The organism is Nonomuraea sp. NPDC001636, assembly GCF_040298265.1.
In the GTDB taxonomy this organism is placed as follows: Bacteria; Actinomycetota; Actinomycetes; order Streptosporangiales; family Streptosporangiaceae; genus Nonomuraea.
The window spans coordinates 168,974-280,807 of sequence record NZ_JBEOZT010000002.1; the positions used below are offsets into that span (position 1 = coordinate 168,974).

General features: G+C 73.4%; 110 protein-coding genes and 1 riboswitch (2 of these 111 only partly in view). Of the genes, 61 read left to right on the forward strand and 49 right to left on the reverse strand.

Going from position 1 to position 111,834, the window contains the following annotated elements:
• Nucleotides 1–368, forward strand: the 3' end of a protein-coding gene (locus ABT158_RS04520; protein WP_352350827.1) for an RNA polymerase sigma factor. The gene continues 958 nt to the left of window position 1, outside the view; the window shows 368 of its 1,326 coding nt (coding positions 959–1,326); the start codon falls outside the window, past its left edge; its stop codon occupies nt 366–368.
• A 172-nt stretch (nt 369–540) separates the two neighbouring features.
• On the opposite strand, the gene ABT158_RS04525 is transcribed toward ABT158_RS04520, so the two are convergent.
• Complete coding sequence (locus ABT158_RS04525) at nt 541–939, reverse strand: hypothetical protein (protein ID WP_352331214.1); 399 nt, start codon at nt 937–939, stop codon at nt 541–543.
• 130 nt (nt 940–1,069) lie between these two features.
• Between ABT158_RS04525 and ABT158_RS04530 the strand changes: the two genes are divergently transcribed.
• Nucleotides 1,070–1,609 carry a TetR/AcrR family transcriptional regulator C-terminal domain-containing protein gene (locus tag ABT158_RS04530; protein WP_352350829.1) on the forward strand — a complete coding sequence of 180 codons (540 nt, stop codon included), beginning with the start codon at nt 1,070–1,072 and terminating at the stop codon, nt 1,607–1,609.
• Nucleotides 1,610–1,807: 198 nt separating this feature from the next.
• A complete protein-coding gene (locus ABT158_RS04535) occupies nt 1,808–2,005 on the forward strand; it encodes a DUF5999 family protein (RefSeq protein WP_125637444.1) in 198 nt (65 codons plus the stop codon).
• Here ABT158_RS04535 and ABT158_RS04540 read toward each other — a convergent pair.
• On the reverse strand, nt 1,962–2,597 hold the full coding sequence (locus ABT158_RS04540; protein WP_352350831.1) for an alpha/beta hydrolase family protein: 636 nt from the start codon (nt 2,595–2,597) through the stop codon (nt 1,962–1,964). The genes ABT158_RS04535 and ABT158_RS04540 overlap by 44 nt on opposite strands.
• Before the next feature lie 82 nt (nt 2,598–2,679).
• Here ABT158_RS04540 and ABT158_RS04545 point away from each other — a divergent pair, with 82 nt between their 5' ends.
• On the forward strand, nt 2,680–3,036 hold the full coding sequence (locus ABT158_RS04545) for a hypothetical protein (RefSeq protein ID WP_352350833.1): 357 nt from the start codon (nt 2,680–2,682) through the stop codon (nt 3,034–3,036).
• Between the two features lie 18 nt (nt 3,037–3,054).
• Here ABT158_RS04545 and ABT158_RS04550 read toward each other — a convergent pair whose 3' ends face one another.
• The 8 genes from ABT158_RS04550 to clsA all read right to left on the reverse strand — a co-directional run bounded on the left by ABT158_RS04550 (nt 3,055) and on the right by clsA (nt 13,005).
• Nucleotides 3,055–3,855 carry a tetratricopeptide repeat protein gene (locus ABT158_RS04550; protein ID WP_352350835.1) on the reverse strand — a complete coding sequence of 267 codons (801 nt, stop codon included), beginning with the start codon at nt 3,853–3,855 and terminating at the stop codon, nt 3,055–3,057.
• Between the two features lie 127 nt (nt 3,856–3,982).
• Nucleotides 3,983–6,808: an aminomethyl-transferring glycine dehydrogenase gene (gcvP, locus tag ABT158_RS04555; RefSeq protein WP_352350837.1), complete on the reverse strand. Its 2,826-nt coding sequence runs from the start codon at nt 6,806–6,808 to the stop codon at nt 3,983–3,985.
• Nucleotides 6,809–6,974: 166 nt separating this feature from the next.
• Nucleotides 6,975–7,071: riboswitch (glycine riboswitch) on the reverse strand.
• Nucleotides 7,072–7,119: 48 nt separating this feature from the next.
• Nucleotides 7,120–7,740, reverse strand: coding sequence for a MerR family transcriptional regulator (locus ABT158_RS04560; protein WP_352325612.1), 621 nt, complete (start codon nt 7,738–7,740; stop codon nt 7,120–7,122).
• A 147-nt stretch (nt 7,741–7,887) separates the two neighbouring features.
• On the reverse strand, nt 7,888–8,358 hold the full coding sequence (locus ABT158_RS04565; protein ID WP_090771501.1) for a bifunctional nuclease family protein: 471 nt from the start codon (nt 8,356–8,358) through the stop codon (nt 7,888–7,890).
• Between the two features lie 132 nt (nt 8,359–8,490).
• Nucleotides 8,491–9,117: a transcriptional regulator FtsR gene (gene ftsR, locus ABT158_RS04570; RefSeq protein WP_352350839.1), complete on the reverse strand. Its 627-nt coding sequence runs from the start codon at nt 9,115–9,117 to the stop codon at nt 8,491–8,493.
• 23 nt (nt 9,118–9,140) lie between these two features.
• Nucleotides 9,141–9,653, reverse strand: a complete 513-nt coding sequence (locus ABT158_RS04575; protein ID WP_352325615.1) for a double zinc ribbon and FHA domain-containing protein — start codon at nt 9,651–9,653, stop codon at nt 9,141–9,143.
• 261 nt (nt 9,654–9,914) lie between these two features.
• Nucleotides 9,915–12,419 (reverse strand): sugar phosphate nucleotidyltransferase, encoded by a 2,505-nt coding sequence (locus ABT158_RS04580; protein ID WP_352350841.1) that lies wholly within the window; start codon nt 12,417–12,419, stop codon nt 9,915–9,917.
• Nucleotides 12,420–12,423: 4 nt separating this feature from the next.
• A complete protein-coding gene (gene clsA / locus ABT158_RS04585; protein WP_352350843.1) occupies nt 12,424–13,005 on the reverse strand; it encodes a cardiolipin synthase ClsA in 582 nt (193 codons plus the stop codon).
• 180 nt (nt 13,006–13,185) lie between these two features.
• On the opposite strand from clsA, the gene ABT158_RS04590 reads away from it, so the two are divergent.
• The gene (locus tag ABT158_RS04590) at nt 13,186–14,820 is read left to right on the forward strand and encodes an aspartate-alanine antiporter-like transporter (RefSeq protein WP_352350845.1); all 1,635 of its coding nucleotides are present in this window, start codon (nt 13,186–13,188) and stop codon (nt 14,818–14,820) included.
• Between the two features lie 51 nt (nt 14,821–14,871).
• On the opposite strand, the gene ABT158_RS04595 is transcribed toward ABT158_RS04590, so the two are convergent.
• The 5 genes from ABT158_RS04595 to ABT158_RS04615 all read right to left on the reverse strand — a co-directional run bounded on the left by ABT158_RS04595 (nt 14,872) and on the right by ABT158_RS04615 (nt 18,981).
• Nucleotides 14,872–15,618, reverse strand: coding sequence for a GNAT family N-acetyltransferase (locus ABT158_RS04595; protein ID WP_352350847.1), 747 nt, complete (start codon nt 15,616–15,618; stop codon nt 14,872–14,874).
• Nucleotides 15,611–16,201 carry a phosphoribosylanthranilate isomerase gene (locus ABT158_RS04600; protein ID WP_352350849.1) on the reverse strand — a complete coding sequence of 197 codons (591 nt, stop codon included), beginning with the start codon at nt 16,199–16,201 and terminating at the stop codon, nt 15,611–15,613. The genes ABT158_RS04595 and ABT158_RS04600 overlap by 8 nt, the downstream gene beginning before the upstream one ends.
• A gap of 10 nt (nt 16,202–16,211) precedes the next feature.
• Nucleotides 16,212–16,631 (reverse strand): hypothetical protein, encoded by a 420-nt coding sequence (locus tag ABT158_RS04605; RefSeq protein ID WP_352350851.1) that lies wholly within the window; start codon nt 16,629–16,631, stop codon nt 16,212–16,214.
• A gap of 62 nt (nt 16,632–16,693) precedes the next feature.
• Nucleotides 16,694–17,392, reverse strand: a complete 699-nt coding sequence (locus ABT158_RS04610; protein WP_352350853.1) for a response regulator — start codon at nt 17,390–17,392, stop codon at nt 16,694–16,696.
• Nucleotides 17,389–18,981: a sensor histidine kinase gene (locus ABT158_RS04615; RefSeq protein ID WP_352350855.1), complete on the reverse strand. Its 1,593-nt coding sequence runs from the start codon at nt 18,979–18,981 to the stop codon at nt 17,389–17,391. Before ABT158_RS04615 ends, ABT158_RS04610 begins: the two co-directional genes overlap by 4 nt.
• 128 nt (nt 18,982–19,109) lie before the next feature.
• Between ABT158_RS04615 and ABT158_RS04620 the strand changes: the two genes are divergently transcribed.
• Together ABT158_RS04620 and ABT158_RS04625 are read left to right on the forward strand one after the other, a co-directional pair.
• A complete protein-coding gene (locus tag ABT158_RS04620) occupies nt 19,110–19,700 on the forward strand; it encodes a class I SAM-dependent methyltransferase (RefSeq protein ID WP_352350857.1) in 591 nt (196 codons plus the stop codon).
• Nucleotides 19,701–19,726: 26 nt separating this feature from the next.
• Entirely contained in the window at nt 19,727–20,908 is a 1,182-nt protein-coding gene (locus ABT158_RS04625; protein ID WP_352350859.1) for an acyl-CoA dehydrogenase family protein, read from the forward strand.
• A gap of 6 nt (nt 20,909–20,914) precedes the next feature.
• Here ABT158_RS04625 and ABT158_RS04630 read toward each other — a convergent pair whose 3' ends face one another.
• Genes ABT158_RS04630 through ABT158_RS04645 form a run of 4 tightly spaced genes read right to left on the reverse strand, consistent with a single transcriptional unit; the run spans nt 20,915 to nt 23,910 of the window.
• Complete coding sequence (locus ABT158_RS04630; RefSeq protein WP_352350861.1) at nt 20,915–21,466, reverse strand: hemerythrin domain-containing protein; 552 nt, start codon at nt 21,464–21,466, stop codon at nt 20,915–20,917.
• Between the two features lie 57 nt (nt 21,467–21,523).
• Nucleotides 21,524–22,303: an enoyl-CoA hydratase/isomerase family protein gene (locus ABT158_RS04635; RefSeq protein WP_352350863.1), complete on the reverse strand. Its 780-nt coding sequence runs from the start codon at nt 22,301–22,303 to the stop codon at nt 21,524–21,526.
• Nucleotides 22,300–23,214 carry an alpha/beta hydrolase gene (locus ABT158_RS04640; protein ID WP_352350865.1) on the reverse strand — a complete coding sequence of 305 codons (915 nt, stop codon included), beginning with the start codon at nt 23,212–23,214 and terminating at the stop codon, nt 22,300–22,302. The genes ABT158_RS04635 and ABT158_RS04640 overlap by 4 nt, the downstream gene beginning before the upstream one ends.
• A 9-nt stretch (nt 23,215–23,223) precedes the next feature.
• On the reverse strand, nt 23,224–23,910 hold the full coding sequence (locus tag ABT158_RS04645; RefSeq protein ID WP_352350867.1) for a gamma-glutamyl-gamma-aminobutyrate hydrolase family protein: 687 nt from the start codon (nt 23,908–23,910) through the stop codon (nt 23,224–23,226).
• A gap of 324 nt (nt 23,911–24,234) precedes the next feature.
• Between ABT158_RS04645 and ABT158_RS04650 the strand changes: the two genes are divergently transcribed.
• Complete coding sequence (locus tag ABT158_RS04650) at nt 24,235–25,353, forward strand: globin domain-containing protein (protein WP_352350869.1); 1,119 nt, start codon at nt 24,235–24,237, stop codon at nt 25,351–25,353.
• 22 nt (nt 25,354–25,375) lie between these two features.
• On the opposite strand, the gene ABT158_RS04655 is transcribed toward ABT158_RS04650, so the two are convergent.
• Nucleotides 25,376–26,185 (reverse strand): helix-turn-helix domain-containing protein, encoded by an 810-nt coding sequence (locus ABT158_RS04655; RefSeq protein WP_352350871.1) that lies wholly within the window; start codon nt 26,183–26,185, stop codon nt 25,376–25,378.
• Nucleotides 26,186–26,358: 173 nt separating this feature from the next.
• Here ABT158_RS04655 and ABT158_RS04660 point away from each other — a divergent pair, with 173 nt between their 5' ends.
• Both ABT158_RS04660 and ABT158_RS04665 read left to right on the forward strand, forming a co-directional pair.
• Nucleotides 26,359–27,438, forward strand: a complete 1,080-nt coding sequence (locus tag ABT158_RS04660; RefSeq protein ID WP_352350873.1) for a WD40/YVTN/BNR-like repeat-containing protein — start codon at nt 26,359–26,361, stop codon at nt 27,436–27,438.
• A 3-nt stretch (nt 27,439–27,441) separates the two neighbouring features.
• Complete coding sequence (locus ABT158_RS04665; protein WP_352330107.1) at nt 27,442–27,762, forward strand: ubiquitin family protein; 321 nt, start codon at nt 27,442–27,444, stop codon at nt 27,760–27,762.
• A gap of 4 nt (nt 27,763–27,766) precedes the next feature.
• Here ABT158_RS04665 and thyX read toward each other — a convergent pair whose 3' ends face one another.
• From thyX to ABT158_RS04685, 4 genes are all read right to left on the reverse strand, one after another.
• Nucleotides 27,767–28,549: an FAD-dependent thymidylate synthase gene (thyX, locus tag ABT158_RS04670; protein ID WP_352350875.1), complete on the reverse strand. Its 783-nt coding sequence runs from the start codon at nt 28,547–28,549 to the stop codon at nt 27,767–27,769.
• Nucleotides 28,550–28,682: 133 nt separating this feature from the next.
• Nucleotides 28,683–31,322 (reverse strand): M4 family metallopeptidase, encoded by a 2,640-nt coding sequence (locus tag ABT158_RS04675; RefSeq protein ID WP_352350877.1) that lies wholly within the window; start codon nt 31,320–31,322, stop codon nt 28,683–28,685.
• Between the two features lie 330 nt (nt 31,323–31,652).
• A complete protein-coding gene (locus tag ABT158_RS04680; RefSeq protein ID WP_352350879.1) occupies nt 31,653–32,798 on the reverse strand; it encodes an amidohydrolase family protein in 1,146 nt (381 codons plus the stop codon).
• A 91-nt stretch (nt 32,799–32,889) separates the two neighbouring features.
• On the reverse strand, nt 32,890–35,016 hold the full coding sequence (locus ABT158_RS04685) for an anthranilate synthase component I (RefSeq protein WP_352350881.1): 2,127 nt from the start codon (nt 35,014–35,016) through the stop codon (nt 32,890–32,892).
• 239 nt (nt 35,017–35,255) lie between these two features.
• On the opposite strand from ABT158_RS04685, the gene ABT158_RS04690 reads away from it, so the two are divergent.
• Entirely contained in the window at nt 35,256–36,695 is a 1,440-nt protein-coding gene (locus tag ABT158_RS04690; RefSeq protein ID WP_352350883.1) for a glycosyltransferase family 39 protein, read from the forward strand.
• A gap of 138 nt (nt 36,696–36,833) precedes the next feature.
• Entirely contained in the window at nt 36,834–40,331 is a 3,498-nt protein-coding gene (locus tag ABT158_RS04695; protein WP_352350885.1) for a S8 family serine peptidase, read from the forward strand.
• Nucleotides 40,332–40,458: 127 nt separating this feature from the next.
• On the opposite strand, the gene ABT158_RS04700 is transcribed toward ABT158_RS04695, so the two are convergent.
• Nucleotides 40,459–41,244 (reverse strand): SGNH/GDSL hydrolase family protein, encoded by a 786-nt coding sequence (locus ABT158_RS04700; RefSeq protein ID WP_352350887.1) that lies wholly within the window; start codon nt 41,242–41,244, stop codon nt 40,459–40,461.
• A gap of 89 nt (nt 41,245–41,333) precedes the next feature.
• Here ABT158_RS04700 and ABT158_RS04705 point away from each other — a divergent pair, with 89 nt between their 5' ends.
• On the forward strand, nt 41,334–42,947 hold the full coding sequence (locus tag ABT158_RS04705) for a CocE/NonD family hydrolase (protein ID WP_352350889.1): 1,614 nt from the start codon (nt 41,334–41,336) through the stop codon (nt 42,945–42,947).
• Nucleotides 42,929–43,873, forward strand: a complete 945-nt coding sequence (locus tag ABT158_RS04710; RefSeq protein ID WP_352350891.1) for a helix-turn-helix transcriptional regulator — start codon at nt 42,929–42,931, stop codon at nt 43,871–43,873. Before ABT158_RS04705 ends, ABT158_RS04710 begins: the two co-directional genes overlap by 19 nt.
• Nucleotides 43,874–43,966: 93 nt before the next feature.
• Here ABT158_RS04710 and ABT158_RS04715 read toward each other — a convergent pair whose 3' ends face one another.
• Complete coding sequence (locus ABT158_RS04715) at nt 43,967–44,857, reverse strand: SDR family oxidoreductase (protein ID WP_352350893.1); 891 nt, start codon at nt 44,855–44,857, stop codon at nt 43,967–43,969.
• Nucleotides 44,858–44,935: 78 nt separating this feature from the next.
• Here ABT158_RS04715 and ABT158_RS04720 point away from each other — a divergent pair, with 78 nt between their 5' ends.
• The 4 genes from ABT158_RS04720 (at nt 44,936) to mctP (ending at nt 48,147) form a co-directional block, all read left to right on the forward strand.
• A complete protein-coding gene (locus ABT158_RS04720; protein ID WP_352350895.1) occupies nt 44,936–45,484 on the forward strand; it encodes a VOC family protein in 549 nt (182 codons plus the stop codon).
• Entirely contained in the window at nt 45,484–46,113 is a 630-nt protein-coding gene (locus ABT158_RS04725; protein ID WP_352350897.1) for a carboxymuconolactone decarboxylase family protein, read from the forward strand. The genes ABT158_RS04720 and ABT158_RS04725 overlap by 1 nt, the downstream gene beginning before the upstream one ends.
• Before the next feature lie 229 nt (nt 46,114–46,342).
• Nucleotides 46,343–46,555 (forward strand): DUF3311 domain-containing protein, encoded by a 213-nt coding sequence (locus ABT158_RS04730; protein ID WP_352329975.1) that lies wholly within the window; start codon nt 46,343–46,345, stop codon nt 46,553–46,555.
• Nucleotides 46,552–48,147 carry a monocarboxylate uptake permease MctP gene (mctP, locus tag ABT158_RS04735; RefSeq protein WP_352350899.1) on the forward strand — a complete coding sequence of 532 codons (1,596 nt, stop codon included), beginning with the start codon at nt 46,552–46,554 and terminating at the stop codon, nt 48,145–48,147. Before ABT158_RS04730 ends, mctP begins: the two co-directional genes overlap by 4 nt.
• Nucleotides 48,148–48,150: 3 nt before the next feature.
• Here mctP and ABT158_RS04740 read toward each other — a convergent pair whose 3' ends face one another.
• Complete coding sequence (locus tag ABT158_RS04740; protein WP_352350901.1) at nt 48,151–48,495, reverse strand: DUF6285 domain-containing protein; 345 nt, start codon at nt 48,493–48,495, stop codon at nt 48,151–48,153.
• A 341-nt stretch (nt 48,496–48,836) separates the two neighbouring features.
• Here ABT158_RS04740 and ABT158_RS04745 point away from each other — a divergent pair, with 341 nt between their 5' ends.
• The 5 genes from ABT158_RS04745 (at nt 48,837) to ABT158_RS04765 (ending at nt 53,093) form a co-directional block, all read left to right on the forward strand.
• Complete coding sequence (locus tag ABT158_RS04745; RefSeq protein ID WP_352350903.1) at nt 48,837–49,022, forward strand: hypothetical protein; 186 nt, start codon at nt 48,837–48,839, stop codon at nt 49,020–49,022.
• A 143-nt stretch (nt 49,023–49,165) separates the two neighbouring features.
• Entirely contained in the window at nt 49,166–50,059 is an 894-nt protein-coding gene (locus ABT158_RS04750) for a hypothetical protein (protein ID WP_352350904.1), read from the forward strand.
• A gap of 2 nt (nt 50,060–50,061) precedes the next feature.
• Entirely contained in the window at nt 50,062–50,853 is a 792-nt protein-coding gene (locus ABT158_RS04755; RefSeq protein ID WP_352350906.1) for a hypothetical protein, read from the forward strand.
• Nucleotides 50,854–50,862: 9 nt separating this feature from the next.
• Entirely contained in the window at nt 50,863–52,053 is a 1,191-nt protein-coding gene (locus ABT158_RS04760; RefSeq protein WP_352350908.1) for an acyl-CoA dehydrogenase family protein, read from the forward strand.
• Nucleotides 52,050–53,093: a phosphotransferase family protein gene (locus tag ABT158_RS04765; RefSeq protein WP_352350910.1), complete on the forward strand. Its 1,044-nt coding sequence runs from the start codon at nt 52,050–52,052 to the stop codon at nt 53,091–53,093. Before ABT158_RS04760 ends, ABT158_RS04765 begins: the two co-directional genes overlap by 4 nt.
• Nucleotides 53,094–53,125: 32 nt before the next feature.
• On the opposite strand, the gene ABT158_RS04770 is transcribed toward ABT158_RS04765, so the two are convergent.
• Together ABT158_RS04770 and ABT158_RS04775 are read right to left on the reverse strand one after the other, a co-directional pair.
• Nucleotides 53,126–53,701, reverse strand: a complete 576-nt coding sequence (locus ABT158_RS04770; protein WP_352350912.1) for a TetR/AcrR family transcriptional regulator — start codon at nt 53,699–53,701, stop codon at nt 53,126–53,128.
• Nucleotides 53,698–54,117, reverse strand: a complete 420-nt coding sequence (locus ABT158_RS04775; RefSeq protein ID WP_352350914.1) for a hypothetical protein — start codon at nt 54,115–54,117, stop codon at nt 53,698–53,700. The genes ABT158_RS04770 and ABT158_RS04775 overlap by 4 nt, the downstream gene beginning before the upstream one ends.
• A 55-nt stretch (nt 54,118–54,172) precedes the next feature.
• Between ABT158_RS04775 and ABT158_RS04780 the strand changes: the two genes are divergently transcribed.
• Genes ABT158_RS04780 through ABT158_RS04800 form a run of 5 tightly spaced genes read left to right on the forward strand, consistent with a single transcriptional unit; the run spans nt 54,173 to nt 59,499 of the window.
• Nucleotides 54,173–54,853 (forward strand): class I SAM-dependent methyltransferase, encoded by a 681-nt coding sequence (locus ABT158_RS04780; RefSeq protein WP_352350916.1) that lies wholly within the window; start codon nt 54,173–54,175, stop codon nt 54,851–54,853.
• A gap of 50 nt (nt 54,854–54,903) precedes the next feature.
• Nucleotides 54,904–55,674 carry a hypothetical protein gene (locus ABT158_RS04785; RefSeq protein WP_352350917.1) on the forward strand — a complete coding sequence of 257 codons (771 nt, stop codon included), beginning with the start codon at nt 54,904–54,906 and terminating at the stop codon, nt 55,672–55,674.
• Entirely contained in the window at nt 55,671–56,801 is a 1,131-nt protein-coding gene (locus ABT158_RS04790; RefSeq protein ID WP_352350919.1) for a hypothetical protein, read from the forward strand. The genes ABT158_RS04785 and ABT158_RS04790 overlap by 4 nt, the downstream gene beginning before the upstream one ends.
• On the forward strand, nt 56,789–58,225 hold the full coding sequence (locus tag ABT158_RS04795; protein WP_352350921.1) for a hypothetical protein: 1,437 nt from the start codon (nt 56,789–56,791) through the stop codon (nt 58,223–58,225). Before ABT158_RS04790 ends, ABT158_RS04795 begins: the two co-directional genes overlap by 13 nt.
• Nucleotides 58,216–59,499: an AAA family ATPase gene (locus ABT158_RS04800; RefSeq protein ID WP_352350923.1), complete on the forward strand. Its 1,284-nt coding sequence runs from the start codon at nt 58,216–58,218 to the stop codon at nt 59,497–59,499. The genes ABT158_RS04795 and ABT158_RS04800 overlap by 10 nt, the downstream gene beginning before the upstream one ends.
• Before the next feature lie 23 nt (nt 59,500–59,522).
• Here the strand turns inward: ABT158_RS04800 and ABT158_RS04805 are convergent, their stop codons facing one another.
• Complete coding sequence (locus ABT158_RS04805; RefSeq protein ID WP_352350925.1) at nt 59,523–60,461, reverse strand: GNAT family N-acetyltransferase; 939 nt, start codon at nt 60,459–60,461, stop codon at nt 59,523–59,525.
• 69 nt (nt 60,462–60,530) lie between these two features.
• Between ABT158_RS04805 and ABT158_RS04810 the strand changes: the two genes are divergently transcribed.
• Complete coding sequence (locus ABT158_RS04810; RefSeq protein ID WP_352350926.1) at nt 60,531–60,851, forward strand: STAS domain-containing protein; 321 nt, start codon at nt 60,531–60,533, stop codon at nt 60,849–60,851.
• Here ABT158_RS04810 and ABT158_RS04815 read toward each other — a convergent pair.
• Nucleotides 60,832–62,406 carry an MDR family MFS transporter gene (locus ABT158_RS04815; protein ID WP_352350928.1) on the reverse strand — a complete coding sequence of 525 codons (1,575 nt, stop codon included), beginning with the start codon at nt 62,404–62,406 and terminating at the stop codon, nt 60,832–60,834. The two genes, ABT158_RS04810 and ABT158_RS04815, sit on opposite strands and share 20 nt — an antisense overlap.
• A 100-nt stretch (nt 62,407–62,506) precedes the next feature.
• Here ABT158_RS04815 and ABT158_RS04820 point away from each other — a divergent pair, with 100 nt between their 5' ends.
• Nucleotides 62,507–63,055, forward strand: coding sequence for a TetR/AcrR family transcriptional regulator (locus ABT158_RS04820; RefSeq protein ID WP_352330794.1), 549 nt, complete (start codon nt 62,507–62,509; stop codon nt 63,053–63,055).
• Nucleotides 63,056–63,147: 92 nt separating this feature from the next.
• On the forward strand, nt 63,148–63,579 hold the full coding sequence (locus ABT158_RS04825) for an ATP-binding protein (RefSeq protein ID WP_352350930.1): 432 nt from the start codon (nt 63,148–63,150) through the stop codon (nt 63,577–63,579).
• A 63-nt stretch (nt 63,580–63,642) separates the two neighbouring features.
• Here the strand turns inward: ABT158_RS04825 and ABT158_RS04830 are convergent, their stop codons facing one another.
• Both ABT158_RS04830 and ABT158_RS04835 read right to left on the reverse strand, forming a co-directional pair.
• Nucleotides 63,643–64,020: a hypothetical protein gene (locus ABT158_RS04830; protein WP_352350932.1), complete on the reverse strand. Its 378-nt coding sequence runs from the start codon at nt 64,018–64,020 to the stop codon at nt 63,643–63,645.
• 58 nt (nt 64,021–64,078) lie between these two features.
• Nucleotides 64,079–65,038 carry a Ppx/GppA family phosphatase gene (locus ABT158_RS04835; RefSeq protein WP_352350934.1) on the reverse strand — a complete coding sequence of 320 codons (960 nt, stop codon included), beginning with the start codon at nt 65,036–65,038 and terminating at the stop codon, nt 64,079–64,081.
• A gap of 176 nt (nt 65,039–65,214) precedes the next feature.
• On the opposite strand from ABT158_RS04835, the gene ABT158_RS04840 reads away from it, so the two are divergent.
• Complete coding sequence (locus tag ABT158_RS04840) at nt 65,215–66,432, forward strand: UDP-N-acetylglucosamine--N-acetylmuramyl-(pentapeptide) pyrophosphoryl-undecaprenol N-acetylglucosamine transferase (protein ID WP_352350936.1); 1,218 nt, start codon at nt 65,215–65,217, stop codon at nt 66,430–66,432.
• Here ABT158_RS04840 and ABT158_RS04845 read toward each other — a convergent pair.
• From ABT158_RS04845 to ABT158_RS04855, 3 genes are all read right to left on the reverse strand, one after another.
• On the reverse strand, nt 66,402–67,301 hold the full coding sequence (locus ABT158_RS04845; protein ID WP_352350938.1) for an HPF/RaiA family ribosome-associated protein: 900 nt from the start codon (nt 67,299–67,301) through the stop codon (nt 66,402–66,404). The genes ABT158_RS04840 and ABT158_RS04845 overlap by 31 nt on opposite strands.
• A 61-nt stretch (nt 67,302–67,362) precedes the next feature.
• Nucleotides 67,363–68,250, reverse strand: a complete 888-nt coding sequence (locus tag ABT158_RS04850; RefSeq protein ID WP_352350940.1) for a hypothetical protein — start codon at nt 68,248–68,250, stop codon at nt 67,363–67,365.
• Between the two features lie 49 nt (nt 68,251–68,299).
• Complete coding sequence (locus ABT158_RS04855) at nt 68,300–69,790, reverse strand: hypothetical protein (protein WP_352350942.1); 1,491 nt, start codon at nt 69,788–69,790, stop codon at nt 68,300–68,302.
• Nucleotides 69,791–69,945: 155 nt separating this feature from the next.
• Here ABT158_RS04855 and ABT158_RS04860 point away from each other — a divergent pair, with 155 nt between their 5' ends.
• A complete protein-coding gene (locus tag ABT158_RS04860; RefSeq protein ID WP_352325242.1) occupies nt 69,946–70,602 on the forward strand; it encodes a response regulator transcription factor in 657 nt (218 codons plus the stop codon).
• Complete coding sequence (locus ABT158_RS04865; protein WP_352350944.1) at nt 70,599–71,738, forward strand: sensor histidine kinase; 1,140 nt, start codon at nt 70,599–70,601, stop codon at nt 71,736–71,738. The genes ABT158_RS04860 and ABT158_RS04865 overlap by 4 nt, the downstream gene beginning before the upstream one ends.
• Before the next feature lie 66 nt (nt 71,739–71,804).
• Here ABT158_RS04865 and ABT158_RS04870 read toward each other — a convergent pair whose 3' ends face one another.
• Nucleotides 71,805–74,621 (reverse strand): NACHT domain-containing protein, encoded by a 2,817-nt coding sequence (locus ABT158_RS04870; protein ID WP_352350946.1) that lies wholly within the window; start codon nt 74,619–74,621, stop codon nt 71,805–71,807.
• Between the two features lie 76 nt (nt 74,622–74,697).
• Entirely contained in the window at nt 74,698–76,563 is a 1,866-nt protein-coding gene (locus ABT158_RS04875; RefSeq protein ID WP_352350948.1) for a propionyl-CoA synthetase, read from the reverse strand.
• Nucleotides 76,564–76,620: 57 nt separating this feature from the next.
• Between ABT158_RS04875 and ABT158_RS04880 the strand changes: the two genes are divergently transcribed.
• Both ABT158_RS04880 and ABT158_RS04885 read left to right on the forward strand, forming a co-directional pair.
• On the forward strand, nt 76,621–77,259 hold the full coding sequence (locus ABT158_RS04880) for a nucleotidyltransferase domain-containing protein (protein WP_352350950.1): 639 nt from the start codon (nt 76,621–76,623) through the stop codon (nt 77,257–77,259).
• On the forward strand, nt 77,256–78,023 hold the full coding sequence (locus tag ABT158_RS04885; RefSeq protein ID WP_352350952.1) for a nucleotidyltransferase domain-containing protein: 768 nt from the start codon (nt 77,256–77,258) through the stop codon (nt 78,021–78,023). The genes ABT158_RS04880 and ABT158_RS04885 overlap by 4 nt, the downstream gene beginning before the upstream one ends.
• Before the next feature lie 32 nt (nt 78,024–78,055).
• Here the strand turns inward: ABT158_RS04885 and ABT158_RS04890 are convergent, their stop codons facing one another.
• Nucleotides 78,056–78,991 (reverse strand): GNAT family N-acetyltransferase, encoded by a 936-nt coding sequence (locus ABT158_RS04890; RefSeq protein WP_352350954.1) that lies wholly within the window; start codon nt 78,989–78,991, stop codon nt 78,056–78,058.
• A 254-nt stretch (nt 78,992–79,245) separates the two neighbouring features.
• Here ABT158_RS04890 and ABT158_RS04895 point away from each other — a divergent pair, with 254 nt between their 5' ends.
• The gene (locus tag ABT158_RS04895) at nt 79,246–80,295 is read left to right on the forward strand and encodes a hypothetical protein (protein WP_352350956.1); all 1,050 of its coding nucleotides are present in this window, start codon (nt 79,246–79,248) and stop codon (nt 80,293–80,295) included.
• 122 nt (nt 80,296–80,417) lie between these two features.
• Nucleotides 80,418–80,933 carry a hypothetical protein gene (locus ABT158_RS04900; RefSeq protein WP_352350958.1) on the forward strand — a complete coding sequence of 172 codons (516 nt, stop codon included), beginning with the start codon at nt 80,418–80,420 and terminating at the stop codon, nt 80,931–80,933.
• Nucleotides 80,934–81,045: 112 nt separating this feature from the next.
• On the opposite strand, the gene ABT158_RS04905 is transcribed toward ABT158_RS04900, so the two are convergent.
• Nucleotides 81,046–81,840: a class I SAM-dependent methyltransferase gene (locus tag ABT158_RS04905; RefSeq protein ID WP_352350961.1), complete on the reverse strand. Its 795-nt coding sequence runs from the start codon at nt 81,838–81,840 to the stop codon at nt 81,046–81,048.
• 124 nt (nt 81,841–81,964) lie between these two features.
• Here ABT158_RS04905 and def point away from each other — a divergent pair, with 124 nt between their 5' ends.
• From def to ABT158_RS04930, 5 genes are all read left to right on the forward strand, one after another.
• Complete coding sequence (def, locus tag ABT158_RS04910) at nt 81,965–82,531, forward strand: peptide deformylase (protein WP_352350963.1); 567 nt, start codon at nt 81,965–81,967, stop codon at nt 82,529–82,531.
• Nucleotides 82,532–82,538: 7 nt separating this feature from the next.
• Nucleotides 82,539–83,159 (forward strand): helix-turn-helix domain-containing protein, encoded by a 621-nt coding sequence (locus ABT158_RS04915; RefSeq protein WP_352350965.1) that lies wholly within the window; start codon nt 82,539–82,541, stop codon nt 83,157–83,159.
• The gene (locus ABT158_RS04920; RefSeq protein ID WP_352350967.1) at nt 83,152–84,573 is read left to right on the forward strand and encodes a pyridoxal phosphate-dependent decarboxylase family protein; all 1,422 of its coding nucleotides are present in this window, start codon (nt 83,152–83,154) and stop codon (nt 84,571–84,573) included. The genes ABT158_RS04915 and ABT158_RS04920 overlap by 8 nt, the downstream gene beginning before the upstream one ends.
• Before the next feature lie 131 nt (nt 84,574–84,704).
• On the forward strand, nt 84,705–85,121 hold the full coding sequence (locus ABT158_RS04925; protein ID WP_352350969.1) for a CBS domain-containing protein: 417 nt from the start codon (nt 84,705–84,707) through the stop codon (nt 85,119–85,121).
• Nucleotides 85,122–85,130: 9 nt separating this feature from the next.
• Nucleotides 85,131–85,481, forward strand: a complete 351-nt coding sequence (locus ABT158_RS04930) for an MmcQ/YjbR family DNA-binding protein (RefSeq protein ID WP_352350971.1) — start codon at nt 85,131–85,133, stop codon at nt 85,479–85,481.
• 15 nt (nt 85,482–85,496) lie between these two features.
• Here the strand turns inward: ABT158_RS04930 and ABT158_RS04935 are convergent, their stop codons facing one another.
• On the reverse strand, nt 85,497–86,357 hold the full coding sequence (locus ABT158_RS04935; protein ID WP_352350973.1) for a D-alanyl-D-alanine carboxypeptidase family protein: 861 nt from the start codon (nt 86,355–86,357) through the stop codon (nt 85,497–85,499).
• 102 nt (nt 86,358–86,459) lie between these two features.
• On the opposite strand from ABT158_RS04935, the gene ABT158_RS04940 reads away from it, so the two are divergent.
• Genes ABT158_RS04940 through ptsP form a run of 8 tightly spaced genes read left to right on the forward strand, consistent with a single transcriptional unit; the run spans nt 86,460 to nt 93,079 of the window.
• Nucleotides 86,460–87,221, forward strand: a complete 762-nt coding sequence (locus ABT158_RS04940; protein ID WP_352350975.1) for a DeoR/GlpR family DNA-binding transcription regulator — start codon at nt 86,460–86,462, stop codon at nt 87,219–87,221.
• On the forward strand, nt 87,218–88,201 hold the full coding sequence (gene pfkB, locus ABT158_RS04945; RefSeq protein ID WP_352350977.1) for a 1-phosphofructokinase: 984 nt from the start codon (nt 87,218–87,220) through the stop codon (nt 88,199–88,201). Before ABT158_RS04940 ends, pfkB begins: the two co-directional genes overlap by 4 nt.
• Nucleotides 88,202–88,233: 32 nt before the next feature.
• Nucleotides 88,234–89,439 carry a mannitol-specific PTS transporter subunit IIC gene (gene mtlA / locus ABT158_RS04950; protein ID WP_352350979.1) on the forward strand — a complete coding sequence of 402 codons (1,206 nt, stop codon included), beginning with the start codon at nt 88,234–88,236 and terminating at the stop codon, nt 89,437–89,439.
• A 3-nt stretch (nt 89,440–89,442) separates the two neighbouring features.
• Complete coding sequence (locus ABT158_RS04955; RefSeq protein ID WP_352350981.1) at nt 89,443–89,751, forward strand: PTS sugar transporter subunit IIBC family protein; 309 nt, start codon at nt 89,443–89,445, stop codon at nt 89,749–89,751.
• Nucleotides 89,744–90,169, forward strand: a complete 426-nt coding sequence (locus ABT158_RS04960; protein WP_352350983.1) for a PTS mannitol transporter subunit IIA — start codon at nt 89,744–89,746, stop codon at nt 90,167–90,169. The genes ABT158_RS04955 and ABT158_RS04960 overlap by 8 nt, the downstream gene beginning before the upstream one ends.
• A complete protein-coding gene (locus ABT158_RS04965; protein ID WP_352350985.1) occupies nt 90,166–91,170 on the forward strand; it encodes a zinc-dependent dehydrogenase in 1,005 nt (334 codons plus the stop codon). The genes ABT158_RS04960 and ABT158_RS04965 overlap by 4 nt, the downstream gene beginning before the upstream one ends.
• A gap of 12 nt (nt 91,171–91,182) precedes the next feature.
• Complete coding sequence (locus ABT158_RS04970; protein ID WP_352350987.1) at nt 91,183–91,497, forward strand: HPr family phosphocarrier protein; 315 nt, start codon at nt 91,183–91,185, stop codon at nt 91,495–91,497.
• Nucleotides 91,490–93,079: a phosphoenolpyruvate--protein phosphotransferase gene (gene ptsP / locus ABT158_RS04975; protein ID WP_352350989.1), complete on the forward strand. Its 1,590-nt coding sequence runs from the start codon at nt 91,490–91,492 to the stop codon at nt 93,077–93,079. The genes ABT158_RS04970 and ptsP overlap by 8 nt, the downstream gene beginning before the upstream one ends.
• 4 nt (nt 93,080–93,083) lie before the next feature.
• Here ptsP and ABT158_RS04980 read toward each other — a convergent pair whose 3' ends face one another.
• Nucleotides 93,084–95,588, reverse strand: coding sequence for an ATP-dependent Clp protease ATP-binding subunit (locus ABT158_RS04980; RefSeq protein ID WP_352350991.1), 2,505 nt, complete (start codon nt 95,586–95,588; stop codon nt 93,084–93,086).
• An 81-nt stretch (nt 95,589–95,669) separates the two neighbouring features.
• A complete protein-coding gene (locus tag ABT158_RS04985) occupies nt 95,670–96,314 on the reverse strand; it encodes an SDR family oxidoreductase (RefSeq protein ID WP_352350993.1) in 645 nt (214 codons plus the stop codon).
• 24 nt (nt 96,315–96,338) lie between these two features.
• Between ABT158_RS04985 and ABT158_RS04990 the strand changes: the two genes are divergently transcribed.
• Together ABT158_RS04990 and gnd are read left to right on the forward strand one after the other, a co-directional pair.
• A complete protein-coding gene (locus tag ABT158_RS04990; RefSeq protein WP_352351780.1) occupies nt 96,339–97,031 on the forward strand; it encodes an HAD family hydrolase in 693 nt (230 codons plus the stop codon).
• A gap of 68 nt (nt 97,032–97,099) precedes the next feature.
• Entirely contained in the window at nt 97,100–98,524 is a 1,425-nt protein-coding gene (gnd, locus tag ABT158_RS04995) for an NADP-dependent phosphogluconate dehydrogenase (protein ID WP_352350995.1), read from the forward strand.
• A gap of 25 nt (nt 98,525–98,549) precedes the next feature.
• On the opposite strand, the gene ABT158_RS05000 is transcribed toward gnd, so the two are convergent.
• Entirely contained in the window at nt 98,550–99,323 is a 774-nt protein-coding gene (locus tag ABT158_RS05000) for a thioesterase family protein (RefSeq protein ID WP_352350997.1), read from the reverse strand.
• A 7-nt stretch (nt 99,324–99,330) separates the two neighbouring features.
• Entirely contained in the window at nt 99,331–100,275 is a 945-nt protein-coding gene (locus ABT158_RS05005) for a helix-turn-helix transcriptional regulator (RefSeq protein WP_352350999.1), read from the reverse strand.
• Between the two features lie 50 nt (nt 100,276–100,325).
• Here ABT158_RS05005 and ABT158_RS05010 point away from each other — a divergent pair, with 50 nt between their 5' ends.
• Nucleotides 100,326–101,402 (forward strand): epoxide hydrolase family protein, encoded by a 1,077-nt coding sequence (locus tag ABT158_RS05010; protein ID WP_352351001.1) that lies wholly within the window; start codon nt 100,326–100,328, stop codon nt 101,400–101,402.
• A 58-nt stretch (nt 101,403–101,460) separates the two neighbouring features.
• Here ABT158_RS05010 and ABT158_RS05015 read toward each other — a convergent pair whose 3' ends face one another.
• Nucleotides 101,461–101,811, reverse strand: a complete 351-nt coding sequence (locus ABT158_RS05015) for a VOC family protein (RefSeq protein WP_352351003.1) — start codon at nt 101,809–101,811, stop codon at nt 101,461–101,463.
• 318 nt (nt 101,812–102,129) lie between these two features.
• On the opposite strand from ABT158_RS05015, the gene ABT158_RS05020 reads away from it, so the two are divergent.
• The 4 genes from ABT158_RS05020 to ABT158_RS05035 all read left to right on the forward strand — a co-directional run bounded on the left by ABT158_RS05020 (nt 102,130) and on the right by ABT158_RS05035 (nt 106,169).
• A complete protein-coding gene (locus tag ABT158_RS05020; protein WP_352351005.1) occupies nt 102,130–103,041 on the forward strand; it encodes a helix-turn-helix transcriptional regulator in 912 nt (303 codons plus the stop codon).
• Complete coding sequence (locus ABT158_RS05025) at nt 103,034–103,462, forward strand: type II toxin-antitoxin system PemK/MazF family toxin (protein WP_352351007.1); 429 nt, start codon at nt 103,034–103,036, stop codon at nt 103,460–103,462. Before ABT158_RS05020 ends, ABT158_RS05025 begins: the two co-directional genes overlap by 8 nt.
• A 141-nt stretch (nt 103,463–103,603) precedes the next feature.
• Entirely contained in the window at nt 103,604–105,019 is a 1,416-nt protein-coding gene (locus ABT158_RS05030; protein ID WP_352351009.1) for an NAD(P)/FAD-dependent oxidoreductase, read from the forward strand.
• Between the two features lie 421 nt (nt 105,020–105,440).
• Entirely contained in the window at nt 105,441–106,169 is a 729-nt protein-coding gene (locus tag ABT158_RS05035; RefSeq protein ID WP_352351011.1) for a DUF3152 domain-containing protein, read from the forward strand.
• A gap of 31 nt (nt 106,170–106,200) precedes the next feature.
• Here ABT158_RS05035 and ABT158_RS05040 read toward each other — a convergent pair whose 3' ends face one another.
• A complete protein-coding gene (locus tag ABT158_RS05040) occupies nt 106,201–106,839 on the reverse strand; it encodes a TetR/AcrR family transcriptional regulator (protein ID WP_352351013.1) in 639 nt (212 codons plus the stop codon).
• Nucleotides 106,840–106,944: 105 nt separating this feature from the next.
• On the opposite strand from ABT158_RS05040, the gene ABT158_RS05045 reads away from it, so the two are divergent.
• From ABT158_RS05045 to ABT158_RS05055, 3 genes are all read left to right on the forward strand, one after another.
• Nucleotides 106,945–107,733 (forward strand): SDR family NAD(P)-dependent oxidoreductase, encoded by a 789-nt coding sequence (locus tag ABT158_RS05045; RefSeq protein ID WP_352351015.1) that lies wholly within the window; start codon nt 106,945–106,947, stop codon nt 107,731–107,733.
• Nucleotides 107,734–107,820: 87 nt separating this feature from the next.
• Nucleotides 107,821–108,942, forward strand: a complete 1,122-nt coding sequence (locus ABT158_RS05050; RefSeq protein ID WP_352351017.1) for an MBL fold metallo-hydrolase — start codon at nt 107,821–107,823, stop codon at nt 108,940–108,942.
• A gap of 223 nt (nt 108,943–109,165) precedes the next feature.
• Entirely contained in the window at nt 109,166–110,092 is a 927-nt protein-coding gene (locus ABT158_RS05055; RefSeq protein WP_502911477.1) for a pirin family protein, read from the forward strand.
• Here the strand turns inward: ABT158_RS05055 and ABT158_RS05060 are convergent.
• Nucleotides 110,089–111,084 (reverse strand): coiled-coil domain-containing protein, encoded by a 996-nt coding sequence (locus ABT158_RS05060; RefSeq protein ID WP_352351021.1) that lies wholly within the window; start codon nt 111,082–111,084, stop codon nt 110,089–110,091. The two genes, ABT158_RS05055 and ABT158_RS05060, sit on opposite strands and share 4 nt — an antisense overlap.
• A 111-nt stretch (nt 111,085–111,195) precedes the next feature.
• Nucleotides 111,196–111,834, reverse strand: partial view of a serine/threonine-protein kinase gene (locus tag ABT158_RS05065; protein WP_352351022.1) — the 3' portion only. 909 nt of this gene lie beyond the right edge of the window; 639 of the gene's 1,548 nt are visible here — the last part of the coding sequence; its start codon lies off the right edge, out of view; the stop codon is at nt 111,196–111,198.

A 111,834-nucleotide genomic window follows, 5' to 3' on the forward strand; every position in this document is an offset into this window, starting at 1 on the left:
CGGACCAGATCGAGGAGCTGCTGCGCACCAGCCGCCAGCCGATCTCGCTCAACGCGACCATCGGCGAGGACGGCGAGACCACGATCGGCGACCTCATCGAGGACGTCGACTCGCCGGAGGCGTCGGAGATCGTCGACCGCCAGCTGCTGGGCGACCAGCTGCGCGGCGTGCTCGACAACCTCTCGCCGCGCGAGGCGAAGATCATGGCCCTGCGGTTCGGCCTGGTGGACGGCAAGCCGCACACGCTGGACGAGATCGGCAAGCACCTCGGCCTGACCCGCGAGCGCATCCGCCAGCTGGAGAAGGAGTCGCTGTCGAAGCTGCGGCACCCGAGCAACACCCGCCCGCTGCTCGACTGGGCCAGCTGACCCGCACCGCCCCGTCCGTCGCCGTCAGGACCTGACGGCGACGGCCCAGGAACGCGAGTCCCCGCCATCAGGACCTGACGGCGACGGGCCTGGAACGCACGAAGATCCCCGGCGCGCATGGCGCCGGGGCTTTCGTGTGCCTTCGGTCAGACCGGGGCTTTCGTGCCTTCGGTCAGACGGTGGCGGGCACCGGCCGGGGCACGCGCGGGATGCCCCACATGCGGTTCTCCTCGCGCAGCGTGCGCAGCCGGTCGACCTCGGCCGTCCACATGGCCCCGCGGGGGGTGGCCCTGGCCTTGCGGCGCGCGATGCGGTCGTCGTACGAGCGCACGCCGAACGTGGCCCGCTGCCCGGCCTCGGCGGCCCGCAGCGCCTCGGTCAGCGCGACGTCGAACGCCCGGCCCGCCGCCAGCAGCTCGATCTCGTCGGCCGCGGCCGCACGCAGGTCGCGCACGATCTGCTCGGCCTGCCTGGCCTTGTCAAGCAGCTGCGGGAAGCCCTTGGAGATCTCCTGGTCCGCGTGGTAGCGAACCTCGGCCTCCCGGCTCACCCGCGGACGGAAAAACGCCATCGACCCTGCCCTTCACGCAGTCTTTGCTGTTCAACCCACAAGGGTACGCCGTCCGACACCGCCCCCGAACACCGGGCGACGGACGGGGCCGCCCAGTAAGATGATCACCATGCCCGCAAAGAGACCTCCCGTGCCACTCTCCCGCGAGCGCATCATCGAGGCCGCACTCCACATCGCCGACAGCCAGGGGCTGCGCCGGCTCACCATGCGCCGGCTGGGCGACGCCCTGGAGGTGGAGGCCATGGCCATCTACCACCACCTGCCCCGCGGCAAGGAGGCGCTGATGGACGCGCTGGCCGAGCACGTCACGTCCGTGCACGTGGAGCAGGCGGCCACCTGGCAGGAGACGGCCAGAGCGTGGTGCCGGGCGGGCCGGGAGCTGCTGCGCGAGCATCCGGGCGTGCTGGCCCTGGCCCTGACCAAGCCACCCAAGGGCGCCACCGCCGTCGCCATCAGGGAGCAGACCGAGCAGCTCGCCGACGGCGGCCTGAACGACGCCCCCGAGGCCGTGCGCGCGCTGCGGGCGTTCGTGTTCGGCAGCGTGGCGGTCGAAGTCCAGCAATCCGGATGGGCTGACCCGGAAGTCGATGAATGGGTCAGGCGGGACGAAAGGGCGGATGTGGACTTCGAAAGAGGACTCGACGCTTTGCTCAAGGGGTTGCAAACGTAGTGCGCGTGTCGTGCTTGGCCCGTTATCCTGCATAAGGCACGCTGTGTCGAAGGTCACACGACCGGGGGATCCTCCTGTAACAGTCCGAACGGGCTATGTCGGACCGTGTGACCCACGTCGCACACTTGCCAGAACAACAAACCCGAGCGGCTCCCGTCCCTCTCCCGGGAGCACCCACGAGATATCGGAGGCACGCCGATGTGCCCGCACGACCCGGCCTGTCCGTCTGCCGAGGCGCCGGACCGCGAGGCAGCACGCACCCTCGCATGCCACCCCGAGCAGGGGTGGAGCCTTCTCTGCAACGGCGTCGTCCTGTTCGAGGACACCGGGGAGCTGCTGCCCAGCGGCACCGTCATCGCGCCGCACCGGCCCGACCCCCTGGTGGGCGCCGCCTGACGGCGGCGTAGCCGCCGATCCACCGGGCCACGACCTCGCCCACCCGGGCGGGGTCCCGCTTCAGGTCGTGGCCCTCGCCCGGCAGCACCACCAGCCGGGCGCAGTCCGCGGGATCCGGCACTCCGAACGGATCCCGGTCCCCGTTGACCACCAGCACGTCGACCCCGGCCCCGCGCAGTTCCTCGGCCCTGGACCGCTCCGGCTTGCCGGGCGGGTGCAGCGGGAAGGCCAGCGCCACCACCGCCGCCGCGCCCACCGCCGCGGCCGTACGGCAGGCCACCCGGGCGCCGTTGCTCCGGCCGCCCTGCACCAGCGGCAGCCCCGGCCACCCGGCGCGCACCTCGCCCAGCACCGCTTCCCATGCCTCGTCCTGCCGGGCGGCCGAGCCCGGCGCCCGCGCCCCCGCGACCCGGAACGCCTGCGACACCCTGGCCACGGTCGCCCCCACCCCGAGCGCGGCGTCGCGGACGGCCAACAGGTCGGGCGCGTCCACTCCCCCGGCCGAGCCGTGGGTCAGCACCAGCAGCAGCCGGGGCTCGGCCGCCTCGTCGACCTGCACCAGCGCCGGCCCCCGCGGAGTCATGATCTCCATGGCAGCACCGTACCTGGGGAGGATCCGCCATTGGCCCCCAGGTCTGATGACGGCGCGCCGGACAACCGGGATGATGGCTTCCATGCCAGAGATGCGCCCCATCCGGGATGACCTGCAGGCCACCCTCGACGCCCGCCGCGACCTCGGCCCCGACTACGAGGCCGCGCTCGTCGAGTCCTTCGTCGAACGGCTCGACGCCACCATCGCCGCCCGCGTCCAGGCCGAGCTGAGCGGCCACGGCCTTCCCCCGGCCAAGCCCAAGCAGCGGCAGAACAACGGCGCGGCCATGATCCCCGTCGCGCTGGGCTCGATGGGCCTCGGCATCCCGCTGACCGCCATCGCGTCCGGCAACTCGGGGCTGGTCGGCCTGACGATCACGTGGCTGGCGATCGTCGCCATCAACGTGGCCGCCGCCGTGGCCATCATGCGCCGCGGCTGAGCCTTCCCCGCACGGCGCTCAGGTGTCGCGGTGGAAGCGCAGCCGGACCTCGGCGGCCATGGTCCGGTCCTCGTGTTCGAGGCCGTAGGTCCACACCTGGCCGGCGTCCTCGGTGCGCCCGCGCAGCGGCAGCGTGCGGGCCAGCAGCTCGATGGCCAGCGCGCCCGTCTGGGGGTCGGCGCCGCTCTCGACGGCCTCGGCGAACTCGGCGCAGGCCAGTTCCAGGTGCGCGATGCCGAGCAGCACCCGCAGCCCCGGCAGCTCCCGCGCCGGGGCGAACTCCAGCGCGTCCAGCAGCAGCCCGGCGGCCTCCCCCGGGTCGCCGTACTCCAGCAGCGTCTCGGCCAGCTGGCGGGCCGCGTGCGCGGCGGCCTCGGCGTCGCCGGAGTCGAGGCTCGCGTCGAGGGCGGAGCGCAGCTCCTTGCCGGCCTCCTGCGGGCTGCCGGCCAGCCGGGCCAGCGCGAGGTGCGCAATCGGGACGTAGGCCGGCGTGCCGACGCCGAGCACCGCCTGCCAGGCGGCCCTGGCCTGGTCGTCGCGGCCCTCGCGCTCGAACCCCTGGGCCAGGTGGCAGGCGGCCTGGGCGGCGTACTCGGGATGGCCGGTGGCCAGCGCGGTGCGGGCCGCGGCGCGGGCGGCCTCGGTGTCGCCGCGCTCGTCGAGCACCACGGCCAGCCCCACGGCCGCCTGCGCCCGGTCGGGGCTGTCGGGGTCGGCGACCAGCTCGGTCAGGATCGCCGCCGCACCCTCCAGGTCGCCGCCCTCGGCCAGGCGGCGGGCGGTGTCGAGAGGCGGGGTCTCCAGCTCTGAGAACGTCAAGAGAGCTCCTTCAGGCGACGGATCGCACCGAGCCTAACGGCTCGTCGCGATCATGTCTGCTCACTTGACGGTGTAGGACTGGGCCGGGTCCGGCGCGGGCCCCCGGGCGGGGACCCGCGCGGGCGGCTCAGTCCTCGTACGCCTCCAGCGGCGGGCAGGAGCACACCAGGTTGCGGTCGCCGTACGCCTGGTCGATGCGGCGCACCGGCACCCAGTACTTGCCCTCGCGCAGCGAGGCCACCGGGTAGGCCGCCTCGGTCCGCGAGTACGGGTGGGCCCACTCGTCGGCGGTGACCGACTCGGCCGTGTGCGGCGCGTTGCGCAGCGGGTTGTCGGTCTTGTCGTAGTCGCCGGAGGCCACCTTGGCGATCTCGCCGCGGATGGCGATCATGGCGTCCACGAACCGGTCGAGCTCGTCCAGGTCCTCGCTCTCGGTCGGCTCGATCATCAGCGTGCCGGCCACCGGGAACGACATGGTCGGCGCGTGGAAGCCGTAGTCGATCAGGCGTTTGGCCACGTCGTCGACGGTGACGCCGGTCTCCTTGGTGATCTGGCGCAGGTCCACGATGCACTCGTGGGCCACCAGGCCGCCGCGCCCGGTGTAGAGCACCGGGTAGTGCGGGGCCAGCCGCCGGGCCAGGTAGTTGGCCGACAGGATGGCCTGCTCGGTGGCCGCCGTGAGGCCCTCGGAGCCCATCATCCGCACGTACGCCCACGAGATCGGCAGGATGCCCGCCGAGCCGTACGGGGCGGCCGAGACCGGGCCGACCGGGCCGCCGTCGCGCAGCGGGTGGCCGGGCAGGTAGGCCGACAGGTGGCCGCGGACCGCGACCGGGCCGACGCCGGGGCCGCCGCCGCCGTGCGGGATGCAGAACGTCTTGTGCAGGTTGAGGTGGGACACGTCGGCGCCGAACTCGCCCGGCTTGGCCAGGCCCACCAGGGCGTTGAGGTTGGCGCCGTCGACGTAGACCTGGCCGCCGGCCTCGTGCACCTTGGCGCAGACCTCGGTGATCGACTCCTCGTACACGCCGTGCGTGGACGGGTACGTCACCATGATCGCGGCGAGCCTGTCACGGTGCTTGGCGATCTTGGCGTCGAGGTCGGCCAGGTCGATGTTCCCGTCGCTGTCGCAGGCCACGACCACGACCCGCATGCCCGCCATGACGGCGCTGGCCGCGTTCGTGCCGTGGGCCGAGGACGGGATCAGGCACACGTCCCGCTCGGTGTCGCCGTTGGCCTGGTGGTAGGCGCGGATGGCCAGCAGGCCGGCGAACTCGCCCTGGGAGCCGGCGTTCGGCTGGATGGAGACCGCGTCGTAGCCGGTCACCTCGGCCAGCCAGCCCTCCAGGGTGCCGATGAGCTCCCGGTAGCCCTCGGTCTGGGCCTCCGGCGCGTACGGGTGCACGCCGGCGAACTCCGGCCAGGTGATCGGCTCCATCTCGGTGGTCGCGTTCAGCTTCATCGTGCACGAGCCGAGCGGGATCATCGAACGGTCGAGCGCGATGTCCTTGTCCTGGAGCCTGCGCAGGTAGCGCAGCATCGCGGTCTCGGAGCGGTGGCTGTGGAAGACCGGGTGGGTCAGGTAGTCCGACTCGCGCAGCAGTTCGGCCGGCAGCGCGTCGGCCTCCAGCGCCACCTCCTCGCGCTCGACGCCGAAGGCGGCCCACACCTTGACCAGCTCGGCCGCGCCGGTCTTCTCGTCGCAGGCGATCGAGACGTGGTCGTCGCCGGCCTGCCACAGGTTGACGCCCCGCTCGGCGGCGGCGGCCACCACCTCGGCGGCCCTGCCGGGCACCCGGACGAGCACGGTGTCGAAGAACTCGCCGTGCACGACCTCCAGGCCGGCCTCGCGCAGCCCGCCGGCCAGCGCGACGGCGTGCCGGTGCACGCGGTGCGCGATCCGGCGCAGGCCCTCGGGGCCGTGGTAGACGGCGTACATGCCGGCGATCACGGCCAGCAGGACCTGGGCGGTGCAGATGTTGCTGGTGGCCTTCTCGCGGCGGATGTGCTGCTCGCGGGTCTGCAGGGCCAGCCGGTAGGCGGGGTCGCCGTCGACGTCGACCGACACGCCGACCAGGCGGCCGGGCATCTGCCGCTGCAGGCCCTCGCGTACGGACATGTAGGCCGCGTGCGGCCCGCCGAACCCGAAGGAGACGCCGAAGCGCTGGGAGGAGCCGACGGCGATGTCGGCGCCCAGCTCGCCGGGGGCGGCCACGAGCGTGAGGGCCAGCAGGTCGGCGGCGGCCACGACGAGCGCGCCGGCCTCGTGCGCCCTGGCGGCCACGTCGCGGAAGTCGCGCAGGCGGCCGGAGGCGCCCGGGTACTGGACGAGCACGCCGAAGCACTCGGGCAGCTCGCCGTCGAGGTCGTGCTCGACCAGCGTGATGCCGAGCGGCTCGGCGCGGGTGGCCAGCACGGCCTTGGTCTGGGGCAGCGTGTCGGCGTCGACCACGAACACGTCGCTCTTGGACTTGCCGGCCCGGCGGGCCAGCGTCATGGCCTCGGCCGCGGCGGTGGCCTCGTCCAGCAGGGAGGCGCCGGCGACGTCGAGGCCGGTCAGGTCGGAGACGACCGTCTGGAAGTTCAGCAGCGCCTCCAGGCGGCCCTGCGAGATCTCCGGCTGGTACGGCGTGTAGGCGGTGTACCAGCCCGGGTTCTCCAGCAGGTTGCGCCGGATGACGGCGGGTGTGACGGTGTCGTAGTAGCCCAGGCCGATCATGGAGGTCAGCACCCGGTTGCGGGAGGCCAGCTCGCGCAGCTCGGCGATGGCCTCGGTCTCGCTCGCGGCGGCCGGCAGCTTGAGCCGGTCCTTGACCCTGATGGCCTCGGGCACGGCCACGGCCACCAGATCGCCGACGGACTCGAAGCCCACGGCCTCGAGCATGCGCTGCTGCTCGGACTCGGATGGGCCGATGTGCCTGGACGAGAACGGCGGAGCGGACAGGTCGGTCATGGAGGTTGCCTCCCGAGGCTTGGAGACCGGCGCCAGGGCGCGGGCGAGTGCCGGATCTCCCCCTCTGTCATCGCGACGTCATCGCGACCTGAGAGCTTCACCCCGCCGTGGGGCTTGCACCGTCGGTGAGGTGCGCCTGGCGGGCGCACCTGCTTTCCAGAGTTGCCTCACCCGAGCGGTACGGGATGCCTGAGAGATTCCGGGGAGGGTTGCTCCTTCGGCGCCCCAGGACCGCAGCCCAGGGACTCTCCCGCACGGGGTCATCAGCCTTACTCTGTCCTAGATTACTACGGTGTGTTCAGCGGTTCAGCTCACCCCGTGCGGCGTGCGCGACGCCGCTTGGCGAGCTCGTCAGCGGGATGGTCGGCCGGGACGGTGTCCTCGACCGCCGCCCGTTCCCCCGGCAGCTCCGCGAGGGAGCCCTCGACCTCTCGCCAGACCCGGCCGAGCGCGATGCCGAACACGCCCTGGCCGCCCTGGAGGAGATCGATCACCTCGTCGGCCGAGGTGCACTCGTAGACGCTGACACCGTCGCTCATGAGCGTGATCTGCGCGAGGTCGGCGACCCCGCGGTCACGCAGATGCTGCACCGCGGTGCGGATCTGCTGCAACGACACCCCGGTGTCGAGCAGCCGCTTGACGACCTTGAGCACCAGGATGTCGCGGAAGCTGTAGAGCCGCTGCGAGCCCGAGCCGTGCGCGGCTCTTATCGTGGGCTCGACCAGGCCCGTGCGCGCCCAGTAGTCGAGCTGCCTGTAGGTGATGCCGGCTGCCGAACAGGCTGTGGGCCCGCGGTATCCGATGTCGTCGGGCACCGTCGCGGGCTGCTCGTCGAAGAGCAGTCCCTGCTCTCCGGCACGCTGCCGCGCGCTCTCGCGCCGCACCGGATCTTCCTGGCCGGCCGTCTTTCCCTCGCCGCTGCTGACCGCCACGCGGACCTCCGGCTTTCTCTCATCCCATGGCCTGATCTGGGGGTTCGTAAAGGGCGACCACGGGTTTCACTTGCACCGTAGGACCGTGACCATGCCCAGTCAACGATCCGGCTCGGCGCGTCGTGAAGCGTAAATGCACTGAAATACCTACCCCGCCCTGCCGAAGTCCTCGGGAGTGATCGTGTCAAGGAACTCCCTGAACTTCTCCACCTCGTCCTCCTGGTCGTCCGGGATGATCACACCGGCCTCCTGGACCACCTCTTCGCTGGCGAAGATGCGCGCGCCGGTGCGCAGCGCCAGGGCGATCGAGTCGGAGGGGCGGGCGCTGACCTCCACACCGTTGGAGAACACCAGGTCGGCGAAGAAGATGCCGTCACGCAGGGCCACGATGTTGACCGCGCGCAGCCCGACGCCGAGCGCGCTCAGCACGTCCCTGAACAGGTCGTGGGTGAGCGGCCGGGGCGGCGGCTCCTCGGCCTGCGCCAGGGCGATCGCGGTCGCCTCGGTCATGCCGATCCAGATCGGAAGGAACCGTTCCCCGTGTGCCTCCTTGAGCAAGACGATCGGCTGATTTGTGGGCATCTCAACTCGAACGCCCACGACCTCCATCTGCAACACGGGCTGCTCCGTATTCGGCCGGCCGGTCGCCCGGCACAGCTGTTGACTGGGTCGTTTCTGCTACACGCTTATGCATTTCAACGTAACACCCGGCAGGCCTGGAATGTGCCCCGGCCTTCCAGCTCTGTGCCCTCAGCGGCCCAGGACAGACCTGACGCCGAGGCGCACCAGGGAGGCGTGCAGGTCGAGCAGGAGCGTGGACAACTCCCTGGCGGCCTCGTCGGCCTCGCCGATGGCGCCGGGCGCGCGCCGCTTGAGTATGGGCGCGACGGTCTGCTCGACCAGCCCGCACTCCCGCTCGGCGGCGGCCTTGACCGCGCGCAGGTGGCGGGCGTGCAGGCCGAAGCGGGCCAGGGCGCCGACGCTGCGCGCGATCTTCAGCGCCTCCTCGTCGTAGCGCCTGGCCACGGGGGCGAGCAGGCCGTAGTCCTCCAGCTCGGCGAGGGTCTCCTCGTCGATGCCGGCCGCCTCCAGCAGCTGGGCCCGGTCGTAGCGGACCTCCTGGGTCTGCTGCACCGCGCGCGGACGGCCGAAGCTCTCGGCCATCCTGTCCTTGATCACCCGCAGCGGCAGGTAGTGGTCGCGCTGCTCGGTCAGGATGAAACGCAACTGCTCGACGTGGAGATGGGTGAACTTGCGGTAGCCCGAGGGGCTGCGCTCGGGCTCGATCAGCCCCTCACCCTCCAAGAAGCGGATCTTGGACACGGTGACGTCGGGGAACTCGCCCTGCAGCAGGGCGAGCACCTCCCCGATGCTCATGTGCGAGCGTGCCGCCTGTGAGCTCATGCGCCGGCGTTGACCCTCATCAGGAAGACGAGGCGGAACTTGCCGATCTGCACCTCGTCTCCGGAGTGCAGGGGGACCTCCTCGATGCGCTCGCGGTTGACGTAGGTGCCGTTGAGGCTGCCCACGTCGCGTACGGAGAACTGGCCGCCGCGGTGGCGGTAGAACTCGACGTGGCGCCGGGAGACGGTGATGTCGTCGAGGAAGATGTCGCTCTCCGGGTGGCGCCCGGTCGTGGTGAGGTCTTTGTCCAGCCGGAACCGGCTGCCCTGGTTGGGCCCCCTGGTGACCGTGAGCAACGCCGTGCCGGGCGGGAGCTGTTCGACCAGCGCCCGTTCGGCCAGGAGCATGTCGCCTGTCTCAGCCTCGTACGCCTCGATTCCCGCGACCGAGATCGTCGACGTGGTGTCCCCGGAGACCTCGGGTCTGGTCAGCGGTGACCCACAGCGGGAACAGAAACGGGCATCCTCGGGGTTGGCGTGCCCGCACTGCGTGCAGTAGACGCTCGGCATCGATCGGCTCGGCCTCCTACCGCGAAGACGCGGCGACGGTGCTGGGGACGCGCCTGCCTTCGCTCTTCAAGTTTGCGAATGCCGCAACTTACGCTGATCAGCGGCAAAGGTCAAGGCGGGGCGCTGGACTGCGGTTCGGACGCTGACAAAGTTACCGCCGCCCCCACCCCGTGGTCCATGCCGCCGCGCGTTTCTACATTACGATCTTGCGGCACTCCGCGCGCACATCTCGGGCGAAGGCTTTTCCGCTACTCTACGTGATCAGACGGCCGCCTGCTCGACCACGCGGGCCCACCGTTCGAGCAGTGCCTGCGCGCCGTCCATGTCGGGGGCCTCGGCCCACAGGTCGGTCACCGGCTCGGCGGCGGCGGGCAGGATCAGCACCCACGAGCCGTCGTCGCGGGCGACCCGCACGCCGTCGGTGGTGTCCACGCGCCAGTCGTCGGGCTCGGCCTCGGCGGCCTCGATGACCGAGCGCATCACCGCGCCCTTGGCCGCCCACTGGGTCGGGACGCTCCGCCGCAGCAGCTTGACCTCGGGGATCCTGGCGTCGATCTGGCTGAGCGACAGCCGGGTGCGGGCCACCAGCCCCAGCAGGCGCATGAACGCGGCCAGGCCGTCGATGGCCGGGCTGAACTCCGGCACGACGAACCCGCCGCGCCCGTCGGCCGCGAAGATCATGTCGGCGCCCTGGGCGGCGGAGGTCAGGGCGTCGAGCGCGGTCGAGGTCCACTGCACCTGCACGCCGTGGAAGCGGCAGACCTGCTCGGCGACCCGCGTGGTGGTGACCGGCAGGGCCACCCGGCCGCCCCGGCGCTCGGCCGCCACCAGGTCCAGCACGACCAGCAGGGCGCGTTCCTCGCTGATGAGCTGGCCGGTCTCGTCCACCAGGGCGATGCGTTCGCCGACCGGGTCGAAGCGCACGCCGAAGGCCGCCCGCGAGGAGCTGACCAGCTCCGACAGGCGTTGCAGGTCACGGCGGCGCTCGGCCAGCGTCTCGGTGGGCGAGACGTCGTCGAGCCGGGCGTTGACGGTGAGCACCTCGACGCCGGCGCGGCTGAGCAGCGTGGGCATCACCAGGGAGGAGGTGCCGCCGGCGCAGTCGACCACGACCTTCATGTCCTTGACGCCGGTGACGCCGATGGCCCGCATCAGCTCGTGCGTGTAACCCTCGACGGCCCTGGCCGGGTAGTGCAGCTCGGCGATCTCGCCGGGGAAGGCCCGCCGGTACTCCTGGCGGGAGAAGACCCGCTCCAGCTTGCGCTGGGCGGCCGGGGGCAGGTCGGCGCCGCGGTCGTCCATGATGACGATGTCGACGCTCTGCGGGTCGCCGGGCGTGGTGCGCAGGGCGATGCCGCCGGCGGCCGACTCGCGGGCGGTGTGGAAGCGGGCCACGGGCAGCGGCGCGGCCTCCAGGTCCAGGACGTTGATCGCGGCGGCGGTCAGGGCGCCGATGACGGCCCGCTTGAGCGCCCTGGCGGCCAGCGAGCAGTCGCGGGAGGTGACGACGTAGGCGCCCTTGCGCAGGGTGGTGGCGTACGCGCCGGCCAGCCGGACGCACAGCTCGGCGGTGATCTCGACGTTGACCAGGCCGCTGACCCCGCGCGGGCCGAACAGGTTGCGCTGGCCGCGCGACTCCCAGATGACGCTGGTGTTGACGACCGCGCCGGCCTCGATGGTCTTGAACGGGTAGACCTTGACGCCGCTGGAGACGTACGCCTCGGCCTCGATGACGCACTCGTCGCCGATGACGGCGTTCTCCTCGACGCGGGCGCCGCCCATGACGTCGGTGCTCTTGCCGATGACGCAGCCGCGCAGGTGGGCGCCGGGGCCGACGTAGACGTTGTCGTGGACGACCGCGCGGTGCAGGAAGGCGCCCTCGCGCACGACCGCGTTGTTGCCGAGCACGGTGTACTCGCGCAGTTCGGCGCCCGCCTCCACCTTGGCGTAGTCGCCGATCAGCAGCGGGCCCTTCAGGACGGCGTCGGGGTCGACCGTGGCCGAGTCGGCCACCCAGACGCCCGGGGAGAGCTCGAAGCCGCCGATGTCGAGGCGGACCCGGCCGGACAGCGCGTCGGCCTGGGCCTTGAGGTAGCTGGCGTGGGTGCCGACGTCCTCCCAGTAGCCGCCCGCGACGTAGCCGTAGATGGGGGCGCCGCGTTCCAGGAGGGCGGGGAAGACGTCCGAGGACCAGTCGACCGGTTCGCCGTCGGCCACGGCGTCGAGGATCTCGGGCTCCATGACGTAGATGCCGGTGTTGACGGTGTCGGAGAAGACCTGGCCCCAGGTGGGCTTCTCCAGGAAGCGCTGCACGCGTCCGTTCTCGTCGAGGATGATGATCCCGAATTCGAGCGGGTTGGGCACGCGTTTCAGGCCGATGGTGACAAGAGCCGAATTTTCGCGATGAAACCGGATCATGTCGGATAAGTCGATATCTGTGAGGGCGTCGCCGGAGATGACCAGGAAGCGGTCGTCGCGCAGGCGGGCGGCGGCGTTCTTGACGCTTCCCGCGGTGCCGAGCGGCAGGTCCTCGGTGGCGTACTGGAGGTTCATGCCCAGCTCGTCGCCGTCGCCGAAGTAGTTGCGCACGAGGGCGGCCAGGAACTGCAGGGTGACGACCGTCTCGGTGATCCCGTGCCGTTTGAGCAGGCGCAGGACGTGTTCCATGATCGGGCGGTTGACCACCGGAAGCAGAGGTTTGGGCTGGTTGGCGGTCATCGGACGCAGCCGAGTCCCCTCCCCGCCCGCCATGACGACCGCCTTCACCCGATCACTCCTTCGTGGTCGCGGTTACGAGTTGGCGCACCTGCACCACATACAGGATCCCTGCCCACCAATACAGGCCGGTGCCCCAGATCGCGAAGGCCCACCCGGCAATTCGCGCTATATCGGCATACCACCCGGTGTGGGAGGCGAGGAAGAGCAGCGGGAAGGCGTACATGAGGTTGAACATGGCGGCCTTGCCCAGGAAATGCACCTGAAGTGCCTTATATCCGTGTTTGCGAAGTACGGGGAACGAACAGGCGACGAAGAGCTCCCGCGCCACGATGACGGCCACCAGCCACCACGGGATGACCTCGCGCAGCAGCAGCGCCAGGATCGTGGCGAAGACGTACAGCTTGTCGGCGGCCGGGTCGATCACCCGGCCGAGCTTGCTGGTCTGGTTGAACGCGCGAGCGATCTTGCCGTCGAGCCAGTCGGTGAACCCGGCCACGATGAGGATGGCGATGGCCCACCCGTCCGCCCTGGGCCCCAGAACCAACCAGAGGAACACGGGCACGCCGAGCAGACGCAGGAAGCTCAGCAGGTTGGGAACCGTCCAGATCCGGTCCTCGGCGGAAGTTTCGCTCACGCAGAGACCCTACTGCGTGGAACTCCGGCACAGACGCCCCACCAGCGACCATTCCCCGCTCGCCCTCTCCCGCACGGGCGCGGGGCCGGTGGGGGTTGATGGCGTTTCGCGGCATGTGGGGGCGGGAAAAGGCTGGATGATCGATCCCCCCGCGCTGCCGGCCTGCCTTGGGGGGATCGGATGTGGCCCTGGGAGTCCGGCGTGCTGCGCGACGCGCCGGAGATCGCCTTGTTCCTCTGCCTGGCCCTCGGGTTCGCCCTGGGCAGGCTCAGGTTCCGCGGGGTGGCCCTCGGCGGCGCGGCCGGGACGCTGGCCGCCGCCCTCGCCGTCGGGCTGCTGACCGGCGGCGTCGCGGTCCACCAGCAGGTGCGGGTGATCGCCTTCTCGATCTTCGCCTTCACTCTCGGCTACACCCTCGGGCCCGCCTTCTTCGCCGCGTTCTCCGGGCGCAACCTGCGGTACCTGTGGTTCACGGTCGTCGAGGTCGTCGGGGCGCTGGCGGTCGCGGCGCTGGTCGCGGACGCGCTCGGGCTCGACCCGGGCACCACGGCCGGGCTGGTCGCGGGGGCGGCGGCCGGGCCGGTGGCCTTGGGCACGGCGGCCGACGCGCTGCAGGCCGCCGGGCTCGCGCAGCAGGCGCTCGGGCCCGCGTACGTCCTGTCCTACCTCCTGGCCCTGGTCACCGTCGCGCTGCTGACCCTCAGGGCCGCGCCCGCGGCGCTCCGGTTCGACCCCCGGGAGGAGGCCGCGGCGCTGTGGCGGCGGCTGGACGGCGCGGAGGAGACGCCGCCGCCGGCGGTGCTGGGCCGGGCCCACCAGGTCACCACCGGCGAGGGCAGGACGGTCGGGCAGGCGGAGATCGCCATGGGCACCCGGGTCTCGGTGGAGCGGCTGCGCAGGAACGGCCGGCCGATCCCGTTCGGCCCCGACACGCTGCTGCAGCGGGACGACGAGGTCGTGGTGGTCGGCGTGCGGCAGGACGTCGTCAACGCCGGGGCGGTGGTCGGGCCCGAGGTTCCGGGCGGGCGGGAGCTCGACCTGGACCTGGAGGTGGCCGACGTCATGCTCGGGGGCCGGCCGCCGGCGACCGTGCGCGACCTGCGCGCCGGGCTGTCCGGCCAGGGGGTGCAGGACCTGCACGTGTGCGAGGTGCGGCGGGCGGGGTGCCGGTTGCCGGTCCGGCCCGGCACGCAGTTGTGCGCCGGTGACGTGGTGCGGGTGACCGGGCTGAAGCGGGACGTGGACCGGGCGGCGTCCTGGCTGGGGGCGCGGGCGGACGCCGGACGGCGGGCCGACGTCGTCTACCTGGCCGCCGGGCTCGTGGCGGGGCTGGTGGCGGGCCTGGCGGGCGGGCTGACGGCGTCGATCGGCTGCCTTGCGGCCGGGCTGGTGTTCGGCCGGGCACGGGCGGGACGGGCCGGCTTCGGGCAGTACGACGCCGGCGCCGCCCGGGTGGTGGGCGAGGTGGCGCTCGGCGTCTTCGTGGCGGCGCTCGGGCTGTCGGCCGGGCCGGCGGCGGTGGAACTGGTGGCGCGGCACGCCTGGCAGGTGGCCCTGGGCGCGGTCGCCACGGCCGCCGTGCCGGTGGTGATCTCGCTGGCCATGGGGGCCAAGCTGATGATGTCGCCGCCGCCGCTGGTGCTGGGCGCGGTGAGCGGGCAGCACGGCCTGACGACCGTCCTGGGCGGGGTGCGCGCGATGTCGGGGAACGGGACGCCGCTGCTGGCGTACACGGTGGTGCACGCGTTGTCGGGAGCCGTGCTGGCCCTGCTGGGCCCCGCCGCGGTGGCCCTGGCCCGCTGGGTGGGCGCCTGAGCGCGCCACCGGCCCGTCGGGGCGGCCGGGCCGGGCAACCAGGCCGGATGGTCAGGTGCGCAGGAAGGCGTGGGTGTGGCCCACCGGCTCGAAGCCGAGGCGGGCGTAGAACTGGCGCGGCCAGTCGGCGGCGTCGGCGACCAGGAACGTCAGCTCGGCGCCGGCCGTGGCGGCCAGCAGCGCGGTCAGCAGGGCGTGGGCGTGGCCCCGGCCGCGGTGGGGCCCCAGGGTGTAGACGTTCTCGATCTGGGCGACGCCTTCGTGCACGTAGAGGTCGGCGTGGGCGGCGATCTGCCCGTCGGCGGCGCGTACGGCGTGGAACTCGACCCGGTCCGCGCCGGACGCGCGGGCCGCGGCGCGGGCGGCGAGCCCGTCGACCACGGCCTGCGGCGCCTGCGGCAGCGACTCGCGCCACTCCTCGCGCAGCACGGGCAGCAGCTCCTCCAGCGCGAGCCGCTCGGCGGCGGTGGCGGCGGCGGGGCGGGCACCGCGGAAGGCCATGACGACGTTCGTCTCGTGGCCGTAGCCGGCGGCGGCGAAGGCGGGCCGGAACTCCTGGCCCAGCCGGTCGTCGTCGACGCACACCAGCCGGTGGCCGAGCCCGGCGAGCCGCTCCTCGGCGGCCGCGAGCACCGGCTCCGGGCGGCCGGTCCAGACGACGAGCTTGTTGTCGTCGTGCGACATCGGGTAGCGCTCGTCGAGCACCGCGAACCCGCCGGGGACCGGCGCGACGACGGGCGCCTTGCGCCGGGCGAAGCCGTGCACGAAGGACAGGGCCCGCGCCAGCTCGTCAGCCACCGCGCGCGGCCCGCAGGAAGGCCCTGATCAGGGCGGAGTCCTTGACGCCCGGCGCGGTCTCGACGCCGCTGGACACGTCGACCCCCCACGCGCCGGCGGCCTCGGCGGCCTCGGCCACGTTGGCCGGGTCGAGCCCGCCGGCCAGCATCCACCGGCCGGACGGGCGGCCGCGCACCGCCGCCCAGTCCCAGGGCTCCCCCGAGCCGGGACGCGGGGCGTCGACGATGAGCAGGTCTTCGTCGAAGGCGCCGCACCGCAGGTCGGCGGCGGCGTCGACGGCCCGCACGAGCGGCCGGCCGAGGTCTTTCAGCGCGGTGAAGTCGGCGTGGGGGTGGTGGCCGTGCAGCTGCACGGCGCGCACGCCCGAGGCCAGCGCGGCGGCCCTGACCTCCTCGGGGGTCTCGCCCCGGAAGACGCCCACGGTGAGCACGTGGGCCGGGATCGGCGCGGCCAGCTCGGCCGCCCGCTCGGGCGTGACCCTGCGCGGGCTCCGGGTGAGCACGAACCCGATGGCGTCGGCGCCCGCCTCGACGGCGGCCTCGACGTGCTCGGGCTCGCTCAACCCGCAGATCTTCACATACACACCTCAGACCTTAGCGGCGCCGCGCCGCCGACGGCGACCACGACCAGATCAGCAGCGCGCCGATGAGGCCGAACAGCAGCACCCCGTTGGGCACGTGCGCGCCCAGCCAGGACCAGGTGAAGTGCTGGAGGAGGCCGACGACGAGCAGCGCGACGCTGGCCCACACCGGCCAGCCGGCGCCGCGGCCCGGCCGCCAGACCAGGACGGCCAGCACGATCTGCACGAGCGCCACCAGGTGCACGACCATGCCCGCCATGACGTGCGTCTCGGCCAGCGCGCCGCCGCCCGCCGCCACGGCCTGTCCGGCGAACGAGGCGGCCACCAGCAGCGCGGCGGCCTGGGCGATGACGACGACGCGCAGGCTGTAGAGCAGCCCGGCCGACACCTGCCGGGTCGTGCCGGGACGCGGCATGACCTGTGTCTCCCCCATGATGTGGATCCTTTCTGCGAACGAAGGACCCACATCGTGTCGAGGACGGCCACATGCGGTCGTCAGCCTGCGGGATGACCCCCTGATCCCCCGCGTGGCGGACGGACCGGGCGGAAGGCGGCGTCCACGAGACCGGAGCGGTGGGCGACCACGGCGGCCTGGATGCGGTTGCGCAGGCCGAGCTTGTCCATGGCGGCGGCGATGTGCGTCTTGACGGTGGTGACGCCGACGTGCAGCTCCTCGGCGATCTCGGCGTTGGACAGGCCGGTGCCGACCAGGGCGAGCACCTCCAGCTCCCGCTCGGTCAGCCCGGACGGCGGCGGCACGGCGGCCTGCTCCTCGGCGGCCAGGAAGCGTTCCACGACCCGGCGCAGCACCGAGGGGGCCAGCAGCTGCTCCCCTGCGGCGGCCCTGCGCACGGCGTCGACCATGCGTTCCGGCTCGTCGTCCTTGACCAGGAAGCCGACGGCGCCGGCGCGCAGGGCGGCGTGCACGTCGGCGTCCTCGGCGAAGGTGGTGAGCACGACCACGCGGGCCCCCGGGCGGGCCGCCAGCACCCGTCTGGTCGCCTCCAGGCCGTCGACGCGGGGCATGCGCAGGTCCATGAGGATGACGTCGGGCACGTGGCGTTCGGCCAGGCGGACGGCCTCGGCGCCGTCCTCGGCCTCGCCCACGACCTCCATGTCCCCCGCGGCCTGCAGCAGCATGCGCACGCCCGCGCGGACCAGCGCCTGGTCGTCGGCCACCAGGACGCGGATCACGCGGCGCTCCTGGCGGGCAGGCTGGCCAGCAGCAGCCAGCCGCCGTCGCCGTCGGGGCCGGCGCTGAGGGTGCCCCCGAGGGCGCGCACCCGCTCGCGCATGCCGGCCAGGCCGCGGCCGGAGGAGGGCAGCCGCTCGATGACGGTGGGCGGGCGGCCGTTGCGGATCTCGATGGACAACCCTTCCTGCGCGGGGGCCACGGTGACGCGGACCCGGGTGCCGGGGCCGGCGTGTTTGAGCACGTTGGTGAGACCTTCCTGGACGATGCGCGCGGCGGAGGCGCGGGCGATGAGCGGGGCGCGGTCGCTGGCCGGGTCGAGGTCGAGGTCGACGACGAGGCCGGCGGCGGCCATGCGTTCGGCGGACTCGCGGACCACGTCGGCCGGGTTGGCCAGCAGGTCGGGGCCGCGGTCGGGGTCGCGCAGCAGGTCGAGCAGGTCACGCAGGTCCTGCAGCACCTGATGGCCGGTCTCGCGGATGTCGGACAGCGCGTCGGCGACCGGCCCGTCGGGCGCGGTGTAGCGGGCGGCGCTGGCGCGCAGCACCATGGCGCCGACGTGGTGGGCCACGATGTCGTGCACGTCGCGGGCGATGCGCTCGCGCTCGGCGAGCTGGTCGGCGCGCACCTGGGCGACCGCGAGCCGGGCCGACTCCTCGGCGCGCAGGCGTTCGGCGGCGGCGGCGGACTGCCGCATGCCGAGGTAGCGGCCGATCGCGATGGGCGTGGCCACCAGCGTCATCAGCACGCCGACGCGCAGCGGGGTGATCTCGGTGCCGTCGCCGACGACGGCGATGGCGGCCAGCAGGCAGCCGGTGAGGTACGCGGCCCCCGTCCAGGCCCAGGAGGCGACGCGCATGGAGAACACGCCGATCGCGATGAGCGTGAGGATCAGGCAGGTGTTGACGGCGTCGTTGAGATAGGTGTCGGCGGCGATCAGCAGCACGCCCTGCAGCAGCAGGACCAGGCCGGGCAGGCGCCGGGCGACGCCGAGCGACAGCCCGCCGACCACGGCCAGCAGGCCGATCACCCACACCGGCAGGGCGCCGCTGTGCCAGGAGGTCCAGGTGCTGAGCACGGTGATGGCCACGCCGCCGGCGGCCAGCAGCGCGTCGGGCGTGACGTCGCGCTCCTCCAGCCGCTCGGCCGAGCTGCGCAGGTAGGCCCCGAGCACGGTGGGGAAGACGGGCAGCAGCACCGAGTACATCCAGGTGTTGCCGGTCATCGCGATGCCGGGGTCGGCGATGTTGACCGCCGTGGCCAGGACGGTGGCGCCCACGCCGGCCATGGCGGGCCGCCACGGGACGCGGAAGCCGACCACGCCGAGCGCGACGCAGATGAGGATCTGCGCGGTGTTGGAGGTGTAGGAGCCGAGCTGGTCGCTGAGCACGAGGAAGACGGCCAGGTAGAGGGTGACGGCCAGCGGCCACCGCCGTACGAGCCCCATGGGCAGGCCCACCAGGAGGGCCATGGGGATGTTCATCGCCGCCGGCAGGTACGCGGTGTCGCCCGCGTGGGCCGTCGTCAACAGATCCAGCCCCACGCCTGATGCCGCGAGCAGGACATCGAGCGGCACACCACGCCAACGCATGGCCTCACGCTATCCACCCTCGGCCGATACCTGATCCTCCGCGCGGAGGACCCCGTCTCCTCCTAGTGGCCGCAGGTTCGTCCAGAGGAGGGAGCGCACAGGGTGATCTTCCCGATACGTTCGGGGCCATGTCCAACGACACCGCAATGTTCCTCGGCCAGTTCCTGCGCGCCCCCGCCGTGATCGGCGCCGTCGCCCCGAGTTCGCGCCGGCTGGCCGCGGCCGTCTGCGCGCCGGTCCCGGAGCGCGGCGAGCCGACCGTGGTGGAGCTCGGGCCGGGCACGGGCCCGTTCACGGCGGAGATCCAGCAGCGGCTGGCCGGGCGCGGCCACCACCTGGCCGTCGAGGTGAACGAGCGGCTCGCGATGCTGCTCGCGGCGCGCTTCCCCGCCGTGGACGTGGCCCACGCCGACGCGGCGCGCCTGGGCGAGCTGCTGGCCGGGCGCGGGCTGAGCCACGCCGACGTCGTGGTGAGCGGCCTGCCGTGGGCGGCCTTCCCCACGGGGCTGCAGCACGAGCTGCTGGACGCGGTGACGTCGGTGATGAGCCCCGGCGCGGCCTTCACCACCTTCTCCTACATCCACGCCATCCCGCTCAGCTCGGCCCGGCGGTTCCGGGCGCTGCTGGCCGAGCGGTTCGAGGAGGTCGTGCCCGGACGCACGGTGTGGCGCAACACGCCGCCGGCCTTCGTCTTCCACGCCCGCAGACCTCGACCCTGAACAGAACGAACTTCTACGATGGCGTGATGGATTTCACCCTTCCCGAGAGCGCCCAGGCCGTCCAGCGCGGCGTCGCCGAGATCTGCGCCCGCTACGACCTCGACTACTGGCAGCGGTGCGAGAGCGACAAGCGCTGGCCGGAGGAGGTCTGGGCCGACCTGGCCAAAGGCGGCTGGCTGGGCCTGGCCGTGCCGGAGGAGTACGGCGGGGGCGGGCAGGGGCTGCTGGAGCTGGCGGTGGCCACCGAGACGCTGGCGAGCTCGGGCGCGGCGGGCGGCTCGGCCTTCACGTACGTGCTCACCCCCGGCTTCGGCGCGCTCACCCTGGCCCGGCACGGCACCGCCGAGCAGCGGGCCGAGCTGCTGCCCCGGCTGGCCACGGGCGAGGTCGAGACGTGCTTCGCCCTGACCGAGCCGGACGCCGGCTCCAACTCGCTGGCGATCACCACCTCGGCCCGCCGCGACGGCGGCGACTACGTGCTCAACGGCCAGAAGATCTGGATCACCGGCGTGCAGCGGGCCACCTGGATGCTGCTGGTGACCAGGACGGTCCCGGCGGCCGAGGCCAGGCCGCGCACCCACGGGCTGACCGTGTTCCTGGTGAACGTGCCCGAGGCGGCCGCCGCCGGGCAGCTGTCCTTCCGGCCGATCCCCAAGATGGGCGCGAACACCACGCCGTCCAACATGGTGTTCGTCGACGACCTGCGGGTGCCCGCCACGAGCGTGGTCGGCGAGGTGGACGGCGGCGCGGCCGTGCTGTGGGACATCCTCAACCCCGAGCGGGTGCTGCTGGCCGCCTCCGCGCTGGGCGGCGCCGAGGTGGCGCTGCGGGTGGCGGTCGGCTACGCCAAGGAGCGCGAGGTGTTCGGCCGTCCGATCGGCGCCAACCAGGCCATCGCGTTCCCGCTGGCACAGGTCAAGGCCAAGATCGAGCTGGCGCGGCTGATGCTCTACAAGGCGGCCTGGTCCTTCGACCGGCGGCTGCCGTGCGGCACCGAGGCCAACGTCGCCAAGCTGACCGCCTCCCAGGCCGCGTGGGAGGCGGCCGACGCCGCGTTCCAGACGCACGGCGGCATGGCGTACTCGCTGGAGTACCCGGTGGCCAGGCTGCTGGCCGACGCCCGTATCGGAAGGGTGGCACCCGTGACCGAGGAGCTTCTGCTCAACTACCTCGCGACACAGGTGCTCGGGTTGCCCCGGAGTTTCTGACGGCCCTCAGGCCCTGCCCGTCGCCTTGCGGATCACGTCACGGGCCCTGTCCATGATCGCGGCGGGCGGGCCCGCCAGCAGGTTCTTCGGCGCGGTCTCGACGCCGGCGTGCGGATGCGTGGGCGCGATCGCCTCGGCGGCCTTGACCCCGATCGCCATCGCGTGCAGCTCCTTCTCGCCTGCGGCCTGCCTCAGCCTGGGGAACTCCTCGCGCTCCTCGGCCTCGGCGTGCTCGACGACGGCCTTGCGCAGCGTGGCCAGGTTGGCCGCGAACTGCGGGTCGTCGACGCCCGCCCGCTCCATCTGGGTGAGCATGTCCTTGGCCGCGTTCTCCTCGGCCAGGCGCTCGTCCACCAGGTCGTCGCCGTCGTCGACGTGGCGGCGCGCGTACGGGTGGACGATCTCCTCCTCTGCTGTCTCGTGGACGGCCAGCAGGCGCACCAGCCTCTGGAAAGCCGCTGCTTTGTCCTCGGGGGCAGCGTTCTCGACCTCCGTGAACTGGCTCTTGATCTGCTCGTGCTGGCGCACCAGCAGGTCGACCACATCGTTGTCCGTCATGAGGGTGCGCCTACCCCGGGCCCGGACAAGCACACGCGACAGGCACACGCGTCCGGCTCAGCCGAAGGCAGGCGGCCGCTTCTCGCGCACCGCGCGCACGCCCTCGACCACGTCGGGGCCGGTGAAGCCGAGGAACTCCATCGCCAGCGAGGCGTCGAAGGTCGGGCCGGCCAGGCGCAGCCAGTTGTTGAGGGAGTACTTGGTCAGCCGGATCGCCTCCTGGGAGCCCTGGGCGAGCCGGACCGCGATCTCCATCGCCTTGTCGTGCACCTGGTCGTCGTCGACGCACAGGCTGACCAGGCCCATGCGCTCGGCCTGCTCGCCGGTGACGGGCTCGCACAGCAGCAGGTGGTACTTGGCCTTGGCCATGCCGCACAGCAGCGGCCAGATGATCGCGGCGTGGTCGCCGGCGGCGACGCCGAGCCGGGTGTGGCCGTCGATGATGCGCGCGGTGCGGCCGGCGACCGAGATGTCGGCCAGCAGCGCCACCGCGAGCCCGGCGCCCACGGCCGGGCCCTGGACGGCCGAGACGATGGGCTTGGAGCAGTTGAGCACGTTGTAGACGATGTCGCGGGCCTCGGCGAACACGCGCATCCGGGTGGCGTGGTCGCGGGTCATCTCCTCGATCATCGACAGGTCGCCGCCGGCCGAGAACGCCGTGCCCTCGCCCCTGACCACGATCGCCCGGACGGAGTCGTCGCGGTCGGCCTCGCGCCAGATCTCGCTCAGCTCGCGGTGGCCGGTCATGTCGACGGCGTTGAGCCTGCCGGGCTCGCTGATCGTGACGCGCAGCACGCCCTCGGCCGGGGTGTCGAGCTTGAGCTTGGTGTAGGTCACAGGTGCTCCCGCAGGCGGTCGGCGATGTACTGCCTGGCCTCGGCCGCCTGGTCGAACAGGCCGGGCAGGCCGAAGAAGCCGTGGATCGCGCCGTCGAACCTGCGCGCCTCCACCGGCACGCCGGCGTCGGCCAGGCGGCGGGCGTAGTGTTCGCCCTCGTCCCTGAGCACGTCGCACTCGGCGGTGAGGACGGTGGCCGGCGGCAGGCCGGTCAGGTCGTCGATGCGCAGCGGGCTCAGCAGCGGGTCGGCGGGGTCGGCGCCGGGCGCGTAGCGCTCGGCGAACCAGGCCATCTCGGCGGCGTCGAGCCCGAAGCCCTTGGCGTAGGCGCGGTAGCTCGGGGTGTCCATGGCCGTGTCGAGCACCGGGTAGACCAGCGCCTGGTGGGCCAGCCGGATGCCGGACCCGGCGGCCCGCCAGGCGGCGACGGCGGCCAGGTTGCCGCCGGCGCTGTCGCCGACGACGGCCACGCTGCCGTTGCTCTGGTAGAAGGCGGGCCTGGCGAAGACGTCGCGCACGACGGTCCAGGCGTCGTCGGCGGCGGCCGGGAAGGGGTGTTCGGGGGCCAGCCGGTAGTCGGCCGAGACGACCACGGCGCCGGTGCGCAGGGCCAGGTCGCGGCCGAGCGCGTCGTTGCGCCTGACGCTGCCGAAGACCCAGCCGCCGCCGTGGAAGTAGACCACGACGGGCAGCAGGCCGTCGCCGGGGTCGGCGCGGTAGATGCGGATCGGGACGTCGCCGGCGAGCTCGTCGCGGACGAACGGGAGTGTGGTCAGCGGCCCCCGCTGGGCCGCGAAGCCGTCGTGCGCGCGCATCTCCTGGATCGTGGCCAGGTCGAGCGTGGCCAGGTCGGTGTTGAGGTCCGACGGGTAGAGGGCGACGTAGTCCCGCGCCTGGGGGTGCAGCGGCATGAGCGCAGCCTAGCGGGCCGCCTCGACGAACGCATCGAAGAGCCGATTGTCCCCGCCGCGTTCGGGATGCCACTGGACGCCGACGCAGAACCGGTGGCCCTGGAGCTCGACGCCCTCGACGATCTGGTCGTCGGCCCAGGCCACCGCGAGCAGGCCGCTGCCCAGCCGGCGCACGGACTGGTGGTGCGGCGCGACCGCCTCGACGTGGTCGCCGACGGCCTTGCCGAGCCTGCTCGACACGCTCACCTGGATGTCGTGCACCGCGCCCGGCTCGCCGTGCCGCTCGTGGCCGAGCACCTCGGGCAGCCACGGGATCAGCGTGCCGCCCTGGGCGACGTTGAGGACGTGCAGGCCGCGGGCGATGGCCAGGATCGGCAGGCCGGCCCGGACGGCGGCCGTGGCCAGGGCCAGCTCGTACCGGTCGCGGTGGGGCTGCGGCTCGGGCGCGCGCTCGTCGTGCTCGCCGCCATAGGCCGCGGCGGCGAGGCCGGCGCCGCCGGCCAGCAGGACGCCGGACAGGCCGCCGACGTGGTCGGCGGCGACATGGGGGTCGAGCGGCGGCAGCAGCACCGGCGCGCCGCCGGCCCGCTCGACCGCCTTGGCGTAGGACGGCGGTGACAGCACGGCCTCGCGCACCCAGTCGCCCCAGCGGGCGGCCTCCAGGTAGGCGGTGATGCCGATGAGCGGTCGGGACATGCGGATCTCCAGCGGCGGGTCAGGGCTTCCCGGGCCACCCGCCCGGGGTGGAGGACCGCCATGGCGGGATGCTACGCCTCCGCCGTCCGGCGGGAAACACCGGAAACCGAAAGACGAAAATTACTTTTATTCGTTTTCTCCGCCGGAAATGCCCATATCGCAATTGGGGTGAATCGGTTGTGACGCATCAGAGGTGGTGTAAGACTCATTTCCGAGCGCGCCGGATGTGCCGGGGCACGCAGCGCGTTCACGACCCGGAGCCGTCAGGAGGTGGCCGACGCGGCCGGAATCGATTTTCCGGTCCAATGGGGTGGGGTTGAGTGCATGTCGTTGAATCCGCGACTGGTGAAGGAGAGCTTCTCACTCGTCGAGCCCGTGGCCGACAAGGCGACCGCGTACTTCTACGGGCGGCTGTTCGCCGCGAGCCCGCAGCTGCGGGGGATGTTCCCGCCCGCGATGGACGTCCAGCGCGACCGGCTGTTCGGCGCGCTGACCCGGATCGTGTGGAGCCTGGACAGCCCGGACGGCCTGGCCGCCTACCTCGGCCAGCTGGGCAGGGACCATCGCAAGTACGGGGTGCTGGCCGAGCACTACACGGCCGTCGGCACCGCCCTGCTGGCCACGATCCGGCGCTTCGCCGCCGAGGTGTGGAACGACGAGATCGAGGCGGCGTGGGTGTCGGCGTACACGGCGGCGGCGAACCTGATGATCGAGTCGGCCGAGTCGCAGGCGGGCGTCTCGCCGGCCTGGTGGCCGGCCGAGGTGGTGGACCACGAGCTGCGCCGTCCCGACATCGCGGTGATCACGCTGCGGCCCGCACAGCCGCTGCCGTACACGGCGGGCCAGTACGTCACCGTCCAGACCGCGCGCTGGCCGCGGGTGTGGCGCACGTTCTCCATCGCCAACGCGCCGCGCCCGGACGACACGGTCACGCTGCACGTGCGCTCGGTGCCGGGCGGCTGGGTGTCCACGGCGCTGACCAGGCACACCAGGATCGGCGACACGGTCATGCTGGGGCCGCCGATGGGCACGATGACGCCGCGCGAGCACAGCGCCCGCGACCTGCTGTGCGTGGCCGGCGGCACGGGGCTGGCCCCGCTGAAGGCGATCGTCGAGCACGTCATCGCCTCGGGCCGCCGGCCGCGGATCCACCTGCTGCACGGCGTGCGCACCGCCGACGAGCTCTACGACCTGCCCGACCTGCTGGCGATGCAGGCGTCCTTCCCGTGGCTGCAGGTGCTGCCGGTGGTCTCCGGCGACCCGTCCTACGCCGGGATGCGCGGCCACCTGCCCGAGGTGACCGGGCGCTTCCACTCCTGGCGCGAGCACGACGTGTACGTCTGCGGACCGGGCGGCATGGTGGACGGCACCGTGCGCCGCCTGCAGGCCGACGGCGTGCCGCCGGCGCACATATACCGCGACGTCGTCCCGGGGGAAGGCTAGGACGCCCTCCCCCGGGGGGCCGTCAGGAGGCCGCCGGGTCGCGGCGGAAGGCGGCGGCGGTCTCCTCGTCGGCCGGCCAGAACGTCTCGATGGCCAGCTCCGAGACGGTCACGTCCATCGGCGTGCCGAAGGTGGCGATGGTGGTGAACATCGACAACACGCGGTCGCCGTCGGCGATGCGCAGCGGCAGCAGGATGTCGCCCGGTCCCGGCACGTGGGCCACGTTGAGGTTGACGCCGGGGTAGGTGTAGGCGGCCAGCTCGTCGTGCAGCTCGGCCAGGCGGCCGTCGGCCGACGCCTCGGCCTGCCTGCGGAGCTGGTGCAGCAGGTACGCGCGGACCTCGGCCAGGTTCAGCAGCCTGCCGCCCATCGCGTCGGGGTGCAGCGACAGCCGCATCACGTTGACCGGCTCGGCCAGCAGCTCGGCGGGCACGCCGGCCATGAACATGGCGGCCGCCGAGTTGGCCGCCACCAGGTTCCACGCCGCGTCCACGACCAGCGCCGGGTACGGCTCGTGCCCGGCCAGGATCTTGTCCAGCGCCTGGCGGACGACGGCCATCTCCGGGGCGCGCACCTCGCGCTCGGGGAAGACCGGCGCGAACCCGGCGGCGACCAGCAGCCGGTTGCGGTGGCGCAGCGGCACGTCGAGCTCCTCGGCCAGCCGCATCACCATCTCGCGGCTGGGCCGGGCGCGGCCGGTCTCCAGGAAGCTGACGTGCCGGGAGGAGACGTCGGCCTCGATGGCCAGGTCGAGCTGGCTCACCCGGCGCCGCTGCCGCCACGACCGCAACAAATCACCAAAAGTCTCTTCTTGTATCGCTAGTGCTCCCATGTCATGAAATTTAGCGGGGAGAGGGAAGTATCACGATTACCTGTCGGGTAATGCCCGCGCCGCCCGGCCGTCCGGGGACGGCCGGGCGGCAGGCGTGCGGCAAATCTCCCAGTCCTCGGCACCGCCGCCGCGCGCGTGGCACGATGGCGGCAAGCGAACATGGGAGCGATGCTATGAGTGACGCAGTCCTCGCGATCGGCACCCGCAAGGGCCTGTTCCTCGCCCGTTCGGCGGGCGGCGGCCCGTTCGAGATCGAGCCGATCCGGTTCTCCACGGTCGCGGTGCCCTCGTTGGCCATCGACACCCGGGCAGGCGCCCCCCGGTTGCTGGCCGGCATCGAGTACGGCCATTTCGGTCCGTCCGTGATGTACTCCGATGATCTCGGCGAGTCCTGGGGCGAGGCGCCCCAGCCGCCCATCGCCTTCCCCGACAAGACCGACGCGACGCTGGCCCGGGTGTGGCAGCTCACGCCCTCGCCGTCGGAGCCGGGCGTGGTGTGGGCCGGCGTGGAGCCGGCCGCGCTGTTCCGCTCGGAGGACAACGGCGTGACCTACCGAATGGTCGAGGGCCTGTGGGACCATCCCCACCGGCCGCGGTGGCAGCCGGGCGGCGGCGGGCTGTGCCTGCACACGATCGTCCCCCACCCCACCGACCCCGAGGTCATGGGCATCGCGGTCTCGGCGGCCGGCTTCTACCGCACCCGCGACGGCGGCATGTCGTGGGAGGCCGCCAACCAGGGCATCCGGGCGCCGTTCCTGCCCGAAGGGCAGCAGTATCCCGAGTTCGGGCAGTGCGTGCACAAGGTCTGCCGCGACCCCGCCCGGCCCGACCGGCTCTACCTGCAGCACCACTTCGGCGTCTACCGCAGCGACGACTTCGGCGGCAGCTGGCACGACATCGGCTCCGCGCTGCCCTCCGACTTCGGCTTCCCCATCGTGGTCCACCCCACCCGCCCCGACACGATCTTCGTGCTGCCGCTGACGGCCGACGTCGACCGCACCCCGGTCGGCCACCGCTACCGGGTCTGCCGCAGCCAGGACGCCGGCGCCACCTGGCAGGAGCTGGGCGAGGGCCTGCCCGAGGGGCCCGTGCACGCCACCGTGCTGCGCGACGCGATGACCGCCTCCCCCGCCGGGCTGTTCTTCGGCACCCGCGACGGCGAGGTCTACTGCTCGCGCGACGACGGCGAGAGCTGGTCGCAGGTCGCCCGCCACCTGCCCGACGTGCTGAGCGTGCGCGCGGCGGTGCTCTGACCGATGGCCAGGTCATTCACCAAGCCCGTGACGATGGTCGTGTTCGTGCTGCCCAGCTCGCTGCGGCGGTGGGTGAGCGGGCGCACCGAGGTGAAGGTGTTCGCGGTCGGCGCCGACCGCGACTCCCCGCCCACGCTCGGCTCGGCGCTCGACATGCTGCGGCGCACCCATCCGCTGCTGGAGGAGCGGCTGCGCGACGACTACGGCCGCATCCGCCGGCACATCAGCATGATCGTGTGCGGGGAGAACGCCCGCGGGCTCGGCGGCCTGGACTGCGCCCTGCCGCCGGGCGCCGAGGTCTACGTGCTGCCCGCGCTGGCCTGACGCCTCAGACCTTGCGCCAGCCCGGCACCCAGGCCCCGTCCTCGACGACGTAGTCGCCGAACAGGGCGGGCGCCTCCTTGCGCATGAGCTCGCCGATGCGCTGGAAGAGCAGGCGGATCTCCTCCTCCGCGCCGACGGCGGTGCGGGCCTCGATCGTGTGCCGCAGCGTGCGCACGTTGGCCGTCCAGACCAGGCCGGTGGCCAGGCCCTCGGGGGCGAAGCGGCGCATGAACGACGTGCGGTGCTTCTTCTCCGAGAACGGCACGCCCTCCTCGTCGAGCCCGAAGTGGCCGGCCATCCAGAGCTGGAACTGCTCCAGCTGCTCCAGCACGGCCGTGGCCCGCTTCATCAGCTCGGGGTCCTGCTGGGCCCACTCGGGGAACCAGAAGGGCAGCTCGTCGAGCCGGACGAAGCGCAGCGACTCCTGGGAGATGGCCACGCCGGGCCGGTGGCGCACCAGCTCGTGCGTCAGGACGCGGCTGACGTTGTGCAGCACGAAGCTGAAGCTGACGTGTTCGAGGACCGAGCCGTGCGCGCTGGCCAGGATGTTGCGCAGGTAGTCGTCCTGGTTCTCCCTGATGCGCACCACGTTGGGGTTGAGGCCCGGCTCGAAGGAGCGGTAGCAGAGGCGGCCGGCGAACTCGGCGAGGTTCTGGGCGTCGAGGTCGCCGCGGTCGAGCCGCTCCAGCCAGCTCTCGCCGCCGACCTCGCCCAGATAACGGGCGAGCTCGTCGTAGTCAAGCTCAGGACGGGCGACGATGAAGACCTCGGGTTCGACACTGCGCATAAGGGAGCCCCCCGCTCGGGTTCTGTGGTTTGTGACGGGCTCAAGCAAACCAGCTCGCGGGGCTGCGCGCGACTCGGCGCCCGCCGTCCCCCTCCGGAGGCACGGCGGGCGCCGGGCGGACACCCTTGGCAGGTCAGCAGCGGTGCGCGGGCCTGTCGCGGGTCACCAGGTCGGTGTCGCCGGCGGTCCCGTCCTGCCACAGGACACGGCCCGCCGCGCCGGCGGCGAACAGCGCCTGCTCCCCGCGGTTGCAGGAGTAGCGCTCAAGGGCCCCGCCGGTGACCGGAACCTGGTAGATCTTGGTCAGGTTCGCGTTCTCCAGCGTGGTCCCGTCCGGCTGCACGCCGACGGTCACCCGCGACTCGCTCGCGTCGAGCCAGGTGGCGTACGGCGCCTGCGGCCCGTCCGGCACGACCGGCGTCTGGCCGGTGCCGTCCAGGGCGGCCCGCATGACGCCCATCCGGCCGTCGCGGTCGGCGTCGTAGAGCCAGACGACGTGCCCGGCGGTCAGCGCCGGGCGGATCGACAGCGACGGGATCGCGCCGGCCGGCGGTACCTCGGGCACCACGACCTCCTTGCCGGTCGCCAGGTCGTGCACGACGGGCGTGCTGTGGCCGCCCCCGGAGCCGAAGCTCACCCGCACGTAGACCAGCCGGCCGCCGGTGACCGAGGGCATGTACCCGGCCACGCCCTTGTCGGCGGTGAGGTTGACCGGGGCGGCGTTCCCGCGCTTGAGCCACAGCTCGACCTCGCCGGTCGCGGGGTCCTCGCCGGACCAGGCCACGGCGTCGCCCGAGACCGCGGCGGCGTAGACGTAGCCGGTGGTCTCGTGCAGGACGGTGGACGGCGCCGAGGCGTCGAGCGGCCGGGAGCGGACCTGGAAGCGGCCCGACTCGGCGTCGAGGGCGACCCACACCGCGCGCCTGCCGTCGGTGGCCGGCGTCCAGTCCCAGCGGCCGTCGTCGGACACGGTGGTCGCGGGGCCGCCGCTCACGCGTCCGGTCCGGATGACGGTGGGGCCGTTCGCGTCGGGGGTGCTGTCGGTGACGGCGTACCGGTCACCGGCCAGGGCGGGCGGGTCGAGGGAGTCGGTGAGGCCGTCCAGGACGACGCGGCTGTCGGTGCGGATCAGCCGCTCCCAGCCGGGCCTGATGCCGTGCCGCTCGAAGGCCAGCGCGATCGCCAGCCGGTCGCGCGCCGGCAGCCGGGCGGCGCGGGCGGCCGACTCGACGGCGCGGCGGCCGTCGGCGAAGTCGTCCAGCGGGGTCATGTACTCGGTCAGCGCCTTGTAGACGACCTTGTCGAAGCCGGCGCCGAGCTGTTCCCTGACGTCCCACAGGGCGCCGGAGAAGATCGTGGAGTTGAGGTGCACGCCGCCGGCGTCGATCGCGGTGGTGACGCCGAGGTAGTCCTTGACGGCGTTGCGGTCGTCGTCGAGGTCGCGGGTGGCGCACTGGGCGGGCGGCAGGCTCTTGCACAGGTCCTCGCCGAGCAGGCTGGCGTCGGGGTCGCTCATCGGGATGCCGAGCGCGCCGGTCTGGATGGCGTTGCCGAAGTAGTCGGCCAGGCCCTCGTTCATCGCGCCCGACTGGCCCTGGTAGACCAGGTCGGCGCTGTGGGTGATGACGCCGTGGGTCATCTCGTGGCCGACGACGTCGAGACTGGCGGCGAAGGAGTGCAGGTCGGCGCCGCCGCCGCCGTAGACCATCTTGGTGCCGTCCCAGAAGGCGTTCTCGAACGGGCTGCCGTAGTAGGTGACGTTGACGACCGAGTACATCGTGCCGCCCTTGCCGTCGAGCCCGTCGCGGCCGAGCCCCTTGTAGTACTCGTAGACCTTGCCCGCGCCCCACTGGGCGTCCACGGCGCCGCTCTCGGTGTGCTCGGGGCCGAAGGCGGGGGCAGCCGACTTGGCGAGCTCGGTGCCCGCCGGCACGCCGGGTTCGAGGAACTGCTGCACGTCGGCGCCGGCGGCGTCGTAGGTGAGGATCTCGCCGGTGGTGCCGTTCCACATCGGGCGGGCGCGGTCGCGCAGCTCGTACGCGCCGTCGGCCCGCTGGTAGACGTTGAGCGGGACGGTCCTGCCGTGCGCGGTCTGCCCGCTGCCGGTCGCCGGGCCCTCCATGCGCAGCCGGTCCAGGGCGAACAGCGGCCGGCCGGAGTGGGCGTCCACGTAGGCGTCCAGCAGGACGGGCCGCTTCCTGGCCGCGTCGGCGCCGGTCAGGGTGACGTGCCAGGCCAGCACGCCCTTGCCGCGCGGCAGCACGACGAGCTCGCCGGGCGTGGCCTTGACCGTGGCGCGGACCTGGTCGTCGCGGACGAGCCGGGCGCGGGCCAGCCGGGCCGCCAGCGCGGGGGTGACCGTGGGCGTGGTGTTCACGTCGAGCTCGGTGAGGAAGCGGCCGCCGGCGCCGGTGACCTCGCGCTGCGCGCCGTCCTTGCGGAAGCGGACCAGGTACTGGGCGCCGAAGACGGGCAGGTTCCGGTACCGCTGGGCGAACCTGACGGTCTCGTCCTGGCCGTTCACGACCGTGCGCAGCGGCACCAGGTCGGCGGGGTCGAGGTGGTAGCGCGGGTCGGCCAGGTGGGCCTTGGCCGCGGCGACGGGGTCGGCTGCGGCGGCGGGCTCGGCCAGCCCGCTCACCTCGGCGGGGGCCCGGGTGCCGGCCCGGGACTCCACCTGCGGCTGCGGCGGGTCGTCGGCCGCCGCGACACCGGGGACGGCCAGCGCGAGCGACAGGGCTGCGGCCGTGAGGACGAAGGGACGCCAGGACACGACACCTCCAGGTGTGGCGTAGGGGTTCTGGCGTCCACGATCATCACAGCAATATTGACAAATAGACAAATCACAATTTGATTACCGGAAATGTAAATTTCCGATTAGTGAGGGAAATGTCGTGAATTAATGGCATTCCGTTACGGCGACAACGCGCACCGCCGCCACCGTGGACGCCCACCCCCGCCCTCGGGCGGCCCGAGCAGGCGCCGTCGGCGGGCGCCGCGCCGAGCCGCCACCGGCGGCGGGCGGGCCTCAGATGCGGTACACCCGGCGGGCCTCAGATGCGGTACACCCGGCGGGCGTCAGAGGCGGTACACCCGGCGGGCGTCAGAGGCGGTACACCCGGCGGGCGTTGCCCGAGCCGATCATGTGGGCGATCCTGGCCGCGTCGGCCGGGCTCCACTCCCCCGCCTCCAGCCTGGCCAGCAGGGCCGCGCCCAGCGCCTGCCGGTGGTACAGGGCGCCGAGGTAGCCGGTCTCGGCCACGCCCCGGCAGCCGGAGCTGAACAGCTGCTTGTGGAACGGCGCCAGCTCCAGCAGCTCGTCCATGACGCGGGCCGAGGCGGCGGCGGCGTGCGGCAGCGCCGGGCCGACGTCGACGTAGACGTGCGGGTAGACGCCCGCCAGGTAGGCGGCGGTGCGGTGGTAGGGGTAGCAGTGGAGCAGGATGATCGGCACGCCGAGGGGCTGCAGCGCGTCCATGAGGGCGCTGAGCCTGGCCGGGTCCGTACGGTGCAGGTCGGGGCCGCGCCCGCCGAACCCGGCCTGGAACTGCACCGGCAGCCCCCGCTCGCGGGCCACGTCGATCGCGCTCCACAGCAGGTGGCGCAGCAGCACCGGGTCGGTCAGCGGCCGTTTGGGGTCGGCCAGGCGGCGGTTGGCGCCGGCGATGACCGAGCCGGTGCTCGGCCTGGCCGGGTCGAAGTCGAGCCCGCAGCGGCCCGCGATGACCGTCTTGAGGCCGACCGCCCTGGCGGCCCTGGCCGACAGCTCGTCGGCCAGGCCGTCGAGGTAGTCGACGGCGAGCTGCGCCGACTCGGCGACGTCCTGCTCGATCTGCTCGATCCGGACGATCTCGTCGGCGGCGGCTCCGCCGTGGCGGCCCATCTCGGCCGCCGACAGCAGGTCGATGTCCTCGTCCCCGGTGTCCACCAGGAACGCCACCACCCCCGCCCCGGCCAGCAGGCGCCGGTTGACCTCGCCGGCGCCCAGCTCGGCCCGCCGGGCGAGGTAGACGGCCGGCGGCGCGTGCGGCTCCAGGTCGAGCAGCGGGGCGCACCAGCGGCGCAGGCTCACGCCGAACGGCGAGTCGAAATGCGTGGTGCCGGGCGGAGCCGGCGCGCCGCCGGCGTTGATCAGCGGCTCGAACTGGGCCCGGGTCAGGTCGTCCCGGCGAACCCCGTGACAGTGGTGGTCGACGAGCGGGGCGAGCAGCGCGTCACGCACCGTGTCGGGCAGGGCTACGGGGAGCATGCGGAGACTCTAGGGGAGCCCCGCACGCCCCCGCGGACGTTTTGCCCTACGACAGGAACACCCTGCCCCTTCCCAGACGAACCGGCCCGGGTCAGCGCCGGGTGAGGCGCAGCACGTTCGCGATGATCTTCGCGCCCGCGCCGCCCTCCTGGGTGAGGATCGACTCGGGGTGGAACTGCACGGCGAAGCGCCGCCGCTCGACGTCCTCGATGGCCATGACGTTGCCGTCGGGCGTGAGCGCGGTCGGGGTGAAGCCGACCACGCCGGGCCGCTTGGCGTGCAGCGAGTGGTAGCGGGCCGCGGTGAACTCCTCGGGCAGCCCCTCCAGCAGCGCGCTGTCGCCCAGGCGGCTGACCTGGCCGCGCTTGCCGTGCTCGGGGTAGTCGAGCAGCTCCAGCGAGCCGCCGGCGTGCTCGACCATGGCCTGCAGGCCCAGGCACACGCCGAAGACGGGCAGGTCGCGGGCGTAGATCTCGTCGATGAGCGCCGCCATGCCGAAGTCGGACGGCCAGCCGGGGCCGGGCGAGAGCACCACCAGGTCGGGCGCGACGTCGTCGATGGTGCGGGCCGGGAAGCCGTGGCGCAGCGTCACCACGTCGGCCCCCTCCTGGCGGAAGTAGTCGGCCAGCGTGTTGACGAAGGAGTCCTCGTGGTCGACGAGCAGCACCTTCATGCCGGCCCCCGGCTGCTCCCTGACCACGGCGGGCGGGACGGCGTCGGGCTGGTTGACCGAGGCCAGGGCGCCGAGCAGGGCGCTGGCCTTGAGCTCGGTCTCGCGCTCCTCGGCCTCGGGGTCGGAGTCGAACAGCAGGGTCGCCCCGGCCCGGACGGTGGCCACGCCGTTCTTGATCTGGGCGGTGCGCAGGGTCAGGCCGGTGTTCATGGAGCCGTCGAAGCCGATGAAGCCGATGGCGCCGCCGTACCAGCGGCGGGTGGTGGCCTCGTGGTCCTCGATGAACTGCATGGCCCACGTCTTGGGGGCGCCGGTGACGGTGACGGCCCACATGTGGGTGAGGAAGGCGTCGAGGGCGTCGAACTCGGGACGCAGGCGGCCCTCGATGTGGTCGACGGTGTGGATCAGGCGCGAGTAGAGCTCGATCTGGCGGCGGCCGATGACCTTGACCGTGCCGGGGACGCAGATGCGCGACTTGTCGTTGCGGTCGACGTCGGTGCACATGGTCAGCTCCGACTCCTCCTTGACGCTGCTCAGGAGGGTGCGGATGGCCTCGGCGTCCTCGACCGGGTTGCTGCCGCGGGCGATGGTGCCGGAGATGGGGCAGGTCTCGACGCGGTCGCCGTTGACCCGGACGTACATCTCGGGCGAGGCGCCCACGAGGTGCTCGCCGTCGCCGAGGCTGATGATGAACTCGTACGGCGCCGGGTTGCTGTGGCGCAGGCCGCGGTAGAAGGCCGACGGGTCGGTGCAGACGGCGTGGAAGACCTGGCCGGGCACGACCTCGAACAGGTCGCCGCGCTTGAACCGCTCCTTGGCGGCGGCCACGACCTTGGCGTACTCGCCGCGCACCGGGTCCTTCGGCAGCTCGCCGGGGACGACCTGCGGGACGGAGCTGCCGGTGCGCTCCAGGCCGCGGGTGGTGGCGCCGTCGACGATGAACTCGTAGCGGTACTCGACGCTGGTCTCGCGCTGGCGGTCGATGACGACGATCCGGTCGGGCAGGTGGAGCACCAGGTCGCGCTGGTCGTCGGGACGGGCCAGCTCCTGCCGGATGGGCTCGAACTGGAAGGCCAGGTCGTAGCCGAAGGCGCCGTAGAGCCCGAGGTGGGGGTCGTCGCCCGCGAAGGCGGCGATGACCTCGCGGATCGCGGTGAACACGGTGGGCCGGCGGCTGCGCATCTCCTCCGGCAGCAGGTCCTCCGACTCCGGGACGTGCACCTCGACGCGGTCGGGCGTCGGCTCGCTGACCGGCTTGCCCGCGGCGAGCAGGCAGGAGGCCACGGCGGGCAGCACGACCCTGCCGCGCTCGTTGAGCGCGGTCGCCGAGATGACCCGCCCCTTGGCGACCAGCTCCAGGCAGGGGTCGACGTAGCCGAAGGCCCATCGGCTGTAGCGGCCCGGGTAGTCCATGCCCGACGAGAAGGCGCCGCCGCGCCGCTCGCCGAGCGCGGTCACGATCTCTTCGAGCGCCTCTTCCGACACGTCACGTGCCTCGCGCTCGACGCCGACGCCCCCGGCGGTGGTATATCCGCTGGTCTCCACTTGCTGCCCCTTACCACGTCACATCATGAGGCCCCGGGGGCGGACACGAGAAAGGCCGCCATCCGGGGCGGCCGTCCTTTGAGAGGAATGCGAAAACGCGCCGCCTAGAAGCGGCGCCACCACTGGATCTGAGGGCGATTTCGCATGCCCCCCAGGTTAACCGGCGGACCAAGATCGCGCAACGCGACACCCGGTCAGGCAGTGACAAAGGGCGGGGAATGGATCTAGCCTCGACGTCCATGGAACGGCCCTGGGCGTGGCGTCCGGTGACGGTGACGGCGGTCCTGACCGCGGTCGTGGCTCTCGCACTGAGCCCCTGGTACGGCTACCACCGCGACGAGCTGTACTTCCGGGTCCTGGCCGGCCACCCTGCCTGGGGGTACGTCGACCAGCCCCCGCTGACGCCCATGCTGGGCAAGGCGGCGCTCGGGCTGTTCGGCGACACGGTGACGGCGCTGCGGGTGTTCCCCGCGCTGGCCGCGGCGGCCGTGGTCGTGCTGGTGGCGCTGGTGGCCCGGGAGCTGGGCGGCGACCGGCTCGCCCAGACGATGGCCGCCGTGGGCGCGGCGACCGGGGCGTACACGCTGATCGCGGCGCACACGCTGCTGACGGTCAGCTTCGACCTGCCGCTGTGGACGGCGGCGATCCTGTTCGCGCTCCGGGCGCTGCTGCGCGAGCAGCCGCGCTGGTGGCTCGCGGCGGGCGCGGTGATCGGGCTGGCCACCTACAACAAGCACCTCATCGCGCTGCTGGTGCTGGGCCTGGCGGCGGGCCTGCTGATCGCCGGGCCGCGGCGGGCGCTGGGCAGCCCGTGGTTGTGGGGCGGCGCGCTGCTGGCCGCGGTGCTGGCCGCGCCGAACCTGGTCTACCAGGCCACGCACGGCTGGCCGCAGCTGTCGATGGCCGCCGCGCTCAGCGCGGACAAGGGCGCCGAGATGCGGGTGATGTTCGTGCCGATGCAGCTCACGCTGTTCGGCCCGGTGGTCTCGGTGGTCGCGGCGCTGGGGTTCGTCCGGTTGTGGCGCGACCGGCGGGTGCGGGCGGTGGCGGTGGCCTATCCGGTGACGGCGGTGCTGACGCTGGTCAGCGGCGGGCGCTTCGACTACACCGCGGGGCTGATCGTGGCGCTGTTCGCGGCCGGGTGCGTGAGCGTGTCGCGGGCGCGGGCCGGGCGGGTGCGCGCGGCGTGGGCGTTCCTCGCGGTCAACGCGGCGGCCTGCGCGGTGCTCGCGCTGCCGCTGGTGCCGGTCGGCGCGCTGGCCGGCACGCCGGTGCCGGCGATCAACGAGGTGGCCCGCGAGTCGGTCGGCTGGCCGCGCTTCGCCGCGGCCGTCGGCGGCGTGCTGCGGGCGCTGCCGCCGGACGAGCGGGCCCGCGCGGTGGTCGTGACCGGCAACTACGGCGAGTACGGCGCCCTGGACCGGGCGGGCCTGACCCGCGTGTACTCCGGCCACAACCAGCTCTGGGCGTACGGCCCGCCGCCGGACGACGCGACCGTGGCGATCCTGGTGAACGCGGGCGGCCGGGCCCGCGCGATGTTCGGCTCCTGCGAGCAGAAGGCCCTCGTGGACAACGGCGTGGACGTCGACAACGAGGAGCAGGGCCTGCCGGTGTGGCTCTGCCGGGATCCCGTGCGGCCGTGGTCCGCCACCTGGCCAATGTGGCGACATTTCAGCTGACCACATTACATTTCGGGACTTATCCGAGCTTGTTAGGATCAGCGCCCTTGCTTTCCCGACAGGATCTCTTCACCCTTCTCGACAGAGGCTGAAAGATCACCTCTTCCTCACCGTCGTGAACGTCGTGAAGGAGAGCACGTGCGCAACACCCTCACCTGGCGTGCGATCCTGACCGGGATCGTCACCGCCGCCGCCCTGGCCGTCCCCCAGGCCCCGGCGCACGCGGCGCCCGATCCCGGCAAGATCTCCCAGACCGTCCGGGCCGAGCTGGACAAGGACGGCAAGGCCACCTTCTGGGTCCGGATGAAGGGCACCGCCGACCTCGGCGCCGCCCGCCGGGCCGCCACCAAACGGGCCAGGACGCAGCTGGTCTACCAGGCCAAGACCGAGCGGGCCAAGACCTCGCAGGCCGGGCTGGTCAAGCTGCTGGAGGCCCAGAAGGCCGACTACACCTCGTACTGGATCGTCGACGCCGTGCGGGTGACCGCGGACGCCAAGCTGGCGTCGGCGATCAGCGAGCTGCCCGAGGTGGACCGGATCGACCCGGTCACCGTCGTCGCGCTGCCCAAGCCGGTGACCGGCCGGGCCGAGCCCAGGGCCGGCGCGGTCGAGTGGAACGTCGACCGGATCGGCGCCCCGCGGGTGTGGAGCGAGCTGGGCGACCGGGGCGAGGGCATCGTGGTCGCCTCGATCGACTCCGGCGTCCAGTACGACCACCCCGACCTGGCCGCGAGCTACCGGGGCAGGAACCCCGACGGCTCCTACACCCACGACTACAACTGGTTCGACCCGGCGCGCGTCTGCCCGTCGGCGGCGCCGTGCGACAACAACGGCCACGGCACGCACGTCATGGGCACGATGGCGGGCGCGAACGGCATCGGCGTGGCGCCCGGCGTGCGCTGGATCGCCGCCAAGGGCTGCGAGGTCAACACCTGCACCGACGCCTCGCTGCTGGCCGCCGGCCAGTGGGTGCTGGCCCCGACCGACCTGAACGGCCGCAACCCGCGTCCCGACCTCGCGCCGGACATCGTCAACAACTCCTGGGGCGGCAACGGGTTCGACCCCTGGTACGTCGAGACCGTCCAGGCGTGGGTGGCGGCGGGCATCTTCCCCGCCTTCGCCAACGGCAACGAGGGCCCGGCCTGCCGCACCAGCGGCTCGCCCGGCCAGTACGCGATCAGCTACAGCGCGGGCGGCTTCGACGTCAACAACGTGCTGTACGGCAGGTCCAGCAAGGGCGAGGGCCAGGACGGCGAGATCAAGCCGAACATCGCGGCCCCCGCGGTGAACGTGCGCTCCTCGGTCCCGGACGACGACTACGACTCCTACACCGGCACCTCGATGGCCTCGCCGCACGTGGCCGCCACGGTGGCGCTGATCTGGTCGGCCGCGCCCCGGCTGCAGGGCGACGTGGCCGCGACCCGGCCGCTGCTGGACCGCACGGCGATCGACGTGGCCGACACGAGCTGCGGCGGCACCGCGGCCGACAACAACGTCTGGGGCGAGGGCCGGCTGGACGCCTACGCCGCCGTCCAGGCCGCGCCGGACGAGGGGCTGGGCGAGCTGCGCGGCACGGTCACGGCGGCGGGCGAGCCGGTGCCGGGCGTGACGGTCAAGGTGACCGGTCCGCTGGCGCGCGCGGTCGTCACCGGGCAGGACGGCACGTACACGATCCCGCGCCTGCTGCCCGGCGAGTACGCGCTGACGGCGGAGAAGTTCGGCTACGACCGTGGCGGCGTCACGGCCACGGTGACCGCCGAGCAGGTCACGACCGGCGACGTGGCGCTCGTCCGGCAGCCGTCCGGCACGCTGTCGGGCACGGTCAGCACGGCCGGCGTGCCCGAGCCGGGCGCGACCGTGGCCGCCGGCGGCACGCCGGTGAGCGCGGTCACCGACGCCGCCGGCCGGTACACGATGACGCTGCCGCGCGGGACGTACACGCTGACCGTCACCCCGGTCTCGCGCTGCTCGAGCGGCGCGACCGCGCAGGTCGCCGTGGACGGCGACACGGTGAGGGACCTGGAGCTGCCGCTGCGCGGCGACGGCTTCGGCTACACCTGCCGGGCGGCGGCGCAGCCGTACGTCGCCGGGACCGAGAAGCTGGCGCTGACCGGCGACGACGAGGCCGTGCAGGTGACGCTGCCGTTCGCGGTCCCGTTCTACGGCACCGGGCAGGCCAGGGCGTGGATCAGCACGAACGGGTTCGTCACCTTCGCCGCCGACCGGGTCACCACGGGCAGCAACAGCCGCCTGCCGGGCACGGGCACGCCGAACAACGCGGTCTACCCGTACTGGGACGACCTGAAGGTGGACGCCGAGGCGGGCGTCTACACCGGCGTGGTCGGCACGGCCCCGCACCGTCAGTACGTCGTGGAGTGGCGCAACGTCACCTTCTACAGCGGGACCGGCGAGCGGGTGTCGTTCGCGGCGCTGCTGGGCGAGGACGGCTCGGTCTCCTTCCGCTACAAGGACGTCGAGAGCGAGCGCGAGCAGGGGTCGAGCGCCACCGTCGGCATCGAGAACGCGGCCGGCACGGACGCGCTGCTCTACTCCTACGAGGAGGCCGCGCTGGCCACCGGCCGCGGCGTGACGTTCACCGCGAGCCGGCACGGCCTGGTGACCGGCGTGGTCACCGACGCCAACGACGGCCAGCCGCTGGCCGGGGCGTCGGTGAAGCTGGGCGACGCGGCCTCGTTCACGACCGGCGCGGACGGGTCGTTCTTCGGGCAGGTCCCGGCGGGCGACCACGACGTGGTGGTGGCCAAGGAGAACTACGGCACCTTCACCAAGCCGGTCACGGTCGTGCCCGGCACGCTGACCAGGATCGACACCGCCCTGGTCACCGGCCGGGTGAGCGCCTCGGCCGCCGAGCTGACCGCGGTCATGCCCGCCGGGGCGACCAGGACGCGCACGCTGGAGCTGACGAACCTGGGCTCCCCCACCGCCTACACGGTGACGAGCGACGCCGACTGGGCGTCGGTCACGCCGCAGGCGGGCGAGCTGGCCAAGGGCCAGAAGGCGACGCTGCGGGTGACGCTCTCCGGCGCCGGGGTGACGCCCGGCGGGATGCACACCGGCAAGCTGGTCGTCAAGTCGGCCAGCGGGCGGCAGCCGGCCATCGAGATCAAGGTGACCGTGGTGGTGCCCAAGTTCCAGGTGGCCGTCGACGCCGGCGGGTCGAAGGCGCTGACCGACGCCGACGGCGACGCCTGGGCGCCCGACCGCCGCTGGGCCCAGGGCGGGTACGGCTACGTGGCGACCTCCACCAAGACGGCGAGCACGTCCAGGACCATCGCGGGCACCGGCGACCAGGAGCTGTTCCGGACGGCCAGGGAGGGCATGCTGGAGTACCGGTTCGACGGCGTGCCCGCCGGGACGTACACGGTGGAGCTGGACTTCGCCGAGGTGAAGAGCACGCAGATGGGCAAACGGGTCTTCGACGTGCTCGTCGAGGGCCAGCTCGCGATCCCGGCGCTGGACCTGGCGCTGGAGGCGGGCACGTACACGGCGGTGGCCAGGCAGTACACGGTGAAGGTGACCGACGGTCAGCTCAACGTGCGCTTCGCCGCCCGGCAGGGGGCCACGCTGGTCAACGGCGTGCGCGTCTCCGAGCGCCCGGACAAGGCGCTGCCCTGACCGTCCGGGGTCCCGCCGTTCCTGGTGCGGCGGGACCCCGGGCCGGGGCCGGGATCGACGGCCGGGATCGACGGCCGGGATCGACGGCGGGCCTGGAACCGGGCCTGGAACCGGATCGGGGCCGGGGTCAGCGGGCGGCGGTCGGCAGCGGGGCGAGGTCGGGGCGCTTGGGGGCGACCCCGTCGCCCGAGGAGCGCCGGTTGATGCGCCTGCCGATCCACGGGCCGAGGTAGGTCCTGGCCCAGCGCAGGTCCTCGCGGCGGGCGGCCGTCCAGACCGGCGGCCGCCTGGCCGGGTACGCCTCGCGCCAGTCCTCCGCCACCGGCACGCCGAGCACCTCGGCGGCCCGCAGCGCCACCCGGCGGTGGCCGTCGGGGCTGAGGTGTAGACGGTCGGCGTTCCAGGCGCGCGGGTCGCGCAGGACCGGCATCGGCCACAGGTCCACCAGCAGCGCGTCGTAGCGGCGGGCGATGTCGTGAATGTGCAGGTTGTAGACCTCGATCTTGGAGTGGGCCAGCCGCATCACCGGCACGTGCCGCAGGTCGAAGCCGGTGAACATGAGCACCCGGCTGCCCGCCTCGGTGAGCGTCCTGACGCCCTCCTCCAGCCGCCTGGCCACGGACGCCGGCCCGCTGCCCGGCCGCAGGATGTCGTTGCCCCCGGCGCACAGCGAGACCAGGTCGGCGCCGAGCTCGACCGCCTTCGGCACCTGCTCCGACACGATCTGGTCGATCAGCCGGCCGCGGACGGCGAGGTTGGCGTACCGCAGTCCGGGCTCCCCGGCCTGGCGGCGGTCGGCCTCGATGTGCTCGGCCAGCCGGTCGGCCCAGCCGCGGAACCCGTGGTCGGCCGGGTCCTCAAGTCCTTCGGTGAAACTGTCCCCTAGGGCGACGTACGAAGTGATTCGTCCCATGACCGGATAGTTTGCCAAGGACCTTTGTCCCTACGCGACCGTAACCCCCGGCTACCACCCGTCCCGCCCGATCTGTTACTGGTTAGGACATGAGACGCGTGCGGCTGCGGCGGGACATCCCCGTCCCGATGCCCGACGGTGTGACGCTGCTGGCCGACCACTACGCCCCGGCTCATGGGCGGCCGGCCCCGGCGGTGCTGATCCGTTCGCCGTACGGCCGGCGCGGCCTGTTCGGCTGGATGTACGGCCGCGGCTTCGCCAGGAACGGCTTCCACGTGCTGATCCAGAGCTGCCGGGGCGGCTTCGGCTCCGGCGGCAGCCTCGACCCGCTCGGCGACGAGCGCGACGACGGCCTGGCCACCATCGCCTGGCTGCGCGAGCAGCCCTGGTACGGCGGCTCGTTCGCCATGTTCGGCCCCTCCTACCTCGGCTACGCCCAGTGGGCCGTCGCCGCCGAGGCCGGGCCCGAGCTCAAGGCCATGGCCACGCAGATCACCGCCTCCCAGTTCAGGGACGCCGCCTACGTGGGCGGCGCGTTCGCGCTGGAGTCGACGCTGAGCTGGACCACGCTGACCGACACCATGACGCGCCGCTTCGTCGGCGGGGCCGCGATGCTGACCGCCCCCAGGGTGACCCGCCGGGCCGTGTTGTCGGGACGGCCGGTGGCCGAGCTGGACGTGGCCTCGGCGGGCCGGCCGCTGCGGTTCTTCCGGGATCTGCTGGCCCACCACGCCGACCCGGCCGTGCCGTACTGGCACAAGCGCGACTTCTCGCTCAAGGTGGGCGAGGTGGAGGCGGCGGTCACCATGCTCGGCGGCTGGTACGACGTCTTCCTGCCCTGGCAGCTCAAGGACTACGCGGCGATGCGGGCGGCCGGGCGGCGGCCGTACCTGACGATCGGGCCCTGGTACCACGTCGACTCCCGGCACGGGCGGCCCTCGAAGGCCGAGGCGCTGGCCTGGTTCCGCGCCCACCTCATGGACGACCCGTCCGGCCTGCGGACGGACCCGGTGCGGCTGTACGTCACCGGGGCCGGCGAGTGGCGCGACTACCCCGACTGGCCGGTGCCGGGCGTGCGGGAGCAGCGCTGGCACCTGCGGCCGGGCGGCGGGCTGGACCCGCGCGAGCCCGAGGAGGCCGGGTCCGACCGGTTCCGCTACCACCCCGCCCATCCGACCCCGGCGATCGGCGGCCCGGTGCTGCTGGCCGACTCCAGGCCGCGTGACCAGCGGCGCCTGGAGGCCCGGCGCGACGTGCTGGTCTACAGCTCCGCGGCGCTGGAGGCCGACGTGGAGATGATCGGCCCGGTGCACGCCGACGTCTACGTCCGGTCCAGCACGCCGCACGTGGACGTGGTGGTCCGGGTCTGCGACGTGCATCCCGACGGGCGCTCGCTCAACCTGTGCGAGGGCGTGCGCCGGCTGGGCCCGCACACCGACGGTGACGGGAACGGTGAAGGGAACGGCGACGGCGTGCGCCGGGTCCGGGTGGAGTTGTGGCCGATCGGCCACCGGTTCCGCCGCGACCACCGGATCCGGGTGCACGTGGCGGCCGGCGCGTACCCGACGATCGCCCGCAACCCGGGCACCGGCGAGCCGGTGGGCGCGCCCGGCGGCCCGATGGTGCCCGCCGACGTCGAGGTGTTCCACTCCCCCGCCCGCCCCTCGGCCGTGGTGCTGCCGCTGTGCGCGCCGCGCGGCTGATGTCGCTGGTCCTGCTGTTGCAGGCCAGGGGCGGGATGACGGCGGCCGAGCTGGCCAGGGAGCTGGAGGTCTCCGAGCGCACGGTGCACCGCGACGTGCTGGCGCTGTCGGAGGCGGGCGTGCCGGTCTACGCCGACCGCGGGCGCGGCGGCGGTTACCGGCTGCTGGACGGCTACCGCACCCGGCTGACCGGGCTGGACCGGGCCGAGGCCGAGGCGCTGTTCCTGTCGGGGGTGCCCGCGGCGCTGCGCGAGATGGGGTTGCAGGAGGTGGCCGCGACGGCCCGGCTCAAGGCCGCCGCGGCGCTGTCGCCCTCGCTGCGCGACGCGCCCGCCACGGCCGCGCAGCGGTTCCACCTGGACGCGCCCGGCTGGTACGCCGCCGACACGCCGCCGCCCCCGGCGCTGGCCCCGCTGGCCAGGGCCGTGTGGAACGACCTGCCGGTCACGGTGGTCTACAAGGAGCGCACGCGGGAGCTGGAGCCGTACGGGCTGGTGCTGAAGGCGGGCGCCTGGTACCTGGTGGCCCGCCTGCGCGAACGGTTCCTGATCTTCCGGGTGGACCGGATGGGGGACGTCCGCGCGCGCGAGCCGCGCTTCGAGCGGGACGCGGACTTCGACCTGGCCGCGTTCTGGGCCGGGCAGGCGGCCGAGTTCAGCCGCTCCCTGCTCAGGGACGTGATCACGTTGCGGCTGACCCCGGCCGGCCGGCGCATGCTGCGGTACGTCGCCGACCCGGCCGCCCTGGACGACGCGCTGGCCTCGCTCCAGCCGGACGGGACCGTGCGGCTGGCCGTGGAGTCGACGCGGGTGGCCTTCACCCAGGTGCTGCGGTTCGGCCCGGAGGCCGAGGTGCTGGCGCCGGAGGAGCTGCGCGCCCAGGTCGCCGACGCCGCCGCCCGCATGGCCGAGCTCTACCGGCGCTGAGCACGCCCGCGCGGCCGGGCTCCACCGGCGCTGAGCACGCCCGCGCGACCGGCCTCCACCGGCTTTGAGAGCGGCCCGGCCGCGCGGCGGGGGTCAGCGGTAGTCCTCCCAGCCGCCGGCGCCGCCCTTCTCCACGACCTCGGCGATGTAGCGCCACACCTGCGGCCGGCTGCCGTCCACGTCGGTGACGCCGTACGCCTCGGCCAGCTCGCCGCTGGTCACCGACGACCCCGACCACCTGCGCCGGTCGGGATCCCGGGCGAGGGCGGCCACGCCGCGACCGACGTAGGCGGGGGTCTCGGAGACCATCCACGCGCTGTCCGCCTTCGCCTCCCGCCAGTTCTCCTCGGTGACACCGAAGCCGTCCAGCATCGCCTCCGAGCGCAGGAACCCGGGCGTGACGGCCACCGCCGTCCCGCCGTACGGGCGCAGCTCGTGGGACCAGGCGAAGGCCAGCCGGTTGACCGACAGCTTGGCCAGGTCGAAGTAGACGTTCTCGCGGTAGCGGGTCCGGTTGAACTCCCAGGTGCCGTCGGTGACCTCCACGACCAGGCCGCCCTCGTGCCGGATCAGCAGCGGCAGCAGGTGGCGGGCGCTGATGAGGTGGGTGTCGACGGCCAGCCTGAGCAGGCGCAGCCCGTCGTCCAGGTCCTGCTCCCAGACGGGGGTCTCCCACTTCCACAGGCCGTCGCCGCCCCACACGTCGTTGACCAGCACGTCCAGGCGACCCTGTTCCCGTTCGACGCGGGCGGCCAGGTCGGCCACCGCCGCCGGGTCCAGGAAGTCGACGGGGACCGCGATGCCCGTCCCGCCCGCCGCGCTCACCAGCTCGGCGGTCTCCTCGATCGTCTCCGGACGGTTCATCTCCGAACGGCGCTCGCGCGTGCTCCGTCCGGCGCAGTAGACCGTCGCTCCGGCCGCCCCCAGGGCGACCGCCATTCCTCGTCCCGTTCCGCGGGTCGCGCCCGCCACCACAACAATCACGGGCACGATCGTGGCCCGAATACCCGCCACCTGCTGTCATGTTTTCCGCGGGAACGCTGTGATAAGTAGTTGATTACCATGAACAGCGAATTCGAGCTCCGCGGGGTCAACCACGTCGCGCTGGTCTGCTCGGACATGAAGCAGACCGTCGACTTCTACTCCGGCGTGCTGGGCATGCCGCTGATCAAGACGATCGAGCTGCCCCTGGGCTGGGGCCAGCACTTCTTCTTCGACTGCGGCGGCGGCAACGCGCTGGCCTTCTTCTGGTTCCCCGACGCGCCCGAGGGCGTGCCGGGGGTCTCGGCGCCGAAGAACCTGCCGGACCGGGGCGAGCTGCTGTCGGCGGTCGGCTCGATGAACCACCTCGCCTTCGACGTGCCGCCCGAGCGCATCGAGGAGTACCGCGACCGGCTGGTGGCCAAGGGCATCGACGTGGGCGTGCTGCTCAACCACGACGACAGCGAGTTCGGCGTGGCGCCCGCGATGCACGAGGGCGTCTTCGTCCGGTCCATCTACTTCAAGGACCCCGACGGGATCCTGGTGGAGTTCGCCGCCTGGACGCGGCCGGTCGGGCAGCCGGGCGACGTCCGGCACGAGCCCAAGACGGCCGCCGACCGGACCGTCTGATGCCGCGCCTGCGGCGGGTGCCGCCCGAGGAGGTGACCGACCCCGTCGTCCGGTTCTTCCACGACCGGCTGCTGTCCCCCGACGGCACGGGGACCGCGACCGGCTCGCCGGGCGACTGGTGGACGGTCTTCGCCCTCGACCCCAAGATCTTCCGCCACTGCGTCAAGGGCTTCCAGATCTACCGGGAGTCACGCCTGGACCCGGTGCTGCGCGAGCTGGGGCAGACCAGGGCGGGCTGGGCGCGGCAGAGCCAGTTCGTCTACTCCCAGCACTGCAAGCAGCTCAGGGCGCTCGGCGTGCCCGAGGACAAGGTGCGGGCGGTGGCCTCCTGGCAGGTCAGCGACCGGTTCGGCGAGCTGGAGCGGGCGGTGCTGGCCTACACCGACGGCCTGGTGCTCGACGGCGGCCGGGTGCACGACGAGGTGTTCGCCGTGCTGTGCGCCCACCTGCCCGACGAGCAGATCCTGGAGCTGACCTACATCGTCTGCCTGTACGAGATGCACGCCACCATGGCGCGGGCGCTGCGGCTGGAGTTCGACGACCGCCCCGACCCGATCACCGAGGTGCCCGCCCCCGAGGGGTACGGGACGCGCGACATCGCCGACGACGTGACCGTTCGTCGCGAGTAGCCGACCATTCGCCGATCGCCCGGTTCCGCGCGGCGCGGGAGCGACTTAACGTGCCGTTGGCGAGGGGTGGCTTTGGTCTCACATATTGAGATTTCATCTCGACATTTAGGCCAAACCGTAATGTTCCGGACATTGGGTTTAATACCACCGGAAAGCTAATCTCCCTCCATTGACGACATTGTCAGGAGCCGGTCAACACGCCGCTCCTGATCCCCCATTCGGAGGGCCGATGACTACCGGGGAATCCGGGCAGCCGCCGCGTACCGACCGCAGCCCGTGGAACTGGCTGCTGGTCGTGCCGATCGTGCTGCCGCTGCTGACGTTCCTGTTCAACTCCGATGAGCCGCGCCTGCTCGGCTTCCCGCTGTTCTACTGGCTGCAGCTGGCCTTCATCGTGGTCGGCGTCGGCTGCACCACGATCGTCTACAGGATGACCAAATGAGCGGGCACGTGACCGAGCTGGTCGTCTTCGGGCTGCTGTTCATCCTGGTCAGCGGCATGGGGTTCGTGGCGGCCCGCTGGCGGCGGCCCACCGACCTGGCCAGCCTCAACGAGTGGGGCCTCGGCGGCCGCAGCTTCGGCTCCTGGGTCACCTGGTTCCTGGTCGGCGGCGACCTCTACACCGCCTACACGTTCGTGGCCGTGCCCGCGCTGGTGTTCAGCTCCGGCGCGCTCGGCTTCTACGCGCTGCCCTACACCGTGGTGGTCTACCCGCTGGTGTTCCTGGTGCTGGCGCGGATGTGGTCGGTCTCGCACGTGCACGGGTTCGTCACGCCCGCCGACTTCGTCCGGGCCCGGTTCGGGTCGCCGACGCTGGCGCTGCTGATCGCCATCACCGGGCTGGTGGCCACGATGCCGTACATCGCGCTGCAGCTCGTCGGCATCGAGGCCGTGCTGAAGTCGATGGGCATCACCGGGCACCTGCCGATCATCATCGCCTTCGCGATCCTGGCGGCCTACACCTACCAGTCGGGCCTGCGCGCGCCCGCGCTGATCGCCTTCGTCAAGGACGCGCTGATCTACATCGTGATCCTGGCCGCGGTCATCTACATCCCGGCCAAGCTGGGCGGCTGGGGCAACATCTTCGACATGGCGCAGGCCAAGTTCGACAAGACCCCCGCGCCGGGCGACGGCATCCTGCTCAACGGCGCCAACCAGCTCCAGTACGTCACGCTGGCCTTCGGCTCGGCCCTGGCGCTGTTCCTCTACCCGCACAGCCTCACCGGCGTGCTGGCCTCCAAGAACCGCAACGTCATCAAGCGCAACATGTCGGCGCTGCCCGCCTACAGCTTCGTGCTCGGCCTGATCGCGCTGCTGGGCTTCATGGCCATCGCGGCCGGCACCAAGCCGGTCGGCGGCGACCCGAACACGATCGTGCCGAACCTGTTCGACCAGCTCTTCCCCGACTGGTTCGCCGGCGTGGCGTTCGCGGCCATCGGCATCGGCGCGCTGGTGCCGGCGGCGATCATGTCGATCGCGGCGGCGAACCTGTTCACCCGCAACATCTACCGCGAGTACATCAACAAGCAGGCCACCGACGCCCAGGAGGCCAACGTCTCCAAGGTCGTCTCGCTGGTGGTCAAGGTGGGCGCGGTGCTGTGCATCCTGCTGCTCGACCCGCAGTTCTCGATCGACCTGCAGCTCATCGGCGGCGTGATCATCCTGCAGACGCTGCCGGCGGTGGCGCTCGGCCTGTACACCCGGTGGTTCCACAAGGGCGGCCTGATGGCCGGCTGGGCCGCGGGCCTGGCGGCGGGCATGTGGATGCTCTACCTCATCCCCAACCCGGCCAAGGGCAAGGAGCACTTCGGCGGCTCGGCCTTCAGCCTGTCGAACCTGGGCCTGGACACCAAGATGACCGTCTACGCGGGCTTCCTCGCGCTGATCGTCAACCTGGTCGTGGCCGCGGTCGCCACGCTGATCTTCCGGGCGGCCAAGGTGGCCGACGGCGCGGACGCCACCCGGCGCGGCGACTACTTCGCCGACGAGGGCGACCCCGACGTCAAGGACCTGGACCTGGCCGGGTCCCACTGACGCTCACGGCCGCTGGAGGTAGCCGGGATCGGCCACCTCCAGCTTGGCCCGGACGGCCTGGACCAGGGCGGCGGTGAGCGCGTCGTCGCCGTCGAAGCGGCCCGCGCGGACGGCGGCGGCCAGCTCGGCGTCGTCGGCCACGCCCAGCGCCGCCAGCCGCGCGGCGTGCTCGGCGGCCTGGTCCTGGCCCAGCTCGATCTCCCGCTCGACCATGGCGAGCACGTTGATCGCCACCCGCGTGTGGAAGCGCACCCGCCCCTCGACCGCGGGCAGCACGTCGTCCCGCAGGAAGCCGCGGACGGCCGCGACGAGCTGCGCGGCGGTGGGCACGTCATGGGGCTGCGCCATCGGCGGCACTCCCGTCACCTCGGCTCCGGAGCCGTACGCCCGCGCACGGCCAGTAGTGAGCCCAGGCATAAGGATCATCGCCCTGCCTGTCAAGGCCCCGCCCCACGGATGACCTTTCTCCACCCCCGGGACGACAGACCTCCGCCCACGATCGGCGTGTCTCTACCGAGCCGCCCACACCGGCGGTGGCGGGCCCCCGCACGACGATGACACGCTTCCCGAGCGGCCCGGCCCTCCGGGGTCACGCGGACGGCCCGGACGGCTGGGAAAGTCGCCCGGCGCAGCTCCCGGCCCCCGGCTTCCCGGGCCGCTCAGCCGCAGTCAACCCGAGGGAGCGCAGCATGAACGACGACGTACGCGTCAAGGCCTGCCGCATCAACGACCACGTGGAGCTCATCCACGACTCCTCCCCGGACGTCGTCCTGGAGATCCCGCGCCGCGACTGGCAGCACTTCCTGGAGGCGGTCAGGTCGGGCGCGTTCGAGCTGGAGGTCCTGCCCCGCAAGGCCGAGGAGAACGCGGCCTGACCCCGTCCCCTCCGAAGGGCCCGGCGGCCGCCGGGCCCTTTCCCGTGCCGCGGCGCGTCCGGACCGTCCGGGCGGCACGACGGGAGCCGGTTCTGTCGGTGGGCACGCGTACGGTCGTTCCAACCGGACGGTGGGTGATGTCGGTGACCGAGGAGCAGGCCGCGGTGCTCGCCCTGACCAGGGCCACCGCCGGGCCGTGGCACCACACCGCGCGGGTCGTGGAGGCCCGGGGCAGCGCGCTGCGGCTGGCCCGCGGCGACCTCGACGGGCTCGGCCAGTACGACAGGGCGCACGCCGCGCGGGTCGTCGCGCGGCTGCGTCCGGGCGACCTCGGCCGGGCCGGGGTGCTCATCGCCTCCTGCCCCGCCGCGCTGGTGACCGTGCTCGACGACGACTATCCGGGCAACCTGGCCTGCGCCCACAACCTCCAGCCGTTCCTGTGGGTGCGCGGGCGACTGGGAGCCGGCGACCACCGGTCGGTGGCGGTCACCGGCGACGCCCCCGGCGCCCGCGCCGCGGCCCGAGCGCTGGCCGCGGCCGGTCTGACCGTCGTGTGCGACGCGCCACGCACCGCCGTCGCGGCAGCGACGGCCGGCGGCCGCGCGATCCTGGTCGGCCCCGACGACGGGCGGCCGATGACCGGCGGGCCCGGGGCCCTTGGGGTCGTTCCGGACGACGGGCGACCGATGGCCGTCGTGGGCGGTCCGGACGGCGGGCGGCAGGGCGGCGGCGGGGCCGGGGCCGTCGTGGTGGTGTCGCCGTTCTGGCCGGGCACGGGCGCCACGGCCCGGACGCGGGCGGTGACCGGGCTGGTGACCAGCGGGCTGGCCGCCGCGCTCTACGTCACCGGCGCCTGCGACGGCGAGCGGGCGGCGATGGCGCTGTCCCAGGGCAAGCACGTCTTCGCCGCCCCCGGCCTGCCGTGGACGCCCCGGCTGGCCTACCGGGGAGGAGTCACTGTCGTAGCGGGCATTGACGAGCTGGCGCGCCAGGCGGTCAATCTTGTAGATGTGACCCGGCTGACGACCGTCTTCTGAGCATGGGCGACGCCCGCGCGGTGACCGAGGCGTACCTGCAGATCTTCCGCAACGTCCCGGCCGCCGGCCCCGGCGTCTGCCGGATCTGCCACACCGGCGCCGGCGGGCCGTCCGGGCTCTGCGTCACCTGCGGCGTCACCACCCAGGGCCTGTACCGCCACACCGAGCACGTCGTGCCCGTCTCGCTGTGCGTGCGCGACGGCGACGGCGCCCAGCTGCACGCGATCGTGACCCGCCGCAGGGACCCGCCGGGCAGCGTGCGGCGGGTGCCCTTCCTGGCCGCCACCGTGGCGCGGTTCCACCGGGCCCACTCCGCCTGCCTGACCCGGCTGGCCGGCGGCCCCTTCACGATGGTCACCACGCTGCCCGGCACCCGGCTCGACCGGCCCATCGAGGTCTTCGGCCCGATGCCGCGGGTCGTGGACATGGTGGGCGACCTGCGGGGGCTGCACCGTCCCGTGCTGATGGCCGGGTCGGCGCAGGCGGCCGAGAACCTCGCGCGGCGGCGTTCGGACGAGCGGGCCTTCCAGGTGCTGGGCCGCGTCGACGGCGCGCGGGTGCTGCTGGTGGACGACCTGTTCGTCTCCGGCGCGCACGTCCAGAGCGCGGCCTCGGCGCTCTTCCTGGCCGGGGCGCGGGCGGTGGTCGCGCTGGTGATCGCGCGGCTGGTCTTCCCGCGCGCCGGCGGCGACACGGCCCGGCTGTGGGAGCGGGCCTGCGCCGAGCGGTTCGACTTCGGCCGCTGCTGCTGCGCGGGCGCGCCGACCGTTGACCGCGCAACGGATTTCGGTTGAGATCACCCCATGAGCTTCGCCGTACCCGAGCACGTCCGGCCGATCCGCGACGCCGTGCGCGCGTTCATGACCGAGCGCGTCGAACCGGCCGAGGAGGTGCTGCACGAGGGCGGGCCGCGGGCCGCCGCCACCATGGCCGGGCTGCGGGACGAGGCCAGAAAGGAGGGCCTGTGGGCCCTCGGCCACCCGCGCGAGCTGGGCGGCGGCGGGCTGCCGTTCCTCGACTACGTCTACGTCAACGAGGTCCAGGGCCGCAGCGAGTACGGGCAGCTCGCCCTCGGCACGTTCACCCTGCAGGACTCGCTCATGCTGCACGAGCACGCCTCCCCCGAGCAGCGCGAGCGCTACCTGGAGCCGCTGGTGCGCGGCGACATCTCGCCCAGCTTCGCGATGACCGAGCCGGAGGTCTCCAGCAGCGACCCCACCCAGCTCACCACCTCCGCCGTGCTCGACGGCGACGAATGGGTGATCAACGGGCACAAGTGGTTCACGACGGGCGCCTCGGTGGCGGCGTACACGACCGTGATGTGCCGGACGGAGCCGGACGCGCCGCCCCACCGGGCCTTCTCCATGATCCTCGTGCCGACGGACACGCCCGGCTACACGATCGTGCGCGAGACGCCGGTGCTCGGCCTCGGCGGCGCGCACTGCGAGGTGCGCTACGAGGACGTGCGGGTGCCGGCCGCGAACCTGCTGGGCGAGCGCGGGCACGGCTTCGTCATCGCGCAGCGGCGTCTCGGGCCCGGCCGGATCTTCCACTGCATGCGCTGGCTCGGGCAGGCGCAGCGGGCCTTCGACCTGATGTGCCGGCGGCTGCACGCGCGCACCGCCTTCGGCGAGCCGCTGGCGGCCAAGCAGCTCATGCGGCAGCACGTGTTCGACTCCTACACCGAGATCCAGGCCGCCCGCCTGCTCACCCTCCAGGCCGCCGAGGCCGTGGACGCCGGCTCGCAGGCCCGCGTCGAGATCGGCGCGATCAAGGTGGTGGGGGCGCGCATGCTGCACAACGTCATCGACCGGGCCGTCCAGGTGTACGGCGCGGCCGGCCTGACCCCCGACACGCCGCTGGACCGCATGTACCGGCACGCCCGCGCCGCGCGCGTCTACGACGGCCCCGACGAGGTGCACATCGACGCGGTCGGCCGCCGCCTGCTGGGCGCGTACGCGGCCGGCGACGCCTGGGAGTTCGGCCCCCGGTGAACCGCGTCGAGACGATCGTCCGCGAGGTGTACGGGCCGGACGCGGCCGTCCCGTACGCGGTCAGGCTGCCCGGCGGGGCCTCCAGGGAGACCTGGGCCCTGGACGTGGTCGTCCCGGGCGGCGACCGGCACGAGCTGGTGCTCCGGCTCGACGGGCCGGGGGGCGCCCTGGAGGCGGGGACGGGGCTGGCCGAGGAGGCGCGGCTGATGCGGGCGGCGGCCGACGCCGGGGTGCCGGTCCCGCACGTCGTGGCCGCCGCCGGGCCGTACGTCCTGATGAGCCGGATCCCCGGCGAGACCATCCCGCGCCGGATCCTGCGGGACGAGGCGTACCGGGAGGCCCGGCCGAGGCTGGCCGCCCAGTGCGGGCGGGCGCTGGCGGCGATCCACCGCATGCCGCTGTCCTGCCTGCCCGAGATCGGACGCGCGACCGAACCCGAACCCGCGACCGCCCCCAAGACCGCGCCCCTCGGGACCGCGCCCCTCGGGACCGCGACCGGGGCCGCGCCCGCGACCGCGCCGCAGGCCGTCCCCGCTGACCCGCTGCGCTTCTGGCGGGACGTGCTCGACCTGACCGGCCAGCCGCATCCCGTGTTCGAGCTGGCCCTGCGCAGGCTGGAGGCCGACCGGCCGCCCGCCGTCCCGGCGAGCGTCGTGCACGGCGACTTCCGCAACGGCAACCTGATCGTCGGCCCGGAGGGCGTCAGGGCCGTGCTCGACTGGGAGCTGGCCCACGCCGGCGACCCGCTGGAGGACCTGGGCTGGCTGTGCGTCAAGGCGTGGCGGTTCGGCTCGCCGCTGCCCGTGGGCGGGTTCGGCGGCTACGCCGAGCTGACCGCCGCCTACGAGGAGGCCGGCGGCCGGCCCGTCGACCTGGACGCGCTGCGCTGGTGGGAGACGTTCGGGGTGCTGAAGTGGGGGATCATCTGCGTCATGCAGACCATGCGGCACCTGCGCGGCGGCGCCTCCTCGGTGGAGCTGGCCGCCCTCGGCCGCCGCGCCTGCCAGAACGAGTGGGACCTGCTCGGCCTGCTGACCTGACCGGGCCGCCGATCGGTCGGTCCGCCAGGCCCTCAGCCGCCGGCGACGGCCGCCGCGATCACGTCCACCAGCCCCTCCACCACCTGCGCGCGGTCGACCTCCGGATGCTCCAGCCACCAGTCGCCCGTCGTCTGGACCATGCCGACGAACGCGTGGCCGAGCACCTGCGCCCGCACCGGGTCGGCCACCACCCGCTCGTCGGCCAGCACCCGCCCCAGCTCCTCGCCCAGGCCGCGCACGAGCGAGGTCATGTGGGAGCGGATGCGGGTGTCCTCGGCGCTGGCCCGGTGGAACAGGAAGCGGTAGAGGTCGAGGTTGGCCGAGATCAGGTCGAGATAGACGCCGATGGCGGCGCGGGCGCGGGCCCGCAGGTCGGTGCCGGGCCCGGCGAACTGCGGGCGGAGCTGGGCGATGACCGTGCGCACGTGGCGGTCGGCCAGCGCCTGGTACAGGCCGCTCTTGTCGCCGAAGTGGCGGTAGAGGACGGGTTTGGTGATGCCGGCCTCGGCGGCGATGGCCGCCATCGACACCTCGGGGCCCTCGGCCAGGATGGCTCGGTCGGCGGCGTCGAGCAGCGCCCTGCGCCGGTCGGGGTCCCGTCTGCTCATCTGCTCAGGATAGATCGCAGACGACGCGGCAGCAGCGCCGAGAAGACCAGTAACGCGCCGGTGTAGGCGTACAGGCCGGTCGCCCCGGCGAGGGTGCCGGGCGGCTCGGCCCACGGCGGCTCCCACAGGCCGGGCAGCGCGCCCGCCAGGCCGATCGCGGCCCGCAGGTCGAGGGCGAACAGCACGCCCGCCACCGCCAGCGGCAGCCCGCAGGCCAGCGCGGCGGCGGGCCAGGCGGCCAGCACCGCGACGATCAGGGCCGCCGCCGCCAGCAGCCCCGGCCCTGCGGGGGCAGGGGCGAAGGCCGCCTGCCCGGCCCGCAGCGCTCTGGCGCCCGCCTCGGTCAGGTAGTAGACGGGGGGAACGGCGGCCAGGCCCACGCCGACGCCGATCAGAACTCGTACCTCACCGGTCACAGAGGCCATCGTCCCCCGCTCACGGACGGCTCACGCGGCGGTTAGGTTTTTGGGCATGAAGAACACCGGCACAGGCCCAGGCGCCATCACCCCCGACGGATCCCCGGTCGAGTTCTACACCCTCCTCCAGCCCGGCCGCGACGCCGACGTCGTCATCCAGGAGACCCCGCCGGGCGGGTCCGTCCTGGAGCTCGGCGCCGGTGTCGGCAGGGTCACCCACGCGCTCGTCGAGGCCGGGTTACAGGTCGTGGCCGTGGACGAGTCCCCCGAGATGCTGGCGCACGTGCGCGGGGCCGAGACCGTGCACGCGCGGCTCCAGGACCTGCGGCTCGACCGGCGCTTCGACACCGTCACGCTGGCCTCCCAGCTCGTCAACGTGGTCGACGCGGAGGTCAGGCGGTCCTTCCTGGCGGCGTGCGCGCGGCACGTCAAGCCGGGCGGGGCGGTGCTCGTCCAGTGGATGACGGCCGAGCGGCACGACGGCTGGCGGGCCGGCTCGGGCAGGAAGGACGGCGACGTCACGATCACCCTGGCGGAGGTCGGGGAGATCTCCCCCGGCGTGTTCGCGGCGACCATGCGCTACGAGCACGGCGACCGGGTCTGGACCCAGTCGTTCACCTCGCGCCGCATGACCGACGACGAGCTGGCCGACGCCCTGGCCGCCGAGGGGCTGCGGCTGGAGCGGTTCGTCACCGAGGACCGCATGTGGTTCCTGGCCCGGCCCTTTACATCGTAGATTTCGGTGTAAATACTGGGAAATACTGGAACTGTTGATACCCTCGCGCCATGAGTGACCCGCTGGACGAGCTGGAGCGGCGGATCGACGGGCTCCGGGCCGGCGTGCGCAAGGCCATGCGCGTCAGGGACGGCGCGACGGCCCGCGTCCTGCGCGCCGAGCTGCGCGCCGCCGAGCGCGCCTGGGACGCCCTGGTGAGCGGCGAGCAGCCGCGCGCCGGGGCGGAGGGCCCCCGGCTGGTCACCGTGCGCGAGCAGGTGCACCAGGCGCTCGCGCTGCTCGGGGCCGCCGCGCAGCCGCGCCTGGTGGTGGCGGTCAGCGGCGCGTTCTTCGCCGGCACCATCCGCAGCGCCCAGCTCACCAGCCTGCGCCGCGACGAGGAGCGCTCGTTCCGGTCCACGCCGCACGGCAGGCCGTACTACCTGTGCGCGGCGCTGACCGACCGCCTCTCCCCCGCCCGCGGCCTGCTGACGCTCAGCACCTGGCCGCTGGAGCGGCGGGTGGTCGGCCCGCTCAGCCCCCGCGTCGACTTCCTGACCTGCGCCATCGCGGTGGCCTCGCACGACGGCGAGGACGAGCGGGCCCTGCGCTTACTGGCGCGGATGGCCAGGAACGTGCCCGGCGCCACGGCCACCGACCTCGGCCCGCCCGACCGCCGGCGGATCGCCGAGGCGGCCAGGGCCGAGCTGGCGGTGCACGCAGAACGCGACACGCGCGACCGCGCCGAGCTGGCACGACGCGCCACATCCCAGCTCGGTGACGTGGCCAGGCTCTTCGGCGCCGCTACGCTGGGCACGATCAAGGAGGAGACAGCGACGTGAGCGGCTTGAGACGCGAGGACGGCCCGGCCCACCGGCTCGACGCGCTGCGCGGCACGACGCCGCCCAAGCCGCACGACGCCAGAGCGATCGCGGCCCTGGCCGCCAACCCCGGCTGCACCCGCCGCGCCCTCATGGACGGCGCCGGCGTCGACAAGGACGCCGCCGCCCGCCACCTGGGCTTCCCCGCGCCGTTCGGCCAGTCGCCGTTCGCGATCACCCGCGGGAACGCGTTCGAGGCGCTGGTCAAGGCCGACGGCTGCGCCGAGCTGCTGCGCATGCTGCGCGAGGTGCTGGACCTGCCGGTCGCCGAGGTGGCCTACCACGACGTGGAGAACGTCGGCGCCCACCTGCGCCACACCCACACCCGCGCCCTGTTCGACCGGGCGGCGCGCGGCGACCAGGACGCCGGCACGCTGTTCGACCACCCGCTGCTCAGCCTGGAGATCGCCGGCCACACCGCGTTCCTCGAACCGGACGTGGTGGCCTTCCAGCTCGGCGGGCGCTTCCACGTGGTGGAGATCAAGTCGTTCGCGGTGGTCGACGGGCAGGCCGAGCCGGCCGCGGTGGCCGCCGCCGCCCGTCAGGCCGCCGTCTACGTGCTGGCGCTGCGCACGATGCTGGCGGAGCTGGGGCACGACCCGCTCACCGTCTCCCACGACGTGGTGCTGGTGTGCCCCGAGAACTTCGCCAACCGGCCGGTGGCGACCCTGGTCGACGTGCGCAGGCAGCTCGCGGTGCTGCGCCGTCAGCTCACCCGGATGACCGGCCTGGACCGGCTGCTCGCCGCGCTGCCCGAGGACCTCAGCTTCGACCTGCGGCCCGGCGAGGACGGCCGGCCCACCCGCCCGGTGGCCGAGCTGGCCGACGCGCTGCGCAGGACCACCGCCCGCTACGCGCCCGACTGCCTGTCCGCGTGCGACCTGTGCTTCTTCTGCCGCGACGAGGCCCGCCAGGAGGGCGCCTCCGACCTGCTCGGCCGCCAGGTGCGCGACGAGCTGGGCGGGGTCGCCTCGGTGGCCGAGGCGCTGGGCCTGGCCGACGGCCTGCGCGACCCGGCCGACGGCCAGGAGGAGATCGCCGGCCTGCTCCGCAACGCCGAACGCCTGCGCAGGGAGTGCCTCAGTTGAGCCTGCTCACCTCGCTCGCCCGGCTGCGCGCCCTGCGGGAGGGCATCGCCCAGCCCGTCGCCACGGTCCGCCACTGCCACGTGGGCGCGCGGCCGATGGTGTTCATCCCGCTCAAGCTGTCGGGCGAGGCCGCCGCGCCGCTGGCCGCCATGCTCGGCACCGACCGCGACCGGCCGCGCCTGCTCGTCGTCACCCAGCCGCGCAACCGTGACCTGCGCTTCGCCTGGGCCGCCGAGCTGGCCGGGGTGCTGCTGCCGTACGTCGAGGGGTTCACCGCCGACACCGAGACGGTGGAGCGCAAGAACGCAGACCCCTACGAGCGGGCGCTCGACGCGCCGCAGCTCGTCGTGCCGAACCAGGCGGGCGTCGGCTTCACCAGGCTGCTCGGCCGCTCCACGCGCTTCCGCAGGCCCGACGGGCCCTACCCGGTGCCGCCCGAGGTGCCGCTGCTGGGGCGGTGGCTGACGTACTTCGCCGAGCGGGCGGCCTACCCGGGCTCGTCGCTGACGCTGGCCGCCACCGAGGAGCTGGCCCGCCACTGGGCCAGCGGGCAGAGCGCGCTGGAGGACGCCAACCTGGCCGCGCTGCTGTCCTGGATCACCCAGGGGCCTTCCGACGACGCCGAGGACCCGCTGATCTGGCCGCCGGCCGGGCCCGCGACCGATCCGGGCTTCGACGCCGAGGTGCTCGCGCCGGCCATCGAGAGCGAGTCGCCGGAGCGGGTCGCCGAGGCGCTGCGCACCCAGCTCGAACCCACCTGGCGGCTGATGTGGCAGGCGCTCGACCTGCTGGCCGGGCTGGAGCCGGGCGCGAGCGTGGCCCAGCGCTGGGAGCAGGACCGCGGCTCGTTCAGCGCCATGGCCGCGCACATCGCCGAGGGCGCGCCGCCGCAGGCCAGGCGCGACGGCGCGGTGGCCGCCGCGGCCAAGCTGGCCCGCATGGAACGTGCCCAGGCCGCCTACGACGTGCAGCGCGCCTACGACGACCCGCTGGTGATGGCCGAGTACCGGCTGACCGGCGAGGCGTTCGCCGGCGAGGTGATCGAGACCGTCCCCGACAACGTCGAGGGCGAGGGCCGCTCGCGCAAGCTGCGTCCGCTGGTGGTGCTCAAGACCGACGACCCGGTACGCCTGCCGCCCGGCGCCTCGCTCGGCACCCCGCAGCGCCGCGGCCAGGGCGCCGAGCTGGTCGAGGCGCACGGCGGGCTGATCACCCTGAAGATCACCAAGGGCATGGGCCGGGGGAAGACGCCCGCCCCCGGCGCCGTGCCGGAGATCGGCGAGCGGGTCTGCTACACCTCGCTGACCGACGACTTCCAGGGCTCTCCGGCGCTGCCCGAGGCCGAGGCCACGCCGTGGACGCACGGCGGGCCGCCGCAGGAGTACATCCCCGACGACGAGGACGCCCAGGAGGAATGGTCGTGAGCGAGAGCCCGGAGCAGGTGATCGCGAACGTCCTGGCCGACCTGCCCAGGAACCGCGGCGTCGTGGTCGACTCCCCGCCGGGCGCGGGCAAGTCCACGCTGGTCGTGCGGGCCGCCGCGCACATCGCCGCCACCGGCGAGCCGCTGATGATCGTCGCCCAGACGAACGAGCAGGTCGACGACCTGGTGGCCCGCATCTCCGACAAGCACCCGCAGCTGAAGGTCGGACGGCTGTCGGCCGGCGGGTACGTGCCCCACCCGCGCATGCTGGAGCTGGCCGGCGTCACCGTCGGCACCAGGATCCAGGATCTCGGCGACCCCGACATCGTCATCGCCACGGCCGACAAGTGGGCGTGGATCTCCGGCCGGGTGTGGCCGTGGGCGATCGTGGACGAGGCGTACCAGATGCGCTCGGACAAGCTGCTGCGCATCGCGGGGCTGTTCGAGCGGGCGCTGTTCGTCGGCGACCCCGGGCAGCTCGACCCGTTCTCGATCGTCGACGGCGACCGCTGGTCGGGGTTGTCGTGGGACCCGTTGCAGAGCGCGGTGGCGGTGCTGCTGCGGCACAACCCGGAGCTGCCGGTCCACCGGCTGCCGGTGTCCTGGCGGCTGCCCGCCTCGGCCGCGCCGGTGGTGTCGAAGGCGTTCTACCCGTTCACCGGGTTCCGGTCGGGCACCTCGGCGGGCGACCGGCGGCTTGAGCTGACCGCGGGCGGCATGGGCACCGTGCACGACCGCGCGCTGGAGGAGGCCGCCCGGTCGGGGTGGGCGCTGCTGGAGCTGCCCGAGCGGCACACCGTGCGCACCGACGGCGAGGCCGTGCAGGCCGTGGCGCTGTTGGCGGCGCGGCTGCTGCAGCGCGGCGCCGTGGCCGCCTCCGAGCAGGGCGAGCGGCCGGTGACCGCCGACCGGATCGCGGTCGGGGCGGCCCACCGCGACCAGGTGGCCGCGATCAGGAACGCCGGGCTGCCGCCGGAGATCACCGTGGACACCGCCAACCGCCTCCAGGGCCGCGAGTACGACGTGACGATCGTGCTGCACCCGCTGTCGGGCCGCCGCGACGCCACCGCCTTCCACCTGGAGTCGGGGCGGCTGTGCGTGCTGGCCTCACGCCACCGGCACGCCTGCGTGATGGTGGCGCGGGCGGGCATCGCCGAGCTGCTGGACGCCCACCCGTCGGCCGAGCCGGTGCAGCTCGGGGTGCCGGTGAAGTTCCCCGACGGCTGGGAGGCCAACCAGTCGGTGCTGGAGCACCTGGCCCGCCACCGGGTCTAGCGGGAGCCGGTGCCGGGACGGCGTCAGAGGCGGCGCCGCCAGACGTCGATTGCCAGCACGCGGCGCATGCCCGCCGACTCGTACAGGCCCAGTGCGGGGGTGGTGTTGTTGCTGTCCACGTGCAGGATCGTGCCCTTGCGGCCTCTGGCGGCGTCGGCGGCGAAGGCGTGCCGGAGCAGGAAGCGGCCCAGGCCCCGGCCGCGGAAGCGCGGGTGCACGGCGAGCGTGGCGACGTAACCGCAGTCTTCGTCGGGGACGAACTGGTTGCTGCCGATCAGCACGCCGGCGGGCTCCCCGTCGATCCTGGCCAGGGTGAGCTGGCTCCAGTCGGTGACGCTCATGGCCTGGCGGCGCTCGTACCAGTGGTCGTAGTCGACCGGGACGAAGCCGAAGTGCTCGGCGAAGCCGATCTGGTGCACCGCGTGCGCGGCCCGGCGGGTCTCCTCGTCCTCGCCCGTGTGCAGGGTGAGGCCGGGCGGCGGGGCGGGCGGCTCGACGGGGGCCGCGTGGTCGGCGCGCATGCGGTGGAAGCTGGTGCCGGGCTCGAAGCCCTGTTCCTTGGCGTAGGACTGCTTGTCCTGGTCGACGCGGTAGATGCCGATGTCGAGGGTGACGCCGTCGTGGCCGCGCTCGGCGCCGAGCTCGCGGGCGCGGGCGGTGACCGTGCGCCACAGCTCCTGCCGCAGGTCGTCCAGGTCGTCCAGGCCGGGGCGGGTGACGACCTCGATGTTGACCAGGTCGCTGTCGCCCACCCGGCAGGCCCAGGCCCAACCGGTCGGGCGGCCGGTCTCGTCGTGGGCCAGCCAGCCGTCCCTGTCGAGGTCGAAGCCCGGCTCGGCCAGCTCGTCGGCGATGTCGTCGAGCGTCATGTCGGGCGACCCGATGACGTCGGTGTCGTAGGCCGCGACCAGCTCGTGGATGGCCGCGGCGTCGTCGACCCGGGGGCGGCGCAAGATGTGCATGGGCAGGATTGTGCACACTTCGCCCACCCCGGCGCCTCCCATTTTTCCCGGGGTGGCTAGGCTGGCCGGGTGGTCGACAGGAAGCCGCTGCACATCGAGGTCGCCACGCCCGACGCGACGACCGTCGCGCTCGCCCTGTCCGGCGACCTCGACTACGAGTCCGTCAGCCGGCTGGGCGACCTCCCCGTCCCCGCGGGCATCACCGCGATCGACGTCGACCTGTCCCGGCTGACCTTCGTCGACTCCTCCGGCCTGGCCGGGCTCGTCCGCCTCCAGCTGCGGGCCGCGGACGCCGGCGCCGTGGTGCGGGTGGTGGCGCTGACGCCCTATCTGCGCAGCCTGTTCCAGCTGACGGCGATCGACCGGCTGTTCAGCCTGCCGCCGGGCTGACCGCCTCCTGCGCGGCCGCCTCCGTGGGAGCGCCGCCGCGCAGCGGGATCTCCTTGATGAGGGCCGCCAGCACCGGCACCACGACGGCGAAGGCGATGGCCCACCAGAACACGCCGGAGATCGAGGTCGCCAGCGACTCCAGGATCCCGGTGCGCATCTGCACGGGGAGCTGTTCGAGCTGCTTGGGATCCATCCTGGCGCCGCCGCCCGAGGTCATGCGCTCGGCCGCCTGGGCGCCGAACCGGCCGGTCAGCTCCGACAGGTAGTGGTTGTTGAAGATCGCGCCGAACAGCGAGACGCCGAACGAGCCGCCGATCGACCGGAAGAACGTGGTGGCGCTGCTGGAGACGCCGAGGTCCTTCTGCTCGACGCTGTTCTGCGCGATGAGCATGGTGGTCTGCATGAGGAAGCCCATGCCGAGGCCGAGCACGGCGATGTAGATGCCGGTCTGCCAGGAGGCCGTGTGGACGTCCATCGTGGACAGCAGCCACATGCCGGCGGCCATGCCGACGCCGCCGATGATCGGGTAGATCTTGTACTTGCCGGTGCTGGTGATGGCCTTGCCGACGAACAGCGACACGACCATGGCCGCGGCCATCATGGGCAGCAGCAGCAGGCCGGAGTTCGTGGCCGTGGCGCCCTGCACCGTCTGCTGGAACAGCGGCAGGAAGTTGATCGCGCCGAACATGGCGAAGCCGAGCAGGAAGCCGATGCCCGAGATCAGGGTGAAGTTGCGGTTGCGGAACAGCTGCAGCGGCATGATGGGCTCGGCCACGCGGCGCTCGACCACGATGAACCCGGCCAGGAAGACCACGGCGACCGCGATCAGGGTGAGGATCTGCCAGGAGCCCCAGGTGTACTCGTTGCCGCCCCAGGTGGTGATGAGCACCATCGCGGTGATGCTGACCGACAGCAGGACCGCGCCCGCCCAGTCGATGCGCACCTTGTTGTGCGTCCGCGGGAGGTGGAGGTTGAGCACGAGCAGGACCAGCGCGACGGCGCCGACCGGCAGGTTCACGTAGAAGGCCCAGCGCCAGTCGAGGTGGTCGGTGATGAAGCCGCCGACCAGCGGGCCGGCGATCATCGCCAGCGACATGACGCCGGCCATGATGCCCTGGTACTGGCCGCGCTCGCGGGGCGGGACCAGGTCGCCGATGATGGCCATGACGTTGACCATCAGGCCGCCGGCGCCCAGGCCCTGGATCGCGCGGAAGGCGATCAGCTCGGTCATGCCGTCGGCCGGGCCGCCGAGCATGGAGGAGCCGGCCATGCCGCACAGCGCGGAGCCGATCATGAAGATGACGACCGAGGTGATGAAGATGGTCTTGCGGCCGTACAGGTCGCCGATCTTGCCCCAGATCGGCGTCGAGACGGTCGTGCCCAGGACGTAGGCGGTCACCACCCACGACAGATGGGTCAGGCCCCCTAACTCGCCCACGATGCGCGGCATGGCCGTGCCCACGATCATGTTGTCCAGCATGGCCAGCACCATGGCCAGCATCAGGCCCGGCAGGACGACCATGACCTCGCGGCGCCGTCCGACTGCCTCCGCCACTGCACACCCCCAGTTGTGATCTTGCTTACTTGCCGACCGGCAAGCTTAGAATAAGCTAGATACTTACTTGCCGACCGTCAAGTCGAAATCAAGGTGCAAAGTGCGGGAAGACACGCGGGCGCGGATCCAGGAGATCGCGCTGAAACTCTTCACGGAGCAGGGTTACGAGGCGACCTCGCTGCGCGAGATCGCGGAAGAGCTGGGCGTGACCAAGGCCGCGCTGTACTACCACTTCAAGACCAAGGAGGACATCATCGGCAGCCTGGTCGACCTCCGGGTCGCCGAGCTGCAGGAGCTGCTGGAGTGGGCCAGGAACGCACCGAAGACCCCCGAGACCCGCCGCGAGCTGCTCGAACGCTACGCCGAACGGCTGCGCCAGCCCCGCTACCTGGCCGTCGCCCGCTTCCTGGAGAGCAACCAGACGGCGATGCGCAACCATCCCCAGCTCGCCAAGATGCGCGACACGATGATGGAGCTCACCGCCGAGATGAGCGACGCCGGCGCCACGCCCACCGAGCGCATCAGCCGCTCGCTGGCGCTGTTCGCGCTGCACGCGGGCAAGTGGCTGTCGATGGCCGGCGAGGGGCTGACCGAGGAGGAGATCGACAAGGCGTGCATGGAGGTGGCGCTGCGGCTCGTGGAGCAGTAGCGACCCCTGTGGCGCTTCGGCGGCGCGCCGGACGATTGGCGCGCGGGATCCGGGGCAGAAGGCTCGCACGCATCCAGACGGGAGGAGACGCAGTGGAGGCGACGATAGCGCTCCGACTGCCCAGGGATGCGGCGAGCGTCCCGCTGATCAGGCAGATGCTGGACGGCACGCTGCGGTCGCTCGGCGTCGAGGCCCAGATTCGCGACGACATCGAGTTGATGCTGACCGAGGCGTGCGCGAACGTGGTCAAGCACGCCACGCCCAGCGACGACTACACCGTCAGCGCCTGCGTGCACGACGACCTGTGCGTCATCAAGGTCGTCGACACGGGGGGCGGTTTCGATCCGAACAAGGTGATCGAACCCGGCCCGGGGGCCGAGCACGGCCGCGGACTGCAGATCATGCGCGCGCTCGCCGACGACATCCGGTTCACCAACGTGCGCGAGAACGGGGCGATGGTCTGCCTGGAGAAGAAGTTGCGCTTCACCCCCGGGGCGGCGGGACAGCATCTCATCGCCAGGTGACCCGCACACCGGGGCCGGGCCGTCGCGTCAGCGGCGGCCCGGCCCTTTTTCACTTCTCGTTTCTCAGTGTTCGTTGCCGGAGACGGCGGTCGTAGTGAGGCCGGCGGGCCTGCGAACGCGGGCGCTCCGGCCGGGACGGCTCACGTCGGGACGCCGGTCGCCCCCGCGGATCACGGGCGTGAGCCGGAGACGGCGGCTCACCAGGGGCGTGCCGCCGCTCAGCTTCGCCCGCAGCCGCGCGGGTGCCTCGGGGGCGCTGAGTTTCAGCGTCAACCGTGACCCTCGGCGGGTCAGCCGCCGCCACAACGTGTGCCAGTCGACCATCGTTCCGGCCAGCGCGCCCATCGCCAGCATCGCGACCACCGCGATGACCAGGACGGCCAGGACGATGAGGACGAAGACGATCACCAGGGAGCCGATCGTACCGAGGACTGTCAACATTGGGCGAAAAGTGCCCGCTCACCAGCGAATTATGCCAATTTTTTGGGATAGATCGGTCTTACTCAGCAATCCCGGTGGACTGATCCAGCCGTCCGGGCAGGAGGTCGAGCCGGCGCAGTATCACGCCCTCGCGCAGCGCCCACGGGCACACCTCCAGCCGCTCCACCTCGAACAGGTCCATGGCCGCGTCGGCCACCAGCGCCCCGGCGGCCAGTTGCGCGGCCCGGCCCTCGGACACCCCGGACAGCGCGGCCCGCTCGGCGGAGCTCATGCCGGTCAGCCGGGCCGCCCAGGACGCCATGTCGGCGCGGGAGAGCGCGCGCGAGACGTACGGGCCCTCGCTGGAGGCCGGCGCGCCGGCGATCCTGGCGAGCTGCTTGAAGGTCTTGGAGGTGGCCACCGCGCGGTCGGGCTCGCCGTACCTGGCCACGTCGCCGACCGTGCGGGCGATCTCCGTGCGGACGTGCTTGCGCAGCTTGCGCACCTCCTCGGCGGAGGGCGGGTCGCCGGTGAACCAGTCGCGGGTCAGCCGCCCGGCGCCGAGCGGCAGCGACACCGCGACGTCCGGCTCCTCGTCCACCCCGGCGGCGATCTCCAGCGAGCCGCCGCCGATGTCGAAGGCCAGCAGCCGCCCGGACGACCACCCGAACCACCGGCGCACCGCGAGGAACGTCAGCCGGGCCTCGTCACGCCCGGACAGCACCGCGATGTGCACGCCGCAGCGCTCGTCGATCTCGGCGAGCACCTGCTCGCCGTTGGCCGACTCGCGCACGGCAGAGGTGGCGAAGGCGAGCAGGTCCTCCACCCCCTTGTCCTCGGCCAGGCGCACCGCCTCCTCGACGAACGCGCCGAGCCGTTCGATGCCCTCGGGCGCGAGCCGGTTGTCCGCACCCAGGTACCGGGTGAGGCGCAGCTCTTCCTTGTGGGAGTAGGCGGGCATGGGCCGCGCGCCCCGGTGGGCGTCGACGACGAGTAAATGGACGGTGTTCGAGCCGATGTCCAGCACGCCTAGTCGCATGGGAAAACGCTACCGGTCTGCGGCTTTTCGGGCGAAGCCGGCTCTGCCCCCGGCCGAGCCGGGCGGGCCGGGCGGCCGGCCGTGTGCCCGGTCAAGGCGGGCCGGGCGCGCGGCGAACACGCCCGGCGGCCGGACCGGGCACACGGGCTTCCGCCGCGCGGCCATAGTCTGATCGCATGTCACGAACCCTGCGACTGCTGATCACCGGCGGCGGCACCGGCGGTCACACCTATCCGGCCCTGACGACCCTGTCGGCCGTCCAGCGACGTCAGGTGCCGCACGACGTGCTGTGGGTGGGCACGGAGAACGGCCTGGAGGCCCGGATCACGGCCGAGCACGGCATCCCGTTCAAGGCGATCACCACGGGCAAGCTGCGCCGCCGTCCGAACCTCAAGGAGCTCGGCACCAACATCGCCGACGTGTTCCGCATCCCCGTCGGGGTGTTCCAGGCGGTGGGGCACGCCGCCCGCTACCTGCCCGACGTGGTGCTGTCCACCGGCGGGTACGTCGCGGTGCCGATCGGCGTGGCGGCCAAGCTGATCCGCCGCCCGCTGGTCATGCACGAGCAGACGACCGTGGTGGGCCTGGCCAACCGCATCCTGGCCCGGCTGGCGACCCGGATCGCGCTGTCGCACGAGTCGTCGCTGGAGTACCTGCCGCCGTCGGCGCGGGCGAAGGCCGTGGTGACCGGCAACCCGGTGCGTCCGGAGCTGCTGCAGGGCAACCGGGCGGCGGCCTACGACCTGTTCGGGCTGACGTTCGAGGTGCCGCTGATCTACGTGACCGGCGGGGCGCAGGGCAGCAAGCAGATCAACACGCTGATCGCCGAGATCCTGCCGCGGTTGTTGCCGCACGCGCAGGTCGTCCACCAGTGCGGGCCGGCCTGGATCGACCAGATGCGGGCGGTCGAGGTGCCGCCCGGCCTGGCCGACCGTTACCACCCGGTGCCGTACGTGGGGACCGAGCTGCCCGACCTGTTCGCCGCGGCCGACGTGGTGATCTCGCGCAGCGGCGCGGGCACGGTGTCGGAGCTGACCGCGATCGGCAAGCCGTCGCTGCTGATCCCGCTGATCCCGACCGGGGGCGACGAGCAGCGCAAGAACGCCGGCTACCTGGTCTCGGCGGGGGCCGCGCGGGCGCTGCTGGAGCCGCGGCCGACGGCCGAGCAGCTGCTGGCCGAGCTGATGCCGATGCTGGCCGATCCCGGGCTGCGCGCGGCGATGGGGCAGGCGGCGGGCAAGCTGGGCCGCCTCGACGCCGCCGACGCCCTGTGCGACCTGCTCCTGGAGGCCGCCCACGGCGGCGCCCACCCGCCGCACGGCCAGAGCGGGCAGGGTGGTCAGGGCTTCGGGGTCCAGGGCGGTCAGGGGTCCCGGGGGCCCGGCTCCAGGTAGCGGAAGGCCTCGTGGGCGGAGCTGACGCTCCGCCTCAGCGCCTGGTCCAGGCGGTCGGCGTCCTCGGTCAGGCGGGTCAGCTCGTCCATCGCGGCGTCGTCCGCGCCGGTCTCGGCGACGAGCTCCTCGTACTCGTGCAGCCGCGCGCGCAGCTCGGCGATCTGCTGCCGGGCCCGGTAGGCGCGTTCGGCCTCGGTCACGTTGGCGGCGTACCGCTCCAGCGCCTCCACCCGGGCCACGACGGCCTGCTCGCTGCTGTCCAGCGCCCTGGTGAGGGGTTCGGCCACGGCCGCGACCTCGGGCGCGCTCTCCCCCGACAGGGTCTGCCGGTGCCTGGCGCGCAGGCCGGACAGCTTGGCCAGCAGGCGGGCGATCTCCCACTCCTGGGCGGGCAGCATCACCGCGTTGCGCACGTCGTCCAGCAGCCCTTCGAGGTTGACCCGCGACTGCGAGACCGTGGCGACCGCCCGCTGGGCCCGGCGCAGCAGCCTGCGCGAGGACTCGTCGAGGTCGTCGAGGAGCACGTACCGGCCCTCGTGCCGGACGGCCTGGGCGTGCACCCGCCGTTCGTGCTCGGCCTCCTCGCCCTCCGGCGTCTCGGTGCGGACGAACGTCACGATCATCAGCGGGACGGCGAGGAGCACGAGCACCAGCGGCCCCAGGGAGCGGCCGAGCCCTCCGGCGCCCAGCAGCAGGCCGAGGCAGACGGTCGCCCCGCAGACCGCGCCGAGCCGCCAGTACGGCCCGGCGGGCAGGCCCGGACCGTCCGGGACCCAGCCCCTGCGCGCCCTGAGCAGCAGCCGCCGGTTGTCCCTGAGCAGCCGCGCGTCGGCCGGCGGCACGCCGGGATCGACGATGACGTCGGCCATGATGTCGGATCGGATGGGGATTCACCTCCTGCGAGGGCGGTTCCGCCCGGCCACCGGCATGTCAGCTCTCCAGGTACCGGAACGCCTCGTGGGCCGACCGCACGCTGCGCCGCAACACCTGCTCCAGGTGGTCGGCGTCCTCGGCGAGCCGGTCGATCTCCGGGACGGCCAGCGCGTCGGCGCCGGTCTCGGCCAGCAGCTCCTCGTAGCGCGGCAGGCGCGCGCGCAGCTCCTCAATCTGGCCGCGGGCGTGGTAGGCGCGTTCGGCCTCGGCGACGTGCCCGGCGTAACGTTCCAGGGCCTCGACGCGGGCGATCATGGCGGCCTCGCTGGTGGCCAGGGCCCTGTCCAGCGGCTCGATCACGGCGGCCACCTCGGGGGCGACGCCCCTGGACACCAGGGCGGCGTGCTCGGCGCGTAAGGCCGACAGCTTGGCCAGCAGGCGGGCGATCTCCCACTCCTGGGCGGGCAGCATGAGCGCGTTGCGGGCGCCGTCGAGCAGCCCCTCGGCGTTGACGTGCGAGCGCAGCACCGAACCGATGGCCCGCTGCGCCCTGGTCAGCACGTCCGCGGCGGCCCGGTCGAAGTCCTCGGGCAGCAGGTAGCGGTCCCGGTACGGGCGGGCCCGCTCGTACACCTCGCGGTCGCGCGACACGTCGTGCTCGGGCAGCTCGCTGATCGACGCGATCTTGACCAGGACGATGAAGACGAACGTGCCCAGCAACGTGAACCCGGCGGCCGGGTGGGACAGGGCCAGCAGCACGGCCATGAGCGCGACCACCCCGGGCGTGGCGGCGAGCAGGGCGACGCTGGAGACGTTCCTGAACCGGCCCGGGCGCGCGTCGGCCGGCGGCACCCAGCCCGACCGGATCCTGGACAGCAGCGCGGCGTTGGCCCGCAGCATCCCCGCGACCTCCGGAGGAACCTCCGGATCGACGACCACACCCACGCTCTGTCCCGGCACCTTGGCGCCCCCAACGCTCGCGATGCAGTGGATATTACGTATTTTTTCGCAAGGATGTCAGCCTCCGAAAGGTCAGGCCCGGAAACCGCCTGGTCCGTGCCCCAGTCGCTGTTCCCGGCGCTGCCCCCGTCGCTGCCCCCGTCACGGCCAGGGCGGCGGCCACGCAGGCGAAGGGGATGGCGGGCAGGACGTACCGGTGATCGAAGTCGAGGGCCGCCACCGGGGCCAGCAGCAGGAAGGCCGCCGTCGCCCACGGCAGCAGGGCGGCGCGGCGGCGTCCGGCCGAGCCGAGGCCGCCGGCCAGGAGCAGCACGCCGAAGACCGAGCCGTGCAGGAACCAGGGGTAGGGGTAGGCGGCCAGGATCGAGGCGTACGGCTCGACGGAGCTCATGCCGTGGATGCCGGGGTCGTACTCCGAGCGCACCTTGGCGACGAGGGCCTGCTGCTCGGGCAGCGGCCAGGAGCCGCGGGGGAAGGTGGTGGACGGGTTCATCCGCCGGGGATGGGGCACCGGCGACCAGGTGAAGGCGAGTGAGGTGTCGCGGGCCACCTCGCGCAGGTAGTCCAGCGGCTGGGCGGCGATGGCGCGCAGGGCGAACGACCTGGCCAGGTCGTTGTGGGCGAACCGGTCGCCCGGCAGCCGGTTGAGCGAGGCGCCGGGGGCCCAGACGTACTCCGAGGCGGCGTCGGCGACGGTGCCGTTCGGGCAGAGCGGGGCCTCGGCGGGCGGCGGCTTGATGACCGAGCAGTCGGCGAAGGTCATGGTCCTGGCCCACAGGGCGACGCCGTCGGAGCCGCTGAGGGCGAAACGGCCGTGGTGCTGGGCGTACCAGCCGGCGTAGGCCGCCAGCGGCAGGGCGCCGGCCAGCACCAGCGCGGCCACCCGCCGCCAGGGCGCGCGGCGCAGCACCAGCCAGCCGGCCGCCAGGGCGAGCAGCGGCACGGCGGCCGTCCTGGTCAGCCCGGCCAGCGCGAGCAGCAGCCCGGCCACCGCCGCGGCCCGCGCCGACGGCACGCCGGGCCAGCCGCGCGGCGCGCCGGACGGGCCGTGGCGCCACATCAGCACCACCAGCGCGGCGGTGATCAGGAAGATGACCTGCAGGTCCGACAGCACGGCGTGCTCCAGCCGGACGAAGGACGGGTCGAACAGCACCGGCACGGTCGCCAGGGCGGCCCCCCAGCCGGGCAGCGAACGACGGCGCAGCAACGCGTAGATCATCACGCCGATCCCCAGGCCCATGGCGTGCTGCACCCCGGCGACCAGCTTCACGCTGTGGAAGGGCCGCAGGGCCCACAGGAACCAGGAGTACCCGGCGGGGTGGAAAGCCGCCTGGGGCTGCAGGTGCACGGCTGTGTCCAGGTACGTGAAGGAGTCGTACCAGTAGAGCTGCGCCGTGTCGTACCCGAGCATGACCAGCACGCGCAGTGCGGCGGCGAGCACCAGCACGCAGGCGAACAGTCCGTGGCCGCGCGGGCGGCGCGCGGCGGGCGCGAGCGGACGCGTCCCGGCCAGGATGGCTGCCATGACCTTCTCCCCCGTAGCCGACCGGGCCGGTCCCGGTCGCAGAGGAGGCAGTCCAGCGGGACGCCGATAACCTGAGCGTCACCGGAACTGGTTACGCCCGCGTTATGCGGCCTGGTCCAGACTTGCGGCATTTATGATCTTCTTGGGGGCTACAAGTGCGGGTTCTGATCGCCGAGGACGAGCGCATGCTCGCCGACTCGATCGCCGAGGGGTTACGGGGCGAGGCGCTCGCCGTGGACGTCGCCTATGACGGGGAGGCGGCGCTGGAACGGCTCGGCGTGCACGACTACGACGTGCTCATCCTCGACAGGGACCTGCCGGGGGTGCACGGCGACGAGGTGTGCCGGACGGTGGTGGAGCAGGACCGGCTGGTCAGGGTGCTCATGCTGACGGCGTCCGGCGACGTGCGCTCACGGGTGTCGGGGCTGTCGCTGGGGGCCGACGACTATCTGCCGAAGCCGTTCGCGTTCGAGGAGCTGGTGGCGCGGGTGCACGCGCTCGGGCGGCGCGCCCGCCGGGCCGACCCGCCGATGCTGGAGCGGGCGGGCGTGCGGCTGGACTGGGCGCACCGGCAGGTGTTCCGCGACGGCGTGTACGTCCCGCTGGCCCGCAAGGAGTTCGGCGTGCTGGCCGAGCTGCTGCGCGCCCAGGGCGCGGTGGTCTCGGCCGAGGACCTGCTGGAGAAGGTCTGGGACGAGCACATCGACCCGTTCACCAACACCGTGCGGACCACGATGATGAAGCTGCGCAAGAAGCTCGGCGAGCCGCAGGTGATCGAGACCGTCCCCGGATCGGGGTACCGCATCCCATGACCGTGCGCATGCGTTTCGCCCTGGCCTGCGCCGGGGTGTTCCTCTTCCTCGGCGCCCTGACGGTGACCGGGGTGTACTTCGTCGTCCGGTCGCAGCTGGAGTACCGGGCGAGCCTGATCAGGCCCGACTTCCCCCGGGAGTACTCCTACGGCGACTCCTACGAGTCCGCCTACCGCAACGCGATGCGGGTGCGCGCGGCCTACCAGCGCGAGACGCTGAACGGCGTGCGCACGGTGGGCGGGCTCATCGTGCTGGCCGCCACGGCCGGGGCGTTCGGGGTCGGCTGGCGGGCGGCGGGCTGGGTGCTGCGGCCGGTCAAGGCGGTGACCGAGACCGCCCGCCGGGTCGCCCAGAGCCACGACCTGACCGAGCGCATCGCCTACGAGGGGCCGCGCGACGAGGTCAAGGAGCTCACCGAGATCTACGACACCATGCTCGGCCGGCTGGCCCGCTCGTTCGACGGGCAGCGCCGGTTCGTCGCCAACGCCTCGCACGAGCTGCGCACCCCGCTGACGATCAACCGCACCCTGGTGGACGTCGCCGTGCGCCGCCCCGACGCCACCGACGACGTCAAGCGGCTCGGCGAGTCGCTGCTGCTGGTCAACGCCCGGCACGAACGCCTCATCGACGGCCTGCTGGCCCTGGCCGAGGGTGAGCAGGCGGTGCTGGACCGGCGGCCCTTCGACCTGACCGACGTCGCCGAGCACGTGCTCGACCAGGCCGGCGAGGAGGCGGCCGAGCGGGACGTGACGATCCACCGGCTGCTGGACTCCGCGCCGACGACGGGCGAGGCGGTGCTGGTCGAGCGGCTGGTGCAGAACCTGGTGGAGAACGCGATCCGGCACAACCAGCCCAAGGGCGAGGTGTGGGTGACGACGCGGCGGCGGGCCGAGCAGGTCGAGCTGGTGGTGGCCAACACCGGGCTGCAGGTGCCGCCGTACGAGATCGAGACGATCTTCCAGCCGTTCCGGCGGCTGCACGGCGACCGGCTGCGCTCGGAGCGGGGCAGCGGGCTCGGGCTGTCGATCGTGCGGGTCATCGCCGAGGCCCACAGTGGCACGGTCACGGCCAGGCCGCGCGACGAGGGCGGCCTGACGATCACCGTGGAGCTGCCGGTGGACCCGTCCGCGCCCTGACGACCCTCACGGGGCTGCCGGTGGACCCGTCCGCGCCCTGACGACCACCCTGGAGCCGCCGGCGGATCAGTCGCCGCCCTGGCGGATCTGCCAGAGTTCCTCCTCCGGCACGCCCGCCTTGACCAGCTGCTCCCAGGTCGCCACGCGCTCGGTCGGGTCGGCCAGCACCAGGGCGAGCAGCGCGCGCAGCTCGGCGTGGTCGGCGCCGTCCTCGCGCCACAACGCGCCCAGCGCCCGGTGCACCGCCGGGGACCGCACGGCCGCCGTCTCCACCAGCTCCCGCAGGACGGCCACCCGGTCGTGGAAGCGCAGCGCGCGCCCCTCCCCCACGGCCAGCATCAGCAGGTCGAGCAGCCTGCGGTGGCGGGGCGCGTGCCCGGTGGCGGCGGCGACGACCGCGTCGCCCATGGCGGTGCCCTCGCCGCCGCCGAGGATCACCTCCTCCTGGCCCCGCCCGGCGACGCGGTGCGCCGACAGGGCGTTGACCAGGCCCGTCCAGCCCTCGTGCCCGAGCTGGCCCTTCCACAGGTGGCTGAAGGACGCCCAGCGGCCCAGCGGGTCGGGCCCGCCCAGGAGGTGCGAGACGGCCACCGGCTCCGGCGAGGCGGCCACGATGAGCAGCGCCAGGTTGGCCGAGTAGGCGGCCAGGCGGCGGGTGACGGGATGGCGTACCGGCTCGAAGCCGGTGAAGCAGCGGCGGCGGCGCTCGTACAGGGACCGGCGCAGCAGCCCGGCCAGGTGGGTCACGCACCGGGCGCGCACGGCCGCCGGCACCTCGTCCAGCAGCTCCAGGATGAACCCGACCGTCGGGCCGCGCTCGGCCAGGCAGGAGAACGACGTGACCGCGTACAGCAGGTCGTCGTCCACGCTCTGGGCCAGGGCCAGCGGCTCGTCCCCGGCCAGACGGCGGCGCCGGTCGAGGTCGCGCAGGGCGTACACGGTCAGCCAGGCCGTCAGGAACTCGCCGAAGGTGGAGTGGAGGAAGGAGTGGCCGTCCCGGCGGATGAAGAAGAAGCGCTCGGTGGCCCGGCGGGCCCAGTCGACGGGCGGGCGCGGCTCGTCGGGCTCGTCCTCGCCGCCTTCGCACAGGGCGGGCAGGTCGCGGGCGAGATCCTCCTCGGTGATGACCTGCCGGCCGCGGGCGAGCATGGACAGGGCGACCGTGCCGAGCAGGACGAGCTCGCTGTCGATCACCACCCGCTGCGGGGTGGCGGTCTCGCGTTCGGTGAAGTCGCGCAGCAGCACCTCGTACAGGCGGGCGCGGCCGATCGGGCGGTGCTCGCGCTGCAGGGCGTTGCCGCCGGCGTCGTAGAGGGCGAGCAGCAGCAGGAGCAGCGGCTGCCGGGCCATCTCGCCCTGGGCCAGCGCGGTCGCCGCGGGCAGGGGCTTCAGGTCGCGCCGGGCCAGCAGGGCGCGGTTGGCCTGGTCCCAGATGTCGAGCCACTGGCGCACCTGGTCGTCCTCGAACGGCTGGAGCTGCAGCGCCAGCAGCCCGTCGGGGAACCTGATGCGGTCGGCCACCACGGTCCGGCTGGTCACGATCACCACGACGGGCCGCCCCAGCGCGGCCTCGCGGCGCTGGAAATCCTGCAGGTGCCCGAGGTAGTCGTAGCGGTTGACGCCGCCCTGCAGCAGCTCGTCGAAGCCGTCGAGCAGGATCACCGGCAGCGCGCCGTCGCCCGCGGCGACCAGGTCGGCGTAGGCCACCTCCTCCTCCAGCACGGCGGCGACGGCCTGCTCGATCTGCTCGGCGACCGGCGCGCGCGGCGAGACGCGCGGCAGCTCCACCCTGATCGGCAGGAACTCCGACCTGGCCAGGCGGGCGCCGAGCACCTCGGTCAGCTTGGACTTGCCCGAGCCGGGCTCGCCGAGCACCAGCAGGGGCGCCTGGGTGGCGCGCAGCGAGGTGAGGTGGCCGACGAGGAACGCCTCGGCGTCGGGCAGCAGGCGCTGGTCCCGCCACCAGCCGACGGAGGAGGGGTCGGACTCGCGGGTCAGCTCGGCGACCCGGCAGCGCGGGCTGAGGTAGCCCTCGCCGAGCAGCGGGAGCGAGACGTCCTCGGGCAGCTTGCCGGCGGCCAGCAGGGGACGGTCGAGCGCGTTCGCCGCCATCCTGACCCGGTGGATCATGGGACGGTCGCCGACCCGCGGCGGGGCCAGCTCGGCCAGCAGCCAGGCCACCCGCGACAGGCCGGTGCCCGGCGTCTGGCGGTCGGTGACCAGGCTGCGCACGCCGAACTCGTGGCTGTCCAGGGACAGCGAGCGGAAGTCCTCGTCGTAGATGCGCAGGGCGTGCGCGGGCGGGCCCTCGGCCAGCATCCGGGGTAACAGGAGCTGGTCGTCGACGGGCAGCTCGTCCCACACGCTGAGGCCGCCGACGAACCCGGCCATCGCCTCCGACATGCGCAGGTGGGCGCGTTCGACGGCCTGGCGGGTCTCGGCGAAGGGCACGTGCGGCTCGGGGGTGGGCAGGCGTTCCATGAGCAGGCCGGCCACCAGGCGGGCGAAGCGCTCGGGAGTGGGCACGCCGTGCGAGATCTTGTCGGCCCGGTCGAGCTGCTCCAGCGTGAAGGGCAGCTTGGCCTCCCCCAGCGCCTCGAACCAGGCCGAGACGACGATCACCGCGTGCGCGGCGGCCAGGCGCTGGGTGCGGGTGTAACGGTCCACGCCGCCCTTCAGCTCGGGCATCCTGCGGATGACCTCCTCGCCGTAGCGCACGACGTCGGAACGCAGGTCGGCCAGGCCCATGGTGAGCAGCCCGCCCCCGGCCAGCGCCCACCCCGTGCGGGCGGCGGCCGCGGCGAAGCCGACCACCTTGACGAGCCTGCCCTCCTTGCAGCCGAGCACCCTCAGGGCGTCGGCGTAACTCGGGGTCTCGATCATCAGCCTTCTCTCCGGGACCGGGAGGTCCCATCATGCGCCGGGCGGCGCCCCCGGCGCTGCCCGGACGCCCGCTCCGCTATGGGCCTTTCACCGCGTCGGCGATCTCCGGCAGCACGCCGGGGTCCTCGATGGTGGACGGCGTGGCGTACGGCCGGCCGTCGGCGATGTCGCGCATCGTGGCGCGCAGGATCTTGCCCGAACGCGTCTTGGGCAGGCGGGCGACCACCACGGCCCGGCGGAAGGCGGCGACCGGCCCGACGCGTTCGCGCACCAGGGCGGTCAGCTCGCGCTCGATGTCGGCCGGGTCGCGTTCGGAGCCGGACTTGAGCACCACGAACCCGACCGGGAGCTGGCCCTTCAGCGCGTCGGCCACTCCGATCACCGCGCACTCGGCGACGTCGGGATGGGCGGCGATCACCTCCTCCATCGCGCCCGTGGACAGGCGGTGACCGGCCACGTTGATCACGTCGTCGATGCGGCCCATGACGTAGAGGTAGCCGTCGGCGTCGATGTGGCCGCCGTCGCCGGTCAGGTAGTGGCCGGGGTAGCGGGACAGGTAGGAGGCGTGGAAGCGCTCCTCGTCGCGGTAGAGGGTGGGCAGGCAGCCGGGCGGCAGCGGCAGCCGGACGGTGACCGCGCCCTCCACGCCGGGCGGGCACTCGCGGCCCTCGGCGTCGAGCACGCGCACGTCGTAGCCGGGGACGGGTTTCGTCGGCGAGCCCGGCTTGATCGGCAGGGTCTCGATGCCGACGCAGTTGGCCGCGACGGGCCAGCCGGTCTCGGTCTGCCACCAGTGGTCGATGACGGGCACGCCAAGCAGGTCGCTCGCCCAGTGGTAGGTGTCGGGGTCGAGGCGCTCACCGGCGAGGAAGAGATGCCGCAGCCCGGACAGGTCCCAATTTTTCGCGAAATTACCGGCGGGATCTTCCTTCTTGATGGCCCTGATCGCGGTGGGCGCGGTGAACAGCGTGCGCACGCCGTGCTGGGCGGTCACCCGCCAGAACGCGCCGGGGTCGGGCGTGCCGACGGGCTTGCCCTCGTACAGGACGGTCGTGCAGCCGGTCAGCAGCGGCGCGTAGACGATGTAGGAGTGCCCGACGACCCAGCCGACGTCGGAGGCGGCCCAGAAGACCTCGCCGGGGGCGGCGCCGTAGACGTTGGTCATGCTCCAGCGCAGCGCGACCGCGTGGCCGCCGTTGTCGCGCACCACGCCCTTGGGCAGGCCGGTGGTGCCGGAGGTGTAGAGCACGTAGAGCGGGTCGGTGGCGGCCACGCTGACGCACCCGGCGGGCTCGGCGGCCCGCACGGACTCGTGCCAGTCGAGATCGCGGCCCGGCGTCAGCTCGGCCGGACCCTGCGGGCGCTGCAGGATCACGCAGTGGGCGGGCCGGTGGGCGGCCTGGTCGAGGGCGGCGTCCAGCAGCGGCTTGTAGGCCACGACCCGGGCCGGCTCGATGCCGCAGGAGGCCGAGAGCACCACCTTGGGCTCGGCGTGCTCGATGCGCAGGGCCAGCTCCCTGGCCGCGAAGCCGCCGAACACCACCGAGTGCACCGCGCCGAGCCGCGCGCAGGCCAGCATCGCGACGACCGCCTCGGGCACCATCGGCATGTAGATCACGACGGTGTCGCCGGCCGTCACGCCGAGCGCCTTCAGCATGCCCGCCGTCCGCGCCACCTCGTCGAGCAGCTCGGCGTAGGTGATCGTGCTGACCGTGCCGGTGACCGGGCTGTCGTATATCAGCGCCGCCTGCTCGCCGCGGCCGGCCGCGACGTGCCGGTCGAGCGCGTTGTGGCAGGTGTTGAGCCGTCCGTCGGGGAACCACCGGCTCCCGTCGCTGACGACGGCGGGCACGACGTCCCAGTCGATGTCGCGCGCCGCCTGCGCCCAGAACTCCTCCGGGCGCTGGATGCTCCGCCGGTAAGCCTCGTCATAGCCGCCCACTTTTCGATCAGACCAGCCGCCGGGCCCCGAACGCAAGCCCCATGGGAGGGTGTCCGGATGAATGACGATCTCATCCTGTCCGTCGTGACCGGCTCGCGGGCGTACGGGCTGGAGACCGCGGCGTCCGACACCGACCGGCGCGGCGTGTTCGTGGCCCCCACCGCGGACTTCTGGCGGCTGTCCAAGCCGCCCACGCACCGCGACGGGCCGCTGCCCGAGCAGTTCTCGTGGGAGGTGGAGCGCTTCTGCGTGCTGGCGCTGGAGGCCAACCCGACGGTGCTGGAGTGCCTGTGGTCGCCGGTCGTGGAGGTGGAGACCCCGGCCGGGCGGCGGCTGCGCGAGCTGCGCGGGGCGTTCGTGTCGCGGCGGGCGCGGCAGACGTTCGCCGGGTACGCCGTCGACCAGTTCCGGCGTCTCGACCCGGCGGCGCCCAAGTGGAAGCAGGCCATGCACATGCTGCGGCTGCTGCTCAGCGGCCTGCACCTGATGCGGCACGGCGAACCGCTGGTCGATGTCGGGGCCTACCGCGAACGGCTGCTGGCGGTCCGGCGCGGCGAGGTCCCGTGGGCCGAGGTGGACGCCTGGCGGGCCGCGCTGGCGGCGGAGCTGGCCGCCGCGCCCTGTGTCCTGCCGGAGCGCCCGGACCGTGAACGCGTGGAGGACTTCCTGGTGGGCGTGCGGAAGGAGCACCTGTGAACACGCTGCCGTCTGAGCTGCCGTCCGGGCTGCCGTCGTGGCTGCCTGAGATCCCCGCCGAGCAGCCGTACCCGCTGGCGTTCGCCACGGTGAGCGGCGCCCACCTGTACGGTTTCCCGTCCGTGGACTCCGACGTGGACCTGCGTGGCGTGCACGTGCTGCCGGTCGAGGAGGTGGCCGGGCTGCGCACCGGGCCGCAGACGCTGGACCGGACGTGGACGCGCGAGGGCGTCGAGGTGGACCTGGTCACGCACGACCTGGTCAAGTTCTGCCGCCTGCTGCTCGGCCGCAACGGTTACGTGCTCGAACAGCTCCTGTCGCCGCTGGTGGTGACGTCCTCGCCGGTGCACGAGGAGCTGGTGGCGCTGGCGGCCGGATGCGTGACCCGGCACCACGCCCACCACTACCTGGGGTTCGCCCGTACGCAGTGGCGGTTGTTCGGGCGTACGGGCGAGCTGAAGCCGCTGCTGTACACCTTCCGCGTGCTGGCGACGGGCACCCACCTCATGCGCACCGGGGAGCTGGAGGCCGACCTGACGCGGCTGCTGCCGTACGGGCCGCCGTACCTGCAGGAGCTGGTGGCGGCCAAGCGGGAGGCAGAGCACGGCGCGGCGCCGCAGGTGGCGGGCGTGGCCGACGACGTGGCGCGGATGACGGCCGCGCTGGAGGCCGCGCGCGAGGACTCGGCGCTGCCCGAGCGGGCCACCGCGGAGGACGCCCTGCACGACCTGGCCGTACGGGCGCGCCTGGCGTCCCGCCCCTGACGGGTGCGGCCGGTCAGGGACGGGACAGGGCGTCAGGCGGCGCCGGGGTCGGCCGACAGGACGAGCCGGACCGAGACGTTCTCGTACCCGGCGCGTTCGAACGCCCGCGCCATCGGGACGTTGCCCGCGTCGGTGTCGGCCATGATGCCCGGCACGCCGCGCTCGGCGTGGAAGCGGGTGATCTCGCCGAGCAGCTCGTCGACGTAGCCGCGGCCCCGGTGCGCCGGCACCACGCCGAGGTAGCCGACCACGGGCCCGGCGTCGTTGGCGGAGGGCAGCGCGACGCCGACCAGGTCGCCGCTCTTGTCGTAGGCCAGCCGCCACCAGGACCGCTCGCCCCGCATCGAGCGGTTGTCGCGGACGTCCTCGCGGGCCTGCTCCACGGGGTCCATGGTCATCAGGGCCTGGCGGGTGTGGAAGTCGAGGGTGCCCTCGGCGACCTGGCGGAAGGCGTCCACGAACACCTCGTCGTCGTCATCGCCGCGGAAGACCAGCCGGTCGGACGGCTCGGGCACCGGCGAGCCGGGCGTCCAGGCGTAGCGCAGGCGTTCCAGTTCCTCGGTCAGCCCGGCGCGGCCGGCGGCCTCCCAGCGCCAGGCGATGGCCGCCGACGCCTTCGGGTCCGCACGCCAGCCGTTGGAGACGAAGACGTGGTACTCCGGCGTCCGGCCGAACGCGGCGTGCGCGTGGCGCAGCAGCTCGGCGGCCAGCCCCACACGGTCCTCGACCGACGGGTGGACGTAGACGCAGTCGAGGGCGAGCGGTCGCTCCTCGCCGGCGAAGCCCCACCAGACGGCGCGGGCCAGGATCTCGCCGTTCTCCTCGGCGAGCCAGATGCGGTCGTAGCGGTAGTTGCGGCTCTCCAGGAAGGAGAGCAGCCGGTCGGGATGGGCCCAGCTGATGGATTCGTCGACGACGCAGCCGAGCAGGCGGTCGAGGTCAGCCTCGGCCGCGGGACGGAAAAGCACAGTTCCTCCGAGAAATGTAAATCACACTTACACTGCCAAACATCTCAGTGCCTCCCTTCTCCCGACATTTCGCAGCACTCTAGCCCAGCTTGCCGTCGCCCCGCTCGCCGTTTTCCCGGACGTGATCTTCCCCTCGTGGCCGGAGGACGACGTGAGTACGCTGGACCGCGTCCAGTTTCCGGCGTTTCGCGATCCGGCGGGACGATTCCGATCCGGCCGACGATGAGGACAGGGATGAGGACAGGATGGGCTCCGTGAGGTCCTACGACGACGACACGCTGCCGTTGCAACCGCCGATCCGGCTCCCCGACGCCGCCACCCTGGCCTCCGCGGTCCGCGCCGCGCCGCTCGCGGGCGAGCTGAAGGCCCTGCTCGACCCGCCCGACGCCCCGCAGACCGCCCTGCCCGACGCCCCGCAGGCCGCCCCGTCCGACGCCCCTCCGGCCGGACAAGGAGACGGGCAGGAAGAGGAGCAGGGCGACGAGCGCGCCGGCGACGCGCGGGTGCTGGAGGCGTGGGCGCGGGTGTGCCGGGCACGGCTGGCCGCCGACGAGCGGCTGCTGCTGGAGCTCATCCGCATGTTCCTGTCCAGGGAGCCGGTCCCCGGGCGGGTGCCCCAGGCGCTGACCGACCTGGGACTGGTGCGGCAGGCAGAGCCGTACACGCTGAGCTGGCTCGGGCTGTGGGTGGCGCGGCTGATCATCGCCGAGACCGCCGGGCAGGAGATCCCCGTCATGGGGACGCTGGCCGGCGCCGACGCCGCCACGCTGCTGCACGGCCTGCGCTCCTACCCCGAGGCCGAGCGGAGCGAGGAGCTGGCGGGCTGGCTGGCCGGCCGCGACCGGGAGTCGGCCGCGGCCGAGATCGCCGGGGCGCTGGCCGGGGTGAGCCCGCTGAGCCGGGCGGTCGGCGTGGAGCTGCTGGAGTCGGGCCTCGGCGAGGAGGGCCGCCGGGCGCTGCGCGGGCTGCTGGAGGAGCCCAGACTGGGCGCGGTGGTCGCGGCCAGGACGGGCAACGAGGAACGGCGGCCCACCCCCGACGAGATCGCCTGGGTGCTGGTGGACATGGCGGCGGCGCTGCTGGAGTTCGGCGGCGGCGAGGCGGGCGAGGTGATCGACTCGATCGCCATGGGGATGGACGCGGAGGAGCAGGCGGGCACGATCGCCATCCTCGCCTTCGGCGACCACCCGTGGACGGGACGGGTGCTGCGGGTCGTCATCGACCACCACCCGGACGAGCGCGTCACGGCCGCGGCCCGCAAGGCCCTGCGCCGCCTGCGCGGCCTCGCCGACATCCGCACCTGACGGGACACGGCTGAGGGGACACCGCTGAGGGGACTCGACTGCGGGGGCAAGGCTCCGGGGGCAAGGCTGTGCGGGGACGCGGACCCGCGGGCGCGGCGGCCGGGGCCGGTAAAGTCGGCTTGATGACGAAGCATACGATCTCCCCGCAGAGCGGCATCCTGGGCGACGGCTTCGGCTGCGACTGCGGCGCGGTGCTGGCCGGGCGGATGGCGGCCGAGCTGCACGCCGCCGAGAACGGCCGGTGCTCGGCCTGTCTCGGCTCGGCGGTGGAGCAGCTGGCCCCCGACCTGACGCGCGGGTGCACGGTCTGCGCGGCGACCGGGGGCCGCAAGGAGCAGATCACCTGGCAGCTCGCCCACACCGAGGCCGAGGAGCTGATCACGATGACCGTCGTGCGCGGCATCGTGGCGGGGTTCGACGGGCCGTTCCACCTGTCGGAGATCGCCGACACGGTGCGGGCCGGGTTCAGCCTGCCCGCCGGGCGGCTGCCGGTGGGGCCGCGGGTGCGCGACCTGCTGCTCCAGCTCCAGGCGGCGGGCGAGATCGCCATGCTGTCGGCCCCCGACGAGCTGCTGGGCACCGACCAGGTGCTCTACCGCGACCCCCAGTGGCAACGCACCCGCACCCTCGGCCTCTGAGCCGCACCACCCACCCGGCAGATCAAGAACAGCCCGCCGCCCACCCGGCAGATCAGGAGCGGCCCGCCACCCACCGGGCCGATCAGGAGCGGCCCGTCACCCACCCGGCGGGTCAGGGGCGGCAGAGGATCTCGCCGTGCAGGACGGAGAGCCAGGCGTCGTCGTCGGCGGCCCATTCCAGCCAGCCGGCGGCCATGGTCTCCAGGTCGGACGCGGTGGCCGCGCCCGTGGCGAGCGCCTGCTCGGCCAGCGCCGAGCGCCGGACGCGGTCGGCCCACATGCCGCCCCACCACGCGCGGTCCTCGGGGGTGGCGAAGCACCAGGTGGAGGAGGTGGCGGTGACCTCCTGGAAGCCGGCGGCGCGGGCCCAGGACAGCAGGCGCCGCCCGGCGTCCGGCTCGCCGCCGTTCGCGCGGGCGAGGCGCTGGTAGAGGGCCATCCAGTCGTCCAGCGCGGGCAGGCGCGGGTACCAGGCGAAGGCCGAGTAGTCGCTGTCCCTGGCCGCGACGTACCCGCCGGGCTTGGTCACCCGGCGCATCTCGCGCAGCGCCCGCACCGGGTCGCCCACGTGCTGGAGCACCTGGTGGGCGTGGACCAGGCAGAAGGTGTCGTCGGGGAAGCCGAGGGCGTGCGCGTCGGCGACGGCGAAGTCCACGTTGCCCAGCCCGCGCGCGCCGATCTCGGCCCTGGCCAGCGCCAGCGCGTCCTCGGTCACCTCCGACGCCGTCACGTGGGCCACCCGCGCGGCCAGGTCCGCGGTGATCGTGCCGGGCCCGCTGCCCACGTCGAGGACCTTCATCGCGGGCCGCAGGTGCGGCAGCAGGTACGCGGCCGAGTTCTCCGCCGTGCGCCACCGGTGCGAGCGCAGGACGGACTCGTGGTGCCCATGGGTGTAGACGGCGTCCATCGAAAGACTCCTTCACGACGATGTGGGCTCCGACCCTAGCCTGTGTCTCATCTATCGAGAGAATGCGTCTTTCTATGTGAGACGGCGTCGCGCGTCCGGCGTCGCTCATAGACTGGTCGCGGCAATGTCCCGGCAAAAGGAAGGCGTGGTCGTGGGAGAGGTCCGGCCGATCGTGCACGTGGGCGATCCGGTGCTGCACCATCCGTGCGAGCCGGTCACCCGGTTCGACGGCGAGCTGGCGGCGCTGGTCGACGACATGTTCGCGAGCATGTACGCGGCCGAGGGCGTGGGCCTGGCCGCCAACCAGATCGGCGTGCCGCTGCGCGTGTTCGTCTACGACTGCCCCGACGCCGAGGGCGTCGGCCACAAGGGCGTCGTGGTCAACCCGGCCCTGGAGCTGCCCGGCCTCGGCGAGCGCCGCCTCGACCCCGACGACGAGGGCTGCCTGTCGGTGCCCGGCCAGTTCGCCCCGCTCCCCCGGCCGGACCACGCCACCGTCCACGGCTTCGACGCCGAGGGGCGGCCGGTCACGGTCGAGGGCACCGGCCTGCTGGCCCGCTGCCTCCAGCACGAGACCGACCACCTCGACGGCTACCTGTACATCGACCGCCTTCCGGCCAAACGCCGCAAGCAGGTGCTGGCAGCCTACGAGCAGACCAAGGCCGCTAAAGAGGAAATTTCTCCGCTATAGTGGAGGAATGCAAGGTGAAGGCGTGCTGTCCAGCGGGCTGTCCCTGGCCGAGCTGGGCGGGCGCATCCGCGCCGAGCGGCGCGGGCGCGGGTTGTCCGTCGAGCGCCTGGCCGAGCTGAGCGGCATCAGCCGGAGCATGGTCTCCGACGTCGAGCGCGGCGCCAAGTCGCCGACCGTGCTGGTGCTCGACCGCCTGGCCACGGCCCTCGGCACGTCGATCTCCCGGCTGCTCGACGAACCGGCGCGCGAGGACGTGCGCGTGCTGCGGCACGACCGGCAGCGGGTGCTGCGCGACCCGTCGGGCTGGGAACGGCGGGTGTTGTCGCCGGTGCTGACCGACGTGGAGTTCGAGTTCATGCGGACCACGATCGGCCCCGGCGTGGACGCGGGCGAGTTCGCCCCGCACGCCCGCGGCTCGCGCGAGTACCTGGCCGTCGAGCGCGGCACGCTGCGCCTGACGATCGACGACCGGCCGTACGAGCTGGCGGCCGGCGACTCGGCCGCCTACCCCGGCGACCACCGCCATGCCTTCGCCAACGACGGGACCGCCGACTGCGTCTTCTACCTGGCCATGGAGCTGGGTGGCGGCGGCCACCACGAGACCTGGAGGGAATCCCCGCATGGATGAGCTGCGCCGCGCCGGCGTCAGGGCGGCCGAGATCGCTGCCGCCCATCTGGAGGGCGTCCCGGCCGGGCCGGTGTGGCGGCCGGTGCCCGCCGCCGAGCGCGCCTGGCTGGGCGAGCTGCCGCTGCCCGACACCGGGCGTCCGCTCGACGCGCTGCTCGACGACGTGAGCGCCCATGTGCTGCCGTACCCGATGGGCAACGGGCACCCGCGCTTCTTCGGCTGGGTGAACTCGCCGCCCTCCCCCGCCGGCGTGCTCGTCGAGCCGCTGGCCGCCGCGCTCAACCCGAGCTGCGCGGGCGGCGACCACGCGGGCCCGCTGCTGGAGCGTACGGTGGTGCGCTGGCTGGCCGAGCTGGTCGGCTTCCCCCACCCGCCCGGCGGCGGCCTGCTGACCAGCGGCGCGTCGATGGCCACGATCGTCTGCCTGGCCACGGCCCGGCAGCACGCCGCGCTCGCCGACGGCTGGGACGCCCGCGAGGAGGGCCTGCACGGCCGCCCACCCATGATCATGTACGTCACCGAGGAGGGCCACAGCTGCCTGCACAAGGCGGCCCAGCTCCTCGGCCTCGGCGCCCGGAACGTCCGGAAAGTGCCGGTGGACGCCTCCTTCCGCATGGACGTCGGCGCGCTGCGCGCGATGATCGCCGACGACCTGGCGGCGGGCCTGCGGCCGTTCTGCGTGGCGGGCAGCGCGGGCACCGTCAACTCCGGCGCGGTCGATCCGCTCGACGCGATCGCCGACGTGGCCGCCGAGCACGGGCTCTGGTTCCACGTGGACGGCGCCTACGGCGCGCTCGGCGTGCTCGACGCGCGCTCGGCGCCCGCCTACGCGGGGCTGGACCGGGCCGACTCGCTGGCCCTCGACCCGCACAAGTGGCTCGGCGTCCCGGTCGGCTGCGGCTGCGCGCTGCTGCGCGACCCGGCCGCCGCGCGGGCCGCCTTCAGCCTGGTGCCGTCGTACCTGATCGACGACAACGCCGGCGACCTGGGCTGGTTCGCCGAGTACGGGCCCGAGCAGACCCGTCCGTTCCGGGCGCTGAAGACCTGGGCGACGCTGTCGTACCTGGGCAGGGAGGGCGTCACGCGCCTGGTCGAGCACACCGGCGGCCTGGCCCGCACGCTGGCCGCCCTGGTCGAGCAGGCCCCGGACTTCGAGCTGCTCGCGCCGGTCGCCACGTCCATCACGGCCTTCCGCCACACGCCCGCGACGGGCAAATTCGGCGGACCCGGCGGGCTCGACACGCTCAACCGGGCCCTGCCGGGGGCGGTCCAGGCGCGCGGCAACACCTTCCTCACCGGCACCCGCCTGGGCGGCCGGGACGCGCTGCGGGCCTGCTTCCTGCATCCCGACACCACCGAGGACGACCTGGCGATCCTGCTGGAGGAGATCCGCCTGGCGGCGAAGACGCTCTGAGGCCCGGTAAAGGGCTTCTCCACGGACGTACCGGACACGCATGGCCGGACGCCGGGATCCGACAAAGCCCTGTGAGCGCTCCCCCGGCCCGGGTAGTAAGCGGCCGGGACGTGAGCAATCAGGAGGATCCCATGGCAGAGACCGTGGCAGACGTGATGACTTCGCACCCGGCGACGGTCGAGTGCGACCAGCCGGTGTCGGCCGCCGCGGCGCTCATGCGCGACAACGACGCGGGCGCGGTGATCGTCAACGAGAACGGGCGCATGAAGGGCATCGTCACCGACCGGGACATCACGATCCGGGTGGTGGCCGCCGAGCGGGGGCCGGAGACGCCGGTCAGGGAGGCGTGCAGCCCGTCGGTCGAGGCGGTCGGGCCCGACACGAGCATCGACCAGGCCGTGCAGATCATGCGCTCGCACGCGGTGCGCCGCCTTCCGGTCGTCGAGGACGGCCGTCCCGTCGGCATCGTGAGCCTGGGCGACCTGGCGGTGGAGCGCGACCCGGACTCCGCACTCGCCGACATCTCGGCCGCGGAGGGCAACCGCTAACGTGGTTGTGTGATCACCGTCGAGGACGTCCGGCGCTTCGCGCGCACCCTTCCGCGCTCGTCCGAGCACCTGATCCGGGACCGGGTCAAGTTCCGCGTGGGAAAGATCGTCTACGTGGCGTTCTCGCGGGACGAGACGCTGATGGGCTTCGGGTTCCCGAAGGAGGAACGCGAGGCCCTGGTGGCGGCCGAGCCGGACAAGTTCCTCATGCCCGGCGAGTCCGATCTGCGCTTCAACTGGGTGGTCGCCCGCATGGACGCCCTCGACGCGGCGGAGATGCGGGAACTGGTGCTGGAGGCGTGGCGCATGTGCGTCCCCAAGAAGGTCCGCCTGGAACAGCAGCTCCAGACCGGCCCCTGACCCGGTCCGCCGCGGCTACGACACCGAGCGGTAGAGGGCCGCGGTCAGGTCGGTGACGCGTTTGACCGAGCCGCTCCACGCGCTGCCCGCCGGGTGGGCGGTGAGCACCGCCATGACCAGACGGTCGCCGGCGCCGGCCAGGCCCGTCGTGTGCAGCACGGGCCGGCCGTAGTCGGGCACGCCCGAGCCGGTGGCGCGCTGCGCGATCCACGAGACGGGCGCGGCCAGGGCCTTGGGGTCGCACGTGCCGGGCGGTGTCGCGCCGAACCCGGACCAGCCCTGCTTGACCGCCCATGGCCTCGGCACCGCGCGCGGGATGCCGAAGGTCTGGTCGAAGCCGTCGGTGCCGCACGGCGTGGAGGCGCGCAGGTGGCCGAGGACGAGGTCGCGCACCCGGGCGTCGGCGGTGTCGAGCAGGTAGCGGTAGGTGCGGACGACGTCGTACGCGCTGAGCGAGGTGTAGCCCCAGAAGCCGGGCTTGGACGCGGGCGGCGGGGTGGTGTCGGACAGGCCGAGCCGGCGGGCGGTCCGGACGATGATCTGCCCCTTGCCGTCGCGGTCCCAGAACGCCGAGGCGGCGTCGTCGTCGCTGGAGCGCAGCATGATCTTCAGCAGCCGGGCGTCGGCCGGGGGCACGCTCTTGTGCCGCTCCAGGTAGTCGATCGCGATGAGGATCTTGACGACCGACGCCGAGCGGAACTTGCGGTGGGCGTTCCGGACGGCGACGATCTTGCCCGCCTTCCTGTCGAACACCACCCAGGCCGCCGTGGTGCCCGGGGGCACCTGGATCGGGCGGGCGACGGCGGCGTGGGCGGGCGTGGCCAGGGCGACGACGGGGACGACCGCCGCCGCGGCGGCCAGGGGCTTGATTCGCACCCGCCTATAACTACCAGATTGTGTCGTCCACCCCTTGACCGTCCAACGAAAGCGGGTATAAACACAGGAGAAACCAAACAGAAACGGCGGTGAACCAACATCATGTACGCCGAGGAACGGCAGCAGGAGATCCTCCGCAGAGCGCGGGACGCGGGCCGCGTCGACGTGGTGCGGCTGGCCGCCGAGCTCGACGTGACCACCGAGACGATCCGCCGCGACCTGACCGCGCTGGAACGGGCGGGCGTGCTGCGCCGGGTGCACGGCGGCGCGATCCCCGTGGAGCGCCTGGGGTTCGAGCCCGCGCTGGCCGCCCGCGACGAGGTGATGACCGCGGAGAAGGAGCGCATCGCCAAGGCGGCCCTGGCCGAGCTGCCCGAGGACGGCTCGGTCATCATCGACGCCGGCACCACCACCGGCCGCCTGGTCCAGGCGCTGCCCGCCGACCGCGAGCTCACCGTGATCGTCAACTCGCCGCCGCTGGCCACCGTCCTGGCCTCGCGGGCCAACCTCCAGGTGATCGTGCTGGGCGGGCGGCTGCGCGGCAAGACGCTGGCCACGGTCGACGACTGGGCGCTGCGCCCGCTGGCCCACCTCAACGTCGACGTCGCGTTCATGGGCGCCAACGGCTGCTCGCCCGCCCGTGGCCTGACCACGCCCGACCCGGCCGAGGCGGCGATCAAGCGGGCCATGGTCCGGGCCGCGCAGCGCAGCGTGCTGCTGGCCGACCACACCAAGTTCGGCAACACCTACCTGGCCACGTTCGCCGAGCTGGGCGAGATCGACGTGGTGATCACCGACGCCGGGATCGACCCGGCGCTGGCCGCCGACGTCGCCGCGGCCGGGCCGGAGGTGATCCGGGCGTGATCCTCACGTTGACGCTCAACCCGAGCCTGGACCGCACGATCGAGATCGCCGCCCTGGCCAGGGGCGCGGTGATCCGGGCCGCGCGGGCCCGGCTCGACCCGGGCGGCAAGGGCGTCAACGTCTCGCGGGCGCTGCTGGCCAACGGCGTCGCCGCCCGTGCCGTGCTGCCCTTCGCCGGGGACGAGGGCGCGCAGCTCGTCCGCCTGCTGGCCGCCGAGGGCCTGGACATGGTCACCGTCCCCGTGGCGGGCACGACCCGGTCCAACGTCACGCTGGCCGAGCCCGACGGCACCGTCACCAAGATCAACGAGCCGGGGCCCGCGTTGTCGGCGGCCGAGCTGGACACCATCGCCGAGACCGTGCTGGCCGCGGCGCGGGAGGCGGACTGGGTGGTGGCCTCGGGCAGCCTGCCGCCCGGGGTGCCCGCCGACGTCTACGCCCGGCTGTGCCGCCGCTTCGCCGCCGCGGGCCTGCACGTCGCCGTGGACACCAGCGGCCCGGCCCTCGCCCGTGCGCTGGAGGCCGGTCCGGCGCTGGTCAAGCCGAACCTCGACGAGCTGGCCGCGGTGACCGGCCGGCCCTTGTGCCGGGTCGGCGACGTCGTCGAGGCGGCGGCCGGGCTGCGCGCCGCGGGCGCCCGCACGGTGCTGGCCAGCCTCGGGGCCGACGGCGCCGTCCTCGTCCAGGACGACGGCGTCTGGTACGGCGAGGCGGCGGTCACCGGGCCGCGCAGCTCCGTCGGCGCCGGCGACGCCATGCTGGCCGGATTCCTGGCCGCGGGCGGGCACGGCGTCCCCGCCCTGGCCGAGGCGCTGGCCTGGGGCGCGGCGGCGGTCCGGCTGCCCGGCAGCAGGATGCCCGGCCCCGCCGACATCGACCGCGCCGGGGTGCGCACGGGAGCCCCCGACCCGGCCCGCCCGCTCACCGTCCCGCACGCGCCGCCCGTCCCGGAGCCGGTCGCCCCCTCACCGCACGGCTGATCCACTGCTCATCCCCCCGAAGGAGCACGTCCATGGCCGACAGTTACACCCCTCCGGTCCACGGCACCGGAGTCAAGGCCACCATCCAGCGTCTAGGCGGCCATCTGGCCGGGATGATCATGCCGAACATCGGCGCGTTCATCGCCTGGGGCCTGATCACCGCGCTGTTCATCCCCACCGGCTGGCTGCCGGACAAGGAGCTGGCCGCGCTGGTCGACCCGGTCATCAAGTCCCTGCTGCCGATCCTCATCGCCTACACCGGCGGCCGCATGGTCCACGGGCAGCGCGGCGCGGTCGTCGGCGCGGTGGCGGCGATGGGCGTGGTCGTGGGCTCGGACATCCCGATGTTCCTGGGCGCGATGATCGTCGGCCCGCTCGCCGCCGTGATCCTGAAATATGTGGACAAGTTCACTGAGCAGCGGACCCGGGCCGGGTTCGAGATGCTGGTGGACAACTTCACCGCCGGCATCGTGGGCGCCGCGATGGCCGTGGCCGGGGTGCTGGGCATCGGGCCGGTCGTCCGGGTGGTCACCGACGCGGCGGGCCACGCGGTCGAGTGGCTGATCACCAACAACCTGCTGCCGGTCGCCTCGGTGCTGATCGAGCCGGCCAAGGTGCTGTTCCTGAACAACGCGGTCAACCACGGCGTGCTGGGGCCGCTGGGGGTGGCCGAGGCGGTGCGGCAGGGCAAGTCGATCCTGTTCATGCTGGAGTCGAACCCCGGCCCCGGGCTCGGGCTGCTGGTGGCATACCTGCTGTTCGGGCCGCGCCCGCTGCGGCCGAGCACGCCCGCCGCGATGATCATCCACTTCTTCGGCGGCATCCACGAGATCTACTTCCCGTACGTGCTGATGAAGCCGCGGCTCATCCTGGCCGTCATCGCGGGCGGCGCGGCCGGCGTGTTCACCTTCATGATCACCGGCGCGGGCCTGGTCGCCACGCCCTCCCCCGGCAGCATCTTCGCCTACCTCGCGGTGACGCCGCGCGGCGGCTGGCTCGGCTCGATCGCCGGGATCGCGGTGGCCACGGCCGTCTCGTTCGCCGTCGCCGCCGTGCTGCTGGGCTTCGGCCGGGGCGAGAAGGAGCCGGCGCCGGACGTCCCCGGCCCGCAGGACGCCGTCGCGGACCCGCCGGCGCCCGAACCCGCGAGCACCGAGCCCACGAGCCCCGAACCCGCGAGCCCCGAACCCGCGAGCACCCGACCCGTCAGGACCGAACCCGTCAGCAAGGAGGCGTGAGCCGTGGCCGGCATCGACAGCAAGGACATCCACAAGATCGTCGTGGCCTGCGACGCGGGCATGGGCAGCAGCGTCATGCTCGCCTCCCAGCTCCGCAAGCAGCTCAAGGAGAGCGGCGTCACCGTCGAGCACACCCCGGTGAACTCCATCCCCGCCGACGCCGACGTCGTCGTGTGCCACTCGGGGCTGGCCGCCCGGGCCAGGGCCGCCGCGCCGGGCAAGGCGCTGGTGTCCTTCCAGGTCTTCCTCGGCGACCCGGCGGTGACCGCGCTGGTGCACACCATCAGGAACGGCGGCGCCGTCGATGCGTGAGGACCTGCTCGACGCGCGGGCGATCCTGCTGCACGAGAGCGCGGCCTCGCGGGAGGAGGCCGTCCGCCGGTGCGGGCGGGTGCTGGTGGAGACAGGGGCGGTCGCGGAGCCGTACGTCGAGGCGATGCTCGAACGCGAGCGCACGATCTCCACCTACGTCGGCGAGGGGGTGGCCGTCCCGCACGGCACGGCCGCCGCCAAGCGGGACGTCACGCGCGACGCGATCTGCGTCGTGCGCTTCCCCGGCGGGATCGACTGGGACGGCGAGCGCGTCACGCTGTGCGTGGGCATCGCCGCCGCCGGCGACGGGCACGTGCCGCTGCTGGCGGCGCTGGCCGAGATCCTGCTCGACCCCGACCGGGCCAGGACGTTGCGCGAGGCGACGGAGCCCGGCCAGGTGCTGAAGGAGCTGACGTGAAGGTAGCCAGGTTCCACGCCCCGGGCGACATCAGGATCGAGGACGCACCGGAGCCGCAGGCCGGGCCGGGCGAGCTGAAGATCCGGGTGCGCAACTGCTCGACCTGCGGCACCGACGCCAAGATCTTCCGGTACGGCCACCACCACATCAGGCCGCCGCGCGTGATGGGCCACGAGATCGCCGGCGAGGTCGTGGGCACCGGCGCGCGGGTGCAGGTGATCGCCGCCATCCCGTGCGGGACGTGCGCGGAGTGCCGCCGGGGCCGCCTGACCGTCTGCCCGCGCCAGGAGTCGATGGGCTACCACTACGACGGCGGCTTCGCCGAGTACGTGGTCGTCCCGGCCAAGGTGCTGGCGGTGAACGGCGTCAACACCGTTCCGGACGGCGTCGGGTTCGCCGAGGCGTCGGTGGCCGAGCCGCTGGCCTGCGTGCTCAACGGCCAGTCGCTGGCCGGGGTGGGGCCGGGCGACGACGTCGTGGTGATGGGCGCGGGCCCGATCGGCTGCCTGCACGTACGGCTGGCGCGGGCGCGCGGCGCGGCCCGGGTCTTCCTGGTGGACGTCAACGCCGACCGGCTGGCGATGGCGGCCGAGCTGGTGCGTCCCGACGCGGTGATCGACTCCGACGCCGTCGGGCAGGTGCTCAAGCTGACCGGCGGCCGCGGCGCCGACGTCGTGATCACCGCGGCGGCCTCCGGCGCGGCCCAGGAGCAGGCGGTCCGGATGGCCGCCCGGCAGGGCCGGGTGAGCTTCTTCGGCGGGCTGCCGAAGGACGACCCGGTCATCGCGCTCGACGCCAACCTGGTCCACTACCGGGAGCTGACCATCGTGGGCGCGAACGGCTCCAGCCCCGCGCACAACGCCGAGGCCCTGCGCCTGGTGGCCGAGGGCGCCGTCGTGGTGTCCGACCTGATCACCCACCGGCTGCCGCTGCCCCGGGTGCTCGACGGGATCGACCTCGTCAGCACGGGCAAGGCGATCAAGGTGACGATAGAACCCTGAAGGAGGGTGGCGATGGCGAGTCGAACGGTGGCCGTGGCCTCTGCCGGCGGCCTGCACGCGCGTCCGGCGAAGGTGTTCGTGCGGGAGGCGGCCCGGCTCGGGGTGCCGGTGCGGGTGCGGCTCGGCGAGCGGTCGGTGCCGGCGGGCAGCATGCTGGGGGTGTTGTCGCTGGGCGCGGTGCAGGGCACGGTGGTGACGCTGGAGGCCGAGGGCGCGGGCGCCGAGGAGGCGCTCGACGCGCTGGCCGCCCTGCTGTCCCGCGACCTCGACGCCGTCCCCGCGCCGGGCGCGGCTGAGACTGCGGCCGGTGAGGCGCTCGATGCCTGAGGCGACGCTGAAGGGGGTGGGGGTCAGCCAGGGCCGCACCGCCGGGCCGGTGGTGCGGATGGCGGCCCCGCCCGTGCTGCCCGCCCCGCGCCGGGTCACCGACCCCGGCGCCGAGACGGCCGCCGCGGCGAAGGCCCTCGACGCCCTCGCCGCCGACCTGGAACGCCGCGCCGCCCACGCGGGCGCCGAAGGGGCCGAGATCCTGGAGGCGCTGGCCATGATGGCCGCCGACCCGGAGCTGCGCGAGCAGGCCGAGGCGCACGTGCGCGACGACGGCCTGGACGCCCCCCACGCCCTGGACGCCGCCTTCTCCGCGCACCAGAAGGCCCTGGCCGCGCTCGGCGGCTACCTCGCCGAGCGGGCCGCCGACCTCGACGACCTCAGGTCTCGCGCGGTGGCCGCCGCCCTGGGCCTGCCCATGCCCGGCGTGCCCGACCCCGGCCATCCGTTCGTGCTGGTGGCCGCGGATCTGTCGCCCGCCGACACCGTCGGCCTGGGCCCGCGGGTGCTGGCGCTGGTGACCGAGCGCGGCGGGCCCACCAGCCACACCGCGATCCTGGCCCGCGGCCGCGGCCTGCCCGCCGTGGTGGCCTGCGCGGGCGTCACGGACGTCCCCGACGGGACGGTGGTCGGCGTGGACGGCGTCACCGGCGAGGTCACGGTCGGCCTCACCGGCGAGGAGGCCGACCGCGTACGGGAGTCCGACCGGCGCGACCGCGAGCGGCTGGCCGCCGGCGCCGGGCCCGGCAGGACCGCCGACGGCCACCCGGTGAGGCTGCTGCACAACATCGGCTCGGCCGCGGACCTGCGGCCGGGCGCGGAGGGCGTGGGCCTGTTCCGCACCGAGTTCCTGTTCCTCGGCCGCAGGCTGCCGCCCTCCCACGAGGAGCAGGTCGCCGCGTACGCGGAGGTGTTCGCCGGAGGCGGGCCGGTGACCGTGCGCACGCTCGACGCCGGCACCGACAAGCCGCTGCCCTTCCTCGGCCTGCCGGCCGAGCCCAACCCGGCCCTGGGCGTGCGCGGCCTGCGCGTCGACCGCGTGCTGCCCGGCGTCCTGGACGCCCAGCTCGACGCCATCGCCGAGGCCGCCCGCGCCACGGGCGCCGACGTGCGGGTGATGGCCCCGATGGTGACCACCGCGCGCGAGGCCGCCGACTTCGCCCGCCGCGTGCGCGCCCGCGGCCTCGCCCGCGCGGGCGTGATGGTCGAGGTGCCCGCCGCCGCCCTCCAGGCCGACGAGCTGCTGGCCGAGGTGGACTTCCTCAGCGTCGGCACCAACGACCTGGCCCAGTACACCTTCGCCGCCGACCGGCAGCATCCCGGCCTGTCCGACCTGCTCGACCCGGCCCAGCCCGCCCTGCTGCGGCTGGTCGGCATGTGCGCCGAGGCCGGGCTGCGGGCGGGCAAGCCGGTCGGGGTGTGCGGCGAGGCCGCCGGCGACCCGGCGGTCGCGCCGCTGCTGGTGGGGCTCGGGGTGTCCAGCCTGTCGATGGCCCCCGTGTGCGTGCCCGTCGTCCGCGAGGCGCTGGCGGCCCTCACCCTGGAGGAGTGCCGGGAGCGCGCCCGCCTGCCGCGGCGCTGACCGGTCAGCCGACCGGCTCGGGGTTGTGGGCCCTGAGCCGGAGCCGGTCGTCCTCGACGTCCACGGTGACCTTGCCGCCCTCGGCCACCTCGCCGGTCAGCAGCATCGTGGACAGGCGGTTGTCCAGTTCCCGCTGCACGGTCCGGCGCAGCGGGCGGGCGCCGAACTCGGGCTGGTAGCCGCGCCGGGCCAGCCAGTCCTTGGCCTCGTCACTGACCTCCAGGGTGACGTTCTGGCCGCGCAGCCGCTGCCGGGTGCGCTCCAGCAGCAGGTCCACGATCTGGCGCAGCTGCTCGCGTTCCAGCCGCTTGAAGATGATCACCTCGTCGATGCGGTTGAGCAGCTCGGGGCGCAGGGAGTGGCGCAGCAGGTCCATGAGCTCGTCCTGCAGGCTCGGGGTGTCGCCCTCGGCGTCCAGGATGAGCTGGGCGCCGATGTTGCTGGTCATGATGACGATGGTGTTGGTGAAGTCGACCGTGCGGCCCTGGCCGTCGGTCAGGCGGCCGTCGTCGAGCATCTGGAGCAGGATGTTCATGACGTCGGGGTGGGCCTTCTCGATCTCGTCGAGCAGGATGACGCCGTGCGGGCGGCGGCGGACGGCCTCGGTGAGCTGGCCGGCCTCCTCGTAGCCGACGTACCCGGGGGGCGCGCCGATCAGGCGGGAGACAGTGTGCCGCTCCTGGAACTCGCTCATGTCGATGCGCACCATGTGGTCCTCGCCGCCGAACAGCGCGGCGGCCAGCGCCCTGGCCAGCTCGGTCTTGCCGACCCCGGTCGGGCCGAGGAACAGGAAGCTGCCGATGGGCCGGTTGGGGTCCGACAGGCCCGCCCTGGCCCTGCGCACCGCCTCGGCGATGGCGGTGACGGCCTCGTCCTGGCCGATGACCCGCTCGTGCAGGTGCTCCTCCAGCCGCATCAGCCGCTCGCGCTCCTGCTCGGTGAGCTGGGTGACGGGAATGCCGGTACGCCGGGAGACGACCTCGGCGATGTCCTCCACCATGACCTGCGGGACGGTGTCGTGGCCCTGCCGGGCGCGGTCCAGCTCGGGACGGAGCTTGTCGATCTGGACGGTGAGCTCCTTGGCCCGGTCGAAGTCGTCGGAGGTGACCGCCTGGTCCTTGTCGCGGCGCAGCGACTCCAGGCGTTCCTCCAGCTCGCGCACGTCGCTGCCGGGGGTGCGCGAGCGCAGCCGGACCCGGGCCGAGGCCTGGTCCATCAGGTCGATGGCCTTGTCGGGCAGGAAACGGTCGGAGATGTAGCGGGCCGAGAGGTTGGCGGCGGCGTCCAGGGCCTCGTCGGTGATGCGGACCTGGTGGTGGGCCTCGTAGGCGTCGCGCAGCCCGGCCAGGATCTCGACCGTCTGCTCGACGGTGGGCTCGCTGACCAGGATGGGCTGGAAACGGCGTTCGAGCGCGGCGTCCTTCTCGATGTTCTTGCGGTACTCGTCGATCGTGGTGGCGGCGATGACGTGCAGCTCGCCGCGGGCCAGGGCGGGCTTGAGGATGTTGGCCGCGTCCATGCCGCCCTCGGCCGAGCCGGCGCCGACCAGGGTGTGCACCTCGTCGATGAAGACGATGGTCTCGTCGGCGTGCGCGCGCACCTCGTCGATGACCTTCTTGATGCGCTCCTCGAACTCGCCCCGGTACTTCGACCCGGCGACCATGCCGGTCAGGTCGAGCGCGACGACGCGGCGGTCCTTGAGCGTGTCGGGCACGCTGCCGTTCACGATGCGCTGGGCGATGCCCTCGACGATGGCGGTCTTGCCGACGCCGGGCTCGCCGATCAGGCACGGGTTGTTCTTGGTGCGCCGCGAGAGCACCTCGATGGCCTGCTCGATCTCGTCCTCGCGGCCGACGACCGGGTCGATCCTGCCCTGCCTGGCCTCCTCGGTCAGGTCGCGGCCGTACTCGTCGAGCGCGGGGGTGTCCGTGGGCCGCCGCCCGTCGCCGTGCTGCTGGCGGGACGCGCCGGACATGATGGCCTGCTGCAGCTCGTTGGCCGAGACGCCCTGCTCCTGGAGCAGCCGGGCGGCCGCGGAGTCGGGGTTGGCGGCCAGGGCGAGCAGCAGGTGCTCGGGGCCGATGTAGGAGGACTGGAGGGCGCGGGAGATGCGCTGGGCGTCCAGGACGGCGCGTTTGGCCGCCGGGGTGAGCGTGGTGGGCGGCTCGGTGCCGGTGCCGGGTCCCGTCAGGGCGTCGATGCGGTCGCGCAGCCTGCCGAGGTCGACGCCTGCCGCCTGCATCAGCGGGCGGGTGGCGTCGGACTCGGTCAGCGCGTCGAGGATGTCGAGGACGTCCATGTCCTGGGCGCCGCGCTGCCCGGCGACCTCCAGGGCCCGGCTGAGCACCTCCCTGGCCGAGGCGCTGAGCAGCTTGCCCACGTCCACCCGCTGCACGCTGGGACGGGACGGCGGCCAGCCCTCCATCCCGCCGAACACCCGCCCTGTGAGCTCCTCGAACCCCCTGAACGGATCTCCCCCGAAGAACGACCTGAACGGCATGTCGGACATTTGATCTCCCCCTAGTGCATCAGGGGGACATCTAGCCGAAGAAGCCGCAAGTCATAGCCAGCAATCGGCAAAGGGGACGCATTACTCGGTGGCGATGAGGTCGATGACGGGGGTGTCGCCCGAGACGAGCTCCAGCGTGCGATGCGCGGTGCCCGGGTTCTCCAGCAGCGCCATCACGACGGCGGCCACGTCGTCGCGCGGCACCGAGCCGGGCGGCACCTCCGGGGCCAGCCGGACCAGGCCCGTGCCGGGCTCGTCGGTCAGGCGGCCGGGGCGCAGGATCGTCCAGGCCAGGCCGTCGCGGGCGCGCAGGTCGTCCTCGGCGGCGGTCTTGGCCTCGATGTAGGCGGCCCAGACCGCGTCGCTGCCCGGCGCGGGCGGGCGGCCGGCGCCCATGGAGGAGATCTGGATGAACCGCCGCACGCCCGCCCGCTCGGCGGCGTCGGCCATCAGGACGGACGCGGCCCGGTCGACGGTGTCCTTGCGGGCCGCGCCGCTGCCCGGCCCGGCGCCGGCCGCGAAGATCACGGCGTCGGCGCCGCGCAGGATCTCCGTCACCTCGTCGGCGGTGGCCCGCTCCAGGTCGCACAGCACGGCCTCGGCCCCGGTGGCCTCGACGTCGGCCACGTGCGCGGGGTTGCGCACCAGGCCGACCGCGCCGGACCTGAGCCGCTCGGCCAGCCGCAGCGCGATCTTGCCGTGGCCACCCGCGATGATGATCCGCATGCCTCCCATGGTGTCATGGACGTCATGAACGACTTCCCGCAGGCCCCCACGCCCGCGTTCCTGTTCGACCTGGACGGCACCCTGATCGACAGCGTCTACCAGCACGTCATCGCCTGGCGGCAGGCGCTGTCCGGGATGGGGATCGACCTGTCGGTGTGGCGCATCCACCGGCGCATCGGCATGAGCGGCGGCCTGTTCGTCAGCGCGCTGCTGCGCGAGACCGGGCTGAAGCTGACCCAGGAGCAGATCGACGAGTTGCAGGTCACCCACGCCGAGGCGTACGAGCAGCAGGTGGCGTCGGTCCGGCCGCTGCCGGGGGCGGCCGAGCTGCTCGGCGAGCTGTCCGCGCGCGGCGTGCCGTGGGCCATCGCGACCAGCGGCTACGCCCGTACGGCCCGGCTCGCGCTGGGCATGCTCGGCCTGCCGGAGGACACCCCGATGGTCACCCGCGACCAGGTGCGGCGGGCCAAGCCGGACCCGGATCTGTTCCTGGCCGGTGCGGCGCTCGTCCGGGTGGACCCGCTGCATGCGATGGTGGTGGGCGACAGCGTCTGGGATCTGCTGGCCGCCCGCCGGGCGGGCGCGCTCGGCATCGGGCTGCTGTCCGGTGGATATGGCAGGGACGAGCTCGAACGCGCCGGGGCCTTCCGCGTGTACGCCGATCCGGCGGACATGCTCGCCAGGCTGGACGAGCTCGGCGTGCGCTCCCCGTCCTGAGCGAAGGGGGAATATCTCGCCGAACCTCCCAGCTTGATCGTGCGTATCCCCCACAGAGGAGCATTGAGATGGACTTGGCAGACATCGGCGTCACCGGCCTGGCCACCATGGGGCGCAACCTGGCCAGGAACCTGGCCAGGCACGGGTACGCCGTCGCCGTGCACAACCGCACGACGGCCCGCACCCAGCAGCTGGTCAGGGAGTTCGGCGGGGAGGGCACGTTCGTGCCGGCCGAGGAGCTGGCCGCCTTCGTGGCGTCGCTGAAGCGGCCGCGCCGGGCGATCATCATGGTGAAGGCGGGTCCCGGCACCGACGCGGTGATCGACCAGCTCGCCGAGCTGATGGAGCCGGGCGACATGATCGTCGACGGCGGCAACGCGCATTTCCAGGACACCCGTCGTCGTGAGGCGGCGCTGCGCGAGCGCGGCATCCATTTCGTCGGCACCGGCATCTCCGGCGGCGAGGAGGGCGCGCTGCTCGGACCGAGCATCATGCCGGGCGGCTCGAAGGAGTCGTGGGAGGCGCTGGGCCCGATCCTGCAGGACATCTCCGCCAAGGTGGACGGGGTGCCGTGCGCGGTGCACGTCGGCCCCGACGGCGCCGGGCACTTCGTGAAGATGGTGCACAACGGCATCGAGTACTCGGACATGCAGCTCATCGCCGAGTCCTACGACCTGCTGCGCCAGGCCCTGGGGGCGACGCCGGCCGAGCTGGCCGAGGTGTTCAGGGAGTGGAACCGGGGCGACCTGGACTCGTACCTGATCGAGATCACCGCCGAGGTGCTGGAGCAGGTCGACGCGGCCACGGGCAAGCCGTTCGTGGACGTCGTGGTGGACCAGGCCGAGCAGAAGGGCACCGGCCGCTGGACCGTGCAGAGCGCGCTCGACCTGGGCGTGCCGGTGACCGGCATCGCCGAGGCGGTCTTCGCCCGCGCGTTGTCGGGCCATCCGGAGCAGCGCGCCGCCGCCGCGTCGCTGGAGGGCCCGCAGCTGTCCGGCGTCGGCGGCCGCGAGCTGATCGAGGACGTGCGCCAGGCCCTGTACGCGTCCAAGATCGTCGCCTACGCGCAGGGCTTCGACCAGATCGCCGCCGCCTCCAAGGAGTACGGCTGGGACGTCGATCCGGGCGCCATGGCCACCATCTGGCGCGGCGGCTGCATCATCAGGGCCAAGTTCCTCGACCGCATCCGCGCCGCCTACGACGCCGACCGGCGGCTTCCGACGCTGCTGGCCGACCCGACCTTCGCCGCCGCGCTGAACGCCGCGCAGGAGGCGTGGCGGCGCGTGGTGACCACGGCCGTGCGGATCGGCGTGCCGACGCCGGGCTTCTCCTCCGCGCTGGCCTACTACGACGGGCTGCGCCGCGACCGCCTGCCGGCCGCGCTGGTGCAGGGGCTGCGCGACTACTTCGGCGCGCACACCTACCACCGGGTGGACCGGGAGGGCGCCTTCCACACCGACTGGTCGGGCGACCGCGCCGAGCACCCCGCCTGACCGCCCGCCGTGGCTCGGCGGACGGTCAGCGGCTGGTCAGGGCGACCGGGTTGGCCACCGCCGTGACCACGCAGAACCCGATCGGGCCGGCCGTGTCGTGCAGGGTGACCTGGCCGGTCGCGACGCCGCCGGCGCTGAGGTGGCCGGTGGCCTCGACGCCGATCAGCTCGCCCTCGGGCAGCCGGGCCAGCGTCAGCGTGTAGTCGGCGTTGATGAAGCTGACGCCCGCCGAGCCGACGTTGGCCAGCGGGCTGGCGAAGTCGGCGGCCAGGGCGGCGCGGGTGAGCGGCGTCAGCGGCTCGTCGTCCACCAGCGGGCAGGTCTCGCGCAGCCACACCCGGTCGCGCCCGCCCTGCCCCCACTCGGTCAGCCGCCACAGGTCGAACGGCGGCTTCCAGCCCTGCCCCGCGGCCGGGTCGCCGGCGGGCGGCGGCTCGTCCCAGGCGGGCGTGTGCGGCAGCCGGCCGCCGGGCTGCTCGCCCTGCCGCAGGAGCACGGCCGAGGCCCGGCCGATCACGCCCTGTCCGGTGGAGAGCACGGCGTCGGCGACCCGGATCCGCCGTCCGTCCCTGACCAGGGTGGTCTCCACCGTGACCGGCAGCATGGGGCTGTTGCGGAACAGGTCGACGGTGAGCCTGGCGAAGTGCAGGCCGGGCTCGCCGTGCCGCGCCTCCAGGGCGCTCGCCGCCAGGCCGCCGAGCAGGCGGCCGTGGAGCATGTCGGGGGACCAGGGGCTGCGCGCGTGCGGGGCGGGCACGAACTCGCCCTCCTTGCGCGTGAAGAACGCTGACGTGGCCATCACCGAATCATATTCTGGAAGAGAGCAGCCGCCGTCCCAGGGCGTGCAGACGTTCCTTCAGCTCGGCCGGTTCGAGCACCTCGAAGTCGAGGTCGAGGAAGGCCACGGCCACGGCCATCAGGTGCAGGTCGTCGCCGCGCATGGTGAGCACGCAGGTGGTCTCGTCCACCGGCTCTACCTCGCCGCCGATGCGACCGGCCAGCCGTCCGGCCGGGGCGTGGACCAGGAAGCGGGCCTGGAGCGGCCACATCTGGTGGCCGAGCCGGTGCCGCACCCAGGCGGCGACGTCGGGCTCCGGCGGCTCGCGCGGGACGAAGCGCGGGCCGTTGGGCGTGCGCACCTCGATCCGGTCGGCCCGGTACGTGCGCCAGTCGTGGCGGTCGACGTCCCAGCCGACCAGGTACCACCGGCTGCCCTTGCTGACCAGGCTGTGCGGCTCGGCCTTCCGCAGCGTGACGGCGCCCTCGTGGTCGGTGTAGTCGAAGCGCAGCTGCTCGCGGTCGCGGCAGGCGGCGGTGATGCGGGTCAGCAGCTCGGGATCGACCGTCGGGCCCTGCCCGCCGACGCGCACGGTGTGCGTCTGCAGGGCGTTGACGCGCTGCCGCAGGCGGGCGGGCAGCACCTGTTCGAGCTTGGCCAGGGCGCGCAGCGAGGTCTCCTCGATGCCCGTCACCGTGCCGCCGGCGGCCGTGCGCAGGCCGACCGCGACCGCCACGGCCTCCTCGTCGTCGAGCAGCAGCGGCGGCAGCTCAGCACCGGGGCCGAGCCGGTAGCCGCCGGCCACCCCCGGGGTGGAGCCCACCGGGTAGCCGAGGCTGCGCAGCCGGTCGATGTCGCGGCGCAGCGTGCGCGGGGCCACGCCGAGCCGTTGCGACAGCTCCGCGCCGGGCCACTCGCGCCGGGTCTGCAGGAGGGAGAGCAGGCGCAGGAGCCGCGCCGAGGTGTCGAGCACCGGTCCATTGTGGCCCGATCCTGGCCGCAATGCTGCCTAGCGTGGGCGGCATGAACCGATTCGTCATCGACATCCCGCAGTCCGCGATCGACGACCTGCGGGCGCGGCTGAACCGTACGCGCTGGCCGGACGCCCTGGAGGGGGTCGGCTGGTCGTACGGCGTGCCGCCCGAGGCCGTGCGCGAGCTGGCCGCGTACTGGCTGGACGGCTACGACTGGCGGGCGCACGAGGCGCGGCTCAACGAGCTGCCGCAGCACACGACCGAGATCGACGGCCAGCGCGTGCACTTCGCCCACGTGCGCTCGCCGCGTCCCGGCGCGCTGCCCCTGCTGCTGACGCACGGCTGGCCGAGCACGTTCGCCGACTTCTCCCGCGTGGCCGAGGCGCTCAGCCGCGACTTCCACCTCGTCATCCCGTCCGTGCCCGGATTCGCCTTCTCCGGCCCCACCACCGAGACCGGCTGGGGCGTGCGCCGGGTCGCCGCCGCCTGGATCGAGCTCATGGACCGCCTCGGCTACCACCGGTACGGCCTCCAGGGCGGCGACTTCGGCTCGCTCGTCTCGCCCGCCCTGGCCCGGATGGCGCCCGAGCGGGTGGCGGGCGTGCACCTGAACGCGCTGACGGCGTTCGTCTCCGACGACCAGTCCGGCCTGACCGAGGCCGAGACCGAGCGCGCGCGGCGGATCGAGCGCTGGCACCGCGAGTTCTCCGGGTACGCCGCCATCCAGAGCACCAGGCCGCAGACCCTCGCCTACGCCCTGGCCGACTCGCCGGCCGGCCAGCTCGCCTGGCACCTGGACGCGTTCGCGAGCTGGGGCCAGGACGTCGGCGGGGTCGCCCCCGACGACATCCTGACGAACGTCACCATCACCTGGCTGACCGGCACCGCCGGCTCCGCCGCCCGCCTGTACCGCGAGAGCGGCGGCGACTGGGCGCCGCCCGCCGAGCCCGGCAGGACGCCGACGGCCGTGGCCGTCTTCCCCGGCGACAGCACGGTCCGCCGCTACGCCGAGCGCTCCCACAACGTGGTGCGCTGGTCGGAGCCGGCGCGCGGCGGCCACTACGCCGCCCTGCAGGCCCCCGACCTGCTGGCCGAGGACGTCAGGACGTTCTTCGCCGACCTCTAGCCGGGCGCTTCGTTCCTTCGCCGAGCTCTAGCCGGGCAGTTCGTTGCTTCGCCGAGCTCTAGCCGGGCATCACGCAGAACGGGTGGCCCTCGGGGTCGAGCAGCACCGTCCAGTCGTCGCCGCCCGGCTGGTGGCCGGGCAGGGTGGCGCCCAGGGCGACCAGCGCCCGCCTGGCCTCCTCGACGTCGGGGACGGTGAGGTCGAGGTGCACGTGCTTGCCGTCGTTGGGCCAGCCCGGACCCTGGTAGCCGTCGATCCGCTGGAAGGCCAGCGGCACGGGGCCGCCGGTGACGGTGGCGTAGCCGGGGTCGGAGTCGCCGACCTGCCAGCCGGTCGCCTTGGCGTAGAAGCCCGCCAGGGCGACGGGGTCGGCGCAGTCGAAGACTATGGAGGAAATCACTGTTGTCATGCCACCACCCTTGCCGGTGTCACCCCCCAAGGTCTTGAACATCCTTGCACCCCACCCGCCCCCACCGCCGCCACACACGGCCCTCCGCCACACACCCCCACCCCCACCGCCGCACGTCTCAGCCGCACTCGTCGCACGTCTCCGCCGAACGGCCCCGCGTCCCCGCCGTACGGCCCCCGTCCCACGCCGCCGCCCCCTCGCCGTACTGCCTCCGGCGCGTACCCCGGCCGACGCCGTACCCCCGGGGACGCGCGCGTCGCCGAGGGCCCCAGGCCCTGGCGGGGGAGATTGTCGGTGGTGGGGCGTAGCGTTCGGCGGGTGCGATCCTCCAAGCCGCTGGCCCGTGGGAAGGGCTTCACCCTCGACCTGGTGACCTGCGCCGACGACCACCGCGGCTGGTCGCGGCCCGAGGTGGGCCGGGCCCACCGCATGGTGCTGGTCCACCGCGGCGCGTTCCGCCGCATGGCCGACGGCCGCAAGGCCGCCGTCGACCCGACGATGGCCTACCTCGGCGCGCCCGGCGAGGAGGAACGCTTCGCCCACCCGGCGGGCGGCGACGTCTGCACGTCCCTGTCCCTGTCCCCCGCCCTCTGGCGCACGCTCGCGGGCGACGCCACCCGCCTGGCCCGCTCCACGGTCTACGTCGACGCCCGCCTCGAACTCGCGCACCGCCGCCTGCTGGCCACCGCCCGCGCGGGAGACCCCGACTTCGCCCTGGTCGAATCCCTGCTGTCGCTGACCGGCGCCACCCTCGCCCAGCTGGCCGGGCCCGCCACCCCGGCCGCCGCGGACGGGGCGGCCGGGGCGGCCGGGGCGCGCCGGCCCGCCCCGTCCCCCGCCCGCTCCACCGCGGCCATCGCCGACGCCGCCCGCGAGGCGATCTCGGCCGACCATCCGGCGGCCGCCGGGCTGTTGCCGCTGGCGGAGTTGCTGGCCGTCTCCCCCTACCGGCTCAGCCGGGCCTTCACCCGCGAGCTGGGCGTCTCGCTCACCCACTACCGCAACCGGGTGCGCGTGAGCCGGGCGCTCGACCGGCTGGAGAGCGGCGAGACCGGCCTGGCCGCGCTCGCCGCCGACCTCGGGTTCGCCGACCAGGCCCACCTGACCCGTACGATCCGCCGCCACGTCGGCCACACCCCGACGGTCCTACGCCGCCTGCTGGCCTCTCCCGCTCCCCTCGGGCGGGTGGATTTCGGGTCGCCTGCCGCCGTAAGCTCCCCCAATGCGTGATGCAGGTGAGGACGCCCGGCCCGACCGGGGCGTCGTACGCGAGGTCCACTCGCTCAACGGTCCCGTCACTCTGGCCTACTCCCCCGACCTCGACGGCCTGGCCGATCCGGGGGAGATCGTGTGGGCGTGGGTGCCGTACGAGGAGGATCCGTCGCGGGGCAAGGACCGGCCGTTGCTGGTCGTGGGCCGTACCGGGCGCAGGCTGCTCGGCATGATGTTGTCGAGCAAGGGCGACGACGGCTCCGACTGGCTGGAGATCGGCGCGTGGGGCCGCGACGGGCGGGTGTCGTACCTGCGGCTCGACCGGGTCTTCGTGCTGGACGAGGGCGACATCCGCCGCGAGGGCGCGGTGCTCGACGGCGACCGGTTCGCGCGGGTGGCCTCCGTCCTCATGCAGACGCACGGGTGGGGCGTGCGCTGACCCACGTACGGCCCGCCCGGGTCCCGCCCGCGGCGGTGGTTGGTCCTTCAGCCCCCGGGGATGGGCGTGAGGGAGTATCCGGATGGTAAGCGCACGATCCGGTCATCGTCCGAGATCGCCCGCGCCTGCGATCATGGGTGCATGCGTGTTGTGGTGATCGGCAGCGGGATCGTCGGGGCGAGCGCGGCCTACTACCTGAGCGGCCGCGGCGTGGCCGTGACCGTGGTGGACCGCGGCTCCCAGGGCCAGGCGACCCAGGCGGGCGCGGGCATCGTGTGCCCCTGGGTGGACCATCCGGAGGACGACTCCTGGTACCGGCTGACCAGCGAGGGCGCCCGCCATTACCCGAGGCTGGTCGAGGCCCTGGGCGAGGACATCGGCTACGCCAAGGTCGGCGCCCTGCTGGTGGCGGAGGATCCGGTCGATCTCGAACCGGTGCGGGCCCTGCTGCGCCGCCGCTACGCCGACGCGCCCGAGATGGGCGAGGTCACCGACGTGCTGACGCCGTCCGACCTGTTCCCGCCGCTGTCCGACGACCTGAGCGCCCTCCTGGTGCCGGGCGCCGCCCGGGTGGACGGCAGCGCCGTACGCGACGCGCTGCTGCGCGCCGCCGTCGCCCGGGGCGCCGAGATGCTGCGCGGCAGCGCCGTCCTCACCCCCGACGGCCAGGTACGCCTGCACGCCGCCGACGAGGACATCCCGGCGGGGAGCGGGCCGCAGTGGGCTCAGCCGGGGCCCGGAGCCGGCGCGGTGAGCGGCCGGACCGCCTCCTGGCGCCAGGCCGCTCCGCTCGCGCCGGACCACCCGCCGTCCGCCACCGGCGACCTGGCCGACAGCCCTCTTGAGGCGTCCGCCGAGGGACCGGTCGGCGCTGCGGGCGACGCGCCCTTCGGCGGCCCTCCGGACGGCTCCCCCGGGGGTCCCACCCTGGCCTCCGAGCCCGTCCCGCCCGTGGTGGAGCCGATCGTCCCCGTCCCACCGGCCGAACCCGTCGCCCCTTCCGCGGCCGAACGCGTGCCCGCCGGCGAGGGCGTCCCGCTGGAGGCGGACGTCGTGATCGTGGCGGCCGGGGCGTGGACGGGCGAGGTGTGCCGTCCGCTCGGGGTGGAGCTGCCGGTGTTCCCCCGGCGCGGGCAGATCCTGCACGCCACCCTCGACGGCGTGGACACCGCGTTCTGGCCCATCGTGCTGCCCAGGAGCGGGCCGTACCTGCTGGGGTTCCCCGGCTCGCGGGTGGTGATCGGCGCGACCGTGGAGGACGTCGGGTTCGCGCCCCGGGTCACGATGGGCGGGCTCGAAGAGGTGATCGCGGCGGGGTTGCGGGTGGCGCCCGGCCTGGTCGGGGCGACGGTGTCGGAGACCAGGGTCGGCCTGCGGCCGGTCAACGCCCCCGGCCCCGCGCTCATCGGGCGGCTCACGCCGCGGGTGGTCGTGGCGACGGGGCTGAGCGCGTACGGGCTGACGGCGGGCCCGTTCACCGGCGAACTCGTCGCCAAGCTGGCCCTCGGCGAACAACCCCCCATCGACCTCACCCCCTACGCACCCCGCACCACCTGACCCACGGGCCTGCCCATGGACGCGCGCGGAAGGAAGGCGTCCATCGGCCGCCGCCCCAGAGCGTTCCAGCGGGACGACGCCGCACCCACCGCAGGCCGCAGGCGAACGCCTCGGCCAGGCCGATGGCGGCGCTGACGTCACCCTTCATCGGGCGGCCCAGGAACGACAGCGGCCGGCGAAGCCGTGCCGCGGGCCATCCAGGACGGGAGCGGCCATGCGGAGCCGCTCCCTATCCGAACCGCAGGCCGACCCATGACGAGATTGTCCAGATGGCGTCCCGAATCAGGACCAGCGCGGCCAGGCCGCGCCTGAATGGCGGCTATAGCGGTAAGTAGGCGTTAGTCCGACCCCGGCATGATCCAGACGGCACTGCGCGGATATGGTGGATTTCTCCCCACCGTGATCTCGTGGGGAGGCCGCGTTGCCGCTGCTCGCGCTGCTGATCGTCCTGCTGCTGGCCGCCGGATGCGCCTCCGCCCCGGAACGCAAGGAAGGGCCCGAGCGCCCCACAGAGCGGGCCGTTCCCGCCGTCACCCCTCCGCCGCGCCCCTCCATCCCCGCGCCGATCCCCCTTCCCGCCGAGCACGTCAAGATCCCGTACGCCGCGTCGGGCTCGTACGCCGTGGTGCCCGGCGGCGCGCCCGCCCGAGACGGGGAGGGCGAGGTGGTGCGGTACCTGGTGGAGGTCGAACGCGGCCTGCCGATCGACGGGACCGTGTTCGCGGCGGCCGTGCACCGCACCCTCAACGACCCGCGCGGATGGGCCCGCTTCCAGCGCGTCGACCACGGCCCGGTACGGGTGCGGGTGGCGCTGTCCAGCCCGGGGCTGACCGTCAGCCAGTGCCTGCCGTTGCACACCGGCGGCACGTTGTCGTGCTGGAACGGGACGCGCTCGGTCATCAACGCGCTCCGCTGGGCCGACGGCGTCCCGCAGTACGAGGGCGACCTGGCCGCCTACCGCGACTATCTCATCAGCCACGAGGTCGGCCACAGCCTGGGACACGGCCACCGCGCCTGCCCCGGCCCCGGCCTGCCGGCTCCGGTGATGGTCCAGCAGTCGAAGTCGCTGGGCCGCTGCCATCCGAACCCGTGGCCCCACCCGGAACGCCGCCCGGACGAGCGCCGCGACGCCCTGGCCCGCAACCCCTGACGGAAGGCCGTCCGCAGGAAGCCGCGAACTCCTACTCAGAAGGGCTCGCGGAGGTGGGACTCGCGGCGGGAGGGCTCGGGGCGGCAAGCGGAGTGGAGGGAAGTCCGGCGCCTGGGCCGACGCCGCGCAGCAAAGTGTCCACCAGCCGCCCCGCCAGCGCCTCCGGCTCGCCGTCACGGCTCTGCGCCGCCTCGTGGATCAGCGCGTAGTACACCCGGCGGGCCCACTCCGGCTCCACGTCCTCCCGCAGCACCCCGGCCGCCCGCGCCTGCTGGAACAGCCGGTCGCACCTGGCCTCGACCTCGGAGTGCACCCGGGCCACCTCGGCCCCCGCCGACGGCCCGCGGCTCATCGCGAACCCCCAGTCGATCTTCACCCGGAGCACGTTCGCCGTCACCTGGTAGAGCGCGACCAGCGGCGGCGCCTGCTCGGGACGGGCGGCGTCCACGGCGGCGGCGAACTGCCGGGTGGCCCACTCGGCCATCGCCTCCACCAGCGACTCCCTGGAGGCGAAGCGCCGGTGGACGGTCGTGCGCGCCACCCCGGCCGCCTCGGCGATCTGCTCCATGCTGGCCGCCGGGTTCCTGCTGAGCACCCGTTCGGCGGCCTCCAGGATCGTCCGGACGGTCCGCTCCGCGTCGGACCGCAGGGCCCGTGTCGTCCCACTCACACCTCAGAGGGTACAGGACAGTACCCCTTCGATTCGAAGTTGCGTCATCCGTGTTGCAAGTTCTAGAGTGATCGCATCACCGCTGATGCAAGAAGGGCGATTCACATGGACATGCGACTCACCGGCAAGACCGCCGTCGTCACCGGGGCGAGCAGGGGGCTGGGGCTGGCGATCGTCGAGGCGCTGACGGCCGAGGGCATGCGGGTCGTGGCCGCGGCCCGCACGCTCTCCCCCGAGCTGGAGCGCACCGGCGCGATCACCGTGACGGCCGACCTGTCCACCGCGACAGGCCCGGCTGAGCTGGTCGGACGCGCGCTGGCCGAGCTCGACGAGATCGACCTCCTGGTCAACAACGTGGGCGGCGGCGACGGCGGCCAGGGGCAGCTCAACGGCTTCCTCGGCTTCGACGACGACGCCTGGCGCCAGTCGTACGACCTGAACTTCCTCAGCGCCGTGCGGGCCACCAGGGCCGCGATGCCCAGCCTGTTGCGGCGGGGCGGCACTGTGATCAACATCTCGTCCAACGGCGCCCGCGTGCCACACATGGGGCCGGTCGTGTACACCACCGCCAAGGCCGCGCTGACGGCGTTCGGCAAGGCCCTGGCCGAGGAGTTCGGCCCGCGTGGCGTGCGGGTCGCCACCATCTCCCCCGGCGCCTCGCGCACCTCGATGTGGGAGGCCCCCGACGGGTACGGCGCCGCCCTGGCGGCCTCGCTCGGCATGGAGCACGAGCAGTTGCTCGCGGGGCTGCCGTCGGTCACCGGAATGACGACCGGTAGGTTCGTCGAACCGGAAGAAGTCGCCTCCTTGGTGACGTACCTGGCCTCGCCGCACGCCGGGAGCGTGAACGGCGCCGACTACGTCATCGACGGCGGAGCGATCAAGACGGTATGAACTATCGCGATATATCGTAGAACGGGAACACCGGGGAATCCCGCCCGGTTGGGCGGGATGGACATCATCTCCAGGGGAGTGTGGGCAATGGCAGGAATGCGGACCGCACGGCGGATCCTCGCGGGCGGCGCGCTCGCCGCCGCGGCCGGGTGGGCGTTGCGCGGGATACCGGCCGAGCTGGGCGTGCGGCCTTTGACGTCAGGGCCGGACCGGGTGAGCAGGATGCGGCGCTCGCCGCAGTTCAGGGGCGACACGTTCGTCAACCCGATGTCGGAGCCGACCGCCCTGATGACCACGCCCCCGGTGGGCCTGCTGGCCGAGCTGGCCAGGAACAAGGAGCAGCGGCATCCCGCCGGTCCCATCCCGCTGCGCCTGCCGCCGTCCGGCCCGCCGCCGGCCGACGGCCTGCGCGCGGTCTGGTACGGCCACGCCTCCACCCTGGTGGAGATCGAGGGCAGGCGGGTGCTGTTCGACCCGGTGTGGAGCAACCGGGTGTCGCCGTCCCAGCTCGTCGGCCCCAAGCGGCACCACCCGCTGCCGGTGGACATCGGCGACCTGCCGCAGGTCGACGCGATCGCGATCTCGCACGACCACTACGACCACCTCGACATGGCCACTGTGCGCTCGCTCACGCGCACCCAGAAGGCGCCGTTCCTGGTCCCGCTGGGCATCGGGGCGCACCTGGAGCGGTGGGGCGTGCCGCTGTACCGGATCATCGAGCTCGACTGGGACGAGGAGGCCGAGGTGGCGGGCCTGCGCTTCGTCGCCACCGCCGCCCGGCACTTCTCGGGGCGGGCCTTCACCAGGAACGACACCCTGTGGGGCTCGTGGGTGGTGGCCGGGCCGAGCAAGCGGGTGTTCTACGCCGGCGACTCGGGATACTTCCAGGGCTACCGGGGCATCGGGGCCGCGCACGGGCCGTTCGACCTGACGCTGATGCCGATCGGCGCCTACAGCCCGGCCTGGCCCGACATCCACATGAACCCGGAGGAGGCCGTCAACGCCCACCTCGACCTCGGCGGCAAGCTGCTGCTGCCGGTCCACTGGGCGACGTTCACGCTGGCGCTGCACCCCTGGGTCGAGCCGGTGGACCGCCTGTGGCGGGAGGCGAAGGCGCGCGACGTCGAGATCGTGGTGCCCCGGCCGGGCGAAGGCGTCGACGTGACCGCCGTCCCATCCGTGGACGGCTGGTGGGAAACCCTGGGATAGCCCTCCCGTCCACGGACGGCTGCTGGGAGACCCCGGGACAACCGTCCCATCCACGAACGGCTGATGGGTAACCCTGGGGACAACCGTCCCGTCCACGGACACCGGGTGGGAAACCCTGGGGACAGCCGTCCTGTTCACGGACGCCGGTGGGAACCCCTGGGACGGCCGTCTTGTCCGGGTGACGCCGGGTGTGGGGGGCCGTACGGCCCCCTACAGTCATGGGGTGAGCAACATGGAACGTGACCCCCGCGAACTCCGCTGCGCCGCCGACGGCGGCGACCGGAGCGAGGTGCTGACCGGACGTGAGGTGCCGCTGGGCGGCCCGCGCGCGATGCGGGTGAGCAGGACGCTGCCCGGCGTGCACCGGCGGATGATCGGCGCCTGGTGCTTCGTCGACGCCTACGGCCCCGAGCCGGCGCTGATGCGCGTGCCACCCCACCCGCACACCGGCCTGCAGACGGTGACCTGGCTGCTCGCGGGCGAGGTGCTCCACCGCGACAGCGTCGGCAGCCTGAGCCGGGTGCGTCCCGGCCGGCTCAATCTGATGACGGCCGGGCGCGGCATCTCGCACTCGGAGGAGTCGCCCGGCACGACGTTGCACGGCGTGCAGCTCTGGGTGGCCCTGCCGGAGGCCCACCGGCGCACGGCCCCCGCCTTCGAGCACCACGCCACCCTGCCCGTGTTGTCCGGCCCCGGCTTCGACGCCACCGTGATCATGGGCACGCTCGGCGGCGTGACCTCGCCCGCCACCACCTACACCCCGCTGGTGGGCGCCGAGGTGACGGTCGACGGCACGGGCGAGGTGCCGTTCGACCCCGCCTTCGAGCACGGGCTGCTGCTGCTCGACGGCGAGATCGAGCAGGCCGTGCCGGGGGCGCTGCGCTACCTGCCGCCGGGCGCCGGCACGTTGCGGCTGTCGGGCCGCGGGCGGGTGCTGCTGATCGGCGGCGAGCCGTTCGGCGAGGAGATCGTCATGTGGTGGAACTTCGTGGGGCGCTCCCACGAGGAGATCGCCGCCTTCCGGAAGGAGTGGGCGGAGGGCGAGGGCTTCGGCGCGGTCGAGGGCTTCGACGGCGAGCCGCTGCCCGCCCCGGCGCTGCCCTCCATCCGCCTGAAGCCGCGCGGACGGGTACGTCCCGAGACGCGCTAGTAGACCGAGATGTGCGGATGGTCGAAGTGGTTGGCCGTCGTGCCGCCGCGGTTGGACATCGTCCGCCAGGTGCCCGTCCTGGCGTGCCAGATGCGCTGGCGGTAGATGATGTACATGATCCCCAGGCGCCGGGAGTTCTTGATGGCCCAGTCGGCGATCTCGTAGCCGCGCTTGACCTCGGCCGCCGACGGCATCGCGCCGCCGTGGCTGAGCATGAAGTCGCAGGCGCGGCCGAGCGGGTGCTCGCCGCCGTCCTGGATCGTCCGGTAGCAGCCGATCCCGAACGGCACGACGAACCGTTCCTTGATCAGCGTCTTGACCAGGCGCATGCGGGGCGTGATGTTCTCGGAGCCGTCCGGGAGCTGCGGCACCCACGTGCCGTCCGGGCGGCGCACGCCCGGGGCCGTGTAGAGCCTGTCGATCCGGTCCCTGATCTTCTCGATCAGCTTCTCGGCCTTCTTCTTGCGCCCCTCCAGGTCGGCCACCGCGGTGCCGAGCTCCTCGGCTCGGGCGGCGGCCTCCTGCTCGGCCTTGCGGCGCTCGTCCCTGACCTTGGCGTAGCCGCGCAGCCGGGCGTCCTGGACGTCGATCAGGTGGCGGCTCAGCGCCAGGCGGCTCAGCAGCGCGTCCGGGTTCTGGCTGCCGGTGAACAGGGCGATCTGGTTGGGTTCGCCGCCGATGTACTGGGCCACGGCCAGCGTCCTGAGCTGGAGTGACTCCCGGTCGTAGACCTCCTGGGCGGCGGCCAGCCGCTCGCGCGCGCTCTTCTCCGTCTTCTCGGCCTGCTGCTGGGCGCGGCGGCTGTTGTAGTACTCCTCGATGAGCCGGTCCGACTCCTTGCTCAGCGCGGCCAGCTCCTTCTTGAGCTGCTTCACCGAGGGTTTGGGGGCCGCACGCCCGGCCGAGGCGTTGCCGGCCGTCAGCGTCAGCCCGACGAGCACGGCGACCACGGCCCGCGCCACGTGGCCCACGGCGGAGGAGGCGACCGCCACTGTCCTCCTTAGCCTGAGCCGCAGGGCGAGTTCCGGTCAGGAGCTAATCAGAGTCCGGGACGCCCTCTTTCCGACGCTGATAGTAGGGGATCAAGCATCATTCCCCGCAACTCATGACTTTTCCTTACTGCGTGATTTTCGAGCGCGTCTGACCGCGATGCGGCCTCCGACCAGGGCCGATCCCGGCACCACGAGCATGCCGAGCAGGCTGGAGCCCAGGCCGACGTCGAGGTCGGCGTCCAGCAGCCCGCCCTTGCCGCCGAGCAGCGAGCCGCCGAGCGACAACCCGACCGAGACGGACAGGAGCGGTTCGTGGCTCTTGGCGGGCGGCTTGGTCGAGGGCTCCGGGGCGGGGGCGCTCGTGGCGGGCGGCGCGGGCGGCGCGGACGACGCAGGCCCCGCGGTCGGCACACCGGGCACCGTCGGCATGCCCGGCACAGTCGGCCCGGTCGGCTGCCCGCTGGCCCCGGCGGTGGCCGTCACGGGCGGCGAGACCGTCCCCGACCCGCTCGGCACGGCCAGCTCCGGATCAGGCGAGACGGACGGCGTCGCGAACGAGCTCTCCGCGGACTCCGGCGGCATCGCGATGCCGCTGTCGGGCGAGGGCGATCCGCTCCAGATCACGAACGTCGACGCCACCGCCGCCGCCGTCGCCAGCACCAGCCCGCCGGTCACCGCCAGCTTGGCCGGCGGCGCGAAAGAGCTGCGCACCACGCTGGTGCCCGTCGCGACGCCGTTCTCCGCACCGCT

Excerpts from the sequence above, each read along its gene's own strand:
- thyX (WP_352350875.1), bottom strand. The coding sequence starts at position 28,549 with ATGCGCAGTGTCGAACCCGAGGTCTTCATCGTCGCCCGTCCTGAGCTT.
- ABT158_RS04665 (WP_352330107.1), top strand. The coding sequence starts at position 27,442 with ATGGCCAGGTCATTCACCAAGCCCGTGACGATGGTCGTGTTCGTGCTG.
- ABT158_RS04620 (WP_352350857.1), top strand. The coding sequence starts at position 19,110 with ATGTCCAACGACACCGCAATGTTCCTCGGCCAGTTCCTGCGCGCCCCC.
- ABT158_RS04630 (WP_352350861.1), bottom strand. The coding sequence starts at position 21,466 with ATGACGGACAACGATGTGGTCGACCTGCTGGTGCGCCAGCACGAGCAG.
- ABT158_RS04575 (WP_352325615.1), bottom strand. The coding sequence starts at position 9,653 with ATGCCGAGCGTCTACTGCACGCAGTGCGGGCACGCCAACCCCGAGGAT.
- def (WP_352350963.1), top strand. The coding sequence starts at position 81,965 with ATGTCCCGGCAAAAGGAAGGCGTGGTCGTGGGAGAGGTCCGGCCGATC.
- ABT158_RS04650 (WP_352350869.1), top strand. The coding sequence starts at position 24,235 with ATGTCGTTGAATCCGCGACTGGTGAAGGAGAGCTTCTCACTCGTCGAG.
- ABT158_RS04980 (WP_352350991.1), bottom strand. The coding sequence starts at position 95,588 with ATGTCCGACATGCCGTTCAGGTCGTTCTTCGGGGGAGATCCGTTCAGG.
- ABT158_RS05025 (WP_352351007.1), top strand. The coding sequence starts at position 103,034 with ATGCGTGATGCAGGTGAGGACGCCCGGCCCGACCGGGGCGTCGTACGC.
- ABT158_RS04590 (WP_352350845.1), top strand. The coding sequence starts at position 13,186 with ATGTGGCCCTGGGAGTCCGGCGTGCTGCGCGACGCGCCGGAGATCGCC.
- ABT158_RS04525 (WP_352331214.1), bottom strand. The coding sequence starts at position 939 with ATGGCGTTTTTCCGTCCGCGGGTGAGCCGGGAGGCCGAGGTTCGCTAC.
- ABT158_RS04905 (WP_352350961.1), bottom strand. The coding sequence starts at position 81,840 with ATGGACGCCGTCTACACCCATGGGCACCACGAGTCCGTCCTGCGCTCG.
- mctP (WP_352350899.1), top strand. The coding sequence starts at position 46,552 with ATGAGCGGGCACGTGACCGAGCTGGTCGTCTTCGGGCTGCTGTTCATC.
- ABT158_RS04700 (WP_352350887.1), bottom strand. The coding sequence starts at position 41,244 with ATGGGACGAATCACTTCGTACGTCGCCCTAGGGGACAGTTTCACCGAA.
- ABT158_RS04615 (WP_352350855.1), bottom strand. The coding sequence starts at position 18,981 with ATGCGTTGGCGTGGTGTGCCGCTCGATGTCCTGCTCGCGGCATCAGGC.
- ABT158_RS04830 (WP_352350932.1), bottom strand. The coding sequence starts at position 64,020 with ATGTTGACAGTCCTCGGTACGATCGGCTCCCTGGTGATCGTCTTCGTC.
- ABT158_RS04985 (WP_352350993.1), bottom strand. The coding sequence starts at position 96,314 with ATGCGGATCATCATCGCGGGTGGCCACGGCAAGATCGCGCTGCGGCTG.
- ftsR (WP_352350839.1), bottom strand. The coding sequence starts at position 9,117 with ATGAGCATCGGGGAGGTGCTCGCCCTGCTGCAGGGCGAGTTCCCCGAC.
- ABT158_RS04655 (WP_352350871.1), bottom strand. The coding sequence starts at position 26,185 with ATGGGAGCACTAGCGATACAAGAAGAGACTTTTGGTGATTTGTTGCGG.
- ABT158_RS04545 (WP_352350833.1), top strand. The coding sequence starts at position 2,680 with ATGCCAGAGATGCGCCCCATCCGGGATGACCTGCAGGCCACCCTCGAC.
- ABT158_RS04840 (WP_352350936.1), top strand. The coding sequence starts at position 65,215 with ATGTCACGAACCCTGCGACTGCTGATCACCGGCGGCGGCACCGGCGGT.
- ABT158_RS04805 (WP_352350925.1), bottom strand. The coding sequence starts at position 60,461 with ATGCACATCTTGCGCCGCCCCCGGGTCGACGACGCCGCGGCCATCCAC.
- ABT158_RS04880 (WP_352350950.1), top strand. The coding sequence starts at position 76,621 with ATGAATGACGATCTCATCCTGTCCGTCGTGACCGGCTCGCGGGCGTAC.
- ABT158_RS04690 (WP_352350883.1), top strand. The coding sequence starts at position 35,256 with ATGGAACGGCCCTGGGCGTGGCGTCCGGTGACGGTGACGGCGGTCCTG.
- ABT158_RS04770 (WP_352350912.1), bottom strand. The coding sequence starts at position 53,701 with ATGAGCAGACGGGACCCCGACCGGCGCAGGGCGCTGCTCGACGCCGCC.
- gcvP (WP_352350837.1), bottom strand. The coding sequence starts at position 6,808 with ATGACCGACCTGTCCGCTCCGCCGTTCTCGTCCAGGCACATCGGCCCA.
- ABT158_RS05030 (WP_352351009.1), top strand. The coding sequence starts at position 103,604 with ATGCGTGTTGTGGTGATCGGCAGCGGGATCGTCGGGGCGAGCGCGGCC.
- ABT158_RS05000 (WP_352350997.1), bottom strand. The coding sequence starts at position 99,323 with ATGGCCACGTCAGCGTTCTTCACGCGCAAGGAGGGCGAGTTCGTGCCC.
- ABT158_RS05050 (WP_352351017.1), top strand. The coding sequence starts at position 107,821 with ATGGCAGGAATGCGGACCGCACGGCGGATCCTCGCGGGCGGCGCGCTC.
- ABT158_RS04720 (WP_352350895.1), top strand. The coding sequence starts at position 44,936 with ATGAACAGCGAATTCGAGCTCCGCGGGGTCAACCACGTCGCGCTGGTC.
- ABT158_RS04745 (WP_352350903.1), top strand. The coding sequence starts at position 48,837 with ATGAACGACGACGTACGCGTCAAGGCCTGCCGCATCAACGACCACGTG.
- mtlA (WP_352350979.1), top strand. The coding sequence starts at position 88,234 with ATGGCCGACAGTTACACCCCTCCGGTCCACGGCACCGGAGTCAAGGCC.
- ABT158_RS04855 (WP_352350942.1), bottom strand. The coding sequence starts at position 69,790 with ATGGCAGCCATCCTGGCCGGGACGCGTCCGCTCGCGCCCGCCGCGCGC.
- ABT158_RS05015 (WP_352351003.1), bottom strand. The coding sequence starts at position 101,811 with ATGACAACAGTGATTTCCTCCATAGTCTTCGACTGCGCCGACCCCGTC.
- ABT158_RS04755 (WP_352350906.1), top strand. The coding sequence starts at position 50,062 with ATGGGCGACGCCCGCGCGGTGACCGAGGCGTACCTGCAGATCTTCCGC.
- ABT158_RS04960 (WP_352350983.1), top strand. The coding sequence starts at position 89,744 with ATGCGTGAGGACCTGCTCGACGCGCGGGCGATCCTGCTGCACGAGAGC.
- ABT158_RS05010 (WP_352351001.1), top strand. The coding sequence starts at position 100,326 with ATGAACCGATTCGTCATCGACATCCCGCAGTCCGCGATCGACGACCTG.
- ABT158_RS04970 (WP_352350987.1), top strand. The coding sequence starts at position 91,183 with ATGGCGAGTCGAACGGTGGCCGTGGCCTCTGCCGGCGGCCTGCACGCG.
- ABT158_RS04865 (WP_352350944.1), top strand. The coding sequence starts at position 70,599 with ATGACCGTGCGCATGCGTTTCGCCCTGGCCTGCGCCGGGGTGTTCCTC.
- ABT158_RS04605 (WP_352350851.1), bottom strand. The coding sequence starts at position 16,631 with ATGGGGGAGACACAGGTCATGCCGCGTCCCGGCACGACCCGGCAGGTG.
- ABT158_RS04920 (WP_352350967.1), top strand. The coding sequence starts at position 83,152 with ATGGATGAGCTGCGCCGCGCCGGCGTCAGGGCGGCCGAGATCGCTGCC.
- ABT158_RS04915 (WP_352350965.1), top strand. The coding sequence starts at position 82,539 with ATGCAAGGTGAAGGCGTGCTGTCCAGCGGGCTGTCCCTGGCCGAGCTG.
- ABT158_RS04900 (WP_352350958.1), top strand. The coding sequence starts at position 80,418 with ATGACGAAGCATACGATCTCCCCGCAGAGCGGCATCCTGGGCGACGGC.
- gnd (WP_352350995.1), top strand. The coding sequence starts at position 97,100 with ATGGACTTGGCAGACATCGGCGTCACCGGCCTGGCCACCATGGGGCGC.
- ABT158_RS04730 (WP_352329975.1), top strand. The coding sequence starts at position 46,343 with ATGACTACCGGGGAATCCGGGCAGCCGCCGCGTACCGACCGCAGCCCG.
- ABT158_RS04835 (WP_352350934.1), bottom strand. The coding sequence starts at position 65,038 with ATGCGACTAGGCGTGCTGGACATCGGCTCGAACACCGTCCATTTACTC.
- ABT158_RS04780 (WP_352350916.1), top strand. The coding sequence starts at position 54,173 with ATGAAGAACACCGGCACAGGCCCAGGCGCCATCACCCCCGACGGATCC.
- ABT158_RS04740 (WP_352350901.1), bottom strand. The coding sequence starts at position 48,495 with ATGGCGCAGCCCCATGACGTGCCCACCGCCGCGCAGCTCGTCGCGGCC.
- ABT158_RS04660 (WP_352350873.1), top strand. The coding sequence starts at position 26,359 with ATGAGTGACGCAGTCCTCGCGATCGGCACCCGCAAGGGCCTGTTCCTC.
- ABT158_RS05045 (WP_352351015.1), top strand. The coding sequence starts at position 106,945 with ATGGACATGCGACTCACCGGCAAGACCGCCGTCGTCACCGGGGCGAGC.
- ABT158_RS04535 (WP_125637444.1), top strand. The coding sequence starts at position 1,808 with ATGTGCCCGCACGACCCGGCCTGTCCGTCTGCCGAGGCGCCGGACCGC.
- ABT158_RS04540 (WP_352350831.1), bottom strand. The coding sequence starts at position 2,597 with ATGGAGATCATGACTCCGCGGGGGCCGGCGCTGGTGCAGGTCGACGAG.
- ABT158_RS04990 (WP_352351780.1), top strand. The coding sequence starts at position 96,339 with ATGAACGACTTCCCGCAGGCCCCCACGCCCGCGTTCCTGTTCGACCTG.
- ABT158_RS04645 (WP_352350867.1), bottom strand. The coding sequence starts at position 23,910 with ATGTCCCGACCGCTCATCGGCATCACCGCCTACCTGGAGGCCGCCCGC.
- ABT158_RS04785 (WP_352350917.1), top strand. The coding sequence starts at position 54,904 with ATGAGTGACCCGCTGGACGAGCTGGAGCGGCGGATCGACGGGCTCCGG.
- ptsP (WP_352350989.1), top strand. The coding sequence starts at position 91,490 with ATGCCTGAGGCGACGCTGAAGGGGGTGGGGGTCAGCCAGGGCCGCACC.
- ABT158_RS04940 (WP_352350975.1), top strand. The coding sequence starts at position 86,460 with ATGTACGCCGAGGAACGGCAGCAGGAGATCCTCCGCAGAGCGCGGGAC.
- ABT158_RS04800 (WP_352350923.1), top strand. The coding sequence starts at position 58,216 with ATGGTCGTGAGCGAGAGCCCGGAGCAGGTGATCGCGAACGTCCTGGCC.
- ABT158_RS04680 (WP_352350879.1), bottom strand. The coding sequence starts at position 32,798 with ATGCTCCCCGTAGCCCTGCCCGACACGGTGCGTGACGCGCTGCTCGCC.
- ABT158_RS04845 (WP_352350938.1), bottom strand. The coding sequence starts at position 67,301 with ATGGCCGACGTCATCGTCGATCCCGGCGTGCCGCCGGCCGACGCGCGG.
- ABT158_RS04760 (WP_352350908.1), top strand. The coding sequence starts at position 50,863 with ATGAGCTTCGCCGTACCCGAGCACGTCCGGCCGATCCGCGACGCCGTG.
- ABT158_RS04725 (WP_352350897.1), top strand. The coding sequence starts at position 45,484 with ATGCCGCGCCTGCGGCGGGTGCCGCCCGAGGAGGTGACCGACCCCGTC.
- ABT158_RS04925 (WP_352350969.1), top strand. The coding sequence starts at position 84,705 with ATGGCAGAGACCGTGGCAGACGTGATGACTTCGCACCCGGCGACGGTC.
- ABT158_RS04705 (WP_352350889.1), top strand. The coding sequence starts at position 41,334 with ATGAGACGCGTGCGGCTGCGGCGGGACATCCCCGTCCCGATGCCCGAC.
- ABT158_RS04640 (WP_352350865.1), bottom strand. The coding sequence starts at position 23,214 with ATGCCGCTGCACCCCCAGGCGCGGGACTACGTCGCCCTCTACCCGTCG.
- ABT158_RS04625 (WP_352350859.1), top strand. The coding sequence starts at position 19,727 with ATGGATTTCACCCTTCCCGAGAGCGCCCAGGCCGTCCAGCGCGGCGTC.
- ABT158_RS04870 (WP_352350946.1), bottom strand. The coding sequence starts at position 74,621 with ATGATCGAGACCCCGAGTTACGCCGACGCCCTGAGGGTGCTCGGCTGC.